The sequence below is a fragment of the Neorhizobium tomejilense genome (assembly GCF_964254135.1).
Classification (GTDB): Bacteria; Pseudomonadota; Alphaproteobacteria; order Rhizobiales; family Rhizobiaceae; genus Neorhizobium; species Neorhizobium tomejilense.
This window is the reverse complement of sequence record NZ_CAXUSO020000001.1, coordinates 1,551,747-1,661,933: the sequence shown is the minus strand read 5'-3', so window position 1 is coordinate 1,661,933 and position 110,187 is coordinate 1,551,747. Positions and strand designations below refer to the sequence as shown.

The window sequence follows — 110,187 nt, the reverse complement described above, 5'->3', positions numbered from 1 at the left end:
AGGAGACCGTCCCATGCCCGCCATCACCCCTCACGAAGCCCGCCAGAAACTCTTCGAGCACCTGGCCGCAATGCTCCTATACTGGCGCGACCTCCCACCCGAGCAAGTCCTTGCTGGCAATCCCCAAGGCGAGCTTGTCCACGAACGCATGACTGGATTCTTGTTTTCCATGCTTGTTGCCGTTGATGGTGGCGCGGCATTGCCCGGGTTCGACCTCGTGCCAAGGGACGACGATGAATGGCCTACGACATCCATCAACGCGGATGTTGAGTTGCATGCGGCGTTTCCGTTCGCCTTGCTCGATCCGACCAAGCTGTGAGATTGTCCGTCATCGAACACTCTCACAGGACCCCGCGATGTCTCAAGCACAACTCGACGACTACATGGCGAAACTCAGGGCCGAGACAAAGACCAAGGCCCGGGATCAGATCATCAACACCTTGGTTTCCATCGTTATCGGTGCCAGCCTGGCATATTGGGCCTACGGCACCATTCCGCACATGGTCTTGTTCTCGTTCGTCATCTTCGTCGTGCTGTCGGTCAAGAATTCAATCGAGCAGTCCATGCACCAGTTCCGGTCGAGCGTCGAAAGCAAGATGCTGATGGATCACCTTGATATGTAGAGCCCAAAATCGGACCGGCGGAATGCCGTGGGGCGGTTGGCGGACATAGAATCTCTCTCAGACACCAAAAGGGAGATTTATGGTGGAACTAGACCTTAATAACGAATTCGCGGCCAAGCTCTTTGTAGTTTCCTATCCAAGTGAGGGACGCGATCCGCTCGATGGCTTCACGGTCGAGGGTGTACGGAAGGCACTCAACCGTCTCTTCCGTCGATGCGACCATCATCTCTCGAGGGGTATGTATCTCGGCGGCGCGACCTATTACCAGAAATGCGAATTCGTCCTTCGCGGCCTGTTATGGGGTCTCCACGGCCACGGCGCTGAACTCGCCCGGGTTCTGATCGCCTATCCTGAGCGCCGCGAAGAACTGCTCGCTGCCTTCGAGTATCGGCGTGAAATCACGACCTGGTTCTCGCAGAGTCTGATGAATGAGGTCAGAGGGCTCCCACCCTTTGACGAGATGACTACGACCATGGAGGAAGACTGGGACCCCTTTATCAAGGGGATGATTGGCGGGTACCGCACAGACCGCACAGTGGTACCAGAAATTCCCGCAGAAGACGAACTCACCGAAGCCTGCCCCCACCTCTACCCCCCTGGATATCCAAGACCGCGTCCCCGTCGGCGGGGTCATCTATTTTAGGCATCTTCTTCGTCGTCCGCTTGCTCGACTACGGTAGATTCTTCGGACCGAACCCGAGCGTTCTGCCCAAAGTAGTGCAGCGCGTTCAGGTCCTTGCCATCAACGATCCGTCTGTAGTTTTCCCGGGGATCGTTTATCATCAGGTCGCGGAGTTTCTCGCTGATTGAAAACAACGTCGGCTCCATCGAGCCGTACATGAACGGATCGAGGACTTCATCGCGATACAGTTCAATGCCGTCGTTCTTCCGGATGCCGAGGCTGAGTTCGGGTTTAGAATCCAGAGATTCTGCCAAACTGTCAAAGCTCATGACGGTAAAGTCATGAGTTTTCAGCGATGCCATCTTGTTCACGCGCTGGGGGTTTCCAATGTATTCAGCGCGTCGGCCGTACACCAGAACAAACTTGTGGTTGATAGGATTATTAGTCATACCCTCTGGATTGAGAAGCGGTCTGACGATATTGCGAAAGGCTTCCGCATTGGCAGTGCTCTGAAACCAAGCTCGCCAATCGTTGATCTGGTCAATCGCATTCTGGAACGGTGTACTTAACTTCTGACTGCTTCCTTTGAAATATTTCATCCAAGGCTTTTCAATCTCGATATGCACGGCATTCCAGTTACTTGAACTCTTGGACAAAAACGCGAAATCTGATTTGTAGTCCGCGCCTAAAGATGGCTTTCTCAAAACGATTTTGTTGGAAATGCTGTGGTTTTGCACGAATTCTCGAGGGACGAGGCGCGTGTTTTGTTCGATGAAGGTCTGGTAGACGGATTCGACGTGTTCCTCGTCGATCAGCTTCAAATAGGCCTCACGCAGTTCTTCAACTGGATACTTCAATTCCATCTCCCTCATGACTTCCCTAAGCCGCTGTTAGCACAACCGTAGGCTTCCAGTCCAAGAATCTCGTCGGCGGAAATTTGCAGCTCGCGGGAGGTGACACAATCATCTCTGGAGACACAGATTCAGGGAGGTGTTGATGTCCAACGAATACACACTCTACGTCGGTGACGAAGATGCTACCGAGGCATTCCGGAACAAGCTGGCGCAGGACCCACGGGTTAAGAAGGCATATGCCGAATGGCAGCGCGAGGAAAAGTCGCGCAATCGCAAGCCGTTCAAGGTCACCAAGGACATCACCGTCGAAAAGACCGCGTCGGCGCGCATGGCGTTCGAGGAAAACGTTGCGCAACGGAAGCTGATCTCGACGATCAACAGGCGAGCCCCAGAGGAATCGGTCCGCGCCCTGGTGTCGCAATTTCAGGCCGGGCTGAAAGTGCCGCGCCGCCGGCGCTTGCGCCGTGCACGACACCGTGTCAGCCTGAACTTCTCGAGGCTGATGAACGGCCGCTCGCTATCGCTCTCCGCGTTCCAATTCCGTTGACGCGCCGAGCCGATCGACATCCGCAAATCTGTTGACGCGGATCGCCCTTCCCCGTTCCGTCGCAAAGGCGTCAACAAAAAATCCTTCCGGGGTCCCTGAGCCATTGGCTCCAATGCGGTATATTGGCATCCGCACTCCGTCGCTACTTCCGAAAATTGAAAACTCAAATCAGCATCAGCAACCGTCGGCAGAGTCGACCGCTGCGTTGAATCTTGCACGCGCGAAAACCCCAATGGAACCAGTGATTTTCATTGAGGTTCGCGCATGTCAAACAGAAAAAAGGCCCACGGTCCGTTGCTGAATTCGCCGGGAAATTTGCCCGAGTCGTCAGCAACACCCGCCGACGACTCCGCAATCCGCGCAAAAATGGATGCCGACAAGCAGCGCCTAACGTCCGTCAGCGGTGCTTCGATCCTTCTGGGATACGATCGCGCCACGATCACGAAATGGCTGAAGGGCGATGGATGTCCCTGCGTCCAGAAGGCGGACAAATCGCTTGGACACGACTGGATTCTCGATATCTCCGTCGTCGTCAGATGGCTTCAGGAACGGGCGGCCTCCGACGCCGTCACCAAGTTCGGAGCCTCCGACACCGGGAAGATGACGGAAGCCGAAGCCAGGCGTCTCAGCGCTATTGCCAAGGCCATCATCCAGATGAAGGAAGCTGCCGTCATCCAGAAGGCCGTCGTCGAGATTGATTATGCCCGTGAACGCGTGTCGTCGGAGTACGCCGCGGTCGTCGCGGTCACGAGCGTGATCCCCGACATGATCGCTGGAAAGGTCGATCCCGCCATCGCGGTCAAGGCCCGCAAGATCGCCGACGAGCAGGTGCGCATCGCGCACGGAAAGCTGACCTACGACAAGGAGCTATCACCGCCTTGGACGCCCGGTTCGGCGGAGGCCTGATGTGCAGCACTCGATCATCCCCAGTCAGGACATCCAGGTGCTTTCCCTGTCGGAGAGCCACGCGCTCTTTGACGACATGCTCGGCGAGTTACGGAAGACCGTGCTCCAGATACCGCCGTTCAAGGACCCGTCTGAGTGGATCGAGGAAAACATAGAACTGCCGAAAGGCAAGACCTCACGACCTGGCATGCTCAAGCTGACCGGCTACCAGCGTTACGCTGCCCGCCTGTTCATGGACCCGGAAGTCTCCCAGATCACGATCCTGAAGGGCGCTCAGGTCGGATATTCCGTCTTTCTCGCCGCCATGATCTCCTACGGCCTGGCATATCTCGGCATCCCTGTCGCAGTGGCGCAGCCGACGGACGACGACGCCAAGTCCTACTTCAAGGACCGCATCGAACCGCTGCTCCGTGAGGTAAAGGCGCTGGCCACTAACCGACGCAACCCAGCGCGCGGTGAAGTCCAGGACACATGGAATGAACATCACTTCATAAACGGTGCCGTCCTTCGCCTTGTCGGTGCGGTTTCCGACGACAGCTTCCGGCGATACACGGCCCGCTGGATGATTGGCGACGAGTATTCAGCCAAAGGCTGGGCGAAGTCCAAGGGGTCGCAGGGCGAGAAGGCCGAACTATTCCGCACCCGTGGAACCGACTTCCTAGATTCCGTCCTCGTGCTCGGCTCGACGCCTCTCAGCCGCGAAGACTGCCGAACCTACCACGATTTCCTGAAGTCGGATCAGTCCGACCCCGTGGTGGCCTGCCCGCACTGCGGTCTGGCGCAGACCCTCAAGTGGGGCGACAAGGAAACGCCCTACGGGTTCAAGTTCGCCCGCGACGCCGACGGCTACGTCACCGACTGCTGGTATCAGTGCGAGAGCGACGACGGCTGCCGTATCGATGAAGTCCAGAAGACGGACATGGTGGACGACATCGACTACGTACCGCGAGCCCGCCCTAAGCGACCGGGACATCGCGGCGTCCAGTGGCCGCAGTGGCTGTCCGACGCGCCCGGTGCGGCGTGGCGCATCCTCGCCCAGTCTTACGTTAACTCGAAGAACGACCCCGAGGCCCGCAAAGTTTGGCTGAACAACGTCGCGGGTACGGTGTGGGACGACTTCACAACGTCGGCGCTCGACGGAGACTCGATCGCCAGGATCGCGGTGAACTACCCGGCAGAAGTGCCGGATGACGTTGTCTTGCTGACGGCGGGTATCGACACGCAGACCAACAAGGAAGGCAACGAGCTGGAGACACTGGCCTCCCGCGAAGCGACGGTCGTCGGTTGGACCCGCAACGGCCAGTTCAGGGTGATCGGCCACTGGATAATCGAAGGCGCGCCCGGAGAACAGGTCGCCGACCAGCAGTTGACCGACCTGCTCAATCGTCGCTTCAAGCGCCGCAACGGCACCGACATCGGAATCGCTGCGGCAGCCATCGATCTCGGCGGACACTTCGCGGACGAGACCCGGGCTTACACCTCCCGGTTCCCGGGGAAGCGAAGCATATGGGCTATCAAGGGGCGCAACAACGCCAAGGGTACGCGCAGCGCGACGGTCTGGCCGAAGAAGGCATCGAAGTCCACCAAAGGCGGCGCGTCCTTCTACGTCATCGACTCCCAACTTTCGAAAGACGCAATCTTCCGTCTCATCCAGCTGAAGGGCGATGCCTCGCCGCTCGTGCCGATGTCTATGGACCCGGACTACCTGAAGAAGCTGATGTGCGAGGAGCGCCGTCGCATCAACGGGGGATGGTACTGGCAGCCCAAGCGCGGCGGGCGGGCCGAGGAAGAATGGGCCTGCCTTGCTTATGCCTACGCGGCCCTCAAAGGCCTGCAGGCCACATGGCGCGACTGGCGTGATTTGAATCTTGCAGGGCACAAGCTCGGAATACCCGAACTGAGTTTCGATCCCGAGACGGGGGAGCTTGGCTACGACGGCGAGGACCTATCCTCCCACGCTGTCGAACGGAAGGGCGCAAGGGTGCAGCTCGACCAGGCCGACGCACCCAAGCCGACACTAGCATCGGTGGTCAAGCGGGAGCCGAAACCGAAGAAGGAAACATCGCATCCGGAGTTGGCAAAGGTGCCGACGTCTCCGGAGGGCGGACAGAAGAGGAAGCGGAAGGCTGGCTGGACGTCAGGCCCCGCGCGGAGGTGGTAGACATGGACCTATTTGACGATCTTTCAGAGGCTGAGTGCCGAGCGGAGATCAGCGCAATCCGCGCCAATCTTCTGTCTAACATCACGTCCATCTCGAACCCGACGCAGGGCGGCATTACGTACCGCGATGCCGACCAAGCGCTGATGATCATCAGGCTTCTCAAGGCCCAGATTGCCAAGCTGAAAGGCGAGAAACCGAAGAACCCAATCAAACGCGGCGGCTTCTACGGAGTACGCCCATGGTAACGCGCGTCACCAAGACCGTCAGCCGGTCCACCAAAACACCGGAACCAGTCGCCACAGGCCGCGACGTCCTGAAGTCTGTTCGCATTCGCCATTCCGGTTGGGGCCAGCGCTCGGCGTCGGCCACGTCCATGTTCGAGCCATTCCAGTCGCGCACGTTCTTCGAAGCAGCGTCGAACTCGCCGCGCCTCATCCACGCCCCGGACGTCGGGCCGAACTCGCACAACTCAGAGATCGAGCGCCTCCGCCGCAAGTCCAGGTGGATGTACGCCAACGACCCCTTCTATCGCCAGGCCTGCCGCCAGATCGGCAACAATACCGTACACCACGGCATCAAGCCGAACATCAAAGACAAGGTGCTGCGCAAGATTTGGAACCGCTGGACCAAGGAAGCCGACGCCCGCGGCAAGACCGACTACTACGGCATGCAGCATATGGGGTCAGTCGTCACTCCGCGAGACGGCGAACACTTCCTCCGTATCCGCCGTCGCCGTCCGGGTGAGATGAAGAGCGGGATCAACTTCCAGCTCCAGACGCTCGAGGCCGATCACTGTCCCCTCGACAAGACCGAGACACTCCCGGGTGGCAACGTCATCGTCTCCGGCGTTGAGCATGACGCCATCGATCGCGTCATTGCATACTGGCTCTACGACTATCACCCCCGCGACTGGGTCGTCCGCAGCGTCGGGTCAGGTCTGCCGAAGCGCGTTCCGGCCGATGACGTCATCCACGTCTACGCCCCTGACAGATTCTCGGACACCCGGGGATATCCGTGGGGCGCGTCTGCTCTGACTACCGCAGAGCGGTATCGCACCTACGACGACGTCGAATTGGAGAGGAAGATTCTGTCTTCCACGCGCGGCGGGTTCTACAAGAAGCCAAGGTTCGCTGGCGACGAAGAGACCATGTACGACAGCGACGACGGAGACGAGGCGATGTTCCGGCCGATGCACGCCGGAGAATATGTCCAGGTTCCAGAGGGCTGGGACATCCAGGAAGCCACGCCTGCTGCGTCCGATGTCAACTACGGCCCGTACCGTCGGGAGAGCCTGTCCGGTCTTGCCGTTGCGTTCGGGCTTGCAGTTGAATTGGTCACCATGAACTGGGAAAAGCTGGCGTCCGATCGCCAGTATCGTGGGCTCATGCTCGAGATCGTCCGTTACATCGAGTCGATTCAGTACCACATGTGCGTCTTCCAGCGAGACCAGAGAGTCTGGGAACTCGTCGTCTCCGAAGCCTATCTCAACGGACTTTGGAAGCCCGCAGAAGGCAAGGCCGTCGAAGACTACTATGAGGTCCGTTGGATCATGCCGAAGCGCGGCTATATCCATCCCGTCCAGGACGTCAGTGCCGTGGCCACCGCAATCGAGAAGGGCCTAGAGTCCAGAAAGTCGGCGGTCTCCGCGAATGGTTGGGACGTCGAGGACCTCGACGACGAGAATGTCGAGGACACTCAGCGCGCCGAGGCCAAGGGTCTCAAGTACAGCATGCTCGGCCTCAACTCGGCTTCCGCCAAGGGTCTGCTTGCGATGGTCGAGCAGTACGGGTCCGCCGTCCGCGCAGGCCTCATCACGCCCCAGATCGCCGATGAAATCTATCTCCGTCAGCAACAGGGTCTCCCGCCGCTGTCAGAGGAAGCTGTCGCGCACTGGCACGAGCAGAACGGCGTTCGCCAGCCGATCACGCTCGCCAAGGAGACGCCCGTCGCAGTTGGTTTCGGAGAGCAATTGGTCGATCCGAAGACTGGTGAAGAAATCTCAGCGGCACAACCGGAACCTGCCTGACCCTAACGTCGGCTGATGTGAAAAGACCCCGGAGATCGCTCCCCGGGGTCTTTCTTTTGTCGAACGCCTAACGGTTAAGGCAGTAGGCAATCGCCTTCATCAGCATCGGATACACGAACTTGCGTTCGATCTCCTTGATCGCGGCAACAGCGGCATCGTGATCGCCGTCGGCTTCAGCCTGAGCGACTTCGCGCAGCACCACGACCGTCAAGGCCATCGAATTCTGCATCGCATCGACGTACTCGTCGCCGAAGAAGATGTTGTAGATGTCGCCATAAGACAGGCCGTCGAACGGACCGATCTCCATGTACGTGTGCGGGTCCGCCTTGAAGTATGGCGCGAGCGTCACACGCGGACCAGCCACGATCTCGTCGACCGTGAACACGACGGCGGGGTCGTCGATGTTCCCGACGTTCGAGGCGATGCCTTCCAGAAGTTCCGCGCGGAACTTTGCCAGCGCGTTGTATGCGGCGGCAAGATGATGTTCCGGGATGCGGTAGCCTTTGGTGGTCATGTCCAGGGTTCCTCCTGGTAAGAGCTGACGGCCGAGCCTGGCCGCCCAACAACGAAAGTTGTCATAGCTATTGGCGCTACCCAGTTAGGCTCGTTTCTCTCTCACCTTGGATTTTCCCACAACAGACCTTAGCTCAGTCCCTCCTGCCTCGTTTCGACACTTCCCCGTATAAGGGTCTTTCCAAATTTGTCAATGATTTCAGTATGTTGAATAAAATCGATCGCATTTTATCGATTGGAAGCTAACGCCCGGAGACTCCACAGGAATCCGTTTGGCTCCGGCTCAGATGCGCGACTTCCGCACTGTCCGTGGAAATGCTTGACGTTCCGTTTTGAGTCACTGTTGCAAAACCGCAACCGTCGTCCCATTCGGACTTTGTTGTCCGCCGGCGAAGCCGCCGCGTCGAATCTTGCAAAACGGTAATTCACGCTTGCCTCAAGATAGACCTTGAGAGCGGAAATGACAGGAACAGGACAACGTAGGGGCATCGATCTCAGCCGTCGCGCGCATGACGGCCTCTCTGCGTCTGTCGACCGGTCCACCAACTCCGTTCCCCTAGTCATCACTACCGAACACCCGGTCCGCACATGGATACCGAATCCAGCAGTCGTGACGATGACGGCGGCTGAAATCGAGGCCAGCGACATCTCGTGGATCGAAGTGGACGAGGTCCTGCTCACCACTGGCATGGACTACAGCCGCACCTTCCGCATGCCGCTGCTCGACAACCACAACACCCATAGCGGAATCGATTCGATCCTCGGCCGCGTCGACAATATCCGCGCTGAGGGTGGCAAGATCATCGGCGTCGGCGTCTTTTCGGATCGCCACTCCTGGCTGGTCGCCGAGATCGAGCGCGGGTTCTTCGGCCAGATTTCGGCGGGCTACTGCGTCCACGAATACGAGATCATCGAACGCGAGCACGACGTCCCGCTGGCAATCGCGGTGAGATGGACGCTGCACGAAACTTCGGTCGTCCCCGTCGGTGCCGACCCCAATGCGACCGTGAGAGGAGAGCGCAGCTTTCCCCTTCCCTCATTCCGGAAGCGCGCCGCCGATCCCAACACACAGGAGAAAAAAATGGAACTCGAAGAACTCGTAAAAGCAGCCGAGTCTGCCGTAGACGCCGTTGTGGCAGCAGCTGACGAAGGCGCTTCCGAAGAGGTCGTGGCTCGCGCCAAGGCGCTACGTAAGCTCCGCGCAGAAGGCGACGAACTCATCGACGAGGAAGATGCCGCTCGCGCCGAGGGCGATGACGCCCTGACAGCCACCGAAGAGAAAGAAGCCGATGACCTCGAAGCGTCGGCCCGCTCACTTAACAAGGCGCTCGGCGACCAGGTTGCCGGGATGCGGAAGTTCCGCGCCAAGCCTGCCGAGATCAGGGCAGCCGTTCGCAAGGTACTGGCATCTGGCATTTCGACGTCGGCCACCCGTTCCGCTGACCTGACCCCGGTCAAGCCCGCCGCAAAGGCTCCGACGCCCACCCTCAATAGCAATGAAATCTTCGCCAAGCGCGCGAAGTGGATGGGCCGCTAAGCCCTCGAAACCCGGAGAATCCAAATGGCAGAAATCATCGAAAAAGTCCGCAACGAGGAGTTCCTTCTGGACGAAGCGAACGGCGACATCTCCCGCGGCACCGTCAGCCTGAAGTCCGGCTCGAAATACATCTCGGGCTCCGTCCTCATCGCCGTTGGCGCGACATACGAGCAGTTCACCGACGCCGCTCTGACGGCCGACGCTGACGCCGATGTCGTCATCCTCGCCAGGCACACAGACGCCACCGGCGGCGTGAAGAAGGCAGGCGTCATCAGGCATCACGCAGCGGTCAAGAAGGACTTTCTGATCGTCGCCGCCACCGGAGCGACCCTGGCCACCGCCGTCGCCGCTCTCGAAAAGAAACAGATTGCAGTCCGAGCGACGGTCTAACGGACGCCGGGAACAGGAGAAACACCCATGTCAGATAACATTCTCGCCGCCGCGGTAGACAACGGCTCCTTCGAAATGGAGACCATGACTGCCTATATCAACCACATCGACGTCGAGCCGCCCAAGTTCGCGACGCTCATCGAGTGGGAAGAAAAGGGCATCAACACAGTTGCCGCAGCCGTCGAAGAAAAGAACGGTCGCCTCCGAATTCTCCAGTCCTCGCCTCGCGGAAGCGAAGCCCAGGCAGCTGGCGGCACGAAGAGAAAGGTCCGCCACTTCGAGGTTCCGCACTTCGTCGAACAGGACGCCGTCCATGCGTCGGAAGTCCAGGGTGTCAGGCAGTTCGGCAGCACCGACGCGCTCGAGACTGTGGAAGTCAAGCGCAACGAGAAGCTCGAAGCGATGCGCAAGAACCACGAACTCACCGCCGAGTACGGCCGTGCGGGTGCGGTTCGCGGCGTCCTCTACGATGCCGACGGCGAAGTCCTCCAGGACTGGCACGATCCATCCGGATTCAACACTCCCCGCACCGAAAGCGTGATCGACATCACCGATCCGACACTCGACCTGCGCGTAGCGCTGATCCAGGCCAAGCGTAAGTCCGAGGTCCACCTCGGCGGTTACATGGTCCGCGGTTTCAAGCTGATGTTTTCGCCCGAGATGTTCGACGCCTTCATCGCGCACCCGTCGCTCAAGACCATGTACGAGCGCTACCTGGAAGGCGCGATGCTGCGCAACGATCCCCGCAAGGGCTTCAAGGTCACCGACAACATCGAGGTGTTCTCTTACGAGCCGAACACGCTGAACGGCGTCGAGTTCATCCCGAACGACACGGGCTTCCTAGTCCCCGACGCGCCGGGTCTGTTCAAGGGTCGCTACGCACCGGCCGACACGCTCGAGACCGCGAACACCATCGGACTGGCGTTCTACGCCTTCACGACCGATGTGACCAAGCGTGCGATCAAAATGGAATCGGAATCGAACGCCCTGTTCTTCTGCGAGTCCCCGTCCGCGATCGGAAACATCAAGTGGTCCTAAGTGCCGCTTGATCAGAAGGACGGCGCGCTGCTCTCCCCAGCGCGCCGTCCATTCATTCACTAGCAAGGTAGTAGCCAATGTCCGATCGCGGCGTCGTCATCACTCCGATTTCCAAATCCCCGAACTTCGACGCGATCCAGGTCATGAACTTTGACAACTTTCGCGTCCGCAAGCTCACGCTGCCCTCCGGAGACGCCGAGCAGCTCGTACTCGGCGAAGACACCGAGCTGGTCAAGGTACGCGTCGCGATCACCACCGATGACGAGCTGCCGTGCGTTTTGATGTCGAGGTCTCCGATAGCCGCAGAAAGCTGGCCGCTCGATCCAGGCGTGCACGACTGGGGCGTTGTCGGCGGATATCGAACTGTTGCCTTTGCGTATGCTGGAACCGGGACAGCAACCGTCCACGTCCTGGAGGCGTGATATGTCGTTCGGTTTCGTGCCATTGCCCTTAAAGTCTGGTCCCACGGCCGCAGAAGTGCAGGCCCTGATCGGGACCGCGCTCAATGCGCAGGACGGCAAGACGGGCTGGGTGAGCGGCGGCGTCGTGAATCTGGCGGGTAACAACTTCGTCGACCTCGTCGGCATCCCGGTCGAAGCCAACGCGGTGCAGATCAGCCTCCAGGGCATTAGCACGACCGGGACATCATCGATGTACGTCCAGGTCTTCAACGCCTCGCAGACCCTTGTCACTGCATCTGCATACTACGGCTACCTGAACAATCTTGCCGGAACGGCCGTCACGTCTTTTTCCCAGAATCCGGGCAACGCCTGCATCGTCGCGGGAAGTCTCCTGGCTGCAAACTTCGTGACGGGGGATGTCGAGCTTACTCGTCACATCGAAACGAGCTTCCTGGTTAAATCGATGATCTTCGACGGCCTTAATCGGAAAATGGACGCTGGTCACGTCACTCCTTCCGTCGGCACGGGGATCACCGGGGTCCGGCTGTTTCTCGGCACCGCTGGCGTCAACTGGGATGCAGGACAAGCCGTGATGAGGTGGAGAAAGTAAGATGTCGGTTCGTAAAGGCAGACGCTACAGCGTAGTCACACAAGAGTACGAAGACTTCGAAGAACCGGATTTCGAGGTCACCGAGATCGTTGTCGTCGCGCCCGATATTTCCGACAGACAATTCTTTCAGCAACTCGCCGTCGAGGGTTACATCTCGGAATCGGAGGCACTCGCGGCCGTCTCGGTCGGCGCACTCCCGGCTGCCGTCGAAGCCATCGTCGGCGCGCTGACGCCTGAGGACCAGTTTTCCGCTCGCATGTTGCTCTCCGGTGCGACGAGATTTGAGCGCGCTCATCCGCTCGTCGAAGTCTTTGCGGCGGCAATCGGCATGACCACGCAACAACTCGACGCCTTCTGGGCGGCGGCCTCGGAACTCTACTAAGGAGGCCCCATGCCCGCGAACCCCTTTCTCTCGATGAACCGCCACCTCCAGCGCGCATTCGCGCACGGCGAACCATTGATCTGGCACCGTCCAGGCGGACCGGTCGGCGGCGATGCGCTGACTGGATGGTACTCCGCGATCTCCGAGGAAGTGAATGCTGACGGCTTCATGGTCATGTCCTCAAAGCCCAAGGCTACGGTTTTCATTGATGACGTCTTGGCGCGCGACCCGTCGCGCGCCGTCCGCGACGTTGACGAACTGTTCCGGAATAACGGCTCCGATACGCTGACTATCGGCGGGAAAACCTACCGCGTCGAATCTTGCAAACATGACGGCTTCAATAAGGTCGACCTGATCCTGTTGGAGACCTGATGGCGCACGTTCGGAAGCAGATGAGAGACGCGGTCATCGCCCGCCTGAAATCCGAATTCGGCGACGAATTCGTCGGCGACGCCGTGCGCCTCATGCGCAGCTTCACCAAGTCCGATCTGCCGTTCGTTGCTGTTGTCGTGTCCGACACCGTGGCTCCTACGGACAACAACCCGCCGGGTTGCCGCGTGGACAATCGGGGTTTCATCATCGCCATCCGGGCGTGCGTTCATGAGGACGACGAGGACGCCCTCGACGTCCTGGACGTCATCGGAACAAGGATCGAGACGTCGCTGGTCGACGGCTCGGTGTTGGGCGTCGGGCGGCTGTTGAACTGGCGTCTCGGAGGCACCGTCGGACCCGAGCCACAGCCAGTCAGCGACGGCACGCTCATCGCCTCGACCACAACGTTCACCGCCGGAATGTTCACATTGGACGCCGACCCGGAAACAAATTTGCATAGCTAAAGGAACCTAAGATGGCTCAACTTCCAATCCGACCGATCACCACAAAACAGCGCCTCATGGGTTGCGTCGTCCTGTTCAAACCAGCTGGCACCGAAAAGCTCATCAAGTTTGGTCCGTGCGAAAGCGTCGAGATCACGCCGAATATCACCCAGGTGCCGAGCTATACCAACGAGTTCGGCGACAGGCGTCTCATCGGCAACTTCACGACGGAGAAGTCCGGAACCATCGGGCTGAACGGCCTCTCCATGTGGACGGAACTGCTCTACCAGGCGCTGTTTATGGCGAACAAGAAGTACCGGACGCAGGCCGCTGTCACTTCTCAGACGATCTCGATCACAGACGTCGCCGTCGGTGACATCGTGCGCATCCCGGCAATCCGTGCGACGGCCGTTACGGTCAGCGACGCAGGTGCAGCGGTCTACGTCGAGAACACCCACTTCACGTACCATGCCAAGACCGGATTGGTGGAGATCGTCGCGCTTCCCGCCGACGCCGAAGCTGATGCGACGGTGACCTACAGCGCCCCTGCAATCACGGAAGCCGACAAGCTCCTGGACCTCTCGGTCATGGAGACCTCGGGCATCCGCGGAGAGCTGCACATCGTTGGGGTGATCGCGGCAGGCCAGGTGGGTAAGGAAACCGAAGTCGTGCTTCACGACGTCGAGTTCATCCCTTCAGGCGCGATCTCGGTAGGCGATGCGGCGAACCTGAATACCGCCACGCTGACGGGCTCGATGTATTCTACCTCGGCCAGCGGTTACGGCTACATGCGCGGGCTGGAGGCCGTCTAAGGCGCTGGCTTCGGCCAGTGCTTAGGGAGGGCCAATGCCGGACACGAACCCGATCACTATTACCGACATTCTCGCCGCCGTTGACGCGACGGCGAGGCATGCCGTGCCGCATGTTCGCGGGACTGTCCGAGGCCTGACAGTCCGAGAAATCCTGCGCCTGGCACGGGCTCACCCGGGCATCGCCGAAATCATCGACCCGTCTCGGGAAATGAACGCATACGAGCTTTACCTGGCCGTCGGACGCAAGGGCGTCGTAGCGATTGTCAGCGCCTCCACCGGTCGCCCGACCTGGCGAGTCGGATTGATGTCCATCAACATGCTGCTGCTCGCCTTTTTCGGCACGCTCGACGTCACGATGGGCGAGCGGTCGATCGACGACTTTTTCACGGAGCACCGTCCGGAAGGCAATGCTCCGCCTGCGGAGCGGCCTGAGAATGGGATCCGCACAACCTCGAGACTGATGACCATGGTCCGAGACGCCGGAGCAGTCACCGCCCGCCTCGGGATCGACGGCCTCGCCCTGTCGCCGCGACGTCTTGCATTCACCATCCGTACTCTGGCCGGGCTTGATCGCACTGCCCGCCAGGCCAGCGCTCTCGCCGTCGCCGCGGGCATGGGTTCCGAAAAGGCGAACGAAATTATTGGGGAGCTGTACTGATGGCGACTATCCGACAGATCGCAACACGCTTCACGGTCGCCGGACTTGGCCACGTCCACACGGCGACGACCCGTTTCGGCGAGCTTGTCTCCAACGGCGCACGGACCGCTGGCACGGCAATTCGTAACTTCTCGTCTGGCTCCGTCCGCCACATCGGAACGGTGAGCAAGGCCATCGCGCGCGTATCGTTCAAAGCGATGCTGACAGGCGGCAAGCTAGCATTCGTAGGTCTCGGCACCGCCGCCGTCGGTGCCGCCGCGAAGATCGGCCTGATCTCGCTTGCCGCGAAGAAGGCCACTGACGAAATGGCGGACTACCTGCGAAAGCTGGACACGCTCTCGAAGCAGTCAGGCGAGTCCGTCGAGAACATTGCGACCCTGCGTTTCGCCGCCGAACAGAATGGCGGCGATCCGGACGAACTGTTGCCAACTCTCGGAACGATCGCCGACCAGTTCGGCGAGATCCGGAAGTCGATCGAAGATGCGGACGCTGCCTATAACAAGACGAGCAACTGGTCGAAGATTGGCCTGATCGCCGCCATCAAGACAGGAGACGCCGACGCTGCCTCGGAAATCATCTCCGCCGCCGACGCCGCGAGAACCGGGTCGCTTACTGGGATATCCGACCGACAGGCGAAAATCCTGCAGGACGTCCAGGCTACGGCCCGTGGCGGCACAGTTTGGAACCGCGGCATAGCATCCGGCATGTCCGAACGAGACCTCGACGCTGCCATGTCGCGCCGACGCCTTGCGCTCGTCACCGAATACAAGTCGCTGGAAGAAGCCAGGAAGAAGGTCGAGGACGGTTTCGGGCCGACAGGCGAAGCGCTGCGCGAGCTTGAAGACGTTGGCCTCGATATGGACATGGCGCTCAAGGGCGGCGTGGACACGCTCTATGCGCTCGCCGACGCCCTCGATAAAATCCCCGACTCCAACCGAAAGCTCGGGATCGCCCAGCAGCTTTTCGGAGAGGATGCAGGTGCCAAGAACCTCGCGCTCCTCGAAGGTGGTCGTGCTGCCATCGATCGGTACCGCCGAGGAATGGAAGACGTCAGCGCACTGCCGACAAAAGAAGACACCGAGCGCGGAACGAGCCTGAAGCGCTCTGAAGGTCGCCGGGACATGGCGCTTCAGGGCGTCAAACTCGATATCAATCGCGGCCTCTCTCCTCTGATGGAAGAGACTAACGACCAACTTGCGGGCTGGCTGTCGCGCAACCGGACGACAATTGCGAAGATGGTTCAGGAGACCTTCGTCGCCGTCAGGACGGTATTTTACGACGTCCTGAAATTCATCGAGGGCAATGACGACTACCAGAGCGCGCTGTTCAAAAAGGGCGCGGACATCCTGAAGTGGTCACGTCAGGTCATCGTCGCCGTCTCTTCCATTGCGTCGACGACGATGCTCGAGGTCCAGAAGGTTCTGTCAGGCGTCGACTCGGATTGGGGATGGCTCAACCGGGTACGGGACGCGTTCGGCTGGATCAAGGCGCTAGCCGTTGACGCTTTTTCGGTTGTCACAGGCGGTCAGGCCGTGAATTTCGGCTGGATGAACGAAGCGAAAGCGGCGTTCACCGACTTCATGAAGCACGTTCGCGAGGCGTGGGCGATGTTCAGGTCGGTCCTGGACGGAATCCACGCGGCGATCAAGCCCGTCCTCGACTTGTTCGGCAAGGACATCACGACAGCCGTTCTGTTCCTCGCAATGCTGAGGTTCACCGGAATCTTGAAAGGCGTCGCGCTCCTGGGTCGCGGCCTGCTCGGCATCTTTACACCCGCGCTCGCGGGTATCGGCACGGCAGCGGCGGCTGCGGCGGGGAGCGTCGGTCTGATCACCGCTGGCTTCGCCGCCGCCTACGTCGCGAGCCAGAAGCTTGTTGGCTATATGGCCGACCAGATCGTCGAGGGCGAGAGCAAAATCCAAGACCTGATCGCCGCCAGAGCGAAGCTTGAAGACGCTGCATATCTCGAGAAGAAATTTGCCTCCCTGCCCGACTCGGAATCAAAGCGCCGCTTCCAGAAGTACAACCTTGGCAAGGGTTACTACTCGGGCGTCAAGCTGGAGAGCGACCAGCGGCGCGAGGACATAGCTTCGTACAACGCCGGGAAAGTGCAGATCATCTCAAGCGAATACGGCAAGGAAGCCACAGACGACGAGAAGGCCTTGGCAGGACGCTGGCAACGAGGCGCTCAGGAGCGCCAGGGCGTCGGCAAGGTCTTCAACGTCAATCTGTCACTCGGCGGCAAGAGCGCGAAGCTATCCGGCGAAGGTGACGACGGCTTTGTTGCCGAACTGGAACGCATGGGCCGTTCGGGAGGGAATTACTGATGACACAACACATCTCGCCGAGCACCCTGATCTGCACCGACCTGGCGATAGGATATCAGTCCGGCATCGACCTGTCCGTAGACATGAAGCCGATAGGGCTTTCTGCTGACATGCGCCGCACATGGAACGGCAGGCTCGTCAATCTCGCTGACCCGGCTTTCAGACTGTACCAAATCGGCATCTCGTCCGGCGAAGGCGAAATCCGTGCGCCCGCATTGTCGCGCCTTTGGCCGGGCGTCGAATTCCAGCTCGTCCCGCCCGCCGAGCTCTCCGACATGATCGCCCCGGGCGGTACGTCGAGGACACTTCAGCGTACTCCCTACATCCCGTCAATCAGGGTTTACGACCTCGCCTTTAATGCAGTGCCGTTCAACGTCGCGGGCAAGGTGATCACCCTCGTATCGCCCGCTGTGACCGCTGTCCGCATCTTCTTCCGCGGCGTCTATGACCTCACGGTCACCGAGCCGTGGTCAGTGAATACCCGCGCCAGCCGCGCCGAGGTTTCGTGGACCCTTGTCTCCGAAGAGACAGGAGGTGCCGCATGATTGGGCTCGTCTGGTTGACCGCATGGGACCAGGTCCTCGACCTCGAAACCGTTGTCGTGGATGACGAACTGGAAGCGTTCTCTGGCACCGTCGCCGAGCGAGAAGAAGGCGACGTCATCGTCCCATACTACACCGTTAGCATCCGCAATCCCGGCATCGGTGGAATTGCGGCGCGCCCCGGCCGATACGCCGCCGTCGTCGAGCGCGATCCCGCGACCGGGGTCGCCGAGGAGCATGCGAGAGGCCGCCTTACCGGTCTACCCACCGAACTCGGCGCTGCCGATTGCACAATGGAATTCCTGTGTGTGCCGCCGGACGAAGACGACGTCCTGCAGGCGACGGCGAATACGCACCGCATTGGCGAAATCGACTACGATCCCGCCGCCCCTCTGGCCGATCGCGAGGCTGCGGAGATGTACGACCCCCTCTTCTTCGACGCGGACGCCACCGAAGACCCGACGACCGTCCTGCTTGCCCGCCGCCATCTCTGGCGCTGGGACCGCAAGACCCTGCTGCCGACCCTCGTGCATCTGACGGACGGGGTGGTAGAGCATCAGGTCAACGACCTCATCGAGGGTACGCTTTCTCTGCGTGTGACGACGCCGCCGAAGGCGATCACGAAGCTACGCCTCATCGCAAGTTGGACGCAGTACGCCAAGGACATCCAGGATTCTAACCGCCTCGGGTCTTTCAGCTCTTTTACCTACCAGGACGTGCTGTCCTCGATCCCAAAGCCAGGCGACAGCATTGGAGCCGACACTGGGTGGACCTTCGACAGCTTTGATGTGTTTTCCTTCCCGCACCCACTGACATTTAGAGTCAAGGCCGACAGCCCCGAGTACGGAGACGCTGCGGGTGGACACCTCGAGCTGCGCCCGCAGATCATCTCGTATTCCTGGCGGGCCGCATTCGACTACGAACAGGCCCGCCAGGAGATCATTGACATCTCGATGCCCGCCGCCGTGCAAGACGTCCTTGGCGACGCGAAGACCGAAACCGTCGAAGTCCTGAACCTCGGACAGCTGAACCTCGATCTGACGACGCCCGAATGGGAGTTCGAGGACCCGGACACGCTTGAAGTCCGGCACTACGCAGTCGGCGACCGGGTCCAGGCCAACGGCCGATGCTATGTTTGCGTCCATGCTCACTATGCGTCGGAAACGTTCGGGGTCTTCGACGAGAGCGACGAGATCTTGTGGGAAGTCACGACGAAGAACGCCGCCCTGCGCGACATGCGCACGGCGAGGTTCGCTGACCTCGATCGCGGCGTCCGCGCCCTGCGCTACGCCATCCGTCGCCTCGATCGTCAGGTCTGCCTCCGCTCCCGCGCCGCCGAGATCTCGTTTGAGGTGCCGTGGGAAACCGCCAAGTCCATGACCACAGCCGATACGGCCCGGGTCGAGCATCGACTGATCCCTGGTGGCGAGGCCGTAGGCAAGATTACGGGTGTCGAACTGAGGATCGGATCGTCGCGTAGCGGACGGATCACGATCCTCGCGCCCATCGGTGACGGCAGCACGCCGCCTGTGGCTGACGATGGTCAGCAGTCGGCTGGCGATGTCGTCTACACTGTCAACTTCGGCCGCCTAAACGAACCCGTGGACGCGCTGGCGCTTGGCGGCATGGCTCCGTACGTCAACGAGATCGTCCATAACGCCGACGAGCAAAAAGCCGCGGCGACCACGGCCTCTTTCGGCAACCTCGACCCGATGGCAGCTATCGGCGCGCTGCCGACCCAGTATCACATCGGCTTCCCGAGTCTCAGGCAGGAAGACCTGTTGCGCCGTCGGGTGTCCGTCACGTGCCTGCCGACCCATGTCCCGAAGGGCATCGACATCGCCCCTGATCTAGGAGAACCTTGATGGCCTCGCAGGTCCAACTCACCCAGAAACTGATCAAATCCCAGCTGTCGAAGTGGGCGGCTCGCCAGCCGAACCGAGCGCACTATGACAGCCGCGGTGGACGCGATAGCGCCCAGACAACTGGGTTGATCATCGGCAGCCAGACGTCCGTCGACTGCTCATATTGCGTCGTCAACACCGAGGTCGACTACACGCCGCCCGCGCCGCCCGAATAATCGTTGGCGCGTCGAATCTTGCAGAGCGCCGTGTGTCACTGGGATCACGCACCACTCTCCGTGAGAAAACTGAATGACCACTCCGAACGACAATTCCTACATTCTCGCCGAGCTGAGGGACCTGCGCCAGGCTCAGCAGAAAACCCAGGTGGAAATCGTCCACAAACTCGCGACAATCGAGGCCAACCTCGCCAACCACGCCGATATCCGCGCCAGAGTCGAAGCTCTGGAAAAGGTAGACGCCCGCCGCGCAGGAGTTCTCGCCGCTATCGCCGCAGTCGCGGGATCGGTCGCCGCGATCGTAGTCGCCGTTGTCGGTGCCTGGGCTAGGTCGGCTCTTCATATCGGCTAACCCGAATGAGTTCCGCCGCCGGCGAAATTTGCATCCCCGAATTGGCCGACCAACGGTCTTTCTCAGTCTGGGGAGACAAATAGATGTATACGAAAAACACTGCCGTCGGCGAGAGAGTAGCGAAAATCGAGGAATTGGGGATTGCAGGTCAGGGCCGACGGTCCGTCGCCAAGGTTCTCGGATGCACGGTCGAGGAAGCCAGGTACGCCCTCGACCTCGTCCGATCAAGGCTGGCGAAGCAACCCGCACCCGAAACAGCGAAGCCGCAGAAACCTGAGAAACCCAAGCCAGTACGCATCTCTGCCATCACGGAAATTGAGGCGAAGCTGAAAACGGGCAAGGTCAATCGCTTCATCTTGACGGCAGCGCAGGACGATACCCCTGTCTTCAAACCCTTCCTCGAAAACCTCGAAGCATACGGCAGCTTCCTCAACGCTCCGCTCCTGATAGCGGGTTACACATATCAGAAGGGTCTCTTCGAGGACCACGCGGCTGCCACGGCCGTCTTCGATCCCGCCCTCCGTGACTACGTCATCTACGACCGCGTCCGCCTTTCGCCGAACATCATGTTCATCGCCGACGCCAACATCCTCCCGACCACCGCCAAGCCTTTGAACGGTTGGGCCACCACAAACCTGGGCCAGCACGTTGTTGTCCCGTCAGCCCGCATCGCCTTGCAGTCGATCCCAAGGGCACAGGGCTTCCCGGCACGCTTCGCCACGAGTACCGGATGCTGCACATTGCCGTCCTATGCGCCCCGAGCCGCTGGACGGAAGAGCATCGCTCGACATACCTACGGCGCGCTCCTCGTGGAAATCGATGTAGATGGAGAAGTGTTCTTCCGACACCTCGTGGCCGACAAGGACGGGTCTTTCCAAGACCTGAACAGCGTCGTGAAGAATGGCATCGTCTCCGACGGATTTCGCGTAGCTGCCATCACCTGGGGCGACATCCATTACGAGCATTTAGACCATGTCATCGCGAGGACGGCGTTCGGCTTCTGCGTCAAGGAAAAGAAGACCATCTGGTCCGACAGTCTCTACGAGCGCCTGATGCCCGAGAACTGCTACTATCACGACAGCCTCGATTTCCGTCGCCGAAACCATCACAACATCCACGACCCGCATCTGATGGCCGAGGTGCATGCATCGGGCAAGGAATCCGTCGAGGAAGAGGTCGCCGACGCCGCCAACTTCATCAACGAGATGCGCAGGCCGTGGTGTCGGTCAGTCATGGTCGAGAGCAACCACGATAGCGCCCTCGCCAAATGGGGCAAGTCCGACGACGGCCGCTATGATCCGGCTAATTCCTACTACTGGCACTGGATCAACTATGCCATCCACGACGCCATCCGTCGACGGGAGTCTGACTTCAACATCGTTGAGTTCTCAATGCGGTCCGCAGGTCTGGCCGACGACGTCGTCTTCGTGCCGTCGGGCGGCTCGGACCTCATCCGGGGCGTCGAACACGGTTTCCACGGCGACCTGGGCATTTCAGGCGCTCGCGGCACCCCGACCCAGTTCACCCGGTTCGGGATCAAATGCACGACAGACCACACGCATACGCCAGGCATCATCGACGACGTCTACACGGGCGGCGTCTCCGCCAAGCTTGACCAGGGCTATAACAAGGGCGGCACCACCTGGGCGCACGCCCACGTCGTCCTCTATTCCAACGGCACGCGGGTAATCCTCGTCCAATCGCCAGACGGCCGGTACGAAGCCACAGGAGATCGGGAGGAGATCAGGCTGGCCGCTTAATCCTCGGCGGCGTGGATGAATGGAAGGGAGTCCTTGTGCGGGATAAGGTATTGCCACACGTTCGGCAGCCCGTCCTTCATCCGACGGTGAAGGCGGTGGTGGCCGTCAACGATACGAACCATTCCATTCTGAAGCTCTACAACCAGGATCGGCTCGTCTCGCCGCTGAATCGTCATGCCATCTATGATGGCCGGATCAGGTTCCACGTAACCGCTGATTCCGTATCGCATGTTGTCGTTAATCGGCGCGTTGTGCGGACCGTATTTGAAGCCGCCCTTCTTCGCGAGTTCTGTCAAACCCGTGACATTGTAAACCAAGCCCTCGAACTGAAAAACTTCAATCGACATCTTTTCCCCCTATGGATCTGTTTAGGGCCAGCCCCGCGGACTAACGCAAGCCCTTCAAAACACCATTGATATAAAAGGCGGGCCATGAACCGAGCGATACGGTCCTAAGGGTAATTTCTTTGCTGCCGACGCTAATAGGATTGTATACCTGAGCACCGGAGGCCGCTGGCACTGGCGAATTTGCTCGGTCTTCTACAACATAAAAATTTGCAGAAGGGGATCCATTCGTGTGGAATGAAACGTAGAAGTGACAAAAATCAAGGCCGTTCACGTATAGTGAAAAAACCCGGAACGTATCATAGCCACCTTCCCTTAGATTTCTCTTTTGAAAGGCGACATGATCATGGAAATTGTCAGCCTCTACGAGCAAGCCTTTTTCTTCCGGGGTGATCTCATTTCCCGTAAAAACACGCAAACCATTTATTTTAAGGTCCGTCAGGGCTTTCAACTCGGGACTTGATAGGTATGCGCTATGAGCCTCCCTGGCTCTCCTCTCGTGCGCGTTCAATATGCCCGCGTAATATTCGCGTCGCTGTTGATCTGCTTCAGCCTGCTTTCGAGCCTGCGCCTTAACCGGGTCCTCCAAGTCCTTGCTTGTTGCTAAATCGTACCCGGTGGTGATCAAACGAAAGATCGTGGAAATTAACAGTACGCCAATGATCACCAACGGGATCGCGAATATCACGTTCCAAACCTTTCAAAGAGCCACTTCAGGCATGTCGAGCATGGGTATCATAGAACTCGGTTATTGGAAGAGCTCTTGAGATGTCCGGAAATTAGACAGTACCGTTCGTTCTAGCGGCTCGAAGACGAAACCAACAGCCTCGACCCGACGTCAGAGCTATCCAACGTCCGCTCCGGAACGCACTCGACCGACAGCGACGCCTTCTCGGAGATGGCGGACTGGGTAATCGCGCGGCTTTTCGTGATACTTTAGACATCTGGCGGACGAAAGGCGGCCACAGAGCCGCCTTTCGCGTTTGTGTCGACTGGTTCCGTTCCGCCGGTCGGCCAATAATTGGGTATTGATCCCGAGTACCCGGCAAATGCGGCCTATCAACACCATCGCAATCCACTGCACCGCCACTCCCGAAGGCAAGGAATACTCCGTCGCGACGATCCGGGGCTGGCACAAGGCTCTTGGTTGGTCGGACATCGGCTACCATTTCATCGTCCACCTCGACGGCACGGTCGACCCCGGACGTTCGATCGAGCAGATCGGCAGCCATGTCGCGGGCCACAACACAGGGTCCATCGGCATCAGTTACATCGGTGGCGTCGCCGCCGACGGAAAGACTGCCAAAGATACCCGGACGCCCGAGCAGAAGACCGCGCTGCGCAAGCTCGTTGCCGACCTCGTGAAGAGGTTCCCTGCGATCAAGGTCGTTAAGGGCCATCGGGATTTCTCTCTGGACAAGGACGGCGACGGCAGGATCACTGCCCGCGAGTGGCTCAAGGCATGTCCTTGCTTTGACGCCGTTCCGGAATACGCCGACCTCTTGAAAAAGGTGGCCTAACATGCAGGGAGCGAATACAGGCGGCTTTATCTATCCCGGAACCTCCGGAAAAACCAACAACATGGCCATCGGGCAATTTCGTCCCGTCTCGCCCGACCGGTACGTTCCCGCCACTCTGAAGCGGATGCGAGAGCAGGTTGCCGATGCCATCGCTCATGAAATCCAGACTCGAAACATCAAAGCCGTCGATATCATCGGATATCTGCCGTCGATCCGGAAAGCTGACATCAATAAATTCCTCGACGGCTACGGCGCGCTACTCGCGGAGCGCAAGCTCTTTCAGATCGGCGAGGCTATCGGTCTCCGCTTTGACGTCACGATCCGAGGTGTATCTCGATGACGCCGAAAGCCAAGCCCTCCACCCGCACCTACTCCAAGCGCCTCACGGCCTGGTGCCTCGTTGCCATCTTCAGCTTGGCGTTCTACGGGATCTCCGTCGGCACGCCCGATCTGGCCGACATTCTGGCGATCGTCGGCAGCACATCCATCGCTCATCAGCTCCTGTACATGGGCATAGGTCATCTGGACCTTCGCTCCCTCGCCTCCGTCGGCGGTCTCCTCGATCTCCGGAGAAAGGGAAAGCCAGATGCTTGACCTCGGAATCGGCTCCTACCTAAAGCTCAGCGTCGCCGCCATCATCGTCGCGGCCGTCGCGTTCGTGGCTTTCAAGTACCATTCCATCTCATCAGAGCTATCCGAAGCTAAGGCCTCTCTGGTTCACTTAGAGGGTGAAAACGCCCGCCTGGTGGACATTTCCAACAGGAACGCCGAAGCGGCACTGAAGGCCGACGCCGACCGTATCGCTGCCGTTGAAGCATTGGAGTACGCGCAGGGTGGGGTCGAGGTGAATACCAAGACGTCGCGTCTCGCCGAGTCTTCAATTGACGCCGCGCCCGCCGCTGATGACGGCGACGTCAGTCCACTGCTCGAGGCCTTGAGGAAGTCCAGGTTCGGAGGCGGAAAATGAAGGCCATGAAGCTTATCGCCTGGCAGGTTCTGATCTCCGTCTTTCTCGTCCTTTCGATGTTGACGTCGTGCACGACGACGCCGCCGAAGACTGTAGTCCAGGTCGTAGAGCGCAAGGTCGAGGTCCCCAGGTCCTTGCTGACCTGCACCGACGAACCCGTCGCGGGAAGCATCTGGCTCAAAGAACGCGACGTCGCCAGGTACCTGGTGAAGCTCGCCGAAGCCGGGCAAGACTGCCGGGTCAAACTGGCTGCCGTGCGCCGTCTCGTCGAGCAGAAGTAATCGCGCCGGCGGCGCTTGTGTCATGTCCCCGCCGACGACATCATCCTAGTCAGCAGACGGTTGCGCAGTCTCCCCGGACATCGCGTCCGCCAGCTGAAACATGTTGCTGTAGATTAGAGGCCGGAGTTCGCTCCGGCCTATTTTTTTGTGGCGCATGAAAAAGGGAGCCTAGTTGGCTCCCTTTTCCTTTTCCAGCTCCGCCTTCCGGGCGAGATGATCAGGTGATCCCCGCCAGAAGTGGTCTTTGGGCAGGATGTACTTCTGTCCGAAAGAGTTGTGATCCCTGAACAGGAATGCAGGTGCAGCCGATCTCTCGATGATCGTGCCGTCAGCGCGTCGTTTCAGAAGCACGATGCGGCTCTGCGTCGCGGCGGGCCTCGTGAACACCGCCTGTGTCGCAGGCGCGTCCTTGGACTTGAGGAAGTCCGCGAATGACTGGGTCTTCTTCATGCTACCCTCCCGAGTTCTGTGAGAGCCTCGGCCGCCATGGCTCGAGCCACCTGATCCGCCGTAGGTTGGATGCCGAGCGTCGGGTGTTCTCGGCCGACCCAACCGACCGTGTAGACGTCCACCTGGGCGATATCAGCCAATACGTCGCGCGTAACGATTCCGCCGAAGAAAACGCGCCTCCACTGATGGCGCAGCCTGGCAGCCTCGTCCAACGGCGGGACATCACTGCTCACGGCCATCATCCAGCCCTTGGCGTCGGCGAAGTCGAGTGCCACCGGACAAGTCAGGAAGTTGACCTCGTACGCTCCGTTCTGAACGACGAACGGCCCACTGAATGACGCGGTCCGACGGTGGACCTCACGTGCCATGACGCCTTCGCGCATGGCTTCGATGGCCTCGGCCGTTGGTGTGCGGTGGCTCTTCGTCCCGGCCCTTGCCGAGTATTGCTTGATTGTCTGCCTGCTCCGACCTATCGCCTCAGCGGCTAACTGGATGTAATCAGGGCCGATCACTTTGTATTGGCTGAGTAGTTTCTTGAAGGCCTTCGCGGCGAGTAGCTTGGTTTCCACGTTCATTCTCCCTCGACGGCAAGTCCGCCTGAAGAAATGGTGCGGGTGTACTTCGCCGTATACAAGTACGCCGATGCGATTTGTTGCTTTCGTCCGTCGAGATCATCTTCTTTGAAACGGACATCAAGGGAGATTTCAAATGTTTGCTAGATTCGTTGCAGCGCTTTCAAGGTTCTTGGCGTCGATCGGGAATGACCTATATCACTCGATCCCTGGAATCCTGAATTTCGGGGAGCAGGTAATCCGCTGGCCGTTTTCGGTCGTGTTCGGGAACGGCGCTTCAAGGCCGCACTTCGCACCCCAGGTGACGAAGTCTGATGTCGTCGAGGACTTCCTTCACGCAAGACGCTCGGCGGCCGCTGTTCATACCCTCGATCGAGACGGTATCGACTCTGTCCTGAGGTTCTGCGCCGCTCATCGCGAAGACCGGCCGACGACGCCGCTGCCTAAGAACCTCGATCCTGCCGTCCGTGTCGCGTTGCGGACCATGGACGACGCCGCCCTGAGGGCGATAGCGACAGCTCCGATCGGTAAGGTGCGAAAGTTCATCGACGGGGTGCCGCATGCAATCCACGGCGTCCCGGAAATCGTGAAGAACAATGCCGCTCCCGAGGCCGAGCAACTGCCGCCTCCGGGGATGACGGAGCATCAGAGGATACTCTGGAAAATCAAGGCTCAGCTCGAAAAGACAAAGGCGAGCGAACCATTCCGAGCCGTCAAGCCGTAACTGTAAGGCCGCCCCTCAAAGGCGGCCTTACTTTTTGGACGTCGTGTTGTCTACCACAAGCCTCGGACGCCGGATCAGCGCCAGCATCTCCGGGTGTCGCTCGGGATGCTCGTACGCGAGGTCGCCGTACTCGCGTCGGAGGAGCTGCCACTCGCGCTCCGTCAGGGTCATTGGGCGCGCGCCGTCAACACTTCGATGACTTCCTGCTGCTGCAAGCACGCCTCGCGGAGTTGCACTGCTTCGGCTTCCAGTTCTGCTACCATTACGGCCGCCTTGCGAGCCAGGTTTTCCATCTCGCGGGCATGAGCCGTCGCGTTCGAGAGAGCATCGCCGTAGCGGCGCGTGTAGACCGCATCGTTGACGGCGTCGAGACCAGCCATGAGGCCTTGGATCGCCGACATTGCGCCGCCCGCGATCATGGCCATGCCCGCCATATTGCCCATTGCTGCCGCGCCTGCCGGATTTCCCAAGTTTGCCATGCCTGCCTCCGTTGTCGTCGGCGAAAAGGTATGCCGGGCTCGCTAGGCTCCGGCAAGTCGACGCTCTGAAAATGGCGATCGGAATATTAACGGACCTCCTGTACCAGGCTGCGCGTTATCCCGAGGTAGGAGGCCATCATGAAGCATCCCAAAATCATCCGCTGGTGGCACGAGAGCAATCACGTCGATCACTCCACGGTCTACGAAAATGAAATCCGGCGGATGTTGGCGCATAGTCCCGTCGAACGAGACCGCAAGTTGGCCGAAGTGCGCCGCCAGCAGCTGAAAAATGCCCCCATATGGAAAGTCTATGCCGAGCTCGCGATGCTAGTCACAATCGGCGTAGTATTTGTCTGGCTGGTGGTGGGTTAGTCGCGCGGCAGCCTTCCCAAGATTATCCGATTCCCCTTTTTGTTGCCGCAAGCCCGACAGCGCAGGCGCTTGGCGACTTCCGATAGGATTATGCTCGATCTTCCGCGCTGCAGGTCCCATCTGTCAAGCCAGGCCTCGCGCTCACATTGGGCGCAGCGGCCTCCGATGCACTCCCAGTCCATCATCGCTCTGACGTCACGGGCAACGTCGTCCAACTCACCAACGTATATCGGTGAGCCTCGGCCCCCTCTTGCCAGATCAATCCCTTTCCGGTGCTTCATGATGTTCCCGTTGTGTTCTCCTTCGGCCCGCGAGTCAACCGTGGTAGCCTCGCGCTAAAGTGGAGGATGTTCGTGGGTCCAATCGCACTATTTGACAAGTCGTTCGTGGAGATGCTCACCGTCGACCAAGCGGTGCTGTTCGACCTGATGTTCTCGACGATCATATCGCCAATCTTCTACGTCGAGGTTCTGGCTGACCTGGAAAAGGACGACCCGAAGACGCGGACCCGGGAAAAAGTCGTGTCTGATTTGGCCCGCAAGACGCCCGTCATGCATTCGTATCCGAATATCTCCCACAGCGCGCTTTGCCTAAACGAGCTTCTGGGCATACCAGTTCCAATGAGGTGCCAGCCTGTCATCGAAGGTGGCATCCCCGTAATGCATCGGGGAAAAATCACACTGGTAAGCGAGCAGACACCCGAATCGAAGGCATTTGATCGGTGGCAGCGCGAGCGCTTTCACGACGTCGAACGGGACTTCGCCGTTACATGGCGAGCGGACCTGAAGGACCTCGACAACGGCGCGCTGGCGACGATCACGAAGAGGGCGTTGCAGATCGACGAGTCACCGAAGAGCCTGGAGCATGCGCTGGCAATCGCGAAGGATGTACTGCGTCGGGACGGCCAGCATTTCCTGAACCTGAAGCTGGGATATTCCTTCCTCGGTCTTGACCCAGCTATGTGGAGAGCCGTGGAGGCGAGATGGAAGGCGTCGGGGCACAAGGCGCTGCCAGACTACGCGCCGTATTTCTCTCATTGCCTGCTCGTCGACATCTTCTTCAATCTCGCGATGACGAAAAAGATGATTTCGCCCGATCGTCCGAGCAACAGGACGGACGTCGCATATCTCTATTATCTGCCGTTCGCCAAACTTTTCGTTTCGAACGACAGGCTGCACCTCCGAGTTGCTCCGCTGTTCTTCCAGGAGGGTCAGATAATGGTGAAGGGCTCGGACTTGAAGGACGATCTGATCGCGCTCGACGAGCATTTCTCCACAGCCTCCGAGGAGGATCGGAAACAAGGGATGTTCAAGCTCGCCTCCCAACCGCCCGACGACGACAAGTTCCTGACCACAAAGCTCTGGAGGGAGTGCGGCCGGTCGACGACCCCCAAGCCAGCGCTGGTCAAGAATGAGGCTCTCACGAAGGAAATTCTCGGACGACTTCACGAGATCACAGCGCTTTCAAAACAACCTCAGCGGCGCGCATTCAGCCGTGCCGAACTCGCAGATTCTGATCAGCGCCTGATCAGACGGATGATCCCTAAGCAATGGGGCAAATGGCAGATCATGCCATCGGACCTGAAGACCGAGGAATAAACGGCTACCTCCTCCCGGCTAGAAAAGCGACGGCTGCGGGTCGTCGGGACCGGACGGTTTCGGCGTCTCGCCCTCTTCGATCTCGACTTCTTCAAGAATATCGCCCGCCTCATATCGAGCGTTGCTCATCTTGCGGCCGATAGGCCACATCGTCATCAGCTCGCTTGGATAAGGTTTCATCAGATCATTGGGATCAGGATCGTCGGACAGCCATCTGTCGTAGTCCCCCGCGTCGAGTATCACGGGCATCCTGTCGTGGATCGAGGCCATCATGCTGTTCGCTTCGCAGGTCACAATCGCGAATGACCGCGTTTGATCGAGAGTCTGAGAATCGCGCCAGAACTCGAAAATTCCGGCCATAGCGAACGGCTTTCCGGAGCGGAGGGCGATGGCATATGGCCGCTTGTTCTTTTTATTCCCGTAGATATCGTGCCATTCGAAAAAACCATCTACGGGCACCAGGCACCGCCGAGAACGGTAGGCGGTGCGGAACATCGGCTTCGCCTTGATGGTGTCACTGCGAGCATTGATCTGCGGTGCCAACGGGGGCTTCATCCATGACGGTACGAGCCCCCATTTCGCCGATACGAAAACGGGGCCGACTTTGCCCGCCCTGTCTTCCTCTTTGACTATAATTGGATAGTCGAGCGACGGAGCGCCGTTTAGTTTGGGAAACTGGTTGCTCAGATTGAGCGCGCCCGCCTGGTCAGCAAACGCGAAGTTCTGCATCAATGTCTGGTAGTCGGAGCGAATAAAAACTCGGCCGCACATACGCGTCTCCTAAACAAGTCCGCGGCAATATTCACTATTTGTTCTATTTGTGCAAGCCGGGCTGAAACTTGAAGGACTAGCCGCGGACCCATTCGCCTCCGAAATGCAGTCGAAGGGCGGCAATCACTTTGTCAAACCGTGCGCGGGCTGAAACCTTTCCGGTGCCCTCACCAATGAGGCCCTCGATGAAAAACGAATATCTGCTCGCTCGGGCAAATTCCGCCATGGTTTCATCATGTGAGATTACAGCGGGTGTCGACGCGATCTGGCCCGTCCGCCCAACCCGAACATAGAGTGCATCCTGCTTCCTTCGGTCGATGTGGCCCTCAGCAATTTTCTCGACGAGCCTGTCGTACTCTGGGTCCTCCACCCAGGCCCAAGTGTGTCCCATCCACTTACCGATCTTCTCATAACAAAGAAGCTCGACCGCAGTGCTAACGTCGCTTGGGAGGTTTTCGCCGTTGGCGATATCCACTTCGATCGCAGCATCGAGTTCTGCAATGTTGTCCCAGTGCATGATCATGTAGTCCATCAGCACACCGACCAGCTGCTTCGCGGTGTGATCCTTGATGGCGCGGCGAACCGCCAAGGTGAAAGGCATGATGTCCTCTTTGACGAGGAAAAGGATGAACGCCTTGGCCGCCTCCTCTTGCGCTATCATAGATATGAACATCCGCGTCGATGATGGCCTGCGGAACTCGATATCGTAGGTCTCCTCAAGCAGGCGGTCGCAATTTGCGATGCAGGCTTTGATGCTCTTCACGAGATCGGATTCGAACGAGGCCCGGGACTGTGTCATCTCAAACCGCTAGCACGGCTTGTCGGCCCCCGACAACGATGTTCCCTGCCGGTGACCTTGCCCCCAAGTTTTATCCAGTTTTGAGTTCGCTCCAGCGGTTTTTGGTTGCTGTATTTGGGGCGGTAGCGGCGGGTTGCGGTGCGGAGCCATTTCGGCTGCGCAGCACCGCATCACGTCGCGGATTGATGGTCTGAGCGAACTCGGCGGGTGTCAGCCAGCCAAGGCCGGAGTGCGGTCGATGATCGTTGTAATCGCTGCGCCAGTTTGAAAGCGCTGATCGAGCGTGGGTCAATGACGAGAAGAGCGTTTCATTCAAGAGCTCGTCGCGCAGCCGACCATTGAAGCTTTCGATGAAGGCGTTCTGGATCGGTTTGCCTGGTGCGATGTAGTGCCAATCGACTTTGGTCCGGTCGGCCCATTGCAGGATCGCGTTGCTGGTGAACTCGCTGCCATTGTCACTGACGATCATCCTGGGTTTGCCACGTTCCTCGATAATCCGATCAAGCTCGCGGGCAACCCGAAGGCCGGAAAGCGAGGTATCCGCGACGAGGCCAAGGCATTCTCTGGTGCAATCGTCGACGACCGTCAAAACCCGGAACCTGCGACCATCGGTGAACTGATCCGACACGAAGTCCAACGACCAACGATCGTTGGACGCCATCGGAACCAGCATCGGTGCTCGTGTGCCTATCGCTCGCTTTCGGCCGCCACGCTTGCGCACCGTCAGCTTCTCCTCGCGATAGAGCCGGAAGAGCTTCTTGTGGTTTACAAGGTGTCCCTCGCGCCTGAGCAGCACATGAAGGCGTCGATAGCCGAAGCGGCGGCGTTCGTGCGCCAACGCCTTCATGCGCTCGCGAAGGCCCTGATCGTCGCTGAGTTTAGTGTCATAACGGATCGTCATCCGGCAAAAACCGATGGCTTTACACGCCCGCCGTTCGCTCATCCCACGTTGGTTCATGAGATGTGCGACAGCTTTCCGCTGGGCTGCGGGCGTCACCACTTCTTTCCCAAAAGGTCTTTCAAAGCGGCATTGTCGAGCATGGCATCCGCCAGAAGCCGCTTCAGCTTCGTGTTCTCGTCCTCCAGCGTCTTCAGCCGCTTGGCCTCGGACACCTCCATGCCGCCAAACTTGGCTTTCCATTTATAGATGCTGGCATCGCTGACACCGTGCTTGCGGCAAAGCTCCGCGACCGGCGTGCCCGCCTCGTGCTCCTTCAGAATGCCGATGATCTGTTCGTCCGTGAAACGGTTGCGCTTCATTCTCTGGTCCTCTCAATGGGCCAGAGCTTACTTCAAAATGGATTATTTCAACGGGGCAAGGTCACCGGCGAAATTGGACAGTCGATATCCGTGTCAAAATATCCTGACGGCGCTGCCATTAGCGCTTAGGGAGAGACATCATGGAATTGCTTCTCGGGCTCTTTGCCCTTCTGTTCGTCGCCTTGAAGTTGACCGGTCACATCAAATGGTCTTGGCCGCTGGTGTTGGCACCGATCTGGGTCCCGCTGTCCCTCGCCGTCATGGCGGGCGTGCTGCTCGGCGCGGCGTCGGTCTGAAAATCCCCGGCTTGGATATCTCGGTCAAGATATCCCTCATGAGCAGCGCTTGAGGCCGAAGATCAAATCAGCTGTAATATGTCTTACCTCTCGGCGTCTCCGGCACTGGCGGCATTGGCAGTCCTGTGATGCCGAGCAGGTCGTCGAATGTATGCGGCGGTTTTACAGCTAGCCAGCTCTCGAAGACCTTCCAGCTTCCGATCTGGACGCCCCGGCTGTCGTGACCGCCGTACTCCATTTTCACGGCCCTCAGGAATTCCAGAAGCGGCGGCGTGCCGGCCGCCCGGGATTTCAGATTTTCGAGAGCCTCGCCGAAGAGACGCTCGGAGATCTCCTTTGAGCCGCTCGTCATTTCGAACACCTCGCGCAGAACGATCACGCGGATGTGGTGCAGCGCATTGTCCTGAGCCGTCTGCTCGATCCGCTCGGCGATGTACTTCATGTACCTGTCAATCCGCTCGAGCTGTTTGACGTGGTCGAGATACCCGTGGACCTCGGGCGGCAGAAGGTCACGAACGAGATCGCGTGTGTATTCGCTCCGTGGCTCGGAGTTGTACTCTTTGAAGCCGACGGCCGCCTCGACGACTACGCCGTAAGCCAGCCCCTCGTCTAGCTGTTGAAGCTCGCTGACTTCATGGACTTGCGGACCCGACCACATCAGGGCATTCCTGGTGAACTTTCGATAGCCCTGTAACTGCTCCCGCAGGTCGGCCTCGCGCGTGTCCATCGTGCCGAGGAAGTATTTCCCTGCGGCCGCCGCGGCTCCGCTAGGGATCGCCTTCGTGAAGTCGCCGTAACCCTCGAACTGGTAGATCAGCTCGTTGATCGCGAGCGAGAACACGGCAATCCAAAATGTCCAATAGGCAACCTGGAGCGCAACATCCCAGGTCAGCAAGTCTTTCCAGTCAGATTGATGCATTCGCGCCTATGTCCCCCCTGTTCCCCGGCAACGTAGCATGGAGATTTCTCGTCGGCTATTTCTCGATGCTCTGATGTCCGGCATGATCTGAAAGTCACCGTTGCAGTTGTTGGCTGCCACCGCGAAAGCAGTCGGTAGCGAGGTATAAGGCCTCGCCATAGGTGGGCATTGCCACGGGTCGTGCTTGATGCCGATCGCTTTGGGGGACCTACACGCCCCCTAACTGCATCGCCATTTTTCTCGTCGGCCAAATTTGATGTGGGCAATTCCGCGTCAAAATATCCGTTACGCCGCTTTTGGCGCACGGACATTTCCATGAAAACATTCAACTCTCTTCTTCAACTCGCCGTCACGGTGACTGTGTTCACGCTCATCATCTCGTCCTTCATGCGGATCGAACTCTTTCCGGAATGGATCGACGACATACTCAACGACCTGATCAACCTTTACGTCGGATACACCTTTGCTCACCTGGTAATCCGCTGGCGCTGTAAGCGGGCCGCGAAGCGCGAAGCGATGGCATGACCGGAAGCTAATCGCGACTAGGATGGCCCTCTTCGGAGGGCCTTTTCATTTCAGTCGTCTGGGTCGTGGTCGGCCGTCGGATCAAAGTTCCCCTCCATCTCCGCCCGCATCACGTCGAAATACTCCTCCGAATGCTCCGCCAGCATCTTCTCGTACTCGAACGCGTCCTCGAGTTCCCAGGGAGAATAGTCGCCGTCGAACTTCGGATCATACGACCGCAGGAGCAGCTCCTGGTAGGCTCTCAGTACCTTGAACTTCTCGCGCAACAACGGATTCAGGTTGTAGATCGCTTGCGAGACGCTCTCGGCACCCTCGTTCCGATGTGTCACTAGCTCGACCGATTTCTCGGATGCGAACCCGAATCTGGTCCAGTCGCCGAGATGCGTCGTGAATGCTCGGCGCAGGTCGTGGCTGCCCGCGAAGGTCTTCGGCAGCGGACCGCCCTCAGCCCTCGCGCGGTCTGTCACGTCGGAAATCGTGCTGTCCGACAGGTGGCCGTCGCGATTGTCCTTTCCCTTACCTTTCTTCAATTGCGGAAACAGGAACTTGTTGTCCTCGCGCGTCCTTTTCAACTGTTCGTAGACAACGGACGATGCCAGCTCAGGAAGCGGAATGGCGCGGAAGGCACCCATTTTATCAGGCCCGAGCGCCCAGACGTATGCCCACGGCTTCCGGGGTGTCCGCACGAACTGTTTCTTGAAGCTTCGCAGGACCGTCGCGATACGCTGACCGGTCAGCATCTGGAGCTGAAGCGCTGCCTTTGAACAGTCCTTGGTAATGCGATCCTCGTGCATCCAGTGGTATGCGAATCTATAGAGGACCTTCGGGCTTGCCAACCTCGCCTTGACCAAGGTGTCAGGATTAATGTCCCTTGCGTCCTGCGTCGGCATCGTCGGACGGTCGACCAGCTTGGCAATGTTAGCTGAGAGGCCGGATCGCTTTCTCTCCTTGGCGGCCCACGAGAAACACGTACGGATCGCGCTGTAAGTCAAAATGGCTTGAGGGTAGTTCGTACTTTTGGTCGCATCCTTCTTGTCCCGCCCTCGTTCGATCATACGATCGATGACATCTTTCAGGTCGTCAGGCGTGATCGATTTGATCGGCATTTTCAGCAGCGGTTTAAAGTCATGGTAGATAGGTCCGCCTTCCGTGACACCGAGCGACGAGACGGCATTCGTGTAGCTCCGATGGCTGAGCGTCTTTTTCACGTGTTCCAGGTACGCGTCGCGGAGCATCTCCCAGCTCCACTCACCATCCTTCAGCCCGGCCTTGTTCTCGGCGAGTTCGACATCGTGTTCGCCGCCTACGACCTCGGCAATTAGATGCGTCGGATCGAGGCCCTCTTTTTTCGCGTGCTTGATCTTTGGAATAAGCGCGCGGATCGTCGGCAGCTGCTCGGGAGTGAAATAGGCGACGGGGGCAATGGACACCTTGAAGTGTTCCGTCATGCACCAGAAAAACGCCGTGCCACTTTTGACACGGATGGCGAGGCCTGGCGCGTCCGTGTCCCGATACTCCACGCTCTCCCGCTTCTTCGCCGCGTTCTTCGCCGCCGCCATTGTATTTCCGTCGATCCTGACCCGCGCCATTCTGACCCTTCCTGACCCTGCTTTTTTCGAGGGTCAGCATAGGGTCAGCCGTCGGAAAAGCCAAATCGTTGACACGAGGCATGCGGTTTTCCCGTGTGCTGGGTTAATATTTTCAAAAAACAATGTAATATCAGGATGTTGTGATGATCTTAGATCTGAGACTGACGTCGGCCGATAGGGGAAACAAGGTGCTAGAAATCAAAAACGACTAACTTTTAATCAGTAGGTCTCGGGTTCGAACCCCGACGCTCTCACCATACTCAAATTAAGTCATACGCTTAAACGGACACCAATGCGGTTTCAGTGGTTTGGTGCGCTTAGGCCAAGGCTCCGTGCGCCGCCTCGGTTGCAGTGGCGGGTGGAATCGCTGCGCCTGCTTCGTCACAATGTGGGTGGACGAAGTCCGGCCGGTCTGTCACAAGCCGATCAGGACGCGACTGCCGTTAACTTTAGAACGGGGTCGGGCGACCGATTGACGTCACGTCGCTGCCACGAGATCACGTCGGCCGTCCTTTTCTAGATCCGGTCCTGGATCGGGGACGCTCAAACGCATCGAAAAAGCGCCGCCTCACCCATTACAATTTGCTCATCTTCAGAGCGGATGCCATTCATTACAGTCAGGTCACGTTTGCGGCTGCAAACCGCGGGCGGGCGAAAACTCCGGGTGCAGCGTCAAACCCTTGAAATATCTTATTTCGCGAGATCAAGGGCGTCTCCGGAGCGGAGCATTTGGCCTAAAATTCGGCAGATGGGGCCTTCCAAACCTTATTTATTATTAAGCTGACCTTCCAGGCTTAGAGGCGTATTTCTGTCTTCAAGACTGAATGCTGCCGACGGCCGGAGAGGTCGTGACGGCAGAGCCAGTTTCACAACCGTTTGCCGAAGGTGGAGCTCAGATATGCGCTCGCTCGTCCCGATAAATCAGCCTTCCCTCGTATCGCCGGCGCCCTGCCCGGTCATGCACCTCACCGGACCGCCCGACGATCGACGTCGATAATCACGCGTTCGAAGCCGCTTCACCCGCCGTCCCGTGAACCGGTTTCTGATGCAACGCTTGCCCGCAAAGCCGGCTTTTCAGCTTCGTAAATTTCCAGAACCCCAACCGATCGGCCGCGCTCACCCGCGCGGCTCCGATCCTGTTCGCCCCAATGCGCCGCCTCCCGTCGCAAGGGCTGCAGTTTGAAAGGAAGACCTCCATGTCAAATATCCTTCGCAGACATCGGATCGCGGCACTTCTTGGCGCCGCCATCGTCGCGGTCCCGCTCTCCGCGCCAGTCATTCTCGGCACCAACGCGGCGCAGGCGGCAACCACGGCGACAACTGCTGCCGGCTCCGTTTCGGGCATCGTCGCTCCGGCTGGTTCGTTCGCACCGATCGTTTTCGCCGACAAACCGGCCGTCGTCACCATCACCACCACGATGAAGGCGCAAAACGTCGCTTCGGACGACGGCACGCCCTTGGACGACAATTCGCCGTTCGACGAGCAGTTCCGGCAGTTCTTCGGCCAGCAGGGCATTCCCGTGCCGCGCCATATGCCGCAGCAGCGCCAGGCTCCCCGGACCGAAGCCCTCGGCTCCGGCTTTGTCGTCACGGCCGACGGTTACATCGTCACCAACAATCACGTGATCGACAACGCCATCGATATCAAGGTGACGCTCGACGACGGCACCGACGTGCCGGCCAAGCTGATCGGCGCCGACGCGAAATCCGATCTCGCCGTCATCAAGATCAACGCGCCGAAGCCGCTGGCGACGATCGCCTGGGGCGATTCGGACAAGCTCAATGCCGGCGACCAGATTCTGGCGATCGGCAATCCGTTCGGCATTGGCACGACCGTCACCGCCGGCATCGTTTCGGCCCGCGGTCGCGATCTCCACAGCGGCCCCTATGACGATTTCATCCAGATCGATGCACCGATCAACCATGGCAATTCCGGCGGCCCGCTGGTCGATCTCGAAGGCAAGGTCGTCGGCATCAACACGGCGATCTATTCCCCCAACGGCGGCAGCGTCGGGGTCGGCTTTGCCATCCCGTCCGACCAGGCCCAAAAGGTCGTCGCCAAGCTGATGAAGGACGGCTCGATCGAGCATGGCTCCATCGGCGTGCAGATCCAGCCGGTGACGGCGGATGTGGCGAGCGCCATAGGCCTCGACAAGCCGGAAGGCGCGCTGGTCGCCAATGTCAATGATGACACGCCGGCCGCCAAGGCCGGCATCCGGACCGGCGACGTCATCACCGCGCTCGGCGGCCAGCAGATCAAGTCGCCGCGGGATCTGTCGCGCATGGTCGCCGACCTGACGCCCGGCGCCAAGGAGGGCCTGACCGTCTGGCGTCAGGGCCAAAGCCGCAATCTCAGCATCACGGTTGGCGGCAATGAGCCCGACCAGCAGCAGGCTTCCACTGACAATGGCGACAAGTCCATGCAGGGTGCGCAGCGCGTTCCGACCATCGGCATCGGTCTTGCCGACCTCACACCGGATATCCGCGAGGCGCTTAACCTGCCGCGTCGGGACAATGGTGCCGTGATCGAAAGCGTCGCCCCCGACAAGCCGGCTGCCGACGCCGGCCTGCAGCCCGGGGATATCATCGTCTCGATCAACCAGCAGCCCGTGAAGTCGGCCAAGGATGCCAAGGCGGCGGTCGCGGAAGCCGGCAAATCCGGGCGTAAGTCCGTCCTGCTCCTCATCCAACGTGGTGAGAACCAGACCTTCGTCGCGGTCCCCTTCTCGATCGGCTGAATACGGCCTCGCCTTATCTTCTCGCCGCCGCCCGGTTGTCGCGACCGGGTGGCGGTCGTTTGGTCAGGCCCACACTCCCCTCCAACGCGGCGACGAGTTCCGCACCACCGGAACCTTCGCAGACGGAAGACGTTTGCCCGGCCGAAGGAGCGTCTTTATGCGCATTATATTCGTGGTCATGATCGTTTCGGTGCTCAGCATCCTGGCATTCAAATATGCCGACCAGTCGCTTGGCGGTGGCGACATCATGGCTTCACCCACGGAACTCTCAGTCCAGAACTGACACGATGGCGTGAGGCCGGAACCTTCCTGTTTTCCGGGGGTTGTCAGGCTATAGAGGAGCCGTAGTCATGAGCGCCCAGAATGTCCTGATTGCCTTGGGATCCGCCATCGCGGGCGGCCTGGTCGTCGCCCTTCTGATGCATCCCGCCGGACCGACCGCCAGCACGAAGTCGGACCGCCTGAGCGGACCTCCGGCAGAGACCGCCTTCCTGCCGGAACGCTTCGGCGTTCCAGGTTCAGCACACTGATCGCGACGCGGTAAAATTAGGATCTGAAATACGAAAAGGCCGGCGCCTCTTTCCAGGCGCCGGCCTTTTTTATGTCCAACCGATCAATGAACGGCCTTGCCGCCCTCTTCTTCTTCGAATGTCACCGCGACATCGCCGTCTGCCGAAAGACGAACTCTGTCCCCTTCGATATCGGCGACCAGTTCCAGCGGAATGAAGTGATGGTGGCCTCGATGGCCGCCCTCGCCGCTGTCCTTCTTCGTCAGCTTGATACGGCCGCCTTCGACGCGGTCGACCGTTCCAACATGGGCGCCATCCGCGCCGATGACTTCGGCGTGTTCCTTGATTCTTGCAGCATCGATCATGGGAAATCTCCTTTTCTGCGTTTCGACAACGCATGAATGGGAATATCGATGCATGCTCTTCGAAATTGAGAGACTGTCACAAAACAGGCCACTCGCGGAGAACGGCCGGAACGGCTGCCCACGCTTTCCGATCGAGTGTACCTTTGGCTTTATTGGCCAGGGTAAACACAAGATCATCGACGGCGTAGCAGACGCCGCGGTTTTTCAGAATAGCTGCGAACGCCCAAGCCAACACAGAGAATTTTCCAACCATAATACCGACATTATACCCGTGTATTTACGATACCATTACTATTACTAGGCTGTAAGTCTATGGCGAAACTGAAATTATTCTTACGATCCCCAGGTTACCGATATTTAAGTTTTATCATCTCCGGTTTCATGTCATTGAGAGAGCAGAAGAATTCCCTCCGGCGACCACGCTTCCGGCGGACTTGCGCCGCAGGACGGCGCAGCGGGAGATTTAGTCCCGGTTGTATCGCTACCCAGCAAAGGACAGACCGTTGAACGTGCAGAACAGCCCCGACCCGGCAACAAAGACCAGCGGCACGCCTGATCTCGCCGCGATCCTGGCCACTTCGGGAAACCAGCGCAAGAAGCGCCGCTGGGTCTGGCCGACGGTCCTTGTCGTTGCCGTTGCCGCCGCGGCTGGTGCCTACAGCTATTTCGGCAGCAGCGGCCCGCGCTACGACTACACCACCCAACCGGCAAAGCGCGGCGGCCTCTCGGTCATCGTCACGGCGACCGGCTCGGTCCAGCCGACCGATCAGGTGGACATATCGAGCGAATTGTCGGGCACTGTCCGCAAGGTCAATGTCAGCTACAACAGTGCGGTGAAACAGGGCGACGTGCTCGCCGAACTCGATACCAACAAGCAGGAAGCGGATGTCCAGAGCGCCCGCGCCCAGTTGGCTTCGGCAAGGGCCAACGTGCTGAAGGCCGAAGCGGAAGCTGCCTCGGCCAAAAATTCGCTCGACCGCCTGACCGGCCTCGTCAGCAACCGCATTTCGACCCAGCAGGAGCTGGACGCGGCGAAATTCACCTATGATTCGGCGCTCGCCACCAAGGCCGTCAACGAGGCATCGGTTCTTTCCGCCGAAGCCAATCTGCGGCTCTCGGAGCTCAATCTTCTGAAGCTCAAGATCGTTTCGCCGATCGACGGGATCGTGCTGACCCGCGACGTGGATCCGGGCGCGACCGTCGCGTCCTCGCTGAATGCGCCGGTGCTCTTTACCATCGCCGGCGACCTGAAGCGCATGGAACTGCAGGTCGCCGTCGACGAGGCGGATGTCGGCCACGTCCAGGAAGGCCAGTCGGCGAAATTCTCGGTCGACGCCTATCCCGATCGCAACTTTCCTGCCACCATCCAGGCGGTGCGCTTTGCATCCGAAACCGTCTCCAACGTCGTCACCTACAAGGCAATCCTGACGGTCGACAACGCCGACCTGCTGCTGCGTCCCGGCATGACGGCAACTGCGGACATCACCGTGCAATCGGTCACCGACGCGCTCCTCGTGCCGAACGCGGCGCTGCGCTACTCACCGCCGACCACAGTGCGCAGCCGCGGCAATTTCCTCACTCGGCTCTTCGCACCGCCCCGACCGCGCGGTAATCGCGGTGGCGACAATGCCTCGAGTGCAGGGCGTGCCGTCTGGGTGCTGCGCGCCGGCGTGCCGACACGGGTTCAGGTCGAGACCGGCCCGACCGACGGGCAGTTCACGGTGCTGAAATCCGGCGAGGTCAAGCAAGGCGATCTGCTGATCACGGACGCCGTCGCCCGCGCGAGCTGAGGAGGGTTTTGATGACGCTCCCTCCCATCATCGCCTTCAGGCAGGTCTCGAAGTTCTACGGGCACGGCGAGGCGACGATCCGTGCGCTCGATCATATCGACCTGTCGATCACAGCGGGCGAGTTCGTATCGATCATGGGTCCGTCCGGTTCCGGCAAGTCCACGGCGATGAACATCATCGGCGGGCTCGACCTGCCTTCATCCGGTGAATATCTGTTCCAGGGCATTCCGACGAGCGGCTTCGACCGCGCGCAGCTGACGCTGCTGCGGCGTCATATGCTCGGCTTCGTGTTCCAGGGGTTCAACCTTCTCGCCCGCACGTCCGCCGTCGAGAATGTCGAACTGCCGCTGGTCTATCGGGGCATGGATCACCGCGAGCGGCGCAGTCGGGCGATGATTGCGCTGGAACAGGTGGGCCTCAAGGGCCGCGAAGGGCACACGACCCAGGAACTGTCGGGAGGCCAGCAGCAGCGCGTGGCGATTGCGCGGGCCATCGTCACCGATCCCGCAGTGCTGCTCGCCGACGAGCCGACCGGCAATCTCGATACCAGGACCAGTGCAGAGATCATGGAGCTGATTACCCGGCTCAACCGCGACAACGGCATCACCGTGATCATGGTCACTCATGAGGAGGACATCGCTGCCTATGGCAAGCGGCTGCTGCGCTTCGTCGACGGGCATCTCGCCTCGGATCAGGCGCAGGCCAAGGAGCACGATCATGTTCTTTGAGACGGCGAAACTGGCCTGGCGGGCGATCAGCCGCAACATGCTGCGTTCCTTCCTCACCGTGCTCGGCGTCGTCATCGGCGTTGCGGCGGTCATCGCCATGGTGACGGTCGGCAACGGCACGACGGCGAAGGTCCAGGCCGAACTTTCCCGCCTCGGCACCAACACGCTGTTCGTCCGTCCGGGTCAATGGGGACCGGGACGCGCCAGCAGCGAGGCCAAGCGCTTCAACGACAAGGATGTCCTGGCGATCCAGGAACAGGTGGCCGGGCTTCGCGCCGTGGCGCCCGTGAACCGCGGAACGGCGACCGTGATTGCCGGCGGCGCCAACCATTCGTCGAGCGTGATCGGCACCAACAATGATTATCTGATCGCCCAGGACTGGGATCTGTCGCTCGGCCGGTCATTCCTCGCCAACGAGGACCGTGGCAGCCAGGCTGCCTGCATCATCGGCGAGACGGTGCGCAAGGAACTCTTTGGCGCGGCCAATCCGGTCGGGCAGAATATCCGCGTCAGCAATATCGCCTGCCCGGTGGTCGGCGTGCTCGCCGTCAAGGGCCAGTCCGGCATGGGCGACGACCAGGACGACACGGTCATCATGCCGTTGAAACTCCACCAGCGGCGGATCGGCGGCACGACGACGATCAGCAGCATCATCCTGTCGGCGCAGGACGGCGTGGCGACCACAAAAGTCCAGTCGGATGTCGAAAGCCTGCTACGCGAGCGGCGCAGGATCGCGATCGGCCGCGAGGACGACTTCTCGGTCAACGACATGTCGCAGATCGCCGCGGCGATGACCGGCACGACGGTGCTGCTGACCGGCCTCCTCGGCGCTGTCGCGGCCGTGAGCCTGCTGGTCGGCGGCATCGGCATCATGAACATCATGCTGGTTTCGGTCACCGAACGCACCCGCGAGATCGGCATTCGCCTCGCGATCGGTGCGCTTGAGCGGCAGGTGCTGACCCAGTTCCTCGTCGAGGCGGTGATGCTGTCGATCTTCGGCGGCGTCAGCGGCATCGTTGCCGGCCTTGCGCTTGCCTATGGCGTCGTCAGCTTCCTCGGCGTGCCCTTCGTCGCCAGCCCGACGATCATCCTGCTTGCCTTTGCCTTCTCGGCGGCGATCGGCATGGTGTTCGGGTATTTCCCCGCGCGGCGTGCGGCGCAGCTCAATCCGATTGAAGCGCTCCGCCACGAATGACCGGGGCACTTCTGGCCGCCGAGGGCGCCGACGACCAACTGTATACCGCGGACTGATATATCAACTCGGCTTGCCATCCCAAATGCGACATGTCACCGTCTGATATATCAGAGAGGAACGCCATGACATCCGAAGCAGAATCGCTCAGCAGACAGGCCTATCACCGGCTTGAAAGCATGATCGTCACCATGAAGCTGCCGCCCGGCGCGCTGGTTACGGAAAAGCAGCTCATCGGTCTTGCGGGCCAAGGCCGCACACCGGTGCGCGAAGCGATCCAGAAACTCGAATGGCAGGGATTGATGCGGGTGCGCCCGCGCGTCGGGCTGCAGGTCACTGAGATCATCGAGAGCGACCACGAAAACATCATGCAGGTGCGGCGCCAGCTTGAACCGGTTGCAGCAGCCTTGGTGGCGGAACATGCCAGCGATGAGCAACGCAGCGCCCTGCTCGACTGCGCCAAGGCAATGGGTGCCGCAGCGGCGACCGGTGACATTCACGGCTTCCTGGATGCCGACAAGCGCTTCGACGAGGTTCTGGAGGAGGCCTGCCCCAACCGGTTCCTGACCTCGGCGCTGGCGCCGCTCCAGACCCATTCCAGGCGGCGGTGGTTTTCGACGGCCTCTATCGAACGGCTGGATCAGGCTGTGACCCAGCATGTCGCCGTCATCCGCGCCATCCGGGCGGGCGACGTCGAAGCGGCACGAAGAGCGATGGAGACGCTCCTCGCCCATCTGACGAATTCATGAAGTAATCAGGCGTGGACTTCGGCTTCGCGCTGCTTTGCGAGCGCAGCGAGATCCGCGGGCTTCAGCTCGACCGACTCGCCGCAGCCGCAGGCGGACGTCTGGTTCGGATTGACGAAGGTGAAGCCTGAGCGCATCTGCGTGACTTCGAAATCCATCTGGGTGCCGAGGAGATAAAGCACGGCGGAAGGCTCGATCCAGACGCTCGCGCCGTCGTACTCGATCATGTCGTCCTTGGCATTGGGCTCGGTGACGAGATCGACCGTGTACTCCATGCCGGCGCAGCCGCCCTTCTTGATCCCGACACGCAGGCCCTTGGCCTCTGGTCCGGAATTGGCGACGAGCTGCTTGACGCGGGTCGCGGCGGCATCGGTCATGGTCATAATGGCGAAGCCCATGGGCTCATTCTCCTTCCGCACACGGATTCAAGGTCCGGTGTTTCACGATTCAAATGTAGTACCGACCGATTAATCGATCAATACCAGCCGACAGCCACCTGGGCTTCTTCGGACATGCGCTCCGGCGTCCACGGCGGATCGAAGGTCATCTCGACTTCGACGCCGGACACGCCTTCGACGGCGCCGACGGCGTTTTCCACCCAGCCCGGCATTTCGCCGGCGACCGGGCAGCCTGGCGCAGTCAGCGTCATCATGATCTTCACCATGCGGTCGTCCTCGATGTCGATCTTGTAGATCAGACCGAGTTCGAAGATGTCGGCGGGGATTTCCGGATCATAGACCGTTTTCAGCGCTCCGATCACGTCGTCGCTCAATCGCGCCAACTCATCGGCCGGAATAGCGGATTGGATCAGTCCTTCGCGGGCGTCCCACTTCAATTCCGTTTCATCGGCGGCCATGGCAATAGTCCTCAAGCAAAGAAATTTCGCGCGTAGTCGAGCGCATCGGCCAGCGCATCCACTTCGGCACGGGTATTATACATGCCGAACGATGCCCTGCATGTGGAGGTGACGCCGAAGCGCTTCAAGAGCGGCATGGCGCAATGGGTGCCGGCGCGGACCGCCACGCCCTTTCGGTCGATCACCATCGAGACGTCATGGGCATGGATGCCGGCGAGCTCGAAGGAAAAGATGCCGCCCTTGCCGGGCGCATTGCCGATGATCCGCAGCGAGTTGATAGCGCGCAGGCGTTCGGCAGCGTAGGCGGCCAGGTCCGCTTCGTGGCGGGCGATCGCGGCGCGGCCGATCTTGTCCATGTAGTCGAGCGCGTAACCGAGCCCGATCGCCTGGACGATCGGTGGCGTACCCGCCTCGAAACGATGCGGCGGATCGTTATACGTGACGATATCCTCGGTGACGTCGACGATCATCTCGCCGCCGCCCTGGAACGGCCGCATCTCCTTCAACCGGTCCGACTTGCCGTACAGCACGCCGATGCCGGACGGACCGTAAAGCTTGTGGCCGGTCATCACGTACCAGTCGCAATCGATGTCGCGGACATCCACCGGCATGTGCACGGCGCCCTGGCTGCCGTCGATCAGAACCGGAATGCCACGCTCATGGGCGATGCGGCAGACTTCCTTGACCGGAACCACGGTGCCGAGCGCGTTCGACATATGGGTGATGGCGACCAGCTTGGTCTTTTCGGTGAGAGACTTTTCGAAATCCTCGATATGGAAGGCACCCTCGTCGTCGACCGGCACCCAGACGAGCTTGGCGCCCTGCCGCTCGCGGATGAAATGCCAGGGCACGATATTGGAATGGTGCTCCATGATCGTCACGACGATCTCGTCGTCGGCACCGATATTCGGCATGCCCCAGCCGTAGGCGACCGTGTTGATCGCCTCGGTCGAATTCTTGGTGAAGACGATCTCGTCCACCGAACCGGCATTCAGGAACCGGCGCACCTTTTCGCGCGACGCCTCATAGGCTTCGGTCGCGGCATTCGAGAGGAAATGCAGGCCGCGATGGACGTTCGCATATTCGCTGGAATAGGCGTGGCTGATCGCGTCGATAACCACCTGCGGCTTCTGGGCAGAGGCGCCGTTGTCGAGATAGACCAGCGGCTTGCCGTGCACCATCGTCGACAGGATCGGAAAATCCCGGCGGATCGCTTCCACATCGTAGGTCGTCGAGGGTGCACTCTGGTCCATGTCAGGCCCCTTCTCAGGCGTGTTTTTCAAGCCAGGCCGAGATGACGCCTTCCAGCGCCTCGACCAGCTTTTCTTCCTCGAGTTCCTCGACGATCTCGGCAACGAAGGCATTGACCAGCATGGCCCGTGCCTTGTTTTCGGGAACGCCGCGCGCCATCAGGTAGAAGAGATGGCTGCTCTCGATATCGGCAACCGTCGCGCCATGGCCGCAGACCACGTCGTCGGCGAAGATTTCGAGCTCGGGCTTGGCCGAGAACCCGCCATCATCGGTCAACAGAAGCGTGTTGCAGGACATCTTGGCGTCTGTCTTCTGGGCATCCGGAGCGACCCGGATCATGCCCTGGAAAACGCCGTTGGCGCGGTCGAACACGACGTTGCGGATGATTTCCGTCGAGTTGGTGTTCGGCACGTTGTGGCCGAGAACCAGCGTGACGTCGGTGTGGCTTTCGGCGCCGAGCAGGTTGACACCGCGCAACGTCAGTTCGGCACCCTCGCCGGCCACGTCGATGCGCAGTTCCTGGCGCACCAGCTTGCCGCCGGCATTGATGACGAACAGGCGCAGCTTGGCATCGGTGCCGAGCTTTACGCGGATCTGGCCGAGATGGGTGTCCTCTGCGGCCTGCTGCTGCAGGATGATCCAGGTGATGTCAGCGCCGTCCTCCAGCGCGATGTCACTGATCGAGGACACCAGCGCCGAACCCTCTGCCACCGACCGGTGACGCTCGATGATCGTCGCCTTCGAAGCAGCGCCGAACGAGACCGGGAAGCGCGTATGGACCTGGCCCGCGCCGTGCAGGGCCTGCAGTTCGATCGGCGCATACAATTCCGTATTGGCCGGAATGGTGATCGCATAACCATCGCGCACGAAGCTGCCGTTGATGCGGCCGATCGCGTCGTCCTTGTCGAGCGCCGTCAGGCCGGCTGCGGCCGAACCGTCGGCGAGCCTGTCCCTGAAGAGCGCGATCTCGACGCCGTCAACGGCGGCCTTCGCATCGGCAGTCCCCTGCAGGATCGAAAGGACCTTCGATCCCTCGACCAGAGGCGCAGCCGGATCGATTGCCGAAACGGTAGCGGCGTCCGGCAGGATGCGCAGCAGGTTCTTGAGGTCGGTATAATGCCAGGCCTCGATGCGGCGTGTCGGCAGGCCGGACTTCTTGAGATCGTCCAGAAGCCGGTCCCGCGTGCCGATCACGGCGCCATTGCCCGGCAGGTCGCCGATCTGCGCGCCGAAGGCTTCGACCAGCGCGGTTTCCGCAGCCGTGAGGCGGCTTGTCGTCTGCATGTTCATGACAACATCCTTCCCTGGGGCCGCTTAAGCCGCTTCCCCGATGATATCGGCATAGCCGTTCTCTTCCAGCTCAAGCGCGAGCGCCTTGTCGCCGGAACGGATGATCTGGCCCTTGTAGAGTACGTGGACCGTGTCCGGTACGATGTAGTCGAGCAGGCGCTGGTAGTGGGTGATGACGATGGTGGCGCGGTCCGGCGACTTCAGCGCGTTGACGCCGTCGGCAACGATCTTCAGCGCGTCGATGTCGAGGCCGCTGTCGGTCTCGTCGAGGATGCAAAGCTTCGGCTCGAGCAGCGCCATCTGCAGGATTTCGGCGCGCTTCTTTTCGCCGCCGGAAAAACCGACGTTGAGCGGACGGCGCAGCATGGCCTGGTCGATCTTCAGCTTCTCGGCGGCTTCCTTGACGCGGCGGATGAAGTCCGGCGTCGTCAGTTCGGCTTCGCCACGCGCCTTGCGCTGCTCGTTTATCGCGACCTTCAGAAACTGCATGGTGGCGACGCCCGGAATTTCGAGCGGGTACTGAAAAGCGAGGAAAATACCCTTGGACGCACGCTCGGCCGGGTCGAGTTCCAGGATGCTCTCGCCATTATAGAGGATATCGCCCTCGGTGACTTCGTAATCCTGGCGGCCTGCGAGGATATAGGACAGCGTCGACTTGCCGGAGCCGTTCGGGCCCATGACGGCAGCAACTTCGCCAGCCTTCACGGTGAGGTTGAGGCCGCGGATGATCTCGGTGCCGTCTTCGGCGATACGGGCGTGCAGGTTCTTGATCTCAAGCATGTTTCTTATCCTTCCGGATTTATTCGGTGACGCGTCAGTGCGCGATATTCGGACAGCGGGCCATCAGCCCACAGAACCCTCGAGCGAGATGCCGATCAGCTTCTGTGCCTCGACGGCGAATTCCATCGGCAACTGCTGGATGACGTCCTTGACGAAGCCGTTGACGATCAGGGCGATGGCTTCCTCTTCGGGAATGCCGCGCTGCATGACGTAGAACTTCTGGTCCTCGGAAATCTTCGAGGTCGTCGCTTCGTGCTCGATCTGTGCCGATGCGTTCTTCACGTCGATATAGGGCACGGTGTGCGCACCGCACTGGTCACCGATCAGGAGCGAATCGCAATTGGTGAAGTTGCGGGCATTGGAAGCCCGGCGGTTGATCGACACCTGGCCGCGATACGTATTGTTCGAATTGCCGGCGGAAATGCCCTTGGAGATGATGCGGCTCGACGTGTTCTTGCCGAGATGGATCATCTTGGTGCCGCTGTCGATCTGCTGATAACCGTTGGAAACGGCGATCGAATAGAACTCGCCGCGGCTATCGTCGCCGCGAAGAATGCAGCTCGGATATTTCCAGGTGATCGCCGAACCGGTCTCGACCTGCGTCCACGAGATCTTCGAGCGGGCGCCGCGGCAATCGCCGCGCTTGGTGACGAAGTTGTAGATGCCGCCCTTGCCCTGGGCATCGCCCGGGTACCAGTTCTGCACCGTCGAATACTTGATTTCAGCATCGTCGAGGGCGATGAGTTCGACCACGGCGGCGTGAAGCTGGTTCTCGTCACGCTGAGGAGCCGTGCAGCCTTCGAGGTAGGAAACGTAAGCGCCTTCCTCGGCGATGATCAGCGTGCGCTCAAACTGGCCGGTGTTCTTTTCGTTGATTCGGAAATAGGTGGACAGCTCCATCGGGCACCGTACGCCCTTCGGCACGAAGACGAAGGAACCGTCGGTGAACACGGCGGCGTTCAGCGTCGCATAGAAATTGTCCGAGGTCGGAACCACCGAACCCAGGTATTTCTTGATCAGCTCAGGATGTTCGCGGATTGCCTCGGAGATCGACATGAAGATCACGCCGGCCTTCTGCAGTTCCTTCTTGAACGTGGTCACGACCGAGACGGAATCGAAGACGGCATCGACGGCGACCCGGGGCGTCTCGACGCCAGCCAGAATCTCCTGTTCGCGCAGCGGAATCCCGAGCTTCTCGTAGACCCTCAACAGTTCCGGATCGACTTCTTCGAGCGACTTCGGGCCGGCGCTGCTTTTCGGCGCAGCATAATAGTAGAGGTCGTTGAAGTCGATCTTCGGATATTCGACGCGTGCCCAGGTGGGCTCTTCCATGGTCAGCCAGCGACGATAGGCGTCAAGACGCCATTCCAGCATCCATTCCGGCTCCTGCTTCTTGGCCGAGATGAAACGGATGATATCTTCCGAAAGACCCTTTGGCGCCTTGTCCACTTCGATGACGGTTTCGAAACCGTATTTGTACTGGTCCACATCGATTAGGCGAACCTGATCGATTGTTTCCTGCACGGCAGCCATGTTCATACTCCAATTCTTGCCGGTTCAAATTCCGGCAATTCTTGTCATCAATCCGGGGGGACAATTGCCTCCCTTATGTAGGCGCCAGAAGGCGGTTTTCACACCTTTTGGCAAGCGGAAATTTGCGCATGCGCAATTTTGGAAGCGGTCACGCCGCCTCGCCCGCCGGTTTTCGCCGGCCGGCAATCTTTGCGAAGGCGGCCAGCGCCCGCGCGATATCATCTTCCGTCGTGTCGACGCCGAGCGAAATCCGCAGAGCACCGAGCTTCGGATCATGCCCCATCGCGGTCAAAACATGGCTTTCGCCAACCTTTCCGGCCGAGCAGGCGGAGCCGGCGGACAGAGCGATGCCTTCGAGATCGAAAGCGATCTGGCCGGTCTCCGACTTCAGCCCCGGCAAAGTGAAAAAGCAGGTATTCGCTACGCGCAGAACTCCCTCGCCATAGATGATCGCATCGGGCGCCGCCTGGCGCATTCCCGCTTCCAGCCGGTTGCGCAACTCTTCGATCGCGCCATTGCGGTCATGAAGGTTTTCGCGCATTGCCTGGGCCGCCGCGCCGAACCCGACGATGGCATGGAAATTCTCGGTGCCGGAGCGATGGCCCTTTTCCTGGCCGCCGCCGCGGATCAGCGGTTTCGGCATCAGCACTTCGCCCCGCGAGACGAGCGCGCCGACGCCCTTCGGACCGCCGATCTTGTGCGACGACAGGATCAGGAAATCCGCATCCAACGCATTGATGTCCACCGGAATGCGGCCGACCGCCTGCACGGCGTCCACCACCATCAGGCCGCCATGGGCATGGGCGATCGCGGCCGCTTCCCGCACGGGCTGGATGATGCCAGTCTCGTTGTTCACCAGCATCACGGCGACCATCGGCATGCCGGTGCTGCCGTCGTGTTCGGCCAGCAGCGCCTCAAGTGCGGAAAGATCGACGACACCCGCCGGCATCACCGGCACTTCGGTCACCCGGGCCGGATCAAAGCGACCGCCCTCGCGGATCGCGGGATGCTCGATCGCCGAAACATAGACGCGACCCATCGTCAAAGGCGCCCGGCCCATGCGGAAATCCGGAGTCAGGACGTGATTGGCCGCTTCCGTCGCGCCGCTGACGAACGTCACATGCGCGGGCTCTGCATCGACCAGCGCCGCCACCTGCCGGCGCGCCTTGTCGATTGCCGCACGTGCCGCCCTGCCCTCGCCATGAACCGACGAGGCATTTCCCGGCAACTGCAGCGCATCCAGCATGGCGGCGCGGGCCGGCGCGCTCAAGGGCGCCGTGGCGTTCCAGTCCAGATATGTGCGGTTCAGCGCCATTGCCTGATCGGCTTCCGTTTCTAGATAGATGTTGAATTACAGATGGGGCGGACGGGGACCCGCATTTTCCTTGAAATTTCCGTCGGCCTTGCCGTAAGAGACATCGCATCGGGCGCGCATCCAGCATGCAGCCCAAAGTTTCGAATGGTTCTAAACTGAGTTTTAGAAAAGCTGAGCGGCTTCGTCAAGTCCAACTCGACGTGATACTCGTCTAGAACCTGAACATATTGACCGGAGTACCGATGCCCGAAGTCATTTTCAACGGCCCAGCCGGCCGCCTTGAAGGTCGTTACCAGCCATCCAGGGAAAAGAGCGCCCCGATCGCCATCATCCTGCACCCGCATCCGCAGTTTGGCGGCACGATGAACAACCAGATCGTCTACCAGCTCTTTTACATGTTCCAGAAGCGCGGTTTTACGACATTGCGGTTCAATTTCCGCGGTATCGGACGTAGTCAGGGCGAATTCGACCATGGCGCCGGCGAACTTTCGGATGCGGCCTCGGCGCTTGACTGGGTGCAGAGCCTGCATCCCGATTCGAAGAGCTGTTGGGTCGCCGGTTATTCCTTCGGCGCCTGGATCGGCATGCAGCTTCTGATGCGCCGTCCCGAGATCGAGGGTTTCATGTCGATCGCGCCGCAGCCTAACATCTACGACTTCTCGTTCCTCGCCCCCTGCCCGTCGTCCGGCCTGATCATCAACGGCGACAGCGACAAGGTGGCGCCCGAAAAGGACGTCAACGGGCTCGTGGAAAAGCTGAAGACGCAGAAGGGCATCCTGATCACCCACCGGATGGTCGAGGGCGCCAATCACTTCTTCAACGCTCAGGTGGACACGCTGATGGCCGAATGCGAGGATTATCTCGACCGTCGCCTCAACGGCGAACTGGTGCCGGAACCGGCGGCCAAGCGCATTCGCTGATCACTTTCCAGAACTGTTGGTAAAAACTACCGGAATGGCCGCCTCGGCGGCCATTTTCATTTGACGGCTTTGATCGATTTCGGCTGCGGGGAGCCGATGTGCGGCGCCTGCCTGACGCGGTTGCGGCCGGAACGCTTGGCTTCGTAGAGAGCGGCATCGGCGTCCCGCATCGCCCCTGCAAGATCGCCGCCCGGCGCAAGCTCCGCCACGCCGAAACTCGCGGTTACCGCGAAAGAAGACGGAAGCCCGCTTACAGCCATCTCCATCGTCCCGCCCCTGAGCGCCTGCGCAGACAGTGTCGCCATGTCGAGCGTCGTGCTCGGCAGGAAGATCGCGAATTCTTCGCCCCCGATACGGCCGACCACCGCATTCTTGGCAGCACTTGTCTGCAACAGATCGCCGAAGGCCTGGATCACAAGGTCGCCGACGTGGTGGCCATAGGTGTCGTTGATGCGCTTGAAATGATCGAGATCGCAGATAATGACCGCGTGCGCGGCCTTCGGCGCCAGCGCCATCGCGGCCTTGACGCCATTCTCGAAGCCGCGGCGATTGGCGAGACCTGAAAGCGCATCCTTTTCCGAATTGCTGCGCTCGTCCGCCATGATCTCCAGGACCAGAACCGACAGCAGCGTCAATCCGACCGCGACCATCAGCACCGCCGTCGAGCTTTGCGAGATCAGCGCGTAGTTGGTGCCGATATAATCCTTGGCGGTCGTGCCCGCCCCCGCGATCACCGCAAGGCTCGCCTTGGCGAAGAAATGCAGGCCGGTCGCCAGCAGCAGATAACCAAGCGCCCGATCGATCGCCAGCCGGCGGGTCGATGAAAAAATGGCCGCCGCACTCGAAAGGAGCGCCAATGCAAACGGTGCCTGGTAGGAAAAGGCATGTGCGGCCGTTCCGCGCGGCAGGTCGTAGATCAGCAGGTCGAGGCAGATGCCCGCCGCCAGGAAACAGCCAGCCCAGACGGGCGCGATCTTCCCGCCGTAGAGAGTGCCGATACCGATCCTGAGCAAGGTCATGCCGGCGAGCACCGATGCGAAGGCGCTGATTGCCCAGAATTTCGTGAGATACGCATAGGCGACCAGCAATTCGCAGACGGACGAGAGCGAGGCGACCGTAAAAGCGGCGGCAAACCAGAGCGCAGCCGTCCGCGAGCGGCTGCGCGTGGAAACCACAACGAAAACCGCGCCGAAGCATATGGCGATGATAAAATTCACCGCGAGGAAAAAGGCAGCCCCGTTCATCAGCCCATCAGTGCAGGAGACCTGCACACCACCCGGTTACCGTGTCCGGGCCGGATGTTAAAAGCGTATGAAACAAGAAACCGTTAATGCATAAACTGCCTTTTCGCCCTCACTATTGCGTCTCGGGAACTGCATGGTCCCTTGCTGACCGCCGCCCATTCGTCGTGCTGATCACACCCAACATCACTTTTGAAGTGATTACCGGCAAAAACAGTGCTAGAGGCGCGGCCACATATCCCAAAACCCCACCCTGCCAGAGTTAGATCATGTCCAGGTTCAAGTCCGATTTCCTCCGCACGCTCGACGAGCGCGGTTTCATCCACCAGGTCTCCGACGAGACCGGGCTCGACGAACTGTTTTCCAAGGAAATCGTCACCGGCTATATCGGCTTCGACCCGACGGCGCCGAGCCTGCACGCCGGCAGCCTGATCCAGATCATGATGCTGCACTGGATGCAGAAGACCGGCCACCGGCCGATCTCGCTGATGGGCGGCGGCACCGGCATGGTCGGCGACCCCTCGTTCAAGGACGAAGCCCGCCAGCTGATGACCATCGACACGATCGAAGGCAATATCGCTTCGATCAAGCGCGTCTTCTCGAACTATCTCGCCTATGGCGAAGGTCCGAAGGATGCACTGATGATCAACAATGCCGACTGGCTGCGCAGCCTCAACTACCTCGAATTCCTGCGCGACGTCGGCCGGCATTTCTCGGTCAACCGGATGCTGTCGTTCGAAAGCGTCAAGACGCGCCTCGATCGCGAGCAGTCGCTGTCCTTCCTGGAATTCAACTACATGATCCTCCAGGCCTATGACTTCGTGGAACTGGCCAAGCGGACCGGCTGCCGGCTGCAGATGGGCGGCTCGGACCAGTGGGGCAATATCGTCAACGGTATCGACCTCGGTCACCGCATGGGGACGCAGCAGCTTTTCGCGCTGACTTCGCCGCTCCTGACCACGTCTTCCGGCGCCAAGATGGGCAAGTCGGCGACTGGCGCCATCTGGCTCAACCCGGACATGCTGTCGGCCTATGATTTCTGGCAATACTGGCGCAACACCGAGGATGCCGACGTCCCGCGCTTCCTGAAGCTTTACACAACGCTGCCGATGGACGAGATCGCGCGGCTTTCAGCGCTCGGCGGCTCGGAGATCAACGAGGTCAAGAAGATCCTCGCAACCGAAATCACGGCCATCCTGCATGGTCGCACAGCTGCGGAAGAAGCGGCAGAGACCGCCCGCAAGACGTTCGAGGAAGGCGGGCTTTCCGAAAACCTGCCGTCGGTCGAGGTTCCCACCGCCGATCTCGAAGCCGGGATCGGCCTCCTGTCGCTGATCGTGCGCGCCGGCCTTGCCGGCTCGAACGGTGAAGCACGCCGTCACGTCCAGGGCGGCGCGGTGCGCATCAACGACCAGGCAGTCAGCGACGAACGCATGACCATCGGCACCGGCGAAATCACCGGCGACGGCGTCATCAAGCTCTCGCTCGGCAAGAAAAAGCACATCCTGGTGCGTCCGGCCTGAACTGCTCTCTTTGGCAATGAATTGAAACGGGCCGCTTTCGCGGCCCTTTTTATTGGAATTCAAAGATCTGGCGGAAGATGCCGGGGGCGATCAGCGACAGCGGGTTAACGGTCAGCCTCGGCTTTTCGAACGGCCCTTCGAGCTTGAAGGTGATGCCGAGCAGGCCGCGATCGCGGCCATTGCCGAGAATGGCACCGATCAGCGGCAGCTCGCCGAAAAGTCGGTTCAGTCCGTAAGCCGGCATGAACGTCCCGGTCATCTCCATATTGCCCTTGGCGTCGCGCACCAGGCCCTGGAAGGTCGCACCGATCTGCTCGCCGCGCACCACGCCGTTTTCTATGGCGAACGAGCCATTCCGATAAAGCAGGCTTGCAAAACCGCGCTGGAATTTTGCCGAATTGACATCGATGTTCTTTTTCGTCGCCGTGTTCAGGCTGCGGCCCTCCTGATCCGGCGTCGCGACGAGAGACTGGAGTTTGGTTTCGTTGACCAGCGCGAAATTGCGCAGATCGATGGCACCGGTCCAGGCGTCGCCCTGCGCCTTCAGGCGCAGGTTCAGGAGCCCGCCGCGCATGTTATCGTAGAGGTTCATGAAGCGGATGATAGCGCCCGCGTCGCCGCTGGTGATCGAGATCGTGTCGCCCGCATTCATCTCGCTGACGACCGCCTGGCCGCTTTCCGTCGAGCCGGAAAAATCGGCCGTCGAGATATTGCCGCCGCGGCTTGAAAACAGGAACGACACGTTCGAGAGGGTCTGGTCGTTGAAGCCGATCATGCGGTCGAGCTTGCCGCGCACGGTGGCGTTGCTCGTATCGTCGTCACCGCGCTTGGCGCCGCTGCCGCTCTTTCCGCCTCCGCGGATCTTGGTGACGACAGGCCGCATATCGACGACGGAGCCGCTGATCGAGACGTCGAAATTACCCTTGGCGCGTTTGACGCTCACCGCATAATTGTCGGACGGCGAGAGTTGCATATGCGAGAAGTCCGCCGACGTCAGGCTCCCGCCATTGAGCGCGAAGCTGCCGCGCGCGCCAAAACCGTCGCCGGAGAGTTCGAAGTTGCGGATATCGGAACGCTCTCCCGTGTCAGACTGCTCGAATTGCGCCTTGGCCGGAATGCCGCCGCCCTTGGTCCAACCGAGCCACGGGATGGAAAGCGTCGCCCGGCTGAGATCGAGCGAGACCGTCTGACGGGTTTCGTCGATCCGCGTCAGCTGAGCCGTCACCGTCCCGTCAATCACGTCCGAGAGGCCGGGGGCGAGTTTTTCCCGCTGATCGTTGTTGAGAATGGTCTTGATGATCCGCTCGCGCTTCGTCGGAGAGCCCGGACCGACGGGTTCGACCAGCATGATATCGGCCGGTACATCATCGATCTTCCCTTTGGCGCTGAGCCGTGCCGTCAGGTTGTCGATGTCGAGCGTGCCATCCAGATCGCCGATCTTGCGACCGGAAAATTGCGGGCCGAGATCGACGCCTTCGAGAGCGACATGGGCGTTCCAGGTGGGCTTCGGCGGGTTGTGCGCCAGGATCAGCCCCATATGGGCCTTGAGATCGACGCGCGCATGGCCGGTAAAATCCTCCGGCTTGAACTCGGTCCCCTTCAACGCATTGATCGGCCGGAAATTCGCAAGCTCGGTCATCGCGTCGGCGGGTCCCGCAATCTTGAGCGAAAGATCCGCCATCAATGGCTTGGCATAGGTGGACGGGATCGAGAACCGGCCGCCTTCGACGGCGACGAACCGACCGGACGGGAAGAAGGAGGACGCGCGCGCGACATCGACCTGCATCACCTCGCCCTTCAAATCGAACCGGCCGTCGATATCGCGCAGCGGCGGCACGTCGCCTGGCAGGTTGATCCGGGCATCGGCGAGATCGAAGCCGATCTGCAGCTCGTTCTTGTCGAGCTCCATCGGAATGCCGGGTCCCTTCATCCGGCCGGCCGGAATGAAAACGGCGATCGAACCGTTGGTAATGGTGCCGCCGAACATATTGTCCATCACCCAGTCGCGCGGTTTCCGCGCCATCCAGAACGGCCAGAGCTGTTTGACCCCAGTCACTTCCATATGCGGCAGTTGCGCCCCGAAACTGATCTCGGGAGACTGGTTGCCGAACCGCACCTTCAAGGATCCGGCCATGCGGCCGAGGGGGCTGGAAACCCCCATTTCATCGAACTGAAGCTCGCGATCCGCCGACAGGTAACGTCCGTTCGCCTTGAGATCGAAGCGCGCCGGCTGCTCGCTTGTCGTGGCGCCGACGGCCGTCGCCCCGCTGATCAGAACGTCGAGGCCGAAGCCGGGACGCTTGTCGTCCGGATTGAGCCTGTCGAGATCGATCATCGCGCCCGTGAACGGCAGGATGGTCGGGCCGAAACGGGCCTCGGATTTCAGCAGCTCGATCGAATTCTTCGAAAAGTCGTAGGCGACGTTGATATTGGCGCCGCTCAAGGTCTGCTGGATGCCGTCGAAATAGAAATGGCCGGGCGACTGGCGAAGGGTCGCGGTGATAGCCGGCTTTACGGCCTCGCGTGAGCGAACCGCCGAAAGATCGAGATCGAGGGAGCCCTCGATCCCCTCGCGCGGCCGGCCATCCTCGGTTCGCTGCAGCATGAAAGATGTCACTTCGAGGCCCGTCAGCTTGGCCGAGAGCGACGAGGTGACCCCTTCGACGGTCTTCGACGCGGCCACGAGAACCGCCTTGCGACCGTTGAGGCTGATCGCACCGTTGATCTCGACCTCTCCTTCGGCGCTGCGCGTCAACTCGAGATCGTCGACGACCAGCGCGATCGGCTTGCGTCCAGGTGCTGCCGGCAGCAGGATTTCGATGCCGGCTATGCTGACGGAGCCCGTCCCGGTTCGCTCGATGAGCGCGCGTGCTTCGTCGAGACGCTGGAAAATCTCTTCCAGCAGCGCCGGCATGGCATCGATGCGGACTTCCGAGATCGGCAACGGATCGCCGGAGGGCAATTGCGCGGTATCGAGACGGATATGTTCCGCCTCCATATGCTTGATCGACACCCGGCCGCCGAGAAGCGCCAGCGGATCGACCGCCATGCGCATGGCGCCGGCGCGGCTCAGATGTTGGCCGGTCGCCTGTTCGACGATATCGACGTCGCGTGCCTCCAGCGCAAGGCGCAACCTCGAATCGAACCGGATGGCCGTCGAGCCGACTGTGGCCACGTAACGCGGACCGATGGCGTTGTTGATGGCGCTCTGGGCGCGCGACGAAAGCGTGCTGTCGACCATGCCGCCCTCGATCGCGAAAACGGCGCTGCCGATCGCAAGAAACACCAGCAGGAGGAAAAGCAGCACGGTCTTGCCGAATCGCCTGCCCCGCCGGCTTGGCAGCGGGCAGTGCACGATGATCGGATCCTCGACCTGCGCGGAAGGCAATTCATGCAGCGGAACGAGTTCTTTCCGGCTGAAACTGACCCTTTCTCCGCGAATTTCCGACATCAGGCTGAGGACTCGTCTTTCTGCAATGGTATTCGACCGGGCGCGACTGCTCTGGACGTCGCTCGGGCGAATATATACCGATTGCGGCAAATATCACTCACGATACCGGCGAAAGAAAGGAAATCCATGGCCAACCTGACCATTGGCGACATCGCACCGGACTTCGAACTTCCACGCGACGGCGGCGGCACCGTTTCCCTCAAGGCTTTTTCGAGAAAACCCGTCGTCCTCTACTTCTATCCCAAAGACGACACCGAGGCCTGCACCAAGGAAGCGATCTCGTTTACGGGCCTTTTAGCCGATTTCGAAAAGGCCGGTGCGCCGGTCATCGGCGTTTCGCCCGACAGCGTCAAGAAGCATGAGAAGTTCGCCCAGAAACACGCGCTTTCGATCATTCTCGCGGCCGACGAGGACACGTCCCTTGCCAATCTCTACGGCGTCTGGAAGGAGAAGAGCATGTATGGCCGCACCTATATGGGTGTGGAACGCACGACCTTCCTGATCGGCGCCGACGGGCGCATCGCCCGAATCTGGTCGAAGGTGAAGGTAAAAGGGCATGCCGAGGAGGTGCTTGAAAGCCTCAAGGCGTTGTAGGCAGGAGACATCGATGGCGGGCGAGTTTTCGATCACGTCGCTTCGGGGCGGCGCAACGGCGGCAATCCTGTCGGCCGATCTCGATATCAAGACGAGGCTGGCGCAGGAGACCGCCACCCGCTGGTTCGAACGGCGGCTGTCGCTCCGCTCGCCGCTCGACCCGCCCCTGCCCGAGCGGCCCGGCCGGCCGGCAAAGCCCGAGCTGGTGCCGCCGAAGGCAGTTGGCAAGCGTTCGCTGCACACCGTCAACGGCCGTATCGCGACGCTGCATGCGATCGCCCATATCGAGCTCAATGCCGTCGACCTGGCGCTCGATATCGTCGCTCGCTTTGCGACCGAGCCGGTGCCGAACTCCTTCTTCGACGGATGGATGCAGGTGGCTTTCGAGGAGGCCAAACATTTCCGGATGGTGCGGACCCGGCTGAACGACATGGGCGCCGACTATGGCGACATGCCCGCCCATGACGGCCTCTGGCAGGCGGCCCATTCCACCCGAAACGACCTTACCGCCCGCCTTGCCGTCGTGCCGCTCATTCTCGAAGCCCGCGGGCTCGACGTAACGCCATCGCTGCAGGCGAAGATGCGCGAGACCGGCGATCTCGAAAGTGCAGCCGTTCTCGACGTGATCTACAATGATGAAAAGGGCCATGTGGCGATCGGCGCGAAATGGTTCCGCTTTCTGTGCGCCCGTGAGCGGAAGGATCCGGCAGCGACGTTCCAGCAGCTGGTGCGCGCCAATTTCCGCGGATCGCTGAAGGCGCCATTCAACGATATCGCCCGGGCCGAGGCGGGCCTGACGCCATCATTCTACAGGTCGCTGACCTCCACCAGCTACGCCTGAACGCCTCGATTAAAGCGTTCGTTAACCATATCCATGTGTAATCCCGACAATGGGAACAGCGGCCGGACGAGTCGCATCTCCGGGAGATCCGCGTGGCGAAGGGAACCGAAAGCCGGGTGTTTGGGAAGCGGGCGCCCCAACACGTTCTCATTTTCGCCAGCGGTGAAAAGATCCGCCACATGACCATCCGGCCCTGGATGGCCGCCTTGACCTTCTGTTTTCTCGGCGTTTTCGCGATCGGCTATCTCGGTGCCACCTCCTATCTGGTAATCCGCGACGACCTGATCGGCGCGACCATGGCGCGGCAGGCTCGCATGCAGCACGATTACGAGGATCGGATCGCCGCGCTGCGCGCCCAGCTCGACCGCATCACCTCGCGCCAGCTTCTCGACCAGCAGGTGGTCGAGCAGAAAGTCGAGAAGCTGCTGGAACAGCAGAACGCCCTCTTTTCGCGCCACGGCAAACTTGGTTCTCTTCTGAACCGCGCCGAGGAGTCCGGTCTCACGACGTCGGAAACACCGGCGCCGACGGTGCTTCAGCCGCCGGCCAAGGAACGCCAGGCCTCGCTTTCCGGTGGCAGCGGCGGCGTCAAGGCGATCGAGAAACTCCTCTCGGGCGAAACCTCCGCCACACCGCTCCAGATGTCGACCGCGCTTGGTTATGCGCCGCTCCGCGAAAACATCGCCGACAGGGCCGATCGGGTCTTCTCCAGAGTGACGCTTTCGCTGAAGAACATCGAGAAGGAACAGCTTGCCAAGATCGCCAACCTGACGACCGGCGCCTCGGAAACCGCAGATGCGATCGCCGCAATCCTGAAGCGAACAGGCGTCGAGGTGGCATCCGCAGACAAGGTGACGGAAGACGCCACGAGCGGCGTTGGTGGCCCCTATGTCGCACCGCAAACCCAGATCGGTGCCTTCGATGCCTCGCTCGACGAACTCGATGCCGCGCTCAGCCGGCTGGAAGCCGTGCGCGAGACGGCGCGCGACCTGCCCTTCGGCAATCCCGCGCCCGGCCGTCCGGTCACCAGCCGCTACGGCAACCGCATCGATCCCTTCCTCGGCCGGCTTGCGCTGCATGCGGGCATCGATTTTCAGGCCTCGACCGGCGACGACGTGAAAAGCACCGGCGCCGGCAAGGTGGTTTCGGCCGGCTTCACCAGCGGTTACGGCAACATGGTCGAGATCGACCATGGCCAGGGCATCACCACACGTTATGGCCATATGTCGAAAATCCTGGTGAAGGAAGGTGACGAAGTGGCTGCCGCGGACGTGATCGGCAAGGCGGGCTCGACCGGCCGCTCCACCGGCCCGCACGTCCATTACGAGGTCCGCCGCGACGGCAATCCCATCGATCCCGTGCACTTCCTCAATGCCGGCATGAAGCTCACCACCTACCTCAATTGAGGTAAGCTGTCGGCCAAAAGGCAATCCTTTGCCGGCAGAACGATAGCCGGCTTGCCCCGCGAGCATCTTCATTCACCAATCCGGCGGCCAATCGCCTTGCTTTCCTTGACTTTTGGACATTTTGGTCCTATGTCGCGGGCCAGTTGTCGAGCAGCCATGCATCGACTCCCATAGTGTTCGTACAGAACCGGAACGGAAACAGAATTCCCTTTGACCACATTTGCTGATCTTGGCCTGAGCCAGAAAGTCCTCTCCGCTGTCACAGACGCGGGTTATACGATCCCCACGCCCATCCAGGCAGGGGCGATCCCGCATGCTCTGCAGCGCCGCGATATCTGCGGCATCGCCCAGACCGGCACGGGCAAGACGGCCTCCTTCGTTCTCCCGATGCTGACGCTTCTGGAAAAGGGCCGCGCCCGCGCCCGCATGCCGCGTACGCTGATCCTCGAGCCGACCCGCGAACTCGCCGCCCAGGTCGCCGAAAATTTTGAAAAATACGGCAAGAACCACAAGCTCAACGTCGCGCTTTTGATCGGCGGCGTTTCCTTCGACGACCAGGACCGCAAGCTGGAACGTGGCGCCGATGTGCTGATCTGCACGCCCGGGCGCCTGCTCGACCATTGCGAGCGCGGCAAGCTGCTGATGACCGGCGTCGAGATCCTCGTCATCGACGAGGCCGACCGCATGCTCGACATGGGCTTCATCCCGGATATCGAGCGGATCGCCAAGATGATCCCCTTCACCCGGCAGACGCTGTTCTTCTCGGCCACCATGCCGCCGGAGATTCAGAAGCTCGCCGACCGCTTCCTGCAGAACCCGGAGCGGATCGAAGTCGCCAAGCCCTCTTCGACCGCCAAGACCGTGACGCAGCGCCTCGTCGCTTCGCACAACAAGGACTACGAGAAGCGCGCCGTGCTGCGCGATCTCATCAAGGCCCAGGACGACCTGAAAAACGCGATCATCTTCTGCAATCGCAAGGTCGACGTCGCCGATCTTTTCCGTTCCCTCGAGCGGCATGGCTTCTCGGTCGGCGCGCTGCATGGCGACATGGACCAGCGTTCGCGCACGACGATGCTGCAGAATTTCCGCGACGGCAATATCCAGCTGCTGGTCGCCTCCGACGTCGCCGCGCGCGGCCTCGACCTGCCGGACGTCGGCCACGTCTTCAACTTCGACGTACCGATCCACGCGGAGGACTATGTCCACCGCATCGGCCGGACCGGACGCGCCGGCCGTTCGGGCCGCGCGTTTACCCTCGTCACCCGCTCCGACACCAAATATCTCGCTGCCATCGAGAATCTCATCAACGAGAAGATCGAATGGCTGAACGGCGACATTTCCGCCCTTCCGGCGCCGATGGAAAGCCATGAGAGCGAACGTGGTGGTCGCAAGGGCCGGGATCGTGATAAGGAGCGCGGCCGCGGCAGACGAAGCGATTCGGGACGTGCCGATTCTGGGCGCGGGGATTCGAGTCACAAGGCTGACACGAAGATTCAAGATAATCCGATTGAAGCAGTCGAAGAGGCATTTGTGGAAGCTAGGGTGGAAACCGTGAAACCGGAACGCAAGGCAGACAGGAAGCCGCAGAACAGTGGCGGCAACCGCAACTCGCGGCCGACACCTGCCCCGGCACCCGCAAACGACGACAATCGCGAGCGTCGCCAGCGTTACCACCGCGATCACGACGACGGCCCTACCCCGATCGGCTTCGGCGACGATATTCCGGCTTTCATGCTGATCGTCGCAAACGGCGGCAAGGCTTAACACTTCCGTGTTCACGCCCGGCGTTGATTTTCCTGGCGTCGGTGCCGGGCTGGTGATTCTGCGCGACGATGGCAAGGTTCTGCTTTGCCGTCGCCTGAAGGCGCCGGAAGCGGGCTTCTGGAACATTGTCGGCGGCAAGGTCGATCCGATGGAACCTTCCTCGGAAGCCGCCCGCCGCGAGGCGGAGGAAGAAACCGGCCTCACCATCGGCAAGGTCGATTTTCTCTGCATGGCCGAAGAGATCATCGAGGCCGACCGGCAGCACTGGGTCTCGCTGATCTACGTCACCAAAGATTTCACCGGCGAACCTTCGCTCACGGAGCCCGACAAACTGTCGGACATCGGCTGGTTTGATCCTCACAACCCGCCTCAGCCGCTTTCTGCCTTTTCTGCCAGGGCCTTTTCATATCTCCCAAAATGAGTGCAAACGAAAACCGCTCCGGAGAACCGAAGCGGTCGACTTGATGAAATCATTTTGACAGAATTTCCGGATGCAAGCTTGCCGAGAGATTCGGCGGCCGACGTCCCTCAATATGCGGTGAACGGTATGTGCTTCGGACCCTGTCGGGCAAGATGCGAAATCTAGCACTCAGGGTCGAAGTTCAGGATTTGGAGTTGGCGCGCACGGCCGCGTCGAATGCGAGCTGCACCCATTTGCGCATCTCGTCGGGATCGTCGAAAGCGTCTTCCGGCACTGACCAATAGGGCATCAGCACCGGCTTTCCCTTCTTTCCCTCATAGAACCATTGCCTGGCGCCGGCCGCTTCGAATTCCGGCGCGCTGACGGCATCCACCTTCAGCATGATCTCGCCGCGCAGATCGATCGCAACGATCAAACCGTCGTGATAGATGCCCTTGCCGCCGAACATGCGGCGGATCGAGACCGGGCCGAGCCCCTCGAACATTTCCTCGATGTCGGAATTGTCCATTCGCCTACCTTTTCAAAATCCCGCCGGCGGCCGTCACCGCCTCCGGCGTATCCACGTCCAGATGCGCGGCGGGACCGATATCTACGTCGATCACCGAAAGTCCGGAGTTTTCGATGATCGCACGGGCGCCGACATCGCCTTCCAGCCGCAACACAGCATCGAAAGCGATTCGCGGGAGAATGATCGGGTTGCCGCGCTTTCCATCCGAGACCGAACGGACCACGACACCGCCGCCGGCCTGCCGGAAGGCGGCGATCAGCATGTTCAGATGCTCCGTGGTGACGCCCGGCATGTCGGCCAGCATGACAAGGATGCCGTCCTTCTGGGCCAGTTCCGGATTGGAGAAACCGGCAACCAGCGAACTTGCCATGCCGGAGGCGTAGTCCGGATTGAAGTGAGAACTGATATCGAGGCCGGCCAGCACCGTCTCGATCTCGTCGCGCCGATGACCGGTTACGGCGACCACGAGCGAGGCCTGCGACGCCAGCAGAATCCCGGCGGTGCGGCGGACAAGAGGAATGCCGTCGAACTCGGCGAGCAGCTTGTGCGGCCCGTCCTTGCCCATGCGCCGCGCCTGGCCAGCGGCAAGCATCAGGGCACCGACAGACAATGTCGCCGCCTTTTCCGCCGTGGCATCGCGCGGACGCGGGCGGGTCGGAATCTCCATCAACAGGCCGCCGACGCCCATACCGGTGATATCGAAGGAGGTCGGCGTCTCGCCGGCCATCAGCCGGTTCAGCACCCAGTCGAAACCGTTTTCCTTTGGCGAACGGGCACAACCCGGCGCACCCAGCACCGGGACCTTGCCGATCCGGCCGAGAACCAGCAGATTGCCGGGGTCGACGGGCATGCCGACCTGATCCACCTCACCGCCCGCGTGGCGGATGGCGGCGGGAATGACGTCGTCGGGATCGGCCACAGCCGAGGCGCCGAAGACAATAATCATAGCCGGCTCATTAATTTCCTCCAGCCGAAGCCGCTGAAGAACCTCGGTAAGGCGTTCGGCGGAATGGGGAATGCGGATCTCTTTTATTAGCCGGCTACCGGATGGCGCGAGCCTTTGCTCCAGCAGCTTCGCAGTCCGATCCATGACCGACATTTTCAGCGAGGCAAGCTCCGTCGCGATCAGCGTCACCGCACGGGGACTGAAGGCCTTCACCTCGAAAGCGACCGATTCTGCCAGCAGCGCCACGGCTTCCGTGACTTTCGCACCGCCGACGGCGAGCGGGATGATCTTGACGGTCGCCACCATGTCGCCGGCGCGCACCGCTACATGGTCGGCAAGGCAGGCGAGCGTGATCGCCGGATCGATGCGGTTCAGGGCGTCGACCACCCTCTTGTCGGCGACAAAAAGCCCATCCACCTTGGCATAAATGTTGACGCGGCCGGTCGTCGCCTCCGAGAAGCGCAGATTGTCCGGCGCGATCGCATCGGCGATCGCCTGGGCCGCGTCGTCCTCCAGCATGTCGCCGGGATCGAGCCGGACCGCTACGACGGATGCGACGCCTTCTTCCGAAAGTCGGGCGATATCCTCCCGCGACAGCATCTGCCCCTTAGACATGCGGCCGGCGGCCAGCCTGATACTGTGTGCCAGCACCACGCCTTCAGCTTCGCCGAGTTCGAACGTCCCATATCTCATGGCGTCACCCTGCGGTGACGAGATCGCGCCGGCGGAACGCCTGGACGATCTGGGCCAGCGTGGCGAGCGCAATCTCGGCAGGGCTCGCGGCCCCTATGTCGAGGCCGATCGGAGCGGCTATACGGCCGATCTCGTTGTCGGTGCGGCCCATTTCCTTCAGCCGCTCCACACGCTTCGCATGGGTTTTCCGGCTGCCGAGCGCGCCGACGTAAAAACACCCGATCCGCAGCGCTTCGGAGAGCGGGAAATCGTCGATCTTCGGATCATGGGTGACGGCCGCCAGTGCCGTATAAGCGTCGAGCGGGCGATCCTTCAACACGTCTTCCGGCCAGTCGGCGATCAGCTCGACACCCTCGAAACGTTCCTCGGTCGCGAAAGCCGTGCGCGGATCGATGATCGTCAGGTCATATCCGGCGACTGGGGCCAGTCGTGCCAACGCCTGGCTGATATGCACGGCGCCGATCACCACGATGCGCGGCGGCGGCAGGTGCACGTTGAGGAACAGCGACCGGCCTTCGACCTCGACCGTCCCCGCCTTGCCGCTGCGAAACGTCTTGGCGATCTCTTCGTCGAGTGGGCCGGAGGCGGCCTCACCCTCCAGGACGACCCGCGTGTCATCGCTGGCAAGATCGGTGACGACCACGGCAGCCCTGCGGGAGCGCCTGGCGGCGTTGAGTTTCGTCAGTACCTCGAGCTGCATCAGCCGAGCCTTTCCACATAAACCCGGATCCGGCCGCCGCAGGACAGGCCGACCCGCCAAGCGGTCTCATCGGCAACGCCAAATTCCAGCATTTTAGGCGCCCCGCTCTCGATCACGTCGATGGCCTCCGTGATGACAGCGCCTTCGACGCAGCCGCCGGAAACGGAGCCTTCGAAATTGCCTTCGCCATCGATAACGAGATGGCTGCCGGTCGGCCGCGGAGCCGAGCCCCAGGTCTCGATCACGGTTGCAATCGCCACGTTGCGGCCGGCCTGCCTCCAGCTCTCGGCGGTCAGCAACGGGTCCAGAATTTCGGAAACAGTCATGCGACCCTCCTCATGTCCAAATAGCGCCGCGGGTCCGCGGCCTTTGTATGATCGTCCGACAATGCAATCGCCAAATCGGCAAGTGAGCGCAGGTTATGGACGGCGCGAAACTCGTCCACATGCGGCAGCATGGCGCGTACGCCCCGCGCCCGGGCCTCGAAACCATCGAAGCGCAACAGCGGGTTCAACCAGATCAGACGGCGGCAGGAACGGTGCAGCCGGTCCATTTCCCGTGCCAGTTCCTCGACGCCTTCCCGCTCCAGGCCGTCGGTGATCAACAGCACGACGGCGCCCTGCCCCAGCACGCGGCGGGACCAGAGCCGGTTGAATTCAGCAAGCGTCGCGCCGATCCGCGTTCCGCCGGACCAGTCGCGCACCGCATCCGTACAGCCCGATAGCGCTTCGTCCGGATCGCGGCGGCGCATCTGGCGAGTGACGTTGGTCAGCCGAGTGCCAAACAGGAAGGTATGTACCCGGGTGCGCTTTTCGGTCAGCGCATGCAGGAAATGCAGGAAGATGCGGGTGTACTGGCTCATCGAGCCGGAAATATCGGCGAGCACGACCAGCGGCGGCGGGGCCGTCTTTCGCTGGCGGAACCGCGGCAAGATGAGATCGCCGCCGCTCTTCATCGCCTGGCGCATGGTGGCGCGCGGGTCGATCCTCGGCGGGCGGCTGGACGGCCGGAACCGCCGAGTCGCCACCTTATCCAAGGGCAGAGCGAGCTTGACCAATTGGCGCCGGGCTTCGGCCAGTTCGGCCGCACTCATCTGGGCGAAATCCATGCGCTTAAGGATTTCGCCGGCAGAAGTCGTGAAGCGGGAGTCGACTTCGATCTCCGGCGGTTTCTTGCGGTTCGGGGTCTCCGGCTGGTCGGCGGTCAGCGCCTCGCTGACGCGGGTGGCGCCGGCCTTCTGCTTTTCTCTTTCGCGATTGTCGGCAGCTTTGGGCGACATCATCGCGATCATCTTGCCGACCAGATCGCGGGAACGCCAGAACAGGCGAAAGGCCTCGTCGAAGACCGGCTGGTCCTCATGGCGCTTGACGAAGACGGCCGACAGCGCCGCGTGGAATTCCTCGCGCGAACCGATGCCGATCGCATCGACAGCGGCAATCGCGTCGCCGGCAGCGGCAGGCCCCGTCTTCAGCCCGGCACGGCGCAATACACGCGAAAAATAGACGAGATTGTCGGCGAGCCGGCCATCATCGCCAGACCTCCCCACACCGAACCCTGCAATGCCGGCCGGAACCGGGGGCACGATCATTCCGTCGTCGCTCAAGCCTGCCATAGCCCCTATCCCGCTGCCAGAAGTTCGGCCTTCACTTCGGAAAGCACGCGCTCGCCCTCGCCGCCTTTGATGCGGGCGATATCGTCCTGATATTTCAAGAGCGTTCCGAGCGTATCGGCGATCGTCTCCGGATCGAGCGCGATCCGGTCGAGCTCGGTCAGCGCCGTCGCCCAGTCGATGGTTTCAGCGACGCCCGGGTTCTTGAAGAGATCGACTGTCCGCAGCCTCTGCACATAGGCGACCACCTGCCGCGACAGGGTTTCGGAGCATTGCGGCACCTTGCGGCGGATGATCTCCAGTTCCTGTGCCGCATCCGGATAATCGACCCAGTGATAGAGGCAGCGCCGCTTCAGTGCGTCGTGAATTTCGCGGGTGCGGTTGGTGGTGATGATGACGATCGGCGGCTCTTGCGCCTTGATCGTGCCAAGTTCGGGGATCGTCACCTGGAAGTCGGACAGCACTTCCAAGAGGAACGCTTCGAAGGCCTCGTCCGTGCGGTCGAGCTCGTCGATCAGGAAGACCGGCGCCGGACCACCCGGTTGGCCAAGCGCCTGCAGCACCGGCCGGCGGATCAGGTGGCGTTCGGAAAACAGGTCCGCCTCAATGCGCGTGCGATCCTTGACGCCGGATGCTTCCGAAAGCCGGATGTCCAGCATCTGGGCCGGATAATTCCATTCGTAGACCGCCGAGGAGATATCGAGGCCCTCGTAACACTGCAGCCGGATCAACGGCCGGTTCAAGGCCTTGGCCAGCGTCTTGGCGATCTCGGTCTTGCCGACGCCTGCTTCGCCCTCGAGGAAGAGCGGGCGCTTCATCCTCAGCGCCAGGAAGATCACCGTGCCGAGCGAGCGTCCGGCAAGATAATCCTCGGCGCCCAAAAGCGCGATCGTCTCGTCGATCGAGGTTGGCAAAGCGCTCGTTTTTCCCTCAGGCATAATCACACCCTTTCAAACGGCATCCTATAAACTACGAAAGCCGCGATCCAGATAGATGAGCGAGGGGTTCGCCTCGCCGAAATGTATGGCCTTCACCTCGCCGAACATCACGAAATGGGTCGAAACCCGTTTTATGTCGGTCAGCCGGCAATCGAAGCTGACGACGGCATCGGCCAGTACCGGAGCGCCGGTCACCAGCGTCTTCCAATCTCCGAGCGCGAACCGCTCGTCGGCGGGAACGCCGCTCAGGCCCGCAAACCCCGTTGCCAGCGCCTGATGATGCGCCGCCAGCGAATTCAAAGCAAAGACGCCGCTCCTCTCGAAGATGGCATTGCTCGCGTTGCTGCCGTTCAGGCAGACGAGCACGGTCGGCGGGTTGTCAGAGACTGAGCAGGCTGCCGTTACCGTCACGCCGCGCCGCACGCCTTCGAATTCCGTCGTCACAACCTGGACGTGGCCAGCGTATCGTGCCATGCCGTTCCGGTAGTGGACGGGATCGAGGAAAGGCTGGTCCGTCAAAGGCATCTCGTGAAAGGCATCGGGGACTGCTGTCAGTCCCGCATTACTCTTTGAGATATGGTGGCAAAAACCCTTGATGTCCACCGGAGTTGCGGCTTTTTACTTCGACAAGCCGATTCTCTTTGACGGCTGCGATCAGAAAGCTAAATGTCGCTTCAAGATAGAATCCCAGGAAAAACATGACAGCACGACGTTTCATCATCGCCGGACTGCTGGCTTCGTTTCTCGGATGCGGATCGGCACCGGCGGCAGTGATCGGGGTGGTCGCGCCGCGCTCCGGCCCATACGCTCCGCTCGGCACTCAGGTCTTTCAGGGCGCACGCGCGGCAGCGGAGGCGGGCGGCGACACCGTCGTCGAGATCGACGAAAGCTGCGATGGAAATGGCGGCGCTGCCGCCGCCAAGGGCCTCGCCAACGCGAAAGTGTCCGCCGCGGTCGGTTTCCTCTGCGTCGAGACGCTATCCACCGCGTTGCCGCTGCTAAAGGCCGCACAGATCCCGGCCATTACCGTCTCGGTGCGCTCGAAAATCCTGATGGAAGACACGTTGCGCAACGGCTGGCCGTTCTTCCGCATGGCGCCAGCCGAAGGCGACGAGGCGGAGAAACTGTCCGAAACCATCCTCAGCATCTGGAAGGCGGAGCCAATCGCGCTGGTCGAGGACGGCACGATCTACGGCCGCGAGCTCGCCAGCGCCATCCGTCAGCGCCTCGAACCGATGGGCATCACGCCGATCTTCACCGACACGTTTCGGCCTGGCCAGGAGCAGCAGGTGGCGCTGGTGCGCCGTCTCGCCAAGGCGGGGGCAAGCCATGTGTTCGTCGGCGGCGACCGAAACGACATGGCGATCATCGCCCGCGACGGTGCTTCGGAAAACTTTCCCCTCACCTTGCTTGGCGGCGATAACCTGCGTGCTGCCAACCGTCCGGTGCCCCTGCGCGAGGGCGTCCTGACCGTCGCCCTCCCCGACTACGCCACCCTGCCCTCCGCGGCGGCGGCCGTCGCAGCCCTGCGCGCGAAAAATATCGATGCGGACGGTTATCTGCTGCCGGCCTATGCCGCCACCGAACTTGTTCACCAGGCGGTGACCGCGGCGGCAGGCCAGCCCCTGGCACAGGCGATCAGCAGCCGCTCCTTCAATACCGTGATCGGCCCGATCGCCTTCGATCGCGGTCATGAACTGAGGGACAATCCGTTCCGCCTGCTCGAATGGCGGGGATCCACGTTCATCCTCTCGCGTCCGGCGACAGACTGACGATTGTTCCGCCCACGCCGCAATGTTAGAGGGACCGTTGACAACCGGAGACTTTCGACCATGACGCTCGCCACCGCCCTGCCGATCCGCATCGCCCCGTCCATTCTCGCGGCCGATTTTTCAAAGCTCGGCCAGGAAGTGCGCGACGCCGTCGAAGCGGGAGCCGAATGGGTCCATCTCGACGTGATGGACGGGCATTTCGTGCCGAACATCTCGTTCGGTCCTGATGTCATCAAGTCGCTGCGGCCTTACACCACCGCCTTTTTCGACTGCCACCTGATGATCTCACCGGCCGATCCCTACCTCGAAGCCTTCGCCAAGGCCGGATGCGACGGCATTACCGTGCATGTCGAGGCCGGGCCGCACCTGCACCGCTCGCTTCAGACGATCCGCTCGCTCGGCAAGAAGGTCGGGGTCACGCTCAACCCGGCAACGCCGCTCTCGGCGATCGAAAACGTGCTGGACGATATCGACCTGATCCTGATCATGAGCGTCAATCCGGGCTTCGGCGGCCAAAAGTTCATTCCCGCGATGACCGACAAGATCCGCGCTGCCAAGGCGATGATCGGCAGCCGGCCGATCGAGCTGGAAGTCGACGGCGGCATTACCGCGGACACGATCGGCGCGGCAACCGCTGCGGGCGCCAATGTCTTCGTTGCCGGATCTGCGGTTTACAAAGGCGAAGGAATCGCGGCCTATCGTGAGAACATCGCGCGGCTGAAGGCTGCGGCGGAGGACGGACGCAGATGATATCAGCCTTGCGATCTTCGGTTCCGGCATTTGCGGCGATGTTGTTCGCCGGTTCTACATCCGCGGCCGATATCGCAAGCGTGCGCCCGATCGGCTTTTCCTCCGACGGCGCCGTTTTCGCTTTCGAGGAATACGGCGTCCAGGACGGATCCGGCTTCCCCTATGCCAATATCTACGCGCTCGACCTCAACAAGGATACCTACCTGCCGGGAACGCCGTACCGGGTCCGGCTGGAACAGGATGGAGCGACGATCGCCAAGGCCCGCTGGCAGGTGCACAACGACGCAGATGTGATGATCGAAACCCACGAGCTCGCCAATCATCCAGGTGAACTGGTCGCTTTCAACCCCATCACCGAGATCGGCAACGCTCCTCATCAGCTGCGCTATCGCAGCGTTCCGGCCGTACCGCCGGTCGGAGAAGCCAATACGCTTGTCCTCGACGAGGTCCCGCAACCGCTCGGGCCGCAATGTGAAGGCATAGTCGAAAAGACGGTCTCCTTGCGCCTTCGCTTTACCGAGCGGAACGGGAAGCCCGTCAACGACGTGGTTCACGAAGACCAGCGCATTCCGGCTTCGCGCGGTTGCGTCACCAGTTACCGGCTCGCCGGTGTCGTCAGCGGCTCGTCGCTCGAAGGCGCTCCGGTGGAAGTCGCGTTGATCATGGTCCTCAGCGCCGGTTTCGAGGGCCAGAACGGCCGCTGGATCGCCGTTCCGGTCAAGACAGCGCCCTAATCCTGTTTGATTGCCTCAAAAACTTGAGCTTCGCCGCGCTTCTTGCTACAGCGCAGCCGACACTCGTGAAGGAAACGACAAGCCCATGATCCCCCGTTACTCGCGGCCCGAAATGGTCGCCATCTGGTCGCCCGAAACAAAGTTCCGCATCTGGTTCGAAATCGAGGCACATGCCTGCGATGCGCTTGCGGCGATTGGCGTGATCCCGAAGTCGGCAGCGGAGACGATCTGGGCAAAGGGCGGCTCGGCCACGTTCGACGTTGCCCGCATCGACGAGATCGAAGCCGTCACCAAGCATGACGTCATCGCCTTCCTCACCCATCTCGCCGAATTTGTCGGTCCCGACAGCCGCTTCATCCACCAGGGCATGACGTCTTCCGACGTGCTCGACACCTGCTTCAGCGTGCAGCTGGTGCGCGCCACGGATCTGCTGCTTGCCGATATCGACAAGCTGCTCGAAGCTTTGAAGCGCCGTGCCTTCGAGCACAAGGACACGGTCACGATCGGCCGCAGCCACGGCATCCACGCGGAGCCGACAACGTTCGGCGTCAAGCTCGCCCAGGCCTATGCGGAATTCGACCGCAACAAGACCCGCCTGCTCGAAGCCCGCGACGAGATCGCCACCTGTGCGATTTCAGGCGCCGTCGGCACCTTCGCCAATATCGACCCCCGTGTCGAGGAACATGTCGCCGCAGCGCTTGGCCTGAAGCCGGAACCGGTCTCGACCCAGGTCATTCCGCGTGACCGTCACGCCATGTATTTCGCGATATTGGGCGTGATCGCCTCGTCGATCGAACGGCTGTCGATCGAAGTCCGCCACCTGCAGCGCACCGAAGTCCTCGAAGCGGAAGAGTTTTTCTCGCCGGGCCAGAAAGGCTCGTCGGCTATGCCGCACAAGCGCAACCCGGTGCTGACCGAGAACCTGACGGGCCTTGCCCGCATGGTGCGCTCCTACGCATTGCCGGCGATGGAGAATGTGGCGCTCTGGCACGAGCGGGACATTTCGCACTCCTCGGTCGAGCGCATGATCGGCCCGGACGCGACGGTAACGCTCGATTTCGCGCTGGCGCGCATGACCAGCGTGATCGACAAGCTGCTCGTCTATCCTGAGAACATGATGAAGAACATGAACAAGTTCCGCGGGCTTGTTCACTCGCAGCGGGTGCTGCTTGCCCTTACGCAAGCCGGGATCTCCCGCGAGGACGCCTACCGTCTCGTGCAGCGCAACGCGATGCGGGTCTGGGAAGAAGGCAAGGATTTTCTCGAGGAACTGCTGGCGGACCAGGAAGTCCGTGCCGCACTTTCCGAAGAGGACCTGCGCGAAAAATTCGACCTCGGCTATCACACCAAACACGTGGACACGATCTTCCGCCGGGTCTTCGGCGAGGCTTGATCTTGACCCTCTGCGAACACAGATAAGCGCCATGAAGGCATCCGAAGCAGATATATTGATCGTCCCCGGCTACACCAATTCCGGGCCGCATCACTGGCAGACCCGTTGGGAGCAGAAGCTGACAACGGCCCGCCGGGTCGAGCAGGAGGAATGGTCGAAGCCGGTGCGCGAGGACTGGGTCACACGTGTCGCCGAAGAGGTGAACCGTGCGACGCGGCCCGTCGTCATCGTCGCCCATTCGCTCGGCATCCCGACCGTCATTCACGCCGTTCCGCTGTTCACGAAACCGGTAGCCGGCGCCTTTTTCGTGGCTCCGCCGGAAGTGGACAATCCGTCCATCCGGCCCAGGCACCTTCAGACCTTCGGCCCCTACCCGCGTGATCCGCTTCCCTTCCCGTCTCTGACGGTCGCAAGCCGCAACGATCCCTTCGGCTCCTACGAACATGCGGACGACATTGCCTCCGCCTGGGGTTCGATGCTGGTCGATGCCGGGGAGGCCGGCCATATCAACCAGGATTCCGGCCATGGGCCGTGGCCGGAAGGAACAATGGTTTTTGCCCAGTTCCTCAGTCGCCTCAAGCCTTGAAAATACGACAGAATAGGCGTTGACCCCTAATTTTCGGGTGCGTCAATTCGAACAGCATTTTTAAGCTGGACTTAATTGACACTTGCTAAGGTGCGCGCTCGTTTTCTAGCGCGCCAGGCTGTGCCGATGCCGTCAAATGTTCTCTCACGCCTACTGGACTCCGGCCCCGGAGACGAGATCGGCGTTCTTGAGACGGTATTTCAGGCGGCTCCTTTCCCGATTGCCATCATCGATCATGCCGCCGTGCTGCTGTTCGCAAACAGCACATTCAAACGCGAATGGATCGGCGAGGGCCGGCTACCGACTGCCTTGTCGGCCCTCCTGCATCCCGACGACCAAGCCAAGGTCCCCCTGGCGATCCAGGGCCTGAATATCGATTCCTCAGCGGAACGTCTGGAACTGCGCATCGTGAGCCCGGCCGGCTCTCAGCGATGGGTGGTGGCGACCGTCACGCCACTCGGAACGAATTTCAAAGGCCGGTGTCTGTTTGCGGCCCACCTGACTGACATCACCGACCAAAGGCGGCAGTTCGAAGAACTTGCCGAACGCGAAAGCCGCTGGGACAACGCGCTGGTCAGCTCCGTCTCGGGCGTCTGGGACCATAATTACGCGACCGGCCAGAAATATTACTCGCCGGTGTGGCGGCAGATTCGGGGGATGTCGGCGGAGGACCCGCTGGCGGCCAGCACCGAGGAATGGCTCAAGCTTGTCCATCCGGACGACCATGCGCGTGTCATCCATGCCATGGAGCGGCAGATCGCCGGGGATCCCGCCTACGCCGTCTTCGACTATCGCGAACGCCACAAGCAGGGGCATTGGGTCTGGATCGAATGCCGGGGTGCCTGCGTCGAATGGGACGCCAACGGCAAGGCGACCCGCGTCGTCGGCACTGACACGGACATCACCGCCCGCAAGGCTGCGGAGGAAACAACGGCGCAGATGTCGCGGCGGCTCGACATGGCGCTCGAAATATCGGGCATCGGCGTCTACGAATCTGACTTCTCCACCGGCGAGGTTGAATGGGACGAACGGATGTTCCGGATCTACGGACTGGAAAAGAGCGAGGAAGTGAAGATCGGTGGGCTTTGGGAGAGCTTCCTGCACCCGGACGATGCCGCACGCGTTCAGGCAAATGTTCTCGACAATATCGAGGAGGGCAAACGCTTTTTCGATGAATACCGCGTGATACTGCGGGACGGCTCCGAACGTGTGATACGCACTCGCACCATGTCCTTCATCGACGGTAACGGTCACCAGAAGATGGTTGGCGCCAACTGGGATGTCACGGCCGATGTGACGCTTCACCGCGAACTGGAACGGGCAAAGACCCTTGCCGAGGCGCGCAACCGCGAACTCGAAGCCGCCCGTAGCAGCATCGAGCACAATGCGATGCACGACTACCTGACCGATCTCCCCAATCGGCGTTATCTCGACGAGATGCTGGATCGCATGGCGGCGGAATGCGCCCGCGACCGGCACGGCATCGCAATCCTCCATATCGACCTCGATCGCTTCAAGCAGATCAACGACACGCTCGGCCACAGTGCCGGCGACACGATGCTGAAGCATGTGGCGAAAGTTCTCAAAGGCACGATCCGCAAGGAAGATTTCGTCGCCCGTATCGGCGGCGACGAGTTCGTCATCCTGTCGAAATTCGAAGGATCGCCACGCAAGCTCTCGCATCTGGCCGACCGCATCATCAAGGAACTGCGCAAGCCGGTATCCTATGAGGGCCACGACTGCCGTTTCGGCGCCAGCATCGGCATCGCCTGCCATACGGGAGCGGATGTGGATGCGAGACAGCTTCTCCTGAACGCCGATATCGCGCTCTACCGGGCCAAGAACCGCGGCCGCAACCGGCATGAATTCTTCTCTGCCGAGACACAGAATGAGATCATCAGCACCAAGCGCATTTCCGACGAGATCCTTCTTGCTCTCGAGCGCGACGAGTTCATTCCGTATTATCAGCTGCAGTTCGATGCGAAGACGCTGGAGATCGCCGGCGTAGAAACGCTGGCGCGGTGGATGCACCCGGAACGCGGCATGCTGTCTCCCGACAAGTTCCTCGATATGGCCGAGGAACTCGACGTCGTCTCGGTGATCGACGGGACCATTCTCGACAAGGCGCTTGCCGATTTCCGGGACTGGCGCGCGCAAGGCCTTCCGATCCCAAAACTTTCGGTCAACGTTTCCTACCGGCGGCTGCGCGATGCCTCGCTGTCGCGCAAGCTCAGGAAACTCAGGATCGAGCCCGGCACGGTCTCCTTCGAGCTGCTCGAATCGATCTTCCTCGACGACTGCGACGAGGATGTCCTGAGGAACCTGGCGCGCATCAGGAAGCTCGGCATCGAGATCGAGATCGACGATTTCGGCACCGGCCACGCCTCGATCATTGGCCTCCTGCGGCTCAATCCGCGTGCGCTGAAGATCGACCGTGAGCTCGTACGTCTCGTCTCCCAGTCGCAAAAGCAACGGAAGATGGTCGGATCGATCATCGAGATCGGCAAATCGCTGAATATCGAGGTTGTCGCGGAAGGCGTCGAGACCACCGAACAGATCCGCATCCTGCGCGATCTCGGCTGCGACATCCTGCAGGGTTTTGCGCTGGCAAGGCCGATGCCGCGCAGTAGCGTTCCGGATTTCATACTTTCCGGCCGCTGGCGCCCCGGCGAAAACCCGCAGCCCGACAGCCGCAAGCGGCTCCCCACCGACCGCTGAGAACCCGCTTTGAGGGGCATAAGAAAGGCCGCGCCCGACGGGACGCAGCCTTCATGCCAGGCTTTGAATAAGCCGGTTACTGGTTCTCGATCTGCTCAACCGCCTGAGCCAGGAGCTCCACCATCTTGGTGCGGATATCCTGGTCGGAGATGGAGACGCCGCCGGCATCGAGATCGCCGCGCAGCTTGCGGAATACATCCTCGTCGCCCGCTTCCTCGAAGTCGGCAACCACGACTTCCTTCGCGTAAGCGTCAGCGTCTGTTTTGCCGAGCAGGCCGGCTGCCCAGAGGCCTGCGAGCTTGTTGCGGCGGGCGAGCGCCTTGAACTTCAATTCCTGGTCCAGGGCAAACTTGTTTTCAAAGGCTTTTTCGCGATCGCTGAGGCCACTCATCTCGGGTCTCCCAAAGTGAACTTTATGGGAACCCCCATAATCAAAAGAGGAGCGGAGCGCAATCGGCGGGATGTCGATTCCGGCATTGACGGAAGCGGAATCGTGGCCGGCAATTGACGAATGCGAATTCCGCGTCAGGGCAACCGGCGCCACGCCGACTTTGTCCGCGTACCATTGGCCTCGTCTGGCGGCAGGGCCGGCATCGCCAATCAACAGCTCCCCGCCTGGAATTGCGATACCGGCCGCGTCGAAATCATGACGCAATTTGGTGGCTAAGTCCTGCGGAGCCTCCCTGATTTCCTGTTTATTACCGCCCTTTCAGCCCGGGCGCCCCCAGTTGTTAGAGCAAAACCTTCGAGAACCCGTGTAATCTGAAGCTCACTGATTCCTGGTTGCGCGTCGCAACCCCTCGCCCACAAAGGTTTGGAGGCCCGCATTGTGAAACCCGTTCTTTTCCGATAAGGGACCGCTCAACATCATCCATTGCGTCCGCCAGGGGCGCCAACAATGAGACATGAATCATGAACCGTCGCCGCCGTATCTACGAAGGCAAGGCCAAAATCCTTTATGAAGGCCCCGAGCCCGGCACGCTGATCCAGTTTTTCAAGGACGACGCCACTGCCTTCAACAAGAAGAAACATGACGTCATCGACGGCAAGGGCGTTCTCAACAACCGTATCTCGGAATACCTCTTCACCCATCTGAACAAGATCGGCATCCCGACGCATTTCATCCGCCGGCTGAACATGCGCGAGCAGCTGATCAAGGAAGTGGAGATGATTCCGCTTGAGATCGTGGTGCGCAACGTTGCCGCCGGATCGCTCTCGACCCGCCTCGGCATCGAGGAAGGCATGGTCCTGCCGCGCTCGATCATCGAGTTCTACTACAAGTCCGATGCGCTCGCCGATCCGATGGTCTCCGAGGAGCACATCACCGCTTTCGGTTGGGCGAACCCCGCCGAACTCGACGACATCATGGCGCTGGCCATCCGCGTCAACGACTTCCTGTCGGGGCTCTTCCTCGGCGTCGGCATCCAGCTCGTCGATTTCAAGATCGAATGCGGCCGTCTGTTCGAAGGCGACATGATGCGCATCATTCTCGCCGACGAGATCTCGCCGGACAGCTGCCGCCTCTGGGATATCGAGACCCGCGAAAAGATGGACAAGGACCGTTTCCGGCAGGATCTGGGCGGGCTTGTGGAAGCTTATTCGGAAGTCGCGCGGCGTCTCGGCATCATCAATGAGAACGAACCTGTCCGCGGCACCGGGCCGGTTCTCGTCAAGTAATCTGGGGGTTGGATCAGTGATCAAGGCACGCGTGACGGTCACGCTCAAGAACGGCGTTCTCGATCCACAGGGCAAGGCCATCGAAGGCGCGCTCGGCAGTCTCGGTTTTTCCGGCGTCGGCCATGTGCGCCAGGGCAAGGTCTTCGACCTTGAACTCGAGGGCACCGACAAGGCGAAGGCCGAGGCGGACCTCAAGGCCATGTGCGAGAAGCTGCTGGCAAACACTGTGATTGAGAACTATAGTATCGCTCTCGACTGAAGGTTGCGGAGCGAGTGATGGCCGAGATCACAAACGAAATGCTCTACGAGGAAATGTTGAAGCTCGACGAGCGCACCAAGCAGACGCTTGAGTCGCTTGAAGAGCTTGTCAGCTTCATGAAGGAGACGAACCGCGAGCTTGCCGAGGGACAAGCGCGAACCGAAGCCTTGAAGAAGGAGCTTTTCGGCGACCGTTTCGATCGACACGGAGCGTATCGTGGCTGACGTTTCCCAGGAACTCATCAATGAGCTTCTGCGACGACTCCATCAGCGAGCTGACAAGTCGGACACTGCCATTCGCGATCTGCGGAATGAGATGAATTCGATGCGTTTGGTCGTTCACGCGCATCAGAGCGATATCAACAACCTCTATACCATGTTGCATCAGCTGGATGCCCGGTTGGAGAGAATCGAAAACCGCCTCGAACTGCGCGAGCTCGCCGAGGCCCAGGCAAGGTTTGAACCGCACCCATGAAATCCGCCGTCGTTCAGCTTCCCGGTCTCAATCGCGATCGCGACATGATCGCTGCCCTCACCAAGATTTCCGGCAAGGCGCCGATCACCATCTGGCAGACCGAGACCGACATTCCGGATGATGTCGACCTCATCGTCATTCCGGGCGGTTTTTCCTATGGCGACTACCTGCGCTGCGGAGCGATTGCAGCCCGCATGCCGGTCATGCAGGCGATCAGAGACAAGGCAGACAAGGGCGTCAAGGTGCTCGGCGTCTGCAACGGTTTCCAGATCCTCGTTGAAGCCGGCATGCTGCCCGGTGCCCTGATGCGCAATTCCTCGCTGAAATTCGTCTGCAAGGAAGTGAAGCTCGAAGTGGTCAATGCCGACACGGATTTCACCCGGGCCTACGAAAAAGGCCAGGTGCTTCGCTGCCCGGTCGCCCATCACGACGGCAACTATTTCGTCGATGCGGAGACGTTGTCCGGCATGGAAGATCGCGGCGAAATCGTCTTCCGTTATGCGGAAGGCACCAACCCGAACGGCTCCCTGAACGACATCGCCGGCGTCATGAACACGCGCGGCAACGTGCTCGGCATGATGCCGCATCCGGAAAACCTGATCGAAGCCGCTCATGGCGGCAATGACGGGCGCGGGATTTTCGCCTCGGCGCTCGATGTGATCGCCGCTACCGCCTGAACCTTCATCTTATCCGGATCGATCCCAGAACGATCGAAACACGTCAGGACGCTTGATGCCGTTCACTTATCGCCTGCTCGCTGCATTTCCTCTCGCCGCTCTTGGCATAGCTCTTTCCGCCTGCCAAACGGAACGTCCGGCAGCGGTGACGGCGAACCGTGCGGCGCTGCCGACGATGGAACGCGTGGCGCTCGCCGCGAATAGCTGCTGGTTCAAGTCGGGCGACGCGGCCTTCAAGCCCTATCGGCTGGCACCGGAACTCAATTCCTTCTCCGGCCGACCGCGCATTCTCGCCGTGCCGCGCAACAGTCCCGAATCGCGCCCGATGCTGGTGGTCCAGGCGGAGGGCAACCCTGCCCGTCTCGACGCGTTCGGTCCCATGATGGGCGGCCCGGAAGGCGAAAGAATCAAGCGCGATGTGCTCCGCTGGGCCCGCGGCGCCAGCGGCTGCTGATATTAACCATTTGAATTTACATCTCTGTAAACAATCTGTTGCAGCTCTGCACCGGCCCGCCCGAATCTTTGCGTTTTTTCGCCACAAGTCATAACGGTCGGTGAACCGGCGCTGGACGGGCGCTACCCGTCATTGTACCACTTTCGTCATCGAGAAGCGGGCGGCCCGTATCGGGATCGCGCCAGCCGCAGAAAATCGCGGCGCGTATGAGGGCGATGGAATGAACAAGGCAATTTTCGGATCCGTGGTCGGTGCAATCTTGGCGGTGTCGGCGCTGTCTTCTACGGCCTTTGCGCAGGAGCGGCTGTTCGACGAAGTGCGAATCGGCGTTTCCGGTTCGATCCAGAGCAAGAGCACGTTCGAGAAGGGCGCATTCCCGTCCGCCACCGTCTTCTTCGACCCCTTCGACCAGCGCCATGCCCAGAGCTTCATGGACCACATGCTGCGCCCGCGCGTCCATGTCGGGGCGATCGTGTCGACGGCCGGCGAAGCGAGCCAGGTGTTTGCCGGCTTCACCTGGACGGCACCGATCACCGACAGGATCTTCGTCGATCTCGGCTTCGGCGGCGCCTTCAACAACGGCAACCTCGACAAGCCGAACGACGGTCCCAAGCTCGGCTGCCATGTGCTCTTCCATGAGTCGCTCGGTCTCGGCTACAACATCACCAACAACTGGCGCGTCCTTGCGACCGTCGAGCACTCTTCGAACGCCGATCTATGCGATCACAACGACGGCCTCTCCTACGCAGGCATCGCGGTCGGCTACAAGTTCTGATCCCAATAGAGTATTTTCCAACTGAGGCGCCGGTTTTCCGGCGCTTTTTGTTTTCCGGCCGCCACGCCGTACCGCCGCATGGCAGTATTTTCCTGTCGCGCCGCATTGCGACATAGGTTAAAGAGCGCCAAGAGCTTGGCCCTTCAATCCAGAGAAGATCATGACCATCCCGAACAGTATCGCGATCACCCCCGAACTCGTCGCCTCGCACGGCCTGAAGCCCGACGAATATCAGCGGATTCTCGATCTGATCGGCCGCGAGCCGACATTCACGGAGCTCGGTATCTTCTCGGCCATGTGGAACGAGCATTGCTCCTACAAATCCTCGAAGAAGTGGCTGCGAACGCTACCGACCAAGGGACCGCGCGTCATTCAGGGGCCGGGTGAGAATGCCGGCGTCGTCGACATCGACGATGGCGATTGCGTCGTCTTCAAGATGGAGAGCCATAACCACCCGTCCTATATCGAGCCCTACCAGGGCGCGGCGACGGGTGTCGGCGGCATCCTGCGCGACGTCTTCACGATGGGCGCCCGCCCGATCGCGGCCATGAACGCTCTGCGCTTCGGCGCGCCCGATCATCCGAAAACCAAACATCTTGTGTCCGGCGTCGTTGCCGGCGTCGGCGGTTACGGCAATTCCTTCGGCGTGCCGACGGTCGGCGGCGAAGTGGAGTTCGATCCGCGCTACAACGGCAACATCCTGGTCAATGCCTTTGCGGCCGGGCTTGCCAAATCCAATGCGATCTTCCTGTCGGAAGCGAAGGGCGTTGGCCTGCCCGTCGTTTATCTCGGCGCCAAGACCGGCCGTGACGGTGTCGGCGGGGCGACGATGGCATCTGCCGAATTCGACGAGTCCATCGAAGAGAAACGCCCGACCGTTCAGGTCGGCGACCCCTTCACCGAAAAGTGCCTGCTGGAAGCCTGCCTCGAACTGATGGCGACCGGCGCGGTGATCGCCATCCAGGACATGGGTGCGGCCGGCCTCACCTGCTCGGCCGTCGAAATGGGCGCCAAGGGCGATCTCGGCATCGAACTCGACCTCGACAAGGTGCCGGTGCGCGAGGACCGGATGACGGCCTACGAAATGATGCTTTCGGAGAGCCAGGAGCGCATGCTCATGGTGCTGCAGCCGGAAAAGGAAGAGCAGGCCAAGGCGATCTTCGTCAAGTGGGGCCTCGATTTTGCGATCGTAGGCAAGACCACCGACGACCTGCGCTTCCGCGTGCTGCATCAGGGCGAGGAAGTCGCCAACCTGCCGATCAAGGATCTCGGCGATCAGGCTCCGGAATACGATCGGCCGTGGGTCCAGTCGGACGCTCGCGCACCCCTGCCCGCCTCGCAGGTCGCGGCACCCGCTGACTATAACCAGGCCCTGCTGAAGCTCATCGGTTCGGCCAACCAGTCCAGCCGCCGCTGGGTCTGGGAGCAGTATGACACGCTGATCCAGGGCAATTCGCTGCAGCGTCCGGGCGGCGATGCCGGCGTCGTGCGCATCGAAAGCCATCCGACCAAGGCGCTCGCCTTCTCGTCCGACGTCACGCCCCGCTATGTCGAAGCCGATCCGTTCGAAGGCGGCAAGCAGGCGGTCGCCGAATGCTGGCGCAATATCGTCGCTACCGGCGCCGAGCCGCTCGCCGCCACCGACAACCTCAATTTCGGCAATCCGGAAAAGCCGGAAATCATGGGCCAGCTGGTCGGCGCCATCAAAGGCATCGGCGAGGCCTGCAGGGCGTTGGATTTCCCGATCGTTTCCGGCAACGTGTCGCTCTACAACGAGACCAACGGCGTCGCGATCCTGCCGACCCCGACCATTGCCGGCGTCGGCCTGCTGCCCGACTGGCAGAAGATGGCGAAGATCGGTTCTGCCAACGTCGGCGACAAGCTGATCATGATCGGCACGGACGGCAGCCATCTCGGCTCTTCGGTCTATCTGCGCGACATTCTCGACACGATCGACGGCCCGCCTCCGGAAGTCGATTTGAAGGCCGAGCGCCGCAACGGCGATTTCGTCCGCTCGCTCATCCGCAACGGCCAAGTGACGGCCTGCCACGACATTTCTTCGGGCGGCCTTGCGATCACGCTTGCCGAAATGGCGATGGCGTCGGCCAAGGGCATGAAGGTCAGCCTCAAGGAACAGCGCGGCCCGGCCCATGGACTGCTGTTCGGCGAAGACCAGGCCCGCTATGTGATCGCGGTCCCAGCTGATCTCGCCAATTTCGTGCAAGCGAATGCTGAAGGCGCGGGCGTGCCCTTCCGCACGCTCGGCACGGTCGCAGGCGACAGTCTGGTGGTAGACGACCTCGTCAGCATTGCGGTGCCGCAGCTTACCGAGGCTCATGAAAGCTGGTTCCCTACCTTCATGGCTTAACCCATCCGGATCAGCCTGCAGCCATAACCGCGGTTTCCAGATCGCGGTTTGTTTGCACAGCTGCACAAAGTTGAAGCGCGGGGGATTGATGGACTCGGGCTATCCCGATAAGCATTGCGGTTTTCTGAAATAGGAAAGTAAGCGCGCAAAAATGCTTATGCCGATTTTGACCTGGTTGAGGTCATCGGGCCCGACCTGGCACTACAAGCGCATCTGGCTCGATGCACTGATCATCACCCTTTGCCTGAACGTTCTGGCTTGGATGGTTTTTTCGAAGATGGGTATGACCACCTACGACATCTTCAATGAAGACGGCCCCATCGAAGACATTCAGTCTGCTTCGCTTGCCATCACCGCCCTTTTTGCCGTCATGGCGGCATTGGGGACGCGGATATTGGCCCGTTTCGTCGCAATCACGACGGCCTGCATCTCCGTCGTATTCTTCATGCGCGAGATGCCAATATGCCGCGACAATGTGACAGTTTATTGCGTGTCGAAGACCTGGCTGCCGATTATTATCGGCGCGGCCGCTCTTATCCTGCTGATCGCGACGATCGTGTTCGAATATCGCCATAGAGGAGGCCTTCTCCGAGCCGTTCACCCGCGCCTTTCCTGGCCGCTGGCCCTGGTTGCCGGCGTTCTCGCCTGCAGCCAACTTGCCGAGCATTTCGATATCGTCGTGATGGAGGAGAGCATCGAATCCTACGGTTTCATGATCCTGACCCTGAGCTCGATCTGGCTTTTCCGCTTCTCCCGCACCCAGCATCTTCCACCGCTCAGAACCCGAGCCAAAGCCAGCCTCCATAGGGTGAAACACGTATTCTTGCACCATTGAGGCGGAGCCGTTCGATCCAGCTTTGACCGGAGAGCAGCTTTGAGGCAGTGTATCCTGACAAAAGGTTCCGCGGTTTTGAGTCCCGCGGAGAGAAAAGGGATGACATCATGGCTATGAGACCCGGTGAAATCGAAGACCTGATCAAGGCCGGCATTCCCGGTGCCAAGGTCACCATCCGGGATCTTGCTGGCGACGGCGACCACTATGCCGCGGAAGTGGTGGCGGAAGCGTTCCGGGGAAAAAGCCGGGTGCAGCAGCACCAGATGGTCTACGAGGCCCTGAAGGGCAATATGGGCGGCGTGCTCCACGCGCTGGCGTTGCAGACTTCGGCTCCAGCGGAGTGAGCGATGGCTGACCTGATCAAGGAGATCGTTACCGGCATCGTTGAAACTGCCCTGAAGGAACTTCTCGGCAAGTCGCATGGCCGTACGCCCGCCAAACGCAAGAAGCGGCAGATCCGCTCGGCCACTACCGGGCGTTTCGCCAGGAAGACTGCGCGCACCAAGACCACAGCCACACGCGCAGCGAAGCCGGCGACGAAACAGGTGAGCCGTCGGCGCACGACGGCAAGCCGCAGCAAGCAGCGCAGCCGCTGACCTCAATGTACCCGGTCCATGGGGTTAAACGGCAGTCATGCGAGGCAATAAGCGCTTTCCAACGGACTATTCCGCTGGAATTCCCGATGCCACGTTGCTATTTAAGGCAGATGACGCAGCGCAGCGGCCCTTGAAACCGCATGTGAAAGGATAGGACATGAGCGGAATTACCGATTTTATCGCCAACGAAGTGAAGACCAATGACGTGGTTCTCTTCATGAAGGGCACCCCGCAGTTCCCGCAGTGTGGTTTCTCCGGCCAGGTCGTGCAGATTCTCGACTATCTCGGCCTGGACTACAAGGGTGTCAACGTGCTCGCCGACGCGGAAATCCGCCAGGGCATCAAGGACTATTCCAACTGGCCGACCATTCCGCAGCTTTACGTCAAGGGTGAGTTCATCGGCGGTTGCGATATCGTCCGCGAGATGTTCCAGTCCGGCGAACTGCAGACTCACCTGCAGGAACAGGGCATCAGCGTCCGCGGCGCGGCCTGAGATCTTCCGGGCTCCGGCCCGGGATTTTTATAAGATATTTTCAAGGCGCCGCTCCCAACGGCGCCTTTCACGTTGTTTTTAGGAAGCTGCTGTGACCAATCCTTCACAAACGGCCCCGGACCGCCTGCGCGGCATGGGCCGGGTCGAATTCATCGCGATGATGGCGATGCTGATGGCCATCAATTCGCTCGCCATCGACATCATGCTCCCTGGCCTGCAGGAGATCGGCGCCTCGCTCGGCGTCGTCAACGAGAACCATCGGCAATATGTCGTTTCCGCCTATCTCTTCGGCCTCGGCGCCGCGCAGATCATCTACGGATCGATCTCCGACCGTTTCGGTCGCAGGAACCCGATGCTCTTCGGCCTCGGCCTCTATTTCGTCTGCGCGGTCGGCGCCGTCGTCGCGCCATCGTTCGGAGCGCTGCTGGCCCTTCGCTTCATCCAGGGTGCCGGAGCGGCCGCAACACGGGTGATTTCCATCTCGATCGTGCGCGACGTGTACGGTGGTCGCGCCATGGCGGAAGTCATGTCGCTGATCATGATGGTCTTCATGGTTGTGCCGGTCATCGCGCCGGCGACGGGCCAGGTGATCATGCTATTCGGCAACTGGCACCTGATTTTCGTGTTCATGGCAATCGCCGCGCTCGGCATCGGCTTCTGGATGTATTCGCGCCTTCCGGAAACACTCGATCCGGCCGATGTGCGTCCCTTCACCATTTCCTCGATCCTGCACGCCTTCCAGATGGTTCTGACCAATCGCCTCGCCCTCTGCTACACGATTGCCAGCACATTCATCTTCGGCGCCCTGTTCGGCTTCATCAATTCGGCCCAACAGATTTATGTCGGAATCTATGACGTCGGCGTCTGGTTTCCGGTGGTCTTTGCCTGCGTGGCGGTGTTCATGTCTGCCGCATCCTTCCTGAACGCCAAGTTTGTTGGGCGTTTCGGCATGCGGCGCCTTTCGCACGGCTCGCTGTTTGGCTTTATCGGCATCACGCTCGTTTGGATGCTCGTGCAGATCTTCGGGCCTCAACCCATGCCGCTCGTGATCTTCATCGTGTTTTTCGGGCTCGCCATGTTCCAGTTCGGCTGGATCGGCTCGAACTTCAATTCGCTCGCCATGGAACCGCTTGGCCATGTCGCCGGAACGGCGTCCGCCGTACTCGGCTTCATGAGCACGGTCGGTGGCGCGCTGATTGGCGTCGCGATCGGCCAGGCCTTCGACGGTACGGCACTGCCCCTGGTCGCAGGCTTCTTCACCGTCTCGATCATCGGACTGATCTTCGTGCTGATCGGCGAAAAGGGAAAACTCTTCCAGCCGCATAATCCGAAGATCTGACCTACATCCCCCAACGAAAAAGGCCGGAGCAATCCGGCCTTTTTCTTTTGATGGCCGCTATTTCAGTGGCCGATGATCTCGTTGCGCAGCATCTGCCAGCTTTCCTTGTCGGTGGCGAGCAGCAACCCGCCATCGACATGGTGCGGCATGTAAGGAGAGCCATCGAAGCGCGCCACATAACCGCCAGCCTCCGTGCCGATCAGCGTGCCGGCCAGATGGTCCCAGGGCATCAGCTTGTTGTAGAGCACGAACTGCACGTGGCCGCCGGCAAAGGTGCGGTATTCATGGGCCGAGCAGCGATAATTGGCGAAGAACCGGACCTTGGCGAGATTGCCGAGGATCCGCTCCCGCTCGCCGCCGAAGAAATATCCGGGCGATGCCATGCCGATCATGGCTTCGATCGGCCGGGTTTCGGCGACCGAAAGCCGGATCGCTTCGCCGTCCGGACGCCGCAGGAAGGCGCCGGCGCCCCTTTCCGCCATGACCCAGTCGTCGCCCATCGGATCGTAGATGATCCCGGCGACCGTCTCGCCCTTCCAGACGACGGAGGCCATGACGCCGAAGGCCGGGATGCCGGAGGCGAAATTGAACGTGCCGTCGACCGGATCGACGACGACTGCGAATTCCGCATCGGCGAGCTTGGCGAGCAGCGACGGATCGGCCGCCACCGATTCCTCACCGACGAAGAGCGCGCCGGGCGCGAAAGCTTCGAGTTCCCGGCGGATCATCCGCTCGGCGGCCTCGTCGGCCTCGGTTACCAGGTCGGACGGCTCGCTCTTTGAACGTACGTCGCCGCTGCCGAGCCGCCGGAAACGTGGCAGGATTTCCGCCTTGGCGGCAAGGCGCAGAAGATCGGCAAGCTTCGTGATGTCGAGCGGAAGGGTCATGACGTGGTCTCTTGGGGGATTGGTGCGGGAAGACTGGGTTCGGGAGGAATTCAGAGACTTTGGATGGCTTGCAGACCGGAAAAATCGAAGAGTTTCGGATCGAGCAGGTGCGACGGGCCCACGTGCGCGAGCGCGCGCAGCATCGTATCCTTGCGGCCCGGCATGCGGGTCTCGATATCGGCAAGCATCGCCTTCATGGAATTGCGCTGCAGGCCATCCTGCGAGCCGCAGAGATCACACGGGATGATCGGGAACTGCATGGCGGCGGCGAATTTGGCCAGATCGTCCTCGGCGCAATAGGCAAGCGGCCTCAGCACCATCACGTCGCCCTCGTCGTTCAGGAGCTTTGCCGGCATGCCCGCGAGCCTGCCGCCATGGAAAAAATTCATGAAAAAGGTTTCGAGTATGTCTTCCCGGTGATGGCCGAGCACCAGAGCATCGCAGCCCTCTTCGCGGGCGATCCGGTAGAGGTTGCCGCGCCGCAGCCTGGAACAGAGCGAACAATAGGTGGCGCCTTCGGGGACCTTTTCCTTCACGATCGAATAGGTATCGCGATATTCGATGCGGTGCTTCACGCCGATCGAAGCGAGGTATTCCGGCAATATATGCTTCGGGAAGTTCGGCTGGCCCTGGTCGAGATTGCAGGCAAGGAGTTCCACGGGCAGCAGGCCGCGCCATTGCAGATCGAGCAATATGGCGAGCAGCGAATAGGAATCCTTGCCGCCCGAGACACCGACCAGCCAGCGTTTCTGGCCGTTCAGCATGCCAAAATCGTCGAAGGCCTGCCGCACCTGCCGGAGCAGGCGCTTGCGCAGCTTGTTGAACGAAACCGAGCTCGGCGCATCCCTAAAGAGCGTCGGCACGAGGCCGTTTTCGACCTCGTCCAGCTCGTCGTCGATCTTGGCCGTCACGCCCATTGGTCTTCCTTTGAAACCGAAAAGCGGGCTATGCCCGCTTCTGGTGTTTGTCGTCAGGCGCCGAGAGCGGCTGCCACCGCGTCGAGCGCCTCGCTCGCCTTGGCCCCATCGGGCCCGCCGGCCTGGGCCATGTCCGGACGGCCGCCGCCGCCCTTGCCGCCAAGCGCCACGGATGCGATGCGGACCAGATCCACGGCGCTGAAGCGGTCGACCAGGTCAGGCGTCACCGCAACCACGGCGCTTGCCTTGCCGTCGTCCGAAACACCGATCAAGGTGACGACGCCGGAGCCGAGGCTCGCCTTGCCTTCATCCGCCAGGCCCTTGAGGTCCTTGGCATCGATGCCGTTGAGCGCCTTGCCCATGAACCTGATGCCGCCGATCTCTTTGAAATCGCCGGCCGAACCGCCCTGCCCGCCGCCCATCGCAAGCCGGCGCTTGGCATCCGCCAGTTCCTTCTCGAGCTTGCGGCGCTCGTCGATCAGCGCTTCGACGCGCGAAACCAATTCCGCCGGCTGCACCTTCAAGGCGCCTGCGAGCGTTTTCACGCGCTCGTCCTGTTCGGCGAGATAAGCCCGTGCAGCCTCGCCCGTCACGGCTTCGACACGGCGAACGCCAGCGCCGACCGCGCTTTCGCCGAGAACGCGGACAAGGCCGATATCGCCGGTCGCGTTGACATGCGTGCCGCCGCAGAGCTCGACTGAATAGGGCTTGCCGGCCTTCGGACCTTCGATCGCCTTGCCCATCGCAACGACGCGAACTTCGTCGCCGTATTTTTCGCCGAACAGCGCCATGGCGCCTTCGGCGATCGCGTCGTCGACGCTCATCAGCCGGGTCGTGACCGGCGCGTTCTGGAGGATGATGGCGTTTGCCATGTCCTCGACCTTCTGCAGCTCCTCGGCCGACATCGGCTTCGGATGCGAGACGTCGAAACGCAGCCGCTCGGGCGCTACCAGCGAACCCTTCTGGGCCACGTGGGTGCCGAGCACTTCACGAAGCGCCTCATGCAGCAGATGGGTGGCCGAATGGTTGGAACGCAGGCGCGAGCGACGGACGTGATCGACCGTCAGCGCCACCGCATCACCGACCTTCAACGTGCCCTCAGTGACGGTCGCGATGTGGACGAACAGGCCCTCGCCCTTCTTCTGGGTATCAGAGACATTCAGCATGCCATTGTCAGTCGAGATTAGGCCGGTATCGCCCATCTGGCCGCCGGATTCGCCGTAGAACGGTGTCTGGTTGACGACAACCTGCACCTGTTCGCCGGCGGAGGCGCTGTCGACAGCCTTGCCGTCTCGGACGATCGCCTGCACCACGCCCTCGGCCGTTTCAGTATCGTAGCCGAGGAACTCGGTCGCGCCGTGCTTTTCCCTGAGCTCGAACCAGATCGTTTCCGTCGCCTTGTCGCCAGAACCGGTCCAGTGCGACCGGGCTTCCGCCTTCTGGCGCTGCATGGCGTCGGTGAAACCGGAAATATCGACGCCGATTTCGCGGGCGCGCAAAGCGTCCTGCGTCAGATCGAGCGGGAAACCGTAGGTGTCGTAGAGCTTGAAGGCGGTCTCGCCATCGAGCATGTCGCCCTTGTGAAGCGTGTTCGTCGCATCCGACAGCAGCGAAAGGCCGCGCTCCAGCGTCTTGCGAAAACGGTTTTCCTCGAGCTTCAGCGTTTCCGAAATCAGCGATTCCGCACGCACCAGTTCCGGATAGGCGCGTCCCATCTGTTGAATGAGCGCCGGCAGCAGTTTCCAGAGCAGCGGATCGCGGGCGCCGAGAAGCTGCGCATGGCGCATGGCGCGGCGCATAATGCGGCGAAGCACATAACCGCGGCCTTCGTTCGAGGGCAAAACGCCGTCGGCGATCAGGAAGGCGGAGGAGCGCAGATGGTCAGCGATGACGCGGTGGCTGCCGCGATGTTCGCCTTCCGCCTTGATGCCGGTCGCCTCTTCCGAGGCCGAGATCAGCGCGCGGAACAGGTCGATATCGTAATTGTCGTGCTGACCCTGGAGGACGGCCGCAACACGCTCCAGGCCCATGCCAGTGTCGATCGACGGGCGCGGCAGGTCGATCCGCTCTTCCTTCGTCACCTGCTCATACTGCATGAAGACGAGGTTCCAGATCTCGATGAACCGGTCGCCGTCCTCTTCCGGCGAACCGGGAGGGCCGCCCCAGATATGGTCGCCATGGTCATAGAAGATTTCCGAGCACGGGCCGCAGGGACCGGTATCGCCCATCGCCCAGAAATTGTCGCTGGTCGGAATGCGGATGATCCTGTCGTCCGAAAGACCGGCGATCTTCTTCCAGAGGTCGAAAGCTTCGTCGTCGGTGTGGTAGACGGTGACCAGGAGGCGCTTGGCGTCAAGGCCGAATTCCTTGGTGATCAGGTTCCAGGCAAGCTCGATCGCATTCGCCTTGAAATAGTCACCGAAGGAGAAATTGCCGAGCATTTCGAAGAAGGTGTGGTGACGAGCGGTATAGCCGACATTGTCGAGGTCGTTATGCTTGCCGCCGGCGCGAACGCATTTCTGAGCCGTCGTCGCGGTCGTATAGGGGCGTTTTTCAAGACCGGTGAACACGTTCTTGAACTGAACCATGCCGGCATTGGTGAACATCAGCGTCGGATCGTTGCGCGGCACCAGCGGACTGGAGGAGACGACCTCGTGTCCGTTCTTTCGGAAATAGTCGAGGAAGGTCGACCGGATTTCATTCACGCCGCTCATGCTACGCCCTTTTTACCGCCGGATGCGGTCCTATTATTCGAAAACCAAAGGCTTGTATCGCCCACACCCCCAACTGTCCAGCCGCCCCACCGCCTAACCGAACGAGAAACCGGCCGCGCATCTTCCCATGCGCGACCGGTTCAAAAGCAATCAGCCGGAGAAAACTCCGAGTGCGGCGGGAGGGCTTACATATCTGCAGCCGCGTCGCCGTCGTCAGCGTCCGGGCCGCCATTCTGCAGGAAACGGTCGGCGATGAGGCCGGCATTCTGGCGGAGCGACGTCTCGATCTCGCGGGCGAGTTCCGGATTGTCGCGCAGGAAGGTCTTGGCGTTCTCGCGGCCCTGGCCGAGGCGCTGGCTGTTATAGGAGAACCAGGCACCTGACTTCTCGACGATGCCGGCCTTGACGCCGAGATCGACCAGTTCGCCGGTCTTGGAAACGCCCTCGCCATACATGATGTCGAATTCGACCTGCTTGAAGGGAGGCGCCATCTTGTTCTTGACGACCTTGACGCGCGTCTGGTTGCCGACCACTTCCTCGCGTTCCTTGACCTGGCCGATGCGGCGGATGTCGAGGCGAACCGAGGCGTAGAATTTCAAGGCATTGCCGCCGGTGGTGGTTTCGGGGGAACCGAACATCACACCGATCTTCATGCGGATCTGGTTGATGAAGATCACCATCGTATTCGACTTGGAGATCGAAGCGGTGAGCTTGCGCAGCGCCTGGCTCATCAGGCGCGCCTGAAGGCCCGGCAGGCTGTCGCCCATCTCGCCCTCGATTTCGGCGCGCGGCGTCAGTGCCGCGACCGAGTCGATAACGAGCACATCGACGGCACCGGAACGGACCAGCGTGTCGGTGATTTCAAGCGCCTGCTCGCCGGTATCCGGCTGCGAGATCAGAAGGTTCTGGAGATCGACGCCAAGCTTGCGGGCATAGACCGGGTCGAGCGCATGCTCGGCATCGACGAAGGCGCAGATGCCGCCCTTCTTCTGGGCTTCGGCGATCGTCTGCAATGCAAGCGTCGTCTTGCCGGAGCTTTCCGGGCCGTAGATTTCAACGATGCGGCCCTTCGGCAGGCCGCCAATGCCGAGCGCGATATCGAGGCTGAGAGAGCCGGTGGAAACCGTCTCGATCTCGACAATGCTCTCGTTTGCACCGAGCTTCATGATCGATCCCTTACCGAAGGACCGTTCGATCTGCGACAATGCCGCTTCCAGCGCCTTACTCTTGTCCACGCCTTTATCCTCTACGAGCCGCAAACTATTCTGTGCCATCTGGTCCCACCTTTAGGTTATTGCCGCCGCGCACGCAATGAAGCAGCCGATAAAGGTGATGTACCTATTTTGTTCTCATTTGACAAGGGTCGCTCAAGAGATTGAGTCAAAATAGATATTTCGATTTCGTTCTCAAGATGTTCACGCCCGCCGAGGTGTGGAAAATTCCCGTTTGAAATCAAAGCTGCGCCGCAATTTGACGAGGAAATCGCGGCGTTTGAAATTTATGAGAGACAATCCGATTCTCACTCCGAATCGAGCATTTCCCGGACCGCAACGGCAAGCTGCTTCAGCGAGAAGGGCTTCGGCAGGAAGCCGAACTTGGCATCGGCCGGCAGGTTGCGGGCAAACGCGTCCTCGGCATAGCCGGAAACGAAGATGAACTTCATGTCCGGATAGATCTTGCGCAGCTCGGTCAAAAGCGTCGGGCCGTCCATTTCAGGCATGACGACGTCGGAGACGACGATATCCACCTTGCCCTGCAGCTCTTCCATGATGTCGAGCGCTTCGGTGCCGGAACCCGCCTCGTGCACGGTATAGCCACGGGTTTCCAGCATGCGCTTTCCGCCGCGGCGGACGGCCTCCTCGTCCTCGACGAGCAGGACCACCGCCGACTTTCCGGTGAGGTCGAGGTCGTCGGAAGCGGGCGTCGACACGACAGGCGCGATAACGGCGGGCTGCGCCTGCGTACCGGTTGCGGTAGCGTCCTGGACGATGACAGGCGTTTCGGGAATGTGGCGTGGGAGGAACATGCGGAAACTCGTGCCGCGTCCGACCTCCGATTCGGGATAGATATAGCCGCCGGACTGTTTGACAATGCCGTAGACCATCGAGAGGCCGAGGCCGGTGCCCTTGCCCACTTCCTTGGTGGTGAAGAACGGTTCGAAAATCTTGTCCATGATTTCGGGCGAAATGCCCGTGCCGGTGTCGGAAACCTCGACCATCACGAAATCTTCGGCCGGGAGATCCGCCTGGTTGAAACCACCGGCATCCTCGGCGGATACATTGCGGGTCTTGATCAGGATCGTGCCGCCCTGGGGCATGGCATCGCGCGCGTTGACGCAGAGGTTGATCAGTACCTGCTCGAATTGCGACAGGTCGGTGCGCACCGGCCAGAGATCGCGGCCGTAGTCCACTTCGAGCTTCACATTGGTGCCGGAGATCAGCCGGTCGACCAGCATGCGCAGGTCGCCGACGACATCGGTGAGGTTCAGCACCGCCGGACGCATGGTCTGCTTGCGCGAGAAGGCGAGCAGCTGGCGCACCAGCACGGCGGCGCGGTTGGCGTTGCGTTTGATCTCCATCAGGTCGGCAAAGCTCGCGTCGGAGGGGCGCGCCTGCAGCAGGAGGTGATCGGAGGACAGAAGGATCGCGGTCAGGACGTTGTTGAAATCGTGGGCGATGCCGCCCGCCAGCGTGCCGACCGCATTGAGCTTCTGGGTCTGGGCCATCTGGGTTTCGAGCGCCTTCTGCTCGGTCGTCTCGACGGCATAGACGATCGCGGCTTCTTCCGGTGCCTCGTCGCTCTCGTCGATCACGGCGTTCACATAGAAGCGCACATAGCGGTTCTCGTCGCCGGGGTGGCGCGAATCAATCGGGGCGATATCGCCCTGCCCGTCCTTGGCAGCAGCAATCGCCTGCATCAGATGCTGGCGGGAATTGTCGTGAACGATGCGGTCGAGTTCGATACCGGCATCCACGTCGTCGCGGGAAACGACGCCGGCAAACAGTTTGAGGAACGGCGCATTGATGCGCAGGATCCTGCCCTCGCCATCGACGGAGGCGATCGCCATCGGCGTGTTGTTGAAGAAGCGCGTGAAGCGCATCGCGGAGGCCGACTGGTCGCCCTCGCCGCCCTTTGGCCGTGCCAGCACGATGGTCCGGCTTTCGCCCGGCGCGCCATCGCGGGTGGCGCTGACATTGTGCACCAGACGCACGGGCAGGCTCTGGCCGTTGGCGCGGCGCAGGTCGAGGTCGAGCGTCTCGGTGCGTTTCAGCCCGGGTGCGGCCTGCACCGACTGGATCAGCGCCATGCCCTCGCCCGCCACCAGATCGGCTATTGTCACCGAGCGCGGCACGAACTTGGTCAGGTCGATGCCGAGCCATTCGGCAAGCGTGGCGTTCAGATAGAAGATTTCGCCCTTCTTGCCGGCGGAGAAGAACCCGGCGGGCGCGTGGTCGAGATAGTCGATGGCGTTCTGCAGTTCGCGGAAGAACCGTTCCTGGTCGTCGCGTTCCGAGGTGATGTCGGTGATCTGCCAGATGTCGAGCTGGCCCTTGCGGCTGTCGGCCGGCGTCAGCAGCCGCGCCTTGAGACGGTACCAGTGGGCACCGGAACCATTGCCGGTCGTCCGCCCGATCGGCTGGAGAAGCCGGAACTCCTCATGGCCTTCCCGGCCTTCGCGCAGAGCCGTCGTCAACCTGTAAAGCGCCTCGGTCGATTCGCGGGTCTTGGACAGAAGCGCTTCGAGCGACTGCACGTTGCTCGCCTTGGTCGCGCCGGTCATCCGGCCATAAGCGGCATTGGCGTAGAGAATACGGCCCTTGGCGTCGGTGATCAGAATGCCGTCGGGATGATTGGCGAGGAAACCGCGGGCCAGCTCGTCGGAACGCGACTGCGGCATGACCTCGACGAGGCCGATGATCGACGACACCAGGAAAAAGATACCGACCATGGCGAGAATACCGAGCAGGCCGAGCACCAGTTCATTGTCGAGCGCATGCTGAAACAGCACGAATCCGGCGGCCACGCCACAGAGAACGAGCGCCAGGAGAACGATACGGATGATGGTGCCGCCACGCGTCCCTTTTTCCACCAGGGGCGCCTCGTAGTTGCCGCTCTGCTGCAACTTCGTCATCAATTCCTCGCATTTCGACCGACGCTGCGGCCATGAACATTCAGGGATCGGGAATCCCGCGATTCCTTATTAGCAAGTTGCAGGTTAAGCAAAAAGCTCTGCTTCGCCACAAAACCCGGGACAGTTTGGCGGAGTGACCTATCTTTGCTTTTCTACGCTGTTTTTCAGCGCGGGACAGTGACAGTTAGCAGCTTGCTTCGGTAGGAAAAAAGTCGTTTTTTACCGCGGCGTTCATATGAGGAGTGGCAAGAGATGTTAGATGACTTGATGGGCGCCTATGGAGGTAACCTCCTGATCGCAGTTGTCGGCGTCGGCGTTGGGCTTCTCGTCCTGATCGGCGTGCTCTGGCTCATCCGCAGCCGTTCCGGCCCTTCGCCCTTCGTGCGCGGCGGCAAGAACCGCCAGCCGCGGCTTCAGGTCCTGGATGCGGCGGCCGTCGATGCAAGGCGTCGCCTGGTTCTGATCCGCCGCGACGGGGTCGAACACCTGATCATGATCGGCGGACCGACCGATATCGTCATCGAAAGCGGAATATCGACGGCGGCACATGCCATGCCGGCGACAGCGGCCAGCCGGTTCCAGCCGATGGACATGACGGTTCCCGCTCAGGCCACAGCCGCCATGGAAGCCCGACCGGCTGCCGTTGCCGAACCACGCCCTGCCCCGATCCCACGTCCCGCGGCTCCGGAACCGCGCGTCGAGCCGGCCCGGGAAAGCGTCGTGCCGCCGCGAGAGACGCCGCGTGCCGCTCCACCGGCGGCTCCCGCTAGCGGACCGATACCGATGAGCGGTACACTGGCGCCGCGGCCTGCATCGCCTGCCCCGGTGAACAACGCAGCAGCTCCCGAGCCGGCCACCGCCCCGAGGATCGAACCGCCGGCCCGTCAAGCCCCGGAGGTAAAACCCGAACAGTTGCGGCCGATCGCGGCACTGGCAGCCGCTGCTGCACCTCCGCCGCCTCCCGCCCCAGCTCCTGCCCCTGCCCAGGTTCCGGCTTTCGACGATGCGGCCGACGTGCTCGACGCCGCCCGTGGGCGGGTCTTCCAGGAAGCACCCGAGCCGCGCGCCGTGCCGGTCAGCGCCGCGATCGTGCCGCCTGCCCTGCAATCGGCCGCCGACAAGCCGAAACAGCTCGGCAGCGACTTTGAACGGATTCTCGAAGAGGAAATGGCCAACAACCTTGCGGCCCGAGAGACTGCCGTCATCCCCCAGCCGAATCGGCAGATACAGCCGAGGAACCCCGGCGTCCCGCCGGTCACCGGTGCCGCGCCGGAACCGAGCCTGCAGTCGGAAGTCGCCCGCATCTTCGGCGAGATGTCTGTCACTCGCGACAAGTGAGCCGGCACCCGCGACAAGTGAGCCGGCGCGAGGATTGAATTTTCCGCCCAAGAAAAAAGGCACGGAAAACCGTGCCTTGAATTCGTTTTCGACTGATCGGGCGGATTATTCGTCCCGATAGACCTTTTCGCGGCGCTCGTGGCGTTCCTGTGCCTCGATCGACAGCGTGGCGATCGGCCGAGCGTCGAGACGCTTGAGACCAATCGGTTCGCCCGTTTCCTCGCAGTAACCGTAGGTGCCATCTTCGATGCGCTGCAAGGCGGCATCGATTTTGGAAATCAGCTTGCGCTGGCGGTCACGGGCTCGAAGCTCGATAGCTCTGTCGGTTTCGGAGGAAGCCCGGTCGGCGAGATCCGGGTGGTTGGCGCTCTCTTCTGCCAGGTGACCCAGCGTTTCGCGCGCTTCTCTCAGGATATCGTTTTTCCAGGCGATAAGCTTTGCCCGGAAATACGCCTTCTGATTTGCATTCATGAACTCATCGTTTTCAGAGAGCACATAATTGCTAAGATCGATCTTCTCACTCAACGCGATTCTCCTGAAGAACATCTCATGCGGCGCTCTATATCCTATCCTCCCATCCCGATTCAAGCCTCGCGCTCAGTATTAAGGCATTTTTAAAACTGTCATAAAAATCCGCTAAACGGCTATTTTTTAAGCTTTTATTCTGAATGTCCGAAACTCTTCTCCACAGGAGGCTGCACCGGGCCAGGCTATTTCAGAACATCTGCGGCAGTTGACGAGTCTCGTGCCGAAAGGCTACCCATCGCTTCCATCCTCTCACTAGCGGTGCCGGGCATGACGACGATCACTCCTCCTCCTTCCCGCATCTACCTGCTGCGCCATGCCAAATCCGGCTGGGCGGAGCCGGGACAGCACGATTTCGATCGCCCTCTCGACAATCAGGGTTTTGCGCAGGCCGAGATCGTTGCCGACAAGGCTGCCGATCGCAACTACAGGCCTGATATCCTTCTCAGTTCCACCGCCACGCGATGCCGCCAGACCGCCGAAGCGATCCGCCGCGCGATCAGCGAGGAGATCGAGCCTGTCTTTATCGACGAACTCTATAACGGCTCGCTCGGCACCTACCTTGCGATTCTTGGCGGACAGCGGGACAGCAACTCGGTCATGCTCGTCGGCCATAACCCGACCATGGAAGAAGTGCTGGAAGGGCTGATCGGCGCCGACCAGATGGTGGCGGCCATCCCCGGCGGCTATCCTCCTGCCGGGCTCGCGGTGCTCGATTATCGCGGCTTTGTCGCCGGCTCGGATGCCGCCTGGACACTGACCGACTTCCTGACGGCCTAACTGGATCCAAGCGACGGCTTTGCGGCCTCGCACCGGCTTCCTATATAGGCGTAAACTCTGGACCCGGAACGACGCCTTGCCGCCTTCGCTTACCAGCTTCTCGGATGACGCGCGCATCGCGCTCGACAATCTCGCCGACCGTGCCTCGGGCCTCGTGCATCCGACGATCAGGCTCGGCGTGACCGGCCTGTCGCGGGCCGGCAAGACCGTGTTCATCTCGTCCCTCGTCCACAATCTCCTGAACGGCGGCCGGTTGCCGCTCTTCGAGGCGTTCCGGTCCGGCCGGATCTCCGCCGTGCGGCTCGAGCCGCAGCCGGACGACGCCATCCCGCGCTTCCAGTACGAAGATCACATCCAGGCACTGGTGCGCGACCGCATCTGGCCGGATTCGACCCGTGCGATCTCGGAACTGCGCATCACCCTCGACTACCAGAGCGCCAGCGGCTGGGGCCGGATGTTTTCGCGCGGCCAGCTGTCGATCGACATCGTCGATTATCCGGGCGAGTGGCTGCTCGACCTGCCGCTGCTGGCGCAGGATTTTCGCACCTTCAGCGACAATACCGTAACCCTTGCCGGAACCGGCATCCGCGAGGAATTGTCGCGGGAATGGCTCGCCCTCGCAAATGGCATAGATGCGGACGCCCCGGCTGACGAAATGACCGCGAGACGCTTGTCGGAAGCCTTTGCGGGCTACCTCAAGGCCTGCAAGGCGGACGAACGATCGCTTTCGACCCTGCCGCCCGGCCGTTTCCTGATGCCCGGCGATCTCGAAGGCTCGCCGGCGCTCACATTTGCGCCGCTGCCGAACATGTCCGAGACCAAAGCGCCGAAGGGCTCGCTGCGGGCGATGATGGAGCGCCGCTACGAGGCCTACAAGAATGTCGTGGTCAAGCCGTTCTTCCGCGAGCATTTCGCGCGGCTCGACCGCCAGATCGTGCTGATCGACGCGTTGCAGGCGATCAATCGCGGCCCCGAAGCGGTGCAGGATCTCGAACGGGCGCTGACCGACGTGCTCGCCTGTTTCCGCCCGGGCCATAACAGCTTCTTCTCCTCCCTGATCGGCCGCCGGATCGACAAGGTCCTGGTCGCGGCCACCAAGGCGGATCACCTGCACCACGAAAGCCATGACCGCCTGGAACGGCTCACCGGTCGGCTGGTCGATCGCGCCGTGCAGCGGATCGGCATGGCCGGCGCCGGCATCGAGGTCATGGCGATCGCATCGGTGCGCGCCACCCGCGAGGCGACCGTCAAGGAAGACAATCATCTCCTACCAGTCATCGTCGGCACGCCGATTGCGGGTGAGATGATCAATGGCGAACGTTTTGACGGAAACAAGAAAACTGCGATATTTCCCGGTGACTTACCGGAAAATCCTGAAGCATTCTTTCAACAGCTGGATTCCGCCGACGCGGAGCTTCCGGAGATCAATGTGGTGCGCTTTCGCCCGCCGGCGCTGGAAGAGGCGAATGGCGGCCTGAAGCTCTCCGTGCCGCATATCCGGCTCGACCGCGCCATGCAGTTCCTGTTCGGAGACCGCCTCGCATGAGACCGCCCGAATCACCTCAGAACGGCAAGCGCCGCCCCGCATCCTTCTCGGTCGAAGAGGAAAGCGCTGCCCGAAACGAAACCTTGCCTGTCCCTCGCCGCAGCCCGCGCAGCTTCGAGGATGGTGTCGTGGCGACGCCCGACGAACAGGATCCGTTCGTGACGCCGCCCGAACTCGCCGCAGAAGCCATCCCGGTCGCCGAGCCCCGGGCCCGCAAGAAATTCTCGTTCGTCAACCTGGCGACGGCCGCTTTCGGCACCTTCCTGTCGCTCGCCTTCGGTCTGTGGGCCGACAGCGTCATCCGCGACCTGTTCAGCCGAGCCGACTGGCTGGGATATGCAGCGCTCACCGCGCTTGCCGTCGGGCTTGTCGCCGTGGCCGTGATCGTCGGCCGCGAAATCTTCGGCATGATGCGGCTCTCCGCCGTCCAGACCCTCAAGGCCCAGGCGGAAGAGGCAGCCCTTTCCCCTCGCCCTGCCGCTGCCCGCATCGTCGTCGCCGCGCTCACCAAGATCCTCAGTCACCGGGCGGAGACCGCCAAGGGTCGCGCCAACCTCGACGCGACGAAAGACGAGATCATCGACGGCCCGCAGCTCATCGAACTGGCCGAACGGGAACTCCTGGCGCCGCTCGACCGCAAGGCCCGCGCGCTCATTCTCGGATCGTCCAAACGTGTCTCGATCGTCACCGCCGTCAGCCCGCGCGCCATCGTCGATCTCGCCTATGTGCTATTCGAAGTGACGCGGCTGATTCGCGCCATGGCCGAGCTTTACGGCGGTAGGCCGGGCACGCTTGGGCTCATGAGGCTGATGCGGGACGTCATCGCTCATCTCGCCGTGACCGGTTCGATCGCCGTCGGCGACGGTGTCGCGCAACAGCTTCTGGGACACGGCCTCGCCTCCAAACTGTCCAAGCGTTTGGGCGAAGGCGTGATCAACGGCCTGCTGACCGCGCGAATCGGCATCGCCGCTATGGATCTCTGCCGGCCGCTGCCCTTCCGGGCGGTTAAAAGGCCCGGGATCGGCGATTTCATCTCGGATATCGCGACCGTCGGCGGGCGAAAAGATGAACAATAGAGTGTCCGACCCTGGCTCAGCCTCGGCCATCGTCACCACTCGTTAACCATTTCCACCTAAATTACGGGACACTTAAAGTTGCTGCTCGTCAGGGGAAAGTTCATGTATTCGCGCTTCTTTTCGCTTCTTGGCGGGTTCGCCATTCTGACTGTCGCGGCCACCTCCGCCGTGGCGCCGCAGGCTGAGGCCGCTCCGCGCGACAAGGCTTTCTTCCAGTCGGTCGCAGGCGTCTGGAAAGGCCCCGGCGAAATCGTAGCCGGCAAATACAAGGGCACGAAATTCAGCTGCAATTTGACCGGTGCAGCTATCCCGGACAGCGATGTCGGCATCAAGCTCGATGGGACCTGCCGCGTCGGCGTGTTCCAGCAACCGATGTCGGCCACCATCGCCCAGAGCGGCCGCGGTTACACTGGCAAGTTCCTGGATGGCGCCGAGGGCAAGGGGCTCGACATCATTTCCGGCTCGGTCAGCGGCGACAAGGTCGTCATGGGCATCAACCGCAATCAGCTCAACGGCGCGATGGTCGCGAGCCTGCGCGGCGAGAACAAGATGAACATCACCATCTCGATCAAGGTCGAAGACCAGATGGTTCCGGTGATCGGGCTCAGCCTCGACCGCGACATGGATTCGATCGCCGTCGGCTCGATCCAACAATAAGACACCAAGGGGCGCCTCAGGCGCCCTGCCACCAGTCCTGGCTTTCGCGCGCGACCTTGATGCCGGCAGTGTCGGCTCCACCAAGCCAGTCGCGCACTTTCCTTCCCTTCACCAGAAGATCCGGGGCGATATCTGCGAGCGGCATCATCACGAAGCCGCGGTCGGTCATGCGCGGATGCGGCACTTCCAGTTTTTCGCTTCTCTGTTCCCGCGTCCCATAGGTCAGGATGTCGATATCGATGGTGCGCGGTCCCCAGCGCTCCAGCCGGACGCGCTTCATGCCGCGCTCGATCGACAGACAGACGTCCAGCAGGTCCTCCGGCTCCAATGAAGTCTCCACCAGGATGCAGCAGTTGAAGAAATCCGCCTGGTCGGTCTTGCCCCAGGGCGGGGTCGAATAGAGTTTCGAGACGGCGAGAACGCGGCAGTCCTCGCGCCCATCGAGCTGCCTGAGCGCCTCGGCCATGGACGACGGCGGGTCACCGATATTGCCGCCGAGCCCGAGAGCCGCGACCTCGAACGTCTTTTCAGGCGAAATGCTCAACACGCACCTCCGCATAATCCAGGATGCCGGGGATCGGCACGCTCGGCTTGCGCACGGCGATCTCTGCCCGGCGGATCTGCGGCGACCATGCGCAGAGCGCCTTGGCGATGTCCTTGGCGAGCGTCTCGATGAGGTTGCGGCGGTGGCCGGTCACCACCTTCTCGACGATTTCGTAGGCGATGCCGTAATGCACCGTGCTCGCGACATCGTCGTTTTCGAGTGCCTCGTCCGCATCGACGTCCATGATGACGTCGATGAAGAAACGCTGGCCGAGCGTGGCCTCCTGCTCGAAAGCGCCATGCTTGGCGTAGAACGCACAGTTCTTCAGCGTGATCGTGTAGGTCGCCATCAAAGGCCCTCTCTAGCGTTATAAGCGGAGGCTGCGGCGAGAACCGCGTCGGCCATCGCCAGCGCATCGCGGTTCGCGGCAACGTTATGGACGCGGAAGATCGAAGCCCCGGCAAGGCGCAGGATCGCCGTGGTCGCGGCGGTGCCGAAGTCGCGTTCGTTCGCCTTTTCCCGTCCCGTCAGCGCGCCGATGAACCGCTTGCGCGAGGTGCCGGCGAGCAGCGGAAAACCGAGCCGATGCAGTTCGGCAAAACGCGCCATCAATTCCAGATCGTCGTCACGGTCTTTGGCAAAGCCGAAGCCGGGATCAAGCACGATCGCCTCGTCGGAAATGCCGGCGCTGCGGGCGATCTCGAGGGACTGCTGCAGGAAAAACTCCTGGTCGGCGATACGATCGGGCCGCTTTTCCTGCTCGCGCCCGCGGCCGGTATGCATGATGCAGACCCCGGCAGATGTTTGAGCCGCAACGGTCGCGATCTCCGGCTCGCGCTGCAGGCCATGGACGTCGTTGATGATATGGGCACCCGCCGCCATCGCCAGGCGGGCTGTTTCGGCGCGGTAGGTATCGATCGAGATCAGTGCATCGGTCTCCGCGGCGAGTTTTTCGATCACCGGCAGGACGCGGTCCTGCTCTTCGGCCGCCGTCACCTCGGCGGCGCCGGGCCGCGTCGACTCACCGCCGATATCGAGGATGGCGGCACCGTCGCGGACGCAGGAAATGGCGTGAGCCACCGCGGCATCGATGTTTGCGTAGTTTCCGCCGTCGGAAAAGGAATCGGGGGTGATGTTGATGATCGCCATAATCTGGCCTTGGCGACCGAGTTCAAGGACACGGCCCCGCCCGACACGCCAAGTGCTGTTGCGCTGCGATATCACCGGCCGGCCGTCTTTCGAAGGGTAACGCAAAATTTGATGCCTTTGTGTTGCGCTCAGGCTGGCTATGCCCCAAGGTCCCCATAAGTTCAACGTCGCAGGCCATAGAATGTTCTCCATGCGCAGAGTCCGCCGGTTTTTCGGTGTCTTTCTTCTCCTCTGCGTGATCCCTGAGACGGCCATGGCAGAACCGATCATCAACAAGACCTATTCCTATTTCCGGATCGGCGGCCGCACGGCCGAGGACCTCGACAAGGAACTGGAAAACCGCGGCCCTCTCACCCGCAGCACCGGCCATCGCCATCCCGGCGCCACCGAAATCAAGTTCGGCGGCGACGTCACCTATGTGGAAAAGGGCGGGCGCTGCTCGGTCGGCGGGTCGCGTGTGACACTCCGAACCCACATTATCCTGCCGCGCTGGGGCAATCGCGGCCGTGCCACCGCCGATCTCGGCTTCATCTGGGATACCTTGTCGAAGGACATCAAGCGCCACGAGGAGCGGCATGCGGAAATCGCCCGCAACCACGCGCGCCAACTCGAACGGGAACTGCTTAGCCTCCCCGCCAACAGAACCTGCGATGCGCTGGAAAGACAGGTGGCGGAGACGACCCGCCGCGTTCTCGAGGCGCATGACCGGGAGCAGCTGCGGTTCGACCAGATCGAGGCGGCCAATTTCGACTCGCGGATGATTCGGCTACTGCAGTATCGCCTGAAGCGATCCGGCAATTGATCCGCTTTTTGGGGTGAATCAGCCCCACCAACCGCGCCCAGGCTTTTGCCGAGCTTGCGCCATCCCTCGTCAATGACGGGTGATTTATGGTGATAGTCTAAAATACGAATCCCAGATATAACCTAAGACATAGCTTACCTACCAACGCTTCGAAAGACGAAGCAGATGAGGTAGATAGCCGCAGGATCAGCGTACCTTTCCGGTTTTCGGACCGATGTGTCGGACGCGGTTGCTTCAGGTGTTCCTGAGTTTGGTTTCCAGTGTTTAGTTCTCCTGGCGCGTCTTCAAGCCGCAGGTGGTTCCTCCCTCCCCTGCTGGTGATGCGCCCGCCTGGCCTCGCTTGCCGCTTTTGCGGAGCGAGGCTTTTTTTTGCCCGGAGACACCTTTGCGCGGAGCCAGGCATGTCGGCAAAGTGGCGATCAGGCCAAGATCAGGCTTGACGCTCGGGTACGTTGACCACGAGCCCGTCGAGATCCGCCTTGATCTTGATCTGACAGGAGAGGCGCGAGGTCGGCTTCACCTCGAAGGCGAAGTCGAGCATGTCTTCCTCCATGGGAGCCGGCGGGCCGACCTTTTCGGTCCAGGCCTCGTCGACATAGACATGACAGGTGGCGCAGGCGCAGGCACCGCCGCATTCGGCCTCGATGCCGGGAACGGAATTGCGAACCGCATTCTCCATAACGGTGGAGCCCGGTTCGGCTTCGATATCGAAGCGCGTTCCGTCAAAGGCAACGATGGTCAGTTTCGTCATGATAGGGAAATCCGGGATGTTGAAGGGTCAGGGCACACTATTTAAGGGCGCTGTCTTCCGATAAAACCCCCGCGCAGTCAACATTTTCGGGCGCCGCCGGCTGTTCAATCGGCGCCCTTGCGTACCGATTCGGCGAATCGCTCAGCGGCAGAGCTTGTTGATGAAGTTTTCGGCCTCGACGACGGCGGCAGCGACCGAGGCCCGCAACGAGGCGTCGGAGGCGTTGTCTTCAAGACGCTCGGCAGCGGTCGAAACCTTGAAGGCGCCGACGGCGCTGGCCGCACCCTTCAGGCGATGCGCGGCTGCGACGACATAGGCGCTGTCGGCGCTTGCGATGTCATGCAGTGCGCGGCGTGCCTGGCGCGCGAACATCTGGAGCACTTCGATTTCGAGGGTCTTGTCGCCCGTGGTCTGTGTCGCGAGATGAACGAGATCGATCGGACGGGACTGGGAAGGGCTACCGCCCCTCAGCGTTTCTGGAGCTTCGAACGCGATACTGACCGCTGCCATTGCCATGAACCTGTTTTCCCTGTTGCTCTTCTGATAATGTCCCGAATTGTGCGGGCCAATCGGAGCTATCCCGTTAAATTCCGGCACAATCTGGGCCGGTTTCTTCCCATATGGTTAATTTCTGCTAAGCTCCCGGGATTTTAGGAGTTTTGCATCTTCGTATGGTTTAAATTCTGTTAACAACATTCCACGGCATCATTCGAAGGCAGGCGTCTTAATTGTGCAGGGTGGCCGAATGTGCCACTACAATACGCCTAAGGTGGCGAGGAATATCGTCCTTTTGCCCCGGATGGTAGGTTGGTAAGCTTTCATTATCATCCGTTTGAAAGAACGGCCATCCGACTTGAAAATGAATAGGAAACTGGAAATCCGCTTTGTGGGTGGAAAGTTTCCGGCAGGCAGCGTTCCATCTGTCGGTCTGCGGGCGGCAGCGCGTCAGATGGGATTTGCCGGGCGAGTATGTAACGAGGCGTAACCGCATGGCAAAGAACCCTAGCAGCGAGTCGATCGATGAGACGGCGTTCCAGGCGTTGGAAGATGCCCTAAAAATCAACTTCAACGATGATCAGTCGCGCCAAAGATCAGTGCCCCATGCCTCGGAGGCCAGAGTGCCAGACACTAACAAACCGCGTCAGACCCAGTACCAGGACGATGCCGCCGAATCATACAGATCGGCAGCCACCGAGACCGCTGCCAAATCCCCCACGTTCCAGCCCGCCAACGATGCGGGCAAACGCAGTTCGACTGCAATCCTGCGGACGCTGGAAGGCGGCGCGATGCGCTCGTCCATCCGCAATGCGGTGATCGTCTCGATCCTCTGGGCAATCGGCGGCATCGCGCTCGGGCAGATGATCTACGGCAACCAGCTCTGGCAGATCACCTCGGTCGAAGGCGTTCTCGCCGCTCCCGGCATTGTCGCGCTGGCGGTCTGTATCCTCATTCCCATCATGCTGTTCTTCGCCTTCGCGATCATGATGGCCCGCGCCCAGGATCTGAGAACCGCCGCCCGCTCGATGGCCGAGGTCGCGCTTCGCCTGTCCGATCCGGAAACCGTCGCCTCCGAGCGTATCATGAGCGTCGGCCAGGCCGTGCGCCGCGAAGTCTCGGCAATGAACGAAGGCATCGAGCGTACCATCGCCCGCGCCGCCGAGCTCGAGACGCTCGTGCATTCGGAAGTGAATGCGCTGGAGCGGAGCTTCACCGACAACGAACTGCGCGTTCGCGGCCTCGTCCACGAACTCGGCGCCGAACGCGACGCGATCGTCAACCATGCCGAGCGCATCCGTTCGTCGATCGTCGGGGCCCATGATCAGCTCAAGGAAGAGCTGTCGCTTGCGACCGAAGAAATCTCCATTCGCCTGGCGACTTCAGGCGAAGCCTTTGCCTCGATGATCGAGACGCGCGGCGCGGCGCTGATGGAAAAATCCAACGCGGCCGGCGAAGCACTCGGCAGCCTGCTGACGACAAAGACCGAAAACCTGCTGCAGACGCTCAACTCCTCCGGTTTCGCACTCGCCCACGAGTTCGACGAGCGGATGGAAGCGATCAATACCGTGCTGTCTCAGCGCGGCCAGGCGCTTCTCAACGAATTCCAGACGCGCGCCTCTTCTCTCGACGCCAATACCGAAAAGCTCAACGCGGCGCTTGCGGACCGCACCCGTCAGCTGAACGAGACGCTGCTGGCCCGCACGAAGGAAATCACTGACGGACTTGCCGAAAGCGAACAGACGCTCACCGGTTCGCTCGGCGGCATCCTTGCGGCTCTCAACAGCTCGCTCGAAGAAAAGAGCTCGTCTTTCCGCCAGAACCTGCAAAGCACGGTCGAAGACGTTGTCCTCGACCTCGACATGCGCACCGGCTTCTTCGAAGAGCGCCTGCAGACGACGGTCGGCCTGCTCAGCACGACCTTCGACGACAGCATCTCGCAGTTCACCTCCGCATTCGACCAGCGCGCCGGCACGCTCGACAGCAAGCTGATGGACAGCCTCGCCCGCATCAACGAAACAGTGGCAAGCGGTTCGGATGCGATCGAAAACATCCTGTCGTCCAGCGTCGAGCGCATCAGTTCCTCGCTGACCGACCAGTCGCTCGCACTCGAGACGACGCTCGGCACCGGCCAGGAGATGCTGGATGCCATGCTCGGAAGCCGCTCGCGCGAACTGTCCGACGCATTGTCGGCCCGCAGCACTGAAATTCAGGATACGCTGGCCTCCCGCGCCACCGAAATCCAGGATGCACTCGTCACGCACACCGGGGAACTCCAGGACGTCCTCGGATCAAGGACCAGCCAGCTTCGGGATGTACTCGGAACACGCACCAGCGAACTCCAGTCCGTGCTCGTCTCACGCACCGAGGAACTTCAGGGAGCCCTTGAAGCACGCACCAGCGAGTTCCAGGACGTCATCACCACGCGCACCGGCGCACTCCACGAAGCACTGGAAACACGCACCACCGAGCTCCAGGACGTATTGACGACGCGCACCAGCGAACTCCAGGGCGTACTCGCCTCGGGCACCGGGGAACTGCACGGCGTACTCGGGACGGGCACCACCGAGCTTCAGGACGCGCTTGCATTGCGCACCGGCGAACTCAAGGATGTGTTTGTATCCGGCACCGGCGAACTTCACGCCGGCTTTGCCAACGCTCGTCAGGACATCGAAACAACGATCGCCGACCGCAGCAGCAGCCTTCTCAGCACGCTTTCGGAAAACCAGGCAAAGTTCGAACAGAGCCTGGCCATCCGCTCGGGCGCCATTGTCGCTGCCCTTTCCGGCAGCCACGATCATCTGACCGAAGTGCTGAGCCAGAAAGCCAGTGCGATCGAAACGCTGATGTCCGGCGCACCGGAGCGGCTCGCCGGCATGTTCGACGAAAAGTCGGAGCACATCTCGCGCACGCTCATTGCCAGCGAACAGCGGCTCGGTGACGAGCTGGGTCGGCGCGCTTCCGAAATGCAGACGTCGCTCGATACCAACCGCGAGCGGATTTCCGAAATCCTCGAAGACAAGTCGATGGAACTCGCCACGTCCTTCGCGCTCGGCGAAGATCGCCTCGCCGGCATGCTCGACGAGAAGTCGGATTCCATCACCCGCGCACTTTCGGAAACCGAACAGCGCATGAGCGGAGACCTGGCCCGCCGTAGCTCGGAAATCAACGAGGCGCTGGGCGTCAACCGGGACAGGCTCGCAGAAATCCTCGACGACAAGTCGATGGAGATCGCCACCTCCTTCGCGCTTGGCGAAGACCGCCTCGCCAGCATGCTGGACGAAAAGTCGACGGCAATCGCCAACACCTTCATCGATGCCGATGTCCGCATCGAGCAATCCTTCGCGGCCCGCGCCGAAGCGATCCGCAACGCCTATGCCGATAACCAGCTCAATCTCGACCTGTCGCTCGAAAACCGGACGGCCGAGATCGCCCGCGTTCTCGAAAGCGGCGGCGATCGCCTCGAACAAACCGTCGGCAGCGCAAGCGGCCGCATCGAGACCGCGCTCACAACCGGCGCACAGCGTTTCGAAACGGGCATGGCGGACGGACTGGAGCGTGTCGAAGCCGTTCTCGGCTCGACGCAGGAGCGTATCGCCGCAACCATCGGCCTTGGTCACCAGCAGCTGGAAACGACGCTCGGCTCCGGTTACGAGCAGATTCGCGACACCCTGGACGACCGCACGAAGTCACTCACGACAACGCTCAGCGACGCCCAGAGCCAGATCGGCGACCTGATGCAGGATCAGGTCACCTCCTTCGGAACCTCGATCGCGGCCAGCGCTGGAATGCTGGAAATGTCGCTCGAAACGCAGCAGAGCGCGCTGCGCGACGCTATCGACACTGCGGGGCAGTCGCTCGAAGAACGTCTGCGTGACAATGTCGGCACGCTCGCCGTCCGGCTTTCCGATGCCGCGAGCGAAATCGGCCGCTCGGCCGACGCCTTCTCCAACCGCATCCGCCAGACGGTCGGCGGGGTTCAGGGCGCACTCGAAGAAACCGGCAGCCGCATCGAAACGACGTTCGGTGGGCTCGAAGGCCGGATCCGGGGCGAAATCCTTGAGGCGGCCCAGCTCGTCGACGAGGCGGGCGTCAATCTTTCCACCACGCTCACCAACCGCACGGCCGATCTGGAACGTGTCGCCGTCGAAGCTTCGGACCGCATCACCGAGACCATGGATGGTCGCACCGCCCGTATCGAGGAACGCCTCGGCACGATCGACCGCGCGCTGACCATCGGTCTCGACAACGTCACCAAGACCATCGAAAGCAAGGCCGTTGGCCTTGCCTCGACGCTGCGCGAAGCAGTCGGCGCCGCGGCCCAGAGCATGGACAGCGAAGCCACCCGCTCCGCCGAAGTGCTGGCGCGTGCCGGTGCCGAGTTCACCGAGGAACTCACCAACCGCAACGCCGAATTCACCAAGGCGATCGAGGAACGTTCCACCCAGATCGTCGGCCGGATTTCGGAAACCCAGAACCGGCTCGCCGGCCAGGCGGCAACCGTAGCACTTGCCTTCTCGGAAGCCGGCAATGCGATCGTCCACAAGGTCGCGGAAGCCGACAGCCTGGTGAAGCGCCAGGTCACGGCAATCTCCGAGGCGCTGGACGAAGCACAGAAAGCACTCGACTCGCGCGGCGACGGTATCCGCACCACGCTTGCCGATACCGCGAACCAGCTCGACACCGCCATGGACGCCGTCGACCGGGCACTCGCGGCCCGCGGTGACGCCATCCACTCGGCTCTCGACGCCCGCGCCCGCGATCTGAACTCGATGCTCGCCGGCCGCTCGGCTGAATTGGCACGCCTTCTCGATGAAAAGGCAAAGCCCATGGTCGAGGAATATGCCGCGAGTGGCCGAACCGCCATCGAACAGATGACGACCGCTGCCCAGCAGGGTGCAGAGCTTCTCTCGGCCGCAGCGCAGGAAACATCGGCACGGCTTTCCTCCGCCGCGGAAGAGACGACCGCGCGGCTTTCCTCCGCTACGGAAGAATCGACGGCGCGCATTCGCAACGAGAACTCGGCGCTTGTCGACGCGATCGCCGCGCGGACCAACGAGACGCTCGCCGCCATCACGCAGCGGACCGAAAGTGCCGCCGGCACCATGCGTCACGTCGAACAGGGCCTGTCAGCCAGCGTCAACAGCCTCATCGACAAGCTGGCGGAAAGCAATTCGAACATTTCCGCGATGGTCCAGGAGACAGCGAAGGAATTCGGCAGCACCGCCGATGCCGTCGCCCATCACCTTTCGGAAGCCGACCGCAAGCTCAGCGTCACGGCCAACCGGTTCGTGCAGTCGGCAACCAACTCCGCCGATATCGTTTCCGGCTCGACCCGCATGCTCGAAGACAATATCGGCCGTATGTCGGACGTCTTCGGCAATACGCTCGAGCAGGTCAGCAGCCTCGTCGGCCGTTTCGATGACCACTCGAGGGTGCTTGTCGAAGCATCTGAACTCCTCGGTGCGGCACAGTCCAATCTCGTCAGCACGCTGGACGAACGCCAGAATGCACTGCGCAACCTGTCGACCGGCCTTGTCAAGCGTTCCGAGGAAATCGAGACGACGATGCGCAGCCTGACGACCCTGGTCGACGGCGCTTTCGAGCGGGCGGAAGAACGTTCGCTGCAGGTCGGCTCGCGGCTTCGCGAAAGCCTGCATGCCTCGTTTGCCGATATCGGCCGGACGCTCGGGGAAACCCAGCATCGCGCCGAAGTTACCGCCGATGCGATGCGCGAAGCGCTGATCAGCGCCGGCAGCGACGCCAACCACGCCATTGAGACGACGCTGTCTGACGCCGAGAAGCGCACCCGCGACCTTTCCGAGCGGATGCGCGGCAGCATTTCGCAGTCGCTCAGCGACGTCGAGCAGCTGCTGTCGGATGCCACCAGCCGCTCCGGCAGCG

At 61.1% G+C, this 110,187-nt stretch carries 115 protein-coding genes (1 of these 115 cut by a window edge); 74 read left to right on the top strand and 41 right to left on the bottom strand.

What is annotated here, in order from left to right:
- Nucleotides 1-13: 13 nt before the first annotated feature.
- The 3 genes from ACSQ3G_RS08565 (at nucleotide 14) to ACSQ3G_RS08555 (ending at nucleotide 1,266) form a co-directional block, all read left to right on the top strand.
- Nucleotides 14-319, top strand: a complete 306-nt coding sequence (locus ACSQ3G_RS08565) for a hypothetical protein (protein WP_436109707.1) — start codon at nucleotides 14-16, stop codon at nucleotides 317-319.
- Between the two features lie 37 nt (nucleotides 320-356).
- Nucleotides 357-623: a hypothetical protein gene (locus tag ACSQ3G_RS08560; protein WP_436109706.1), complete on the top strand. Its 267-nt coding sequence runs from the start codon at nucleotides 357-359 to the stop codon at nucleotides 621-623.
- Nucleotides 624-702: 79 nt separating this feature from the next.
- A complete protein-coding gene (locus ACSQ3G_RS08555; RefSeq protein ID WP_436109705.1) occupies nucleotides 703-1,266 on the top strand; it encodes a hypothetical protein in 564 nt (187 codons plus the stop codon).
- Here the strand turns inward: ACSQ3G_RS08555 and ACSQ3G_RS08550 are convergent.
- Nucleotides 1,263-2,102 (bottom strand): Shedu anti-phage system protein SduA domain-containing protein, encoded by an 840-nt coding sequence (locus ACSQ3G_RS08550; RefSeq protein WP_436109704.1) that lies wholly within the window; start codon nucleotides 2,100-2,102, stop codon nucleotides 1,263-1,265. The two genes, ACSQ3G_RS08555 and ACSQ3G_RS08550, sit on opposite strands and share 4 nt — an antisense overlap.
- Nucleotides 2,103-2,241: 139 nt before the next feature.
- On the opposite strand from ACSQ3G_RS08550, the gene ACSQ3G_RS08545 reads away from it, so the two are divergent.
- The 5 genes from ACSQ3G_RS08545 (at nucleotide 2,242) to ACSQ3G_RS08525 (ending at nucleotide 7,739) form a co-directional block, all read left to right on the top strand.
- Nucleotides 2,242-2,646, top strand: coding sequence for a hypothetical protein (locus tag ACSQ3G_RS08545; protein WP_436109703.1), 405 nt, complete (start codon nucleotides 2,242-2,244; stop codon nucleotides 2,644-2,646).
- Nucleotides 2,647-2,910: 264 nt separating this feature from the next.
- Nucleotides 2,911-3,552, top strand: coding sequence for a hypothetical protein (locus ACSQ3G_RS08540; RefSeq protein ID WP_436109702.1), 642 nt, complete (start codon nucleotides 2,911-2,913; stop codon nucleotides 3,550-3,552).
- Between the two features lies 1 nt (nucleotide 3,553).
- Nucleotides 3,554-5,713, top strand: coding sequence for a terminase gpA endonuclease subunit (locus ACSQ3G_RS08535; protein ID WP_436109701.1), 2,160 nt, complete (start codon nucleotides 3,554-3,556; stop codon nucleotides 5,711-5,713).
- A 2-nt stretch (nucleotides 5,714-5,715) separates the two neighbouring features.
- The gene (locus ACSQ3G_RS08530; protein WP_436109700.1) at nucleotides 5,716-5,958 is read left to right on the top strand and encodes a hypothetical protein; all 243 of its coding nucleotides are present in this window, start codon (nucleotides 5,716-5,718) and stop codon (nucleotides 5,956-5,958) included.
- Nucleotides 5,952-7,739, top strand: a complete 1,788-nt coding sequence (locus tag ACSQ3G_RS08525; protein WP_436109699.1) for a phage portal protein — start codon at nucleotides 5,952-5,954, stop codon at nucleotides 7,737-7,739. The genes ACSQ3G_RS08530 and ACSQ3G_RS08525 overlap by 7 nt, the downstream gene beginning before the upstream one ends.
- 67 nt (nucleotides 7,740-7,806) lie before the next feature.
- Here ACSQ3G_RS08525 and ACSQ3G_RS08520 read toward each other — a convergent pair whose 3' ends face one another.
- Complete coding sequence (locus tag ACSQ3G_RS08520; RefSeq protein WP_436109698.1) at nucleotides 7,807-8,253, bottom strand: hypothetical protein; 447 nt, start codon at nucleotides 8,251-8,253, stop codon at nucleotides 7,807-7,809.
- A 615-nt stretch (nucleotides 8,254-8,868) separates the two neighbouring features.
- On the opposite strand from ACSQ3G_RS08520, the gene ACSQ3G_RS08515 reads away from it, so the two are divergent.
- The 16 genes from ACSQ3G_RS08515 (at nucleotide 8,869) to ACSQ3G_RS08440 (ending at nucleotide 21,956) form a co-directional block, all read left to right on the top strand.
- Nucleotides 8,869-9,789, top strand: coding sequence for an HK97 family phage prohead protease (locus ACSQ3G_RS08515; RefSeq protein ID WP_436109697.1), 921 nt, complete (start codon nucleotides 8,869-8,871; stop codon nucleotides 9,787-9,789).
- A gap of 24 nt (nucleotides 9,790-9,813) precedes the next feature.
- Nucleotides 9,814-10,179: a head decoration protein gene (locus tag ACSQ3G_RS08510; protein WP_436109696.1), complete on the top strand. Its 366-nt coding sequence runs from the start codon at nucleotides 9,814-9,816 to the stop codon at nucleotides 10,177-10,179.
- Nucleotides 10,180-10,206: 27 nt separating this feature from the next.
- Entirely contained in the window at nucleotides 10,207-11,217 is a 1,011-nt protein-coding gene (locus tag ACSQ3G_RS08505) for a major capsid protein (RefSeq protein WP_436109695.1), read from the top strand.
- A 77-nt stretch (nucleotides 11,218-11,294) separates the two neighbouring features.
- Nucleotides 11,295-11,639 carry a hypothetical protein gene (locus tag ACSQ3G_RS08500; RefSeq protein WP_436109694.1) on the top strand — a complete coding sequence of 115 codons (345 nt, stop codon included), beginning with the start codon at nucleotides 11,295-11,297 and terminating at the stop codon, nucleotides 11,637-11,639.
- 1 nt (nucleotide 11,640) lies between these two features.
- Nucleotides 11,641-12,228, top strand: coding sequence for a hypothetical protein (locus ACSQ3G_RS08495; protein WP_436109693.1), 588 nt, complete (start codon nucleotides 11,641-11,643; stop codon nucleotides 12,226-12,228).
- A 1-nt stretch (nucleotide 12,229) separates the two neighbouring features.
- Complete coding sequence (locus ACSQ3G_RS08490) at nucleotides 12,230-12,610, top strand: hypothetical protein (protein WP_436109692.1); 381 nt, start codon at nucleotides 12,230-12,232, stop codon at nucleotides 12,608-12,610.
- Nucleotides 12,611-12,619: 9 nt separating this feature from the next.
- Complete coding sequence (locus tag ACSQ3G_RS08485; protein WP_436109691.1) at nucleotides 12,620-12,982, top strand: head-tail joining protein; 363 nt, start codon at nucleotides 12,620-12,622, stop codon at nucleotides 12,980-12,982.
- Nucleotides 12,982-13,446, top strand: coding sequence for a hypothetical protein (locus ACSQ3G_RS08480; protein ID WP_436109690.1), 465 nt, complete (start codon nucleotides 12,982-12,984; stop codon nucleotides 13,444-13,446). Before ACSQ3G_RS08485 ends, ACSQ3G_RS08480 begins: the two co-directional genes overlap by 1 nt.
- An 11-nt stretch (nucleotides 13,447-13,457) precedes the next feature.
- A complete protein-coding gene (locus tag ACSQ3G_RS08475; RefSeq protein ID WP_436109689.1) occupies nucleotides 13,458-14,237 on the top strand; it encodes a hypothetical protein in 780 nt (259 codons plus the stop codon).
- A gap of 34 nt (nucleotides 14,238-14,271) precedes the next feature.
- Nucleotides 14,272-14,895 carry a hypothetical protein gene (locus tag ACSQ3G_RS08470; protein ID WP_436109688.1) on the top strand — a complete coding sequence of 208 codons (624 nt, stop codon included), beginning with the start codon at nucleotides 14,272-14,274 and terminating at the stop codon, nucleotides 14,893-14,895.
- A complete protein-coding gene (locus ACSQ3G_RS08465; RefSeq protein WP_436109687.1) occupies nucleotides 14,895-17,222 on the top strand; it encodes a hypothetical protein in 2,328 nt (775 codons plus the stop codon). Before ACSQ3G_RS08470 ends, ACSQ3G_RS08465 begins: the two co-directional genes overlap by 1 nt.
- On the top strand, nucleotides 17,222-17,767 hold the full coding sequence (locus tag ACSQ3G_RS08460) for a hypothetical protein (RefSeq protein WP_436109686.1): 546 nt from the start codon (nucleotides 17,222-17,224) through the stop codon (nucleotides 17,765-17,767). The genes ACSQ3G_RS08465 and ACSQ3G_RS08460 overlap by 1 nt, the downstream gene beginning before the upstream one ends.
- Entirely contained in the window at nucleotides 17,764-19,629 is a 1,866-nt protein-coding gene (locus ACSQ3G_RS08455) for a hypothetical protein (RefSeq protein ID WP_436109685.1), read from the top strand. Before ACSQ3G_RS08460 ends, ACSQ3G_RS08455 begins: the two co-directional genes overlap by 4 nt.
- Nucleotides 19,629-19,844: a hypothetical protein gene (locus tag ACSQ3G_RS08450; RefSeq protein WP_436109684.1), complete on the top strand. Its 216-nt coding sequence runs from the start codon at nucleotides 19,629-19,631 to the stop codon at nucleotides 19,842-19,844. The genes ACSQ3G_RS08455 and ACSQ3G_RS08450 overlap by 1 nt, the downstream gene beginning before the upstream one ends.
- A gap of 73 nt (nucleotides 19,845-19,917) precedes the next feature.
- Nucleotides 19,918-20,196, top strand: a complete 279-nt coding sequence (locus tag ACSQ3G_RS08445; protein ID WP_436109683.1) for a hypothetical protein — start codon at nucleotides 19,918-19,920, stop codon at nucleotides 20,194-20,196.
- An 83-nt stretch (nucleotides 20,197-20,279) separates the two neighbouring features.
- Nucleotides 20,280-21,956, top strand: a complete 1,677-nt coding sequence (locus tag ACSQ3G_RS08440; protein WP_436109682.1) for a hypothetical protein — start codon at nucleotides 20,280-20,282, stop codon at nucleotides 21,954-21,956.
- On the opposite strand, the gene ACSQ3G_RS08435 is transcribed toward ACSQ3G_RS08440, so the two are convergent.
- Together ACSQ3G_RS08435 and ACSQ3G_RS08430 are read right to left on the bottom strand one after the other, a co-directional pair.
- A complete protein-coding gene (locus tag ACSQ3G_RS08435; RefSeq protein ID WP_436109681.1) occupies nucleotides 21,953-22,303 on the bottom strand; it encodes a ParB/Srx family N-terminal domain-containing protein in 351 nt (116 codons plus the stop codon). The two genes, ACSQ3G_RS08440 and ACSQ3G_RS08435, sit on opposite strands and share 4 nt — an antisense overlap.
- A gap of 40 nt (nucleotides 22,304-22,343) precedes the next feature.
- Nucleotides 22,344-22,988, bottom strand: a complete 645-nt coding sequence (locus tag ACSQ3G_RS08430; protein ID WP_436109680.1) for a hypothetical protein — start codon at nucleotides 22,986-22,988, stop codon at nucleotides 22,344-22,346.
- A gap of 340 nt (nucleotides 22,989-23,328) precedes the next feature.
- Between ACSQ3G_RS08430 and ACSQ3G_RS08425 the strand changes: the two genes are divergently transcribed.
- The 5 genes from ACSQ3G_RS08425 to ACSQ3G_RS08405 are packed head-to-tail and all read left to right on the top strand — an operon-like array spanning nucleotide 23,329 to nucleotide 25,068.
- Nucleotides 23,329-23,820: an N-acetylmuramoyl-L-alanine amidase gene (locus ACSQ3G_RS08425; protein WP_436109679.1), complete on the top strand. Its 492-nt coding sequence runs from the start codon at nucleotides 23,329-23,331 to the stop codon at nucleotides 23,818-23,820.
- A 1-nt stretch (nucleotide 23,821) separates the two neighbouring features.
- On the top strand, nucleotides 23,822-24,160 hold the full coding sequence (locus tag ACSQ3G_RS08420; protein ID WP_436109678.1) for a hypothetical protein: 339 nt from the start codon (nucleotides 23,822-23,824) through the stop codon (nucleotides 24,158-24,160).
- Nucleotides 24,157-24,414, top strand: coding sequence for a hypothetical protein (locus ACSQ3G_RS08415; protein ID WP_436109677.1), 258 nt, complete (start codon nucleotides 24,157-24,159; stop codon nucleotides 24,412-24,414). Before ACSQ3G_RS08420 ends, ACSQ3G_RS08415 begins: the two co-directional genes overlap by 4 nt.
- A complete protein-coding gene (locus ACSQ3G_RS08410; protein WP_436109676.1) occupies nucleotides 24,407-24,787 on the top strand; it encodes a hypothetical protein in 381 nt (126 codons plus the stop codon). The genes ACSQ3G_RS08415 and ACSQ3G_RS08410 overlap by 8 nt, the downstream gene beginning before the upstream one ends.
- Nucleotides 24,784-25,068 carry a hypothetical protein gene (locus ACSQ3G_RS08405; protein WP_436109675.1) on the top strand — a complete coding sequence of 95 codons (285 nt, stop codon included), beginning with the start codon at nucleotides 24,784-24,786 and terminating at the stop codon, nucleotides 25,066-25,068. Before ACSQ3G_RS08410 ends, ACSQ3G_RS08405 begins: the two co-directional genes overlap by 4 nt.
- A gap of 168 nt (nucleotides 25,069-25,236) precedes the next feature.
- On the opposite strand, the gene ACSQ3G_RS08400 is transcribed toward ACSQ3G_RS08405, so the two are convergent.
- Both ACSQ3G_RS08400 and ACSQ3G_RS08395 read right to left on the bottom strand, forming a co-directional pair.
- Nucleotides 25,237-25,518, bottom strand: a complete 282-nt coding sequence (locus tag ACSQ3G_RS08400) for a hypothetical protein (protein WP_436109674.1) — start codon at nucleotides 25,516-25,518, stop codon at nucleotides 25,237-25,239.
- Nucleotides 25,515-26,093 (bottom strand): hypothetical protein, encoded by a 579-nt coding sequence (locus ACSQ3G_RS08395; RefSeq protein WP_436109673.1) that lies wholly within the window; start codon nucleotides 26,091-26,093, stop codon nucleotides 25,515-25,517. The genes ACSQ3G_RS08400 and ACSQ3G_RS08395 overlap by 4 nt, the downstream gene beginning before the upstream one ends.
- Before the next feature lie 298 nt (nucleotides 26,094-26,391).
- Between ACSQ3G_RS08395 and ACSQ3G_RS08390 the strand changes: the two genes are divergently transcribed.
- A complete protein-coding gene (locus tag ACSQ3G_RS08390; protein ID WP_436109672.1) occupies nucleotides 26,392-26,814 on the top strand; it encodes a hypothetical protein in 423 nt (140 codons plus the stop codon).
- 167 nt (nucleotides 26,815-26,981) lie between these two features.
- Here the strand turns inward: ACSQ3G_RS08390 and ACSQ3G_RS08385 are convergent, their stop codons facing one another.
- Entirely contained in the window at nucleotides 26,982-27,293 is a 312-nt protein-coding gene (locus ACSQ3G_RS08385) for a hypothetical protein (protein WP_436109671.1), read from the bottom strand.
- A 138-nt stretch (nucleotides 27,294-27,431) separates the two neighbouring features.
- Here ACSQ3G_RS08385 and ACSQ3G_RS08380 point away from each other — a divergent pair, with 138 nt between their 5' ends.
- Together ACSQ3G_RS08380 and ACSQ3G_RS08375 are read left to right on the top strand one after the other, a co-directional pair.
- Nucleotides 27,432-27,665 (top strand): hypothetical protein, encoded by a 234-nt coding sequence (locus ACSQ3G_RS08380; protein WP_436109670.1) that lies wholly within the window; start codon nucleotides 27,432-27,434, stop codon nucleotides 27,663-27,665.
- Between the two features lie 353 nt (nucleotides 27,666-28,018).
- On the top strand, nucleotides 28,019-29,263 hold the full coding sequence (locus tag ACSQ3G_RS08375; RefSeq protein ID WP_436109669.1) for a hypothetical protein: 1,245 nt from the start codon (nucleotides 28,019-28,021) through the stop codon (nucleotides 29,261-29,263).
- An 18-nt stretch (nucleotides 29,264-29,281) separates the two neighbouring features.
- Here ACSQ3G_RS08375 and ACSQ3G_RS08370 read toward each other — a convergent pair whose 3' ends face one another.
- The 3 genes from ACSQ3G_RS08370 to ACSQ3G_RS08360 form a co-directional block, all read right to left on the bottom strand.
- Nucleotides 29,282-30,034 carry an SOS response-associated peptidase gene (locus ACSQ3G_RS08370; RefSeq protein WP_436109668.1) on the bottom strand — a complete coding sequence of 251 codons (753 nt, stop codon included), beginning with the start codon at nucleotides 30,032-30,034 and terminating at the stop codon, nucleotides 29,282-29,284.
- Between the two features lie 76 nt (nucleotides 30,035-30,110).
- Nucleotides 30,111-30,797: a hypothetical protein gene (locus ACSQ3G_RS08365; protein WP_436109667.1), complete on the bottom strand. Its 687-nt coding sequence runs from the start codon at nucleotides 30,795-30,797 to the stop codon at nucleotides 30,111-30,113.
- A gap of 106 nt (nucleotides 30,798-30,903) precedes the next feature.
- Nucleotides 30,904-32,093, bottom strand: a protein-coding gene (locus ACSQ3G_RS08360) for an IS3 family transposase (RefSeq protein WP_255760215.1) whose coding sequence is annotated in 2 segments (ribosomal slippage) — nucleotides 30,904-31,844 and nucleotides 31,844-32,093 — 1,191 coding nt in all. Because the reading frame shifts where the segments join, the coding sequence is not laid out codon by codon here.
- 140 nt (nucleotides 32,094-32,233) lie between these two features.
- Between ACSQ3G_RS08360 and ACSQ3G_RS08355 the strand changes: the two genes are divergently transcribed.
- A complete protein-coding gene (locus tag ACSQ3G_RS08355) occupies nucleotides 32,234-32,389 on the top strand; it encodes a hypothetical protein (protein ID WP_436109666.1) in 156 nt (51 codons plus the stop codon).
- A 67-nt stretch (nucleotides 32,390-32,456) separates the two neighbouring features.
- Here ACSQ3G_RS08355 and ACSQ3G_RS08350 read toward each other — a convergent pair whose 3' ends face one another.
- Nucleotides 32,457-33,308: a hypothetical protein gene (locus ACSQ3G_RS08350; RefSeq protein WP_436109665.1), complete on the bottom strand. Its 852-nt coding sequence runs from the start codon at nucleotides 33,306-33,308 to the stop codon at nucleotides 32,457-32,459.
- A gap of 315 nt (nucleotides 33,309-33,623) precedes the next feature.
- On the opposite strand from ACSQ3G_RS08350, the gene ACSQ3G_RS08345 reads away from it, so the two are divergent.
- Entirely contained in the window at nucleotides 33,624-33,833 is a 210-nt protein-coding gene (locus ACSQ3G_RS08345; protein WP_436109664.1) for a hypothetical protein, read from the top strand.
- Between the two features lie 50 nt (nucleotides 33,834-33,883).
- Here ACSQ3G_RS08345 and ACSQ3G_RS08340 read toward each other — a convergent pair whose 3' ends face one another.
- Nucleotides 33,884-35,422 carry a tyrosine-type recombinase/integrase gene (locus tag ACSQ3G_RS08340; protein ID WP_436109663.1) on the bottom strand — a complete coding sequence of 513 codons (1,539 nt, stop codon included), beginning with the start codon at nucleotides 35,420-35,422 and terminating at the stop codon, nucleotides 33,884-33,886.
- Between the two features lie 1,196 nt (nucleotides 35,423-36,618).
- Here ACSQ3G_RS08340 and ACSQ3G_RS08335 point away from each other — a divergent pair.
- The 3 genes from ACSQ3G_RS08335 (at nucleotide 36,619) to ACSQ3G_RS08325 (ending at nucleotide 38,690) form a co-directional block, all read left to right on the top strand.
- Nucleotides 36,619-38,160: a DegQ family serine endoprotease gene (locus tag ACSQ3G_RS08335; protein ID WP_436109662.1), complete on the top strand. Its 1,542-nt coding sequence runs from the start codon at nucleotides 36,619-36,621 to the stop codon at nucleotides 38,158-38,160.
- A gap of 157 nt (nucleotides 38,161-38,317) precedes the next feature.
- The gene (locus tag ACSQ3G_RS08330; protein ID WP_436109661.1) at nucleotides 38,318-38,443 is read left to right on the top strand and encodes a hypothetical protein; all 126 of its coding nucleotides are present in this window, start codon (nucleotides 38,318-38,320) and stop codon (nucleotides 38,441-38,443) included.
- A 67-nt stretch (nucleotides 38,444-38,510) separates the two neighbouring features.
- Nucleotides 38,511-38,690, top strand: a complete 180-nt coding sequence (locus ACSQ3G_RS08325) for a hypothetical protein (protein ID WP_105416084.1) — start codon at nucleotides 38,511-38,513, stop codon at nucleotides 38,688-38,690.
- 83 nt (nucleotides 38,691-38,773) lie between these two features.
- Here the strand turns inward: ACSQ3G_RS08325 and ACSQ3G_RS08320 are convergent, their stop codons facing one another.
- Nucleotides 38,774-39,034: a DUF2171 domain-containing protein gene (locus tag ACSQ3G_RS08320; RefSeq protein ID WP_436109660.1), complete on the bottom strand. Its 261-nt coding sequence runs from the start codon at nucleotides 39,032-39,034 to the stop codon at nucleotides 38,774-38,776.
- Nucleotides 39,035-39,537: 503 nt separating this feature from the next.
- Here ACSQ3G_RS08320 and ACSQ3G_RS08315 point away from each other — a divergent pair.
- The 4 genes from ACSQ3G_RS08315 to ACSQ3G_RS08300 all read left to right on the top strand — a co-directional run bounded on the left by ACSQ3G_RS08315 (nucleotide 39,538) and on the right by ACSQ3G_RS08300 (nucleotide 43,493).
- Complete coding sequence (locus ACSQ3G_RS08315; protein ID WP_436109659.1) at nucleotides 39,538-40,824, top strand: efflux RND transporter periplasmic adaptor subunit; 1,287 nt, start codon at nucleotides 39,538-39,540, stop codon at nucleotides 40,822-40,824.
- Between the two features lie 11 nt (nucleotides 40,825-40,835).
- Nucleotides 40,836-41,552: an ABC transporter ATP-binding protein gene (locus tag ACSQ3G_RS08310; protein ID WP_436109658.1), complete on the top strand. Its 717-nt coding sequence runs from the start codon at nucleotides 40,836-40,838 to the stop codon at nucleotides 41,550-41,552.
- Nucleotides 41,542-42,747 carry an ABC transporter permease gene (locus ACSQ3G_RS08305; protein WP_105440579.1) on the top strand — a complete coding sequence of 402 codons (1,206 nt, stop codon included), beginning with the start codon at nucleotides 41,542-41,544 and terminating at the stop codon, nucleotides 42,745-42,747. The genes ACSQ3G_RS08310 and ACSQ3G_RS08305 overlap by 11 nt, the downstream gene beginning before the upstream one ends.
- Nucleotides 42,748-42,869: 122 nt before the next feature.
- Entirely contained in the window at nucleotides 42,870-43,493 is a 624-nt protein-coding gene (locus ACSQ3G_RS08300; RefSeq protein ID WP_436109657.1) for a GntR family transcriptional regulator, read from the top strand.
- Between the two features lie 5 nt (nucleotides 43,494-43,498).
- Here the strand turns inward: ACSQ3G_RS08300 and sufA are convergent, their stop codons facing one another.
- The 7 genes from sufA to ACSQ3G_RS08265 all read right to left on the bottom strand — a co-directional run bounded on the left by sufA (nucleotide 43,499) and on the right by ACSQ3G_RS08265 (nucleotide 50,515).
- Nucleotides 43,499-43,888, bottom strand: a complete 390-nt coding sequence (gene sufA, locus ACSQ3G_RS08295) for a Fe-S cluster assembly scaffold SufA (RefSeq protein ID WP_046667102.1) — start codon at nucleotides 43,886-43,888, stop codon at nucleotides 43,499-43,501.
- A 77-nt stretch (nucleotides 43,889-43,965) separates the two neighbouring features.
- A complete protein-coding gene (locus ACSQ3G_RS08290) occupies nucleotides 43,966-44,346 on the bottom strand; it encodes an SUF system Fe-S cluster assembly protein (RefSeq protein WP_038586774.1) in 381 nt (126 codons plus the stop codon).
- Nucleotides 44,347-44,357: 11 nt separating this feature from the next.
- Nucleotides 44,358-45,599 (bottom strand): cysteine desulfurase, encoded by a 1,242-nt coding sequence (locus tag ACSQ3G_RS08285; protein ID WP_436109656.1) that lies wholly within the window; start codon nucleotides 45,597-45,599, stop codon nucleotides 44,358-44,360.
- Nucleotides 45,600-45,612: 13 nt separating this feature from the next.
- Complete coding sequence (sufD, locus tag ACSQ3G_RS08280) at nucleotides 45,613-46,887, bottom strand: Fe-S cluster assembly protein SufD (protein WP_436109655.1); 1,275 nt, start codon at nucleotides 46,885-46,887, stop codon at nucleotides 45,613-45,615.
- Between the two features lie 24 nt (nucleotides 46,888-46,911).
- Nucleotides 46,912-47,667 (bottom strand): Fe-S cluster assembly ATPase SufC, encoded by a 756-nt coding sequence (sufC, locus tag ACSQ3G_RS08275; protein WP_436109654.1) that lies wholly within the window; start codon nucleotides 47,665-47,667, stop codon nucleotides 46,912-46,914.
- Between the two features lie 63 nt (nucleotides 47,668-47,730).
- The gene (gene sufB / locus ACSQ3G_RS08270) at nucleotides 47,731-49,200 is read right to left on the bottom strand and encodes a Fe-S cluster assembly protein SufB (protein ID WP_105401464.1); all 1,470 of its coding nucleotides are present in this window, start codon (nucleotides 49,198-49,200) and stop codon (nucleotides 47,731-47,733) included.
- Between the two features lie 148 nt (nucleotides 49,201-49,348).
- Nucleotides 49,349-50,515: a cysteine desulfurase family protein gene (locus ACSQ3G_RS08265; RefSeq protein ID WP_436109653.1), complete on the bottom strand. Its 1,167-nt coding sequence runs from the start codon at nucleotides 50,513-50,515 to the stop codon at nucleotides 49,349-49,351.
- Nucleotides 50,516-50,757: 242 nt separating this feature from the next.
- On the opposite strand from ACSQ3G_RS08265, the gene ACSQ3G_RS08260 reads away from it, so the two are divergent.
- Nucleotides 50,758-51,435, top strand: coding sequence for an alpha/beta hydrolase (locus tag ACSQ3G_RS08260; protein ID WP_105401381.1), 678 nt, complete (start codon nucleotides 50,758-50,760; stop codon nucleotides 51,433-51,435).
- Nucleotides 51,436-51,491: 56 nt separating this feature from the next.
- Here ACSQ3G_RS08260 and ACSQ3G_RS08255 read toward each other — a convergent pair whose 3' ends face one another.
- Nucleotides 51,492-52,679, bottom strand: coding sequence for a GGDEF domain-containing protein (locus ACSQ3G_RS08255; RefSeq protein ID WP_436109652.1), 1,188 nt, complete (start codon nucleotides 52,677-52,679; stop codon nucleotides 51,492-51,494).
- A gap of 266 nt (nucleotides 52,680-52,945) precedes the next feature.
- Here ACSQ3G_RS08255 and tyrS point away from each other — a divergent pair, with 266 nt between their 5' ends.
- Nucleotides 52,946-54,199, top strand: coding sequence for a tyrosine--tRNA ligase (tyrS, locus tag ACSQ3G_RS08250; protein ID WP_436109651.1), 1,254 nt, complete (start codon nucleotides 52,946-52,948; stop codon nucleotides 54,197-54,199).
- A 49-nt stretch (nucleotides 54,200-54,248) separates the two neighbouring features.
- Here the strand turns inward: tyrS and ACSQ3G_RS08245 are convergent, their stop codons facing one another.
- Complete coding sequence (locus ACSQ3G_RS08245; RefSeq protein WP_436109650.1) at nucleotides 54,249-57,650, bottom strand: hypothetical protein; 3,402 nt, start codon at nucleotides 57,648-57,650, stop codon at nucleotides 54,249-54,251.
- A gap of 126 nt (nucleotides 57,651-57,776) precedes the next feature.
- On the opposite strand from ACSQ3G_RS08245, the gene bcp reads away from it, so the two are divergent.
- The 5 genes from bcp to ACSQ3G_RS08220 all read left to right on the top strand — a co-directional run bounded on the left by bcp (nucleotide 57,777) and on the right by ACSQ3G_RS08220 (nucleotide 62,676).
- Nucleotides 57,777-58,244, top strand: coding sequence for a thioredoxin-dependent thiol peroxidase (gene bcp / locus ACSQ3G_RS08240; RefSeq protein WP_436109649.1), 468 nt, complete (start codon nucleotides 57,777-57,779; stop codon nucleotides 58,242-58,244).
- Between the two features lie 13 nt (nucleotides 58,245-58,257).
- On the top strand, nucleotides 58,258-59,085 hold the full coding sequence (locus ACSQ3G_RS08235; protein WP_436109648.1) for a ferritin-like domain-containing protein: 828 nt from the start codon (nucleotides 58,258-58,260) through the stop codon (nucleotides 59,083-59,085).
- Between the two features lie 92 nt (nucleotides 59,086-59,177).
- Nucleotides 59,178-60,491 carry a M23 family metallopeptidase gene (locus ACSQ3G_RS08230; protein WP_436109647.1) on the top strand — a complete coding sequence of 438 codons (1,314 nt, stop codon included), beginning with the start codon at nucleotides 59,178-59,180 and terminating at the stop codon, nucleotides 60,489-60,491.
- 210 nt (nucleotides 60,492-60,701) lie between these two features.
- On the top strand, nucleotides 60,702-62,255 hold the full coding sequence (locus ACSQ3G_RS08225) for a DEAD/DEAH box helicase (RefSeq protein ID WP_105401374.1): 1,554 nt from the start codon (nucleotides 60,702-60,704) through the stop codon (nucleotides 62,253-62,255).
- A 7-nt stretch (nucleotides 62,256-62,262) separates the two neighbouring features.
- Nucleotides 62,263-62,676 carry an NUDIX domain-containing protein gene (locus tag ACSQ3G_RS08220; RefSeq protein ID WP_436109646.1) on the top strand — a complete coding sequence of 138 codons (414 nt, stop codon included), beginning with the start codon at nucleotides 62,263-62,265 and terminating at the stop codon, nucleotides 62,674-62,676.
- A gap of 181 nt (nucleotides 62,677-62,857) precedes the next feature.
- Here ACSQ3G_RS08220 and ACSQ3G_RS08215 read toward each other — a convergent pair whose 3' ends face one another.
- Genes ACSQ3G_RS08215 through ACSQ3G_RS08185 form a run of 7 tightly spaced genes read right to left on the bottom strand, consistent with a single transcriptional unit; the run spans nucleotide 62,858 to nucleotide 68,595 of the window.
- On the bottom strand, nucleotides 62,858-63,184 hold the full coding sequence (locus ACSQ3G_RS08215) for a TfoX/Sxy family protein (protein WP_436109645.1): 327 nt from the start codon (nucleotides 63,182-63,184) through the stop codon (nucleotides 62,858-62,860).
- A 4-nt stretch (nucleotides 63,185-63,188) separates the two neighbouring features.
- The gene (locus ACSQ3G_RS08210; RefSeq protein ID WP_436109644.1) at nucleotides 63,189-64,823 is read right to left on the bottom strand and encodes an NTP transferase domain-containing protein; all 1,635 of its coding nucleotides are present in this window, start codon (nucleotides 64,821-64,823) and stop codon (nucleotides 63,189-63,191) included.
- A gap of 4 nt (nucleotides 64,824-64,827) precedes the next feature.
- Nucleotides 64,828-65,523 (bottom strand): XdhC family protein, encoded by a 696-nt coding sequence (locus ACSQ3G_RS08205; RefSeq protein ID WP_436109643.1) that lies wholly within the window; start codon nucleotides 65,521-65,523, stop codon nucleotides 64,828-64,830.
- Nucleotides 65,523-65,849: an XdhC family protein gene (locus ACSQ3G_RS08200; RefSeq protein WP_436109642.1), complete on the bottom strand. Its 327-nt coding sequence runs from the start codon at nucleotides 65,847-65,849 to the stop codon at nucleotides 65,523-65,525. Before ACSQ3G_RS08200 ends, ACSQ3G_RS08205 begins: the two co-directional genes overlap by 1 nt.
- Entirely contained in the window at nucleotides 65,846-67,111 is a 1,266-nt protein-coding gene (locus tag ACSQ3G_RS08195; RefSeq protein ID WP_436111689.1) for a vWA domain-containing protein, read from the bottom strand. Before ACSQ3G_RS08195 ends, ACSQ3G_RS08200 begins: the two co-directional genes overlap by 4 nt.
- 29 nt (nucleotides 67,112-67,140) lie before the next feature.
- Nucleotides 67,141-68,070 (bottom strand): AAA family ATPase, encoded by a 930-nt coding sequence (locus ACSQ3G_RS08190; protein WP_436109641.1) that lies wholly within the window; start codon nucleotides 68,068-68,070, stop codon nucleotides 67,141-67,143.
- A gap of 24 nt (nucleotides 68,071-68,094) precedes the next feature.
- Entirely contained in the window at nucleotides 68,095-68,595 is a 501-nt protein-coding gene (locus ACSQ3G_RS08185; RefSeq protein ID WP_436111688.1) for a flavin reductase, read from the bottom strand.
- A 173-nt stretch (nucleotides 68,596-68,768) separates the two neighbouring features.
- On the opposite strand from ACSQ3G_RS08185, the gene ACSQ3G_RS08180 reads away from it, so the two are divergent.
- The 6 genes from ACSQ3G_RS08180 to ACSQ3G_RS08155 all read left to right on the top strand — a co-directional run bounded on the left by ACSQ3G_RS08180 (nucleotide 68,769) and on the right by ACSQ3G_RS08155 (nucleotide 76,023).
- Nucleotides 68,769-69,842 carry an ABC transporter substrate-binding protein gene (locus tag ACSQ3G_RS08180; RefSeq protein WP_436109640.1) on the top strand — a complete coding sequence of 358 codons (1,074 nt, stop codon included), beginning with the start codon at nucleotides 68,769-68,771 and terminating at the stop codon, nucleotides 69,840-69,842.
- Nucleotides 69,843-69,902: 60 nt separating this feature from the next.
- Entirely contained in the window at nucleotides 69,903-70,592 is a 690-nt protein-coding gene (gene rpe, locus ACSQ3G_RS08175) for a ribulose-phosphate 3-epimerase (RefSeq protein ID WP_046626418.1), read from the top strand.
- The gene (locus ACSQ3G_RS08170; protein WP_436109639.1) at nucleotides 70,589-71,326 is read left to right on the top strand and encodes a DUF2259 domain-containing protein; all 738 of its coding nucleotides are present in this window, start codon (nucleotides 70,589-70,591) and stop codon (nucleotides 71,324-71,326) included. Before rpe ends, ACSQ3G_RS08170 begins: the two co-directional genes overlap by 4 nt.
- Before the next feature lie 85 nt (nucleotides 71,327-71,411).
- A complete protein-coding gene (gene purB / locus ACSQ3G_RS08165) occupies nucleotides 71,412-72,719 on the top strand; it encodes an adenylosuccinate lyase (protein ID WP_436109638.1) in 1,308 nt (435 codons plus the stop codon).
- Between the two features lie 31 nt (nucleotides 72,720-72,750).
- Entirely contained in the window at nucleotides 72,751-73,305 is a 555-nt protein-coding gene (locus ACSQ3G_RS08160) for an RBBP9/YdeN family alpha/beta hydrolase (RefSeq protein ID WP_105416141.1), read from the top strand.
- A gap of 126 nt (nucleotides 73,306-73,431) precedes the next feature.
- Nucleotides 73,432-76,023: a sensor domain-containing protein gene (locus ACSQ3G_RS08155; protein ID WP_436109637.1), complete on the top strand. Its 2,592-nt coding sequence runs from the start codon at nucleotides 73,432-73,434 to the stop codon at nucleotides 76,021-76,023.
- 76 nt (nucleotides 76,024-76,099) lie between these two features.
- Here ACSQ3G_RS08155 and ACSQ3G_RS08150 read toward each other — a convergent pair whose 3' ends face one another.
- Nucleotides 76,100-76,414 carry a DUF1476 domain-containing protein gene (locus tag ACSQ3G_RS08150; protein ID WP_105416677.1) on the bottom strand — a complete coding sequence of 105 codons (315 nt, stop codon included), beginning with the start codon at nucleotides 76,412-76,414 and terminating at the stop codon, nucleotides 76,100-76,102.
- 521 nt (nucleotides 76,415-76,935) lie between these two features.
- On the opposite strand from ACSQ3G_RS08150, the gene purC reads away from it, so the two are divergent.
- From purC to ACSQ3G_RS08085, 13 genes are all read left to right on the top strand, one after another.
- Nucleotides 76,936-77,700, top strand: coding sequence for a phosphoribosylaminoimidazolesuccinocarboxamide synthase (gene purC / locus ACSQ3G_RS08145; protein ID WP_046606788.1), 765 nt, complete (start codon nucleotides 76,936-76,938; stop codon nucleotides 77,698-77,700).
- Nucleotides 77,701-77,716: 16 nt separating this feature from the next.
- Entirely contained in the window at nucleotides 77,717-77,959 is a 243-nt protein-coding gene (gene purS, locus ACSQ3G_RS08140) for a phosphoribosylformylglycinamidine synthase subunit PurS (protein WP_105401362.1), read from the top strand.
- Between the two features lie 17 nt (nucleotides 77,960-77,976).
- Entirely contained in the window at nucleotides 77,977-78,183 is a 207-nt protein-coding gene (locus ACSQ3G_RS08135; protein ID WP_436109636.1) for a hypothetical protein, read from the top strand.
- Nucleotides 78,176-78,433 (top strand): hypothetical protein, encoded by a 258-nt coding sequence (locus ACSQ3G_RS08130; protein WP_046611584.1) that lies wholly within the window; start codon nucleotides 78,176-78,178, stop codon nucleotides 78,431-78,433. Before ACSQ3G_RS08135 ends, ACSQ3G_RS08130 begins: the two co-directional genes overlap by 8 nt.
- Nucleotides 78,430-79,110 (top strand): phosphoribosylformylglycinamidine synthase subunit PurQ, encoded by a 681-nt coding sequence (purQ, locus tag ACSQ3G_RS08125; RefSeq protein ID WP_436109635.1) that lies wholly within the window; start codon nucleotides 78,430-78,432, stop codon nucleotides 79,108-79,110. Before ACSQ3G_RS08130 ends, purQ begins: the two co-directional genes overlap by 4 nt.
- A 55-nt stretch (nucleotides 79,111-79,165) precedes the next feature.
- Nucleotides 79,166-79,564, top strand: coding sequence for a hypothetical protein (locus ACSQ3G_RS08120; RefSeq protein ID WP_105425916.1), 399 nt, complete (start codon nucleotides 79,166-79,168; stop codon nucleotides 79,562-79,564).
- A gap of 220 nt (nucleotides 79,565-79,784) precedes the next feature.
- The gene (locus ACSQ3G_RS08115) at nucleotides 79,785-80,339 is read left to right on the top strand and encodes an acyloxyacyl hydrolase (RefSeq protein WP_436109634.1); all 555 of its coding nucleotides are present in this window, start codon (nucleotides 79,785-79,787) and stop codon (nucleotides 80,337-80,339) included.
- Nucleotides 80,340-80,499: 160 nt separating this feature from the next.
- Complete coding sequence (purL, locus tag ACSQ3G_RS08110; protein WP_436109633.1) at nucleotides 80,500-82,707, top strand: phosphoribosylformylglycinamidine synthase subunit PurL; 2,208 nt, start codon at nucleotides 80,500-80,502, stop codon at nucleotides 82,705-82,707.
- 157 nt (nucleotides 82,708-82,864) lie between these two features.
- The gene (locus ACSQ3G_RS08105) at nucleotides 82,865-83,542 is read left to right on the top strand and encodes a hypothetical protein (RefSeq protein WP_436109632.1); all 678 of its coding nucleotides are present in this window, start codon (nucleotides 82,865-82,867) and stop codon (nucleotides 83,540-83,542) included.
- A 107-nt stretch (nucleotides 83,543-83,649) separates the two neighbouring features.
- On the top strand, nucleotides 83,650-83,886 hold the full coding sequence (locus ACSQ3G_RS08100; protein ID WP_007770085.1) for a BolA family protein: 237 nt from the start codon (nucleotides 83,650-83,652) through the stop codon (nucleotides 83,884-83,886).
- Nucleotides 83,887-83,889: 3 nt separating this feature from the next.
- Entirely contained in the window at nucleotides 83,890-84,138 is a 249-nt protein-coding gene (locus ACSQ3G_RS08095) for a hypothetical protein (protein WP_436109631.1), read from the top strand.
- Between the two features lie 157 nt (nucleotides 84,139-84,295).
- Nucleotides 84,296-84,631: a Grx4 family monothiol glutaredoxin gene (grxD, locus tag ACSQ3G_RS08090; protein WP_007770088.1), complete on the top strand. Its 336-nt coding sequence runs from the start codon at nucleotides 84,296-84,298 to the stop codon at nucleotides 84,629-84,631.
- 91 nt (nucleotides 84,632-84,722) lie between these two features.
- Complete coding sequence (locus ACSQ3G_RS08085) at nucleotides 84,723-85,970, top strand: multidrug effflux MFS transporter (RefSeq protein WP_371412669.1); 1,248 nt, start codon at nucleotides 84,723-84,725, stop codon at nucleotides 85,968-85,970.
- A gap of 62 nt (nucleotides 85,971-86,032) precedes the next feature.
- Here the strand turns inward: ACSQ3G_RS08085 and ACSQ3G_RS08080 are convergent, their stop codons facing one another.
- From ACSQ3G_RS08080 to cckA, 5 genes are all read right to left on the bottom strand, one after another.
- Nucleotides 86,033-86,857 (bottom strand): inositol monophosphatase family protein, encoded by an 825-nt coding sequence (locus ACSQ3G_RS08080; RefSeq protein WP_436109630.1) that lies wholly within the window; start codon nucleotides 86,855-86,857, stop codon nucleotides 86,033-86,035.
- A 50-nt stretch (nucleotides 86,858-86,907) separates the two neighbouring features.
- Nucleotides 86,908-87,774, bottom strand: a complete 867-nt coding sequence (gene ttcA, locus ACSQ3G_RS08075; protein WP_436109629.1) for a tRNA 2-thiocytidine(32) synthetase TtcA — start codon at nucleotides 87,772-87,774, stop codon at nucleotides 86,908-86,910.
- A 53-nt stretch (nucleotides 87,775-87,827) separates the two neighbouring features.
- Complete coding sequence (gene alaS, locus ACSQ3G_RS08070; RefSeq protein WP_436109628.1) at nucleotides 87,828-90,488, bottom strand: alanine--tRNA ligase; 2,661 nt, start codon at nucleotides 90,486-90,488, stop codon at nucleotides 87,828-87,830.
- Nucleotides 90,489-90,673: 185 nt separating this feature from the next.
- A complete protein-coding gene (gene recA, locus ACSQ3G_RS08065; RefSeq protein WP_038542844.1) occupies nucleotides 90,674-91,762 on the bottom strand; it encodes a recombinase RecA in 1,089 nt (362 codons plus the stop codon).
- Between the two features lie 245 nt (nucleotides 91,763-92,007).
- Complete coding sequence (gene cckA / locus ACSQ3G_RS08060) at nucleotides 92,008-94,620, bottom strand: cell cycle histidine kinase CckA (protein WP_105401350.1); 2,613 nt, start codon at nucleotides 94,618-94,620, stop codon at nucleotides 92,008-92,010.
- A 252-nt stretch (nucleotides 94,621-94,872) separates the two neighbouring features.
- Between cckA and ACSQ3G_RS08055 the strand changes: the two genes are divergently transcribed.
- Nucleotides 94,873-95,958 carry a flagellar biosynthetic protein FliO gene (locus ACSQ3G_RS08055; RefSeq protein ID WP_436109627.1) on the top strand — a complete coding sequence of 362 codons (1,086 nt, stop codon included), beginning with the start codon at nucleotides 94,873-94,875 and terminating at the stop codon, nucleotides 95,956-95,958.
- A 105-nt stretch (nucleotides 95,959-96,063) separates the two neighbouring features.
- Here ACSQ3G_RS08055 and dksA read toward each other — a convergent pair whose 3' ends face one another.
- The gene (gene dksA / locus ACSQ3G_RS08050) at nucleotides 96,064-96,483 is read right to left on the bottom strand and encodes an RNA polymerase-binding protein DksA (RefSeq protein WP_007771163.1); all 420 of its coding nucleotides are present in this window, start codon (nucleotides 96,481-96,483) and stop codon (nucleotides 96,064-96,066) included.
- A gap of 270 nt (nucleotides 96,484-96,753) precedes the next feature.
- Here dksA and ACSQ3G_RS08045 point away from each other — a divergent pair, with 270 nt between their 5' ends.
- From ACSQ3G_RS08045 to ACSQ3G_RS08030, 4 genes are all read left to right on the top strand, one after another.
- Nucleotides 96,754-97,263: a SixA phosphatase family protein gene (locus tag ACSQ3G_RS08045; protein WP_105425947.1), complete on the top strand. Its 510-nt coding sequence runs from the start codon at nucleotides 96,754-96,756 to the stop codon at nucleotides 97,261-97,263.
- Between the two features lie 76 nt (nucleotides 97,264-97,339).
- Nucleotides 97,340-98,809: a YcjX family GTP-binding protein gene (locus ACSQ3G_RS08040; protein WP_436109626.1), complete on the top strand. Its 1,470-nt coding sequence runs from the start codon at nucleotides 97,340-97,342 to the stop codon at nucleotides 98,807-98,809.
- The gene (locus ACSQ3G_RS08035) at nucleotides 98,806-99,885 is read left to right on the top strand and encodes a YcjF family protein (RefSeq protein WP_436109625.1); all 1,080 of its coding nucleotides are present in this window, start codon (nucleotides 98,806-98,808) and stop codon (nucleotides 99,883-99,885) included. Before ACSQ3G_RS08040 ends, ACSQ3G_RS08035 begins: the two co-directional genes overlap by 4 nt.
- Nucleotides 99,886-99,987: 102 nt before the next feature.
- The gene (locus ACSQ3G_RS08030; RefSeq protein WP_105431761.1) at nucleotides 99,988-100,542 is read left to right on the top strand and encodes a hypothetical protein; all 555 of its coding nucleotides are present in this window, start codon (nucleotides 99,988-99,990) and stop codon (nucleotides 100,540-100,542) included.
- A 16-nt stretch (nucleotides 100,543-100,558) separates the two neighbouring features.
- Here the strand turns inward: ACSQ3G_RS08030 and folK are convergent, their stop codons facing one another.
- From folK to folP, 3 genes are read right to left on the bottom strand one after another with little or no spacing between them, the layout of a single operon-like run.
- Entirely contained in the window at nucleotides 100,559-101,101 is a 543-nt protein-coding gene (gene folK / locus ACSQ3G_RS08025) for a 2-amino-4-hydroxy-6-hydroxymethyldihydropteridine diphosphokinase (protein ID WP_436109624.1), read from the bottom strand.
- Nucleotides 101,070-101,435 carry a dihydroneopterin aldolase gene (gene folB / locus ACSQ3G_RS08020; protein ID WP_436109623.1) on the bottom strand — a complete coding sequence of 122 codons (366 nt, stop codon included), beginning with the start codon at nucleotides 101,433-101,435 and terminating at the stop codon, nucleotides 101,070-101,072. Before folB ends, folK begins: the two co-directional genes overlap by 32 nt.
- Nucleotides 101,435-102,310, bottom strand: a complete 876-nt coding sequence (gene folP / locus ACSQ3G_RS08015) for a dihydropteroate synthase (RefSeq protein ID WP_436109622.1) — start codon at nucleotides 102,308-102,310, stop codon at nucleotides 101,435-101,437. The genes folB and folP overlap by 1 nt, the downstream gene beginning before the upstream one ends.
- A gap of 178 nt (nucleotides 102,311-102,488) precedes the next feature.
- Between folP and ACSQ3G_RS08010 the strand changes: the two genes are divergently transcribed.
- On the top strand, nucleotides 102,489-103,037 hold the full coding sequence (locus ACSQ3G_RS08010) for a DUF922 domain-containing Zn-dependent protease (protein ID WP_436109621.1): 549 nt from the start codon (nucleotides 102,489-102,491) through the stop codon (nucleotides 103,035-103,037).
- 430 nt (nucleotides 103,038-103,467) lie between these two features.
- Here the strand turns inward: ACSQ3G_RS08010 and ACSQ3G_RS08005 are convergent, their stop codons facing one another.
- Nucleotides 103,468-103,788 (bottom strand): 2Fe-2S iron-sulfur cluster-binding protein, encoded by a 321-nt coding sequence (locus tag ACSQ3G_RS08005; RefSeq protein WP_046638420.1) that lies wholly within the window; start codon nucleotides 103,786-103,788, stop codon nucleotides 103,468-103,470.
- A gap of 141 nt (nucleotides 103,789-103,929) precedes the next feature.
- Nucleotides 103,930-104,298 carry an Hpt domain-containing protein gene (locus tag ACSQ3G_RS08000; RefSeq protein WP_436111687.1) on the bottom strand — a complete coding sequence of 123 codons (369 nt, stop codon included), beginning with the start codon at nucleotides 104,296-104,298 and terminating at the stop codon, nucleotides 103,930-103,932.
- A 479-nt stretch (nucleotides 104,299-104,777) separates the two neighbouring features.
- Between ACSQ3G_RS08000 and ACSQ3G_RS07995 the strand changes: the two genes are divergently transcribed.
- A protein-coding gene (locus ACSQ3G_RS07995) for an apolipoprotein A-IV repeat region-like domain-containing protein (RefSeq protein WP_436109620.1) crosses the window boundary here: on the top strand, nucleotides 104,778-110,187 show its 5' portion. 974 nt of this gene lie beyond the right edge of the window; the window shows 5,410 of its 6,384 coding nt (coding positions 1-5,410); the start codon lies at nucleotides 104,778-104,780; its stop codon lies beyond the right edge, outside the window.

What these genes read in the sequence shown, in the direction of transcription:
- purB (WP_436109638.1), top strand. Translation starts at nt 71,412, where the DNA reads ATGATCCCCCGTTACTCGCGGCCCGAAATGGTCGCCATCTGGTCGCCC.
- rpe (WP_046626418.1), top strand. Translation starts at nt 69,903, where the DNA reads ATGACGCTCGCCACCGCCCTGCCGATCCGCATCGCCCCGTCCATTCTC.
- ACSQ3G_RS08205 (WP_436109643.1), bottom strand. Translation starts at nt 65,523, where the DNA reads ATGCAGCTCGAGGTACTGACGAAACTCAACGCCGCCAGGCGCTCCCGC.
- ACSQ3G_RS08325 (WP_105416084.1), top strand. Translation starts at nt 38,511, where the DNA reads ATGAGCGCCCAGAATGTCCTGATTGCCTTGGGATCCGCCATCGCGGGC.
- ACSQ3G_RS08470 (WP_436109688.1), top strand. Translation starts at nt 14,272, where the DNA reads ATGCCGGACACGAACCCGATCACTATTACCGACATTCTCGCCGCCGTT.
- ACSQ3G_RS08455 (WP_436109685.1), top strand. Translation starts at nt 17,764, where the DNA reads ATGATTGGGCTCGTCTGGTTGACCGCATGGGACCAGGTCCTCGACCTC.
- ACSQ3G_RS08440 (WP_436109682.1), top strand. Translation starts at nt 20,280, where the DNA reads ATGTATACGAAAAACACTGCCGTCGGCGAGAGAGTAGCGAAAATCGAG.
- ACSQ3G_RS08485 (WP_436109691.1), top strand. Translation starts at nt 12,620, where the DNA reads ATGCCCGCGAACCCCTTTCTCTCGATGAACCGCCACCTCCAGCGCGCA.
- ACSQ3G_RS08215 (WP_436109645.1), bottom strand. Translation starts at nt 63,184, where the DNA reads ATGGACAATTCCGACATCGAGGAAATGTTCGAGGGGCTCGGCCCGGTC.
- recA (WP_038542844.1), bottom strand. Translation starts at nt 91,762, where the DNA reads ATGGCACAGAATAGTTTGCGGCTCGTAGAGGATAAAGGCGTGGACAAG.
- ACSQ3G_RS08195 (WP_436111689.1), bottom strand. Translation starts at nt 67,111, where the DNA reads ATGATCGTGCCCCCGGTTCCGGCCGGCATTGCAGGGTTCGGTGTGGGG.
- ACSQ3G_RS08435 (WP_436109681.1), bottom strand. Translation starts at nt 22,303, where the DNA reads ATGTCGATTGAAGTTTTTCAGTTCGAGGGCTTGGTTTACAATGTCACG.
- ACSQ3G_RS08045 (WP_105425947.1), top strand. Translation starts at nt 96,754, where the DNA reads ATGACGACGATCACTCCTCCTCCTTCCCGCATCTACCTGCTGCGCCAT.
- ACSQ3G_RS08335 (WP_436109662.1), top strand. Translation starts at nt 36,619, where the DNA reads ATGTCAAATATCCTTCGCAGACATCGGATCGCGGCACTTCTTGGCGCC.
- ACSQ3G_RS08450 (WP_436109684.1), top strand. Translation starts at nt 19,629, where the DNA reads ATGGCCTCGCAGGTCCAACTCACCCAGAAACTGATCAAATCCCAGCTG.
- ACSQ3G_RS08355 (WP_436109666.1), top strand. Translation starts at nt 32,234, where the DNA reads ATGGAATTGCTTCTCGGGCTCTTTGCCCTTCTGTTCGTCGCCTTGAAG.
- bcp (WP_436109649.1), top strand. Translation starts at nt 57,777, where the DNA reads ATGGCCAACCTGACCATTGGCGACATCGCACCGGACTTCGAACTTCCA.
- ACSQ3G_RS08035 (WP_436109625.1), top strand. Translation starts at nt 98,806, where the DNA reads ATGAGACCGCCCGAATCACCTCAGAACGGCAAGCGCCGCCCCGCATCC.
- ACSQ3G_RS08495 (WP_436109693.1), top strand. Translation starts at nt 11,641, where the DNA reads ATGTCGTTCGGTTTCGTGCCATTGCCCTTAAAGTCTGGTCCCACGGCC.
- ACSQ3G_RS08520 (WP_436109698.1), bottom strand. Translation starts at nt 8,253, where the DNA reads ATGACCACCAAAGGCTACCGCATCCCGGAACATCATCTTGCCGCCGCA.
- ACSQ3G_RS08560 (WP_436109706.1), top strand. Translation starts at nt 357, where the DNA reads ATGTCTCAAGCACAACTCGACGACTACATGGCGAAACTCAGGGCCGAG.
- ACSQ3G_RS08380 (WP_436109670.1), top strand. Translation starts at nt 27,432, where the DNA reads ATGAAGCATCCCAAAATCATCCGCTGGTGGCACGAGAGCAATCACGTC.
- ACSQ3G_RS08290 (WP_038586774.1), bottom strand. Translation starts at nt 44,346, where the DNA reads ATGGCCGCCGATGAAACGGAATTGAAGTGGGACGCCCGCGAAGGACTG.
- ACSQ3G_RS08055 (WP_436109627.1), top strand. Translation starts at nt 94,873, where the DNA reads ATGTTAGATGACTTGATGGGCGCCTATGGAGGTAACCTCCTGATCGCA.
- ACSQ3G_RS08005 (WP_046638420.1), bottom strand. Translation starts at nt 103,788, where the DNA reads ATGACGAAACTGACCATCGTTGCCTTTGACGGAACGCGCTTCGATATC.
- ACSQ3G_RS08260 (WP_105401381.1), top strand. Translation starts at nt 50,758, where the DNA reads ATGCCCGAAGTCATTTTCAACGGCCCAGCCGGCCGCCTTGAAGGTCGT.
- ACSQ3G_RS08395 (WP_436109673.1), bottom strand. Translation starts at nt 26,093, where the DNA reads ATGAACGTGGAAACCAAGCTACTCGCCGCGAAGGCCTTCAAGAAACTA.
- ACSQ3G_RS08000 (WP_436111687.1), bottom strand. Translation starts at nt 104,298, where the DNA reads ATGGCAGCGGTCAGTATCGCGTTCGAAGCTCCAGAAACGCTGAGGGGC.
- sufB (WP_105401464.1), bottom strand. Translation starts at nt 49,200, where the DNA reads ATGGCTGCCGTGCAGGAAACAATCGATCAGGTTCGCCTAATCGATGTG.
- ACSQ3G_RS08135 (WP_436109636.1), top strand. Translation starts at nt 77,977, where the DNA reads ATGGCCGAGATCACAAACGAAATGCTCTACGAGGAAATGTTGAAGCTC.
- ACSQ3G_RS08420 (WP_436109678.1), top strand. Translation starts at nt 23,822, where the DNA reads ATGCAGGGAGCGAATACAGGCGGCTTTATCTATCCCGGAACCTCCGGA.
- ACSQ3G_RS08185 (WP_436111688.1), bottom strand. Translation starts at nt 68,595, where the DNA reads ATGCCTTTGACGGACCAGCCTTTCCTCGATCCCGTCCACTACCGGAAC.
- ACSQ3G_RS08525 (WP_436109699.1), top strand. Translation starts at nt 5,952, where the DNA reads ATGGTAACGCGCGTCACCAAGACCGTCAGCCGGTCCACCAAAACACCG.
- ACSQ3G_RS08080 (WP_436109630.1), bottom strand. Translation starts at nt 86,857, where the DNA reads ATGACCCTTCCGCTCGACATCACGAAGCTTGCCGATCTTCTGCGCCTT.
- ACSQ3G_RS08460 (WP_436109686.1), top strand. Translation starts at nt 17,222, where the DNA reads ATGACACAACACATCTCGCCGAGCACCCTGATCTGCACCGACCTGGCG.
- ACSQ3G_RS08490 (WP_436109692.1), top strand. Translation starts at nt 12,230, where the DNA reads ATGTCGGTTCGTAAAGGCAGACGCTACAGCGTAGTCACACAAGAGTAC.
- ACSQ3G_RS08465 (WP_436109687.1), top strand. Translation starts at nt 14,895, where the DNA reads ATGGCGACTATCCGACAGATCGCAACACGCTTCACGGTCGCCGGACTT.
- ACSQ3G_RS08385 (WP_436109671.1), bottom strand. Translation starts at nt 27,293, where the DNA reads ATGGCAAACTTGGGAAATCCGGCAGGCGCGGCAGCAATGGGCAATATG.
- ACSQ3G_RS08475 (WP_436109689.1), top strand. Translation starts at nt 13,458, where the DNA reads ATGGCTCAACTTCCAATCCGACCGATCACCACAAAACAGCGCCTCATG.
- ACSQ3G_RS08160 (WP_105416141.1), top strand. Translation starts at nt 72,751, where the DNA reads ATGAAGGCATCCGAAGCAGATATATTGATCGTCCCCGGCTACACCAAT.
- cckA (WP_105401350.1), bottom strand. Translation starts at nt 94,620, where the DNA reads ATGACGAAGTTGCAGCAGAGCGGCAACTACGAGGCGCCCCTGGTGGAA.
- ACSQ3G_RS08480 (WP_436109690.1), top strand. Translation starts at nt 12,982, where the DNA reads ATGGCGCACGTTCGGAAGCAGATGAGAGACGCGGTCATCGCCCGCCTG.
- sufC (WP_436109654.1), bottom strand. Translation starts at nt 47,667, where the DNA reads ATGCTTGAGATCAAGAACCTGCACGCCCGTATCGCCGAAGACGGCACC.
- ACSQ3G_RS08190 (WP_436109641.1), bottom strand. Translation starts at nt 68,070, where the DNA reads ATGCCTGAGGGAAAAACGAGCGCTTTGCCAACCTCGATCGACGAGACG.
- sufA (WP_046667102.1), bottom strand. Translation starts at nt 43,888, where the DNA reads ATGGGCTTCGCCATTATGACCATGACCGATGCCGCCGCGACCCGCGTC.
- ACSQ3G_RS08105 (WP_436109632.1), top strand. Translation starts at nt 82,865, where the DNA reads ATGCCGATTTTGACCTGGTTGAGGTCATCGGGCCCGACCTGGCACTAC.
- ACSQ3G_RS08350 (WP_436109665.1), bottom strand. Translation starts at nt 33,308, where the DNA reads ATGCATCAATCTGACTGGAAAGACTTGCTGACCTGGGATGTTGCGCTC.
- ttcA (WP_436109629.1), bottom strand. Translation starts at nt 87,774, where the DNA reads ATGGGCGTGACGGCCAAGATCGACGACGAGCTGGACGAGGTCGAAAAC.
- ACSQ3G_RS08150 (WP_105416677.1), bottom strand. Translation starts at nt 76,414, where the DNA reads ATGAGTGGCCTCAGCGATCGCGAAAAAGCCTTTGAAAACAAGTTTGCC.
- ACSQ3G_RS08370 (WP_436109668.1), bottom strand. Translation starts at nt 30,034, where the DNA reads ATGTGCGGCCGAGTTTTTATTCGCTCCGACTACCAGACATTGATGCAG.
- ACSQ3G_RS08500 (WP_436109694.1), top strand. Translation starts at nt 11,295, where the DNA reads ATGTCCGATCGCGGCGTCGTCATCACTCCGATTTCCAAATCCCCGAAC.
- grxD (WP_007770088.1), top strand. Translation starts at nt 84,296, where the DNA reads ATGAGCGGAATTACCGATTTTATCGCCAACGAAGTGAAGACCAATGAC.
- ACSQ3G_RS08540 (WP_436109702.1), top strand. Translation starts at nt 2,911, where the DNA reads ATGTCAAACAGAAAAAAGGCCCACGGTCCGTTGCTGAATTCGCCGGGA.
- folB (WP_436109623.1), bottom strand. Translation starts at nt 101,435, where the DNA reads ATGGCGACCTACACGATCACGCTGAAGAACTGTGCGTTCTACGCCAAG.
- ACSQ3G_RS08300 (WP_436109657.1), top strand. Translation starts at nt 42,870, where the DNA reads ATGACATCCGAAGCAGAATCGCTCAGCAGACAGGCCTATCACCGGCTT.
- alaS (WP_436109628.1), bottom strand. Translation starts at nt 90,488, where the DNA reads ATGAGCGGCGTGAATGAAATCCGGTCGACCTTCCTCGACTATTTCCGA.
- sufD (WP_436109655.1), bottom strand. Translation starts at nt 46,887, where the DNA reads ATGAACATGCAGACGACAAGCCGCCTCACGGCTGCGGAAACCGCGCTG.
- folK (WP_436109624.1), bottom strand. Translation starts at nt 101,101, where the DNA reads ATGCGGAGGTGCGTGTTGAGCATTTCGCCTGAAAAGACGTTCGAGGTC.
- ACSQ3G_RS08245 (WP_436109650.1), bottom strand. Translation starts at nt 57,650, where the DNA reads ATGTCGGAAATTCGCGGAGAAAGGGTCAGTTTCAGCCGGAAAGAACTC.
- ACSQ3G_RS08320 (WP_436109660.1), bottom strand. Translation starts at nt 39,034, where the DNA reads ATGATCGATGCTGCAAGAATCAAGGAACACGCCGAAGTCATCGGCGCG.
- ACSQ3G_RS08285 (WP_436109656.1), bottom strand. Translation starts at nt 45,599, where the DNA reads ATGGACCAGAGTGCACCCTCGACGACCTACGATGTGGAAGCGATCCGC.
- ACSQ3G_RS08415 (WP_436109677.1), top strand. Translation starts at nt 24,157, where the DNA reads ATGACGCCGAAAGCCAAGCCCTCCACCCGCACCTACTCCAAGCGCCTC.
- purC (WP_046606788.1), top strand. Translation starts at nt 76,936, where the DNA reads ATGAACCGTCGCCGCCGTATCTACGAAGGCAAGGCCAAAATCCTTTAT.
- ACSQ3G_RS08310 (WP_436109658.1), top strand. Translation starts at nt 40,836, where the DNA reads ATGACGCTCCCTCCCATCATCGCCTTCAGGCAGGTCTCGAAGTTCTAC.
- ACSQ3G_RS08530 (WP_436109700.1), top strand. Translation starts at nt 5,716, where the DNA reads ATGGACCTATTTGACGATCTTTCAGAGGCTGAGTGCCGAGCGGAGATC.
- ACSQ3G_RS08200 (WP_436109642.1), bottom strand. Translation starts at nt 65,849, where the DNA reads ATGACTGTTTCCGAAATTCTGGACCCGTTGCTGACCGCCGAGAGCTGG.
- ACSQ3G_RS08255 (WP_436109652.1), bottom strand. Translation starts at nt 52,679, where the DNA reads ATGAACGGGGCTGCCTTTTTCCTCGCGGTGAATTTTATCATCGCCATA.
- tyrS (WP_436109651.1), top strand. Translation starts at nt 52,946, where the DNA reads ATGTCCAGGTTCAAGTCCGATTTCCTCCGCACGCTCGACGAGCGCGGT.
- ACSQ3G_RS08265 (WP_436109653.1), bottom strand. Translation starts at nt 50,515, where the DNA reads ATGGCGCTGAACCGCACATATCTGGACTGGAACGCCACGGCGCCCTTG.
- ACSQ3G_RS08405 (WP_436109675.1), top strand. Translation starts at nt 24,784, where the DNA reads ATGAAGGCCATGAAGCTTATCGCCTGGCAGGTTCTGATCTCCGTCTTT.
- ACSQ3G_RS08510 (WP_436109696.1), top strand. Translation starts at nt 9,814, where the DNA reads ATGGCAGAAATCATCGAAAAAGTCCGCAACGAGGAGTTCCTTCTGGAC.
- ACSQ3G_RS08330 (WP_436109661.1), top strand. Translation starts at nt 38,318, where the DNA reads ATGCGCATTATATTCGTGGTCATGATCGTTTCGGTGCTCAGCATCCTG.
- ACSQ3G_RS08565 (WP_436109707.1), top strand. Translation starts at nt 14, where the DNA reads ATGCCCGCCATCACCCCTCACGAAGCCCGCCAGAAACTCTTCGAGCAC.
- ACSQ3G_RS08410 (WP_436109676.1), top strand. Translation starts at nt 24,407, where the DNA reads ATGCTTGACCTCGGAATCGGCTCCTACCTAAAGCTCAGCGTCGCCGCC.
- ACSQ3G_RS08445 (WP_436109683.1), top strand. Translation starts at nt 19,918, where the DNA reads ATGACCACTCCGAACGACAATTCCTACATTCTCGCCGAGCTGAGGGAC.
- ACSQ3G_RS08010 (WP_436109621.1), top strand. Translation starts at nt 102,489, where the DNA reads ATGGCAGAACCGATCATCAACAAGACCTATTCCTATTTCCGGATCGGC.
- ACSQ3G_RS08170 (WP_436109639.1), top strand. Translation starts at nt 70,589, where the DNA reads ATGATATCAGCCTTGCGATCTTCGGTTCCGGCATTTGCGGCGATGTTG.
- ACSQ3G_RS08120 (WP_105425916.1), top strand. Translation starts at nt 79,166, where the DNA reads ATGCCGTTCACTTATCGCCTGCTCGCTGCATTTCCTCTCGCCGCTCTT.
- ACSQ3G_RS08180 (WP_436109640.1), top strand. Translation starts at nt 68,769, where the DNA reads ATGACAGCACGACGTTTCATCATCGCCGGACTGCTGGCTTCGTTTCTC.
- ACSQ3G_RS08505 (WP_436109695.1), top strand. Translation starts at nt 10,207, where the DNA reads ATGTCAGATAACATTCTCGCCGCCGCGGTAGACAACGGCTCCTTCGAA.
- ACSQ3G_RS08340 (WP_436109663.1), bottom strand. Translation starts at nt 35,422, where the DNA reads ATGGCGCGGGTCAGGATCGACGGAAATACAATGGCGGCGGCGAAGAAC.
- purL (WP_436109633.1), top strand. Translation starts at nt 80,500, where the DNA reads ATGACCATCCCGAACAGTATCGCGATCACCCCCGAACTCGTCGCCTCG.
- ACSQ3G_RS08515 (WP_436109697.1), top strand. Translation starts at nt 8,869, where the DNA reads ATGACGGCGGCTGAAATCGAGGCCAGCGACATCTCGTGGATCGAAGTG.
- ACSQ3G_RS08545 (WP_436109703.1), top strand. Translation starts at nt 2,242, where the DNA reads ATGTCCAACGAATACACACTCTACGTCGGTGACGAAGATGCTACCGAG.
- ACSQ3G_RS08030 (WP_105431761.1), top strand. Translation starts at nt 99,988, where the DNA reads ATGTATTCGCGCTTCTTTTCGCTTCTTGGCGGGTTCGCCATTCTGACT.
- ACSQ3G_RS08305 (WP_105440579.1), top strand. Translation starts at nt 41,542, where the DNA reads ATGTTCTTTGAGACGGCGAAACTGGCCTGGCGGGCGATCAGCCGCAAC.
- ACSQ3G_RS08155 (WP_436109637.1), top strand. Translation starts at nt 73,432, where the DNA reads ATGCCGTCAAATGTTCTCTCACGCCTACTGGACTCCGGCCCCGGAGAC.
- ACSQ3G_RS08235 (WP_436109648.1), top strand. Translation starts at nt 58,258, where the DNA reads ATGGCGGGCGAGTTTTCGATCACGTCGCTTCGGGGCGGCGCAACGGCG.
- ACSQ3G_RS08115 (WP_436109634.1), top strand. Translation starts at nt 79,785, where the DNA reads ATGAACAAGGCAATTTTCGGATCCGTGGTCGGTGCAATCTTGGCGGTG.
- ACSQ3G_RS08210 (WP_436109644.1), bottom strand. Translation starts at nt 64,823, where the DNA reads ATGAGATATGGGACGTTCGAACTCGGCGAAGCTGAAGGCGTGGTGCTG.
- purQ (WP_436109635.1), top strand. Translation starts at nt 78,430, where the DNA reads ATGAAATCCGCCGTCGTTCAGCTTCCCGGTCTCAATCGCGATCGCGAC.
- ACSQ3G_RS08555 (WP_436109705.1), top strand. Translation starts at nt 703, where the DNA reads ATGGTGGAACTAGACCTTAATAACGAATTCGCGGCCAAGCTCTTTGTA.
- ACSQ3G_RS08100 (WP_007770085.1), top strand. Translation starts at nt 83,650, where the DNA reads ATGGCTATGAGACCCGGTGAAATCGAAGACCTGATCAAGGCCGGCATT.
- ACSQ3G_RS08095 (WP_436109631.1), top strand. Translation starts at nt 83,890, where the DNA reads ATGGCTGACCTGATCAAGGAGATCGTTACCGGCATCGTTGAAACTGCC.
- ACSQ3G_RS08400 (WP_436109674.1), bottom strand. Translation starts at nt 25,518, where the DNA reads ATGAAGAAGACCCAGTCATTCGCGGACTTCCTCAAGTCCAAGGACGCG.
- ACSQ3G_RS08345 (WP_436109664.1), top strand. Translation starts at nt 33,624, where the DNA reads ATGAAAACATTCAACTCTCTTCTTCAACTCGCCGTCACGGTGACTGTG.